The organism is Clostridium collagenovorans DSM 3089, from assembly GCF_900130005.1.
Classification (GTDB): domain Bacteria; phylum Bacillota; class Clostridia; order Clostridiales; family Clostridiaceae; genus Clostridium_D; species Clostridium_D collagenovorans.
The window spans coordinates 403,700-519,042 of sequence record NZ_FQXP01000003.1; the positions used below are offsets into that span (position 1 = coordinate 403,700).

At 28.4% G+C, this 115,343-nt stretch carries 121 protein-coding genes, 1 pseudogene, 2 riboswitches and 1 other annotated feature (2 of these 125 running past the window's edge); of the genes and pseudogenes, 107 read left to right on the forward strand and 15 right to left on the reverse strand.

Annotated elements, in window-relative coordinates; genetic code table 11:
* The 16 genes from spoVE to uraA all read left to right on the forward strand — a co-directional run.
* Nucleotides 1–640: the 3' portion of a stage V sporulation protein E gene (gene spoVE, locus BUA48_RS01915; RefSeq protein ID WP_072829528.1), read on the forward strand. 503 nt of this gene lie to the left of the window's left edge; the window shows 640 of its 1,143 coding nt (coding positions 504–1,143); its start codon lies beyond the left edge, outside the window; it ends in the stop codon at nucleotides 638–640.
* A gap of 204 nt (nucleotides 641–844) precedes the next feature.
* Nucleotides 845–1,657: a cell division protein FtsQ/DivIB gene (locus BUA48_RS01920; RefSeq protein ID WP_072829530.1), complete on the forward strand. Its 813-nt coding sequence runs from the start codon at nucleotides 845–847 to the stop codon at nucleotides 1,655–1,657.
* Nucleotides 1,658–1,667: 10 nt separating this feature from the next.
* Nucleotides 1,668–2,387 (forward strand): DUF881 domain-containing protein, encoded by a 720-nt coding sequence (locus BUA48_RS01925; RefSeq protein WP_072829532.1) that lies wholly within the window; start codon nucleotides 1,668–1,670, stop codon nucleotides 2,385–2,387.
* A gap of 21 nt (nucleotides 2,388–2,408) precedes the next feature.
* Nucleotides 2,409–2,747, forward strand: coding sequence for a small basic family protein (locus tag BUA48_RS01930; RefSeq protein WP_072829534.1), 339 nt, complete (start codon nucleotides 2,409–2,411; stop codon nucleotides 2,745–2,747).
* A gap of 11 nt (nucleotides 2,748–2,758) precedes the next feature.
* Complete coding sequence (locus BUA48_RS01935; protein ID WP_072829536.1) at nucleotides 2,759–3,475, forward strand: DUF881 domain-containing protein; 717 nt, start codon at nucleotides 2,759–2,761, stop codon at nucleotides 3,473–3,475.
* Nucleotides 3,476–3,509: 34 nt separating this feature from the next.
* Nucleotides 3,510–4,172 carry a YggS family pyridoxal phosphate-dependent enzyme gene (locus tag BUA48_RS01940; protein WP_072829538.1) on the forward strand — a complete coding sequence of 221 codons (663 nt, stop codon included), beginning with the start codon at nucleotides 3,510–3,512 and terminating at the stop codon, nucleotides 4,170–4,172.
* Between the two features lie 15 nt (nucleotides 4,173–4,187).
* A complete protein-coding gene (locus BUA48_RS01945; protein ID WP_072829539.1) occupies nucleotides 4,188–4,652 on the forward strand; it encodes a cell division protein SepF in 465 nt (154 codons plus the stop codon).
* Between the two features lie 11 nt (nucleotides 4,653–4,663).
* The gene (locus tag BUA48_RS01950; protein ID WP_072829540.1) at nucleotides 4,664–4,915 is read left to right on the forward strand and encodes a YggT family protein; all 252 of its coding nucleotides are present in this window, start codon (nucleotides 4,664–4,666) and stop codon (nucleotides 4,913–4,915) included.
* Nucleotides 4,916–4,932: 17 nt separating this feature from the next.
* Entirely contained in the window at nucleotides 4,933–5,706 is a 774-nt protein-coding gene (locus tag BUA48_RS01955) for a YlmH family RNA-binding protein (protein ID WP_072829541.1), read from the forward strand.
* Between the two features lie 17 nt (nucleotides 5,707–5,723).
* The gene (locus BUA48_RS01960; protein WP_072829542.1) at nucleotides 5,724–6,377 is read left to right on the forward strand and encodes a DivIVA domain-containing protein; all 654 of its coding nucleotides are present in this window, start codon (nucleotides 5,724–5,726) and stop codon (nucleotides 6,375–6,377) included.
* Between the two features lie 167 nt (nucleotides 6,378–6,544).
* Entirely contained in the window at nucleotides 6,545–7,237 is a 693-nt protein-coding gene (locus BUA48_RS01965) for a 5'-methylthioadenosine/adenosylhomocysteine nucleosidase (protein ID WP_072830535.1), read from the forward strand.
* 8 nt (nucleotides 7,238–7,245) lie between these two features.
* Nucleotides 7,246–8,049 carry a 3-deoxy-7-phosphoheptulonate synthase gene (gene aroF / locus BUA48_RS01970; RefSeq protein ID WP_072829543.1) on the forward strand — a complete coding sequence of 268 codons (804 nt, stop codon included), beginning with the start codon at nucleotides 7,246–7,248 and terminating at the stop codon, nucleotides 8,047–8,049.
* 15 nt (nucleotides 8,050–8,064) lie between these two features.
* Entirely contained in the window at nucleotides 8,065–8,514 is a 450-nt protein-coding gene (gene lspA / locus BUA48_RS01975; protein WP_072829544.1) for a signal peptidase II, read from the forward strand.
* The gene (locus BUA48_RS01980) at nucleotides 8,507–9,424 is read left to right on the forward strand and encodes an RluA family pseudouridine synthase (protein WP_072829545.1); all 918 of its coding nucleotides are present in this window, start codon (nucleotides 8,507–8,509) and stop codon (nucleotides 9,422–9,424) included. The genes lspA and BUA48_RS01980 overlap by 8 nt, the downstream gene beginning before the upstream one ends.
* 186 nt (nucleotides 9,425–9,610) lie before the next feature.
* Complete coding sequence (gene pyrR / locus BUA48_RS01985) at nucleotides 9,611–10,150, forward strand: bifunctional pyr operon transcriptional regulator/uracil phosphoribosyltransferase PyrR (RefSeq protein ID WP_072829546.1); 540 nt, start codon at nucleotides 9,611–9,613, stop codon at nucleotides 10,148–10,150.
* A gap of 45 nt (nucleotides 10,151–10,195) precedes the next feature.
* Nucleotides 10,196–11,497 (forward strand): uracil permease, encoded by a 1,302-nt coding sequence (gene uraA / locus BUA48_RS01990; RefSeq protein WP_072829547.1) that lies wholly within the window; start codon nucleotides 10,196–10,198, stop codon nucleotides 11,495–11,497.
* 44 nt (nucleotides 11,498–11,541) lie between these two features.
* Here the strand turns inward: uraA and BUA48_RS01995 are convergent, their stop codons facing one another.
* On the reverse strand, nucleotides 11,542–12,333 hold the full coding sequence (locus BUA48_RS01995; RefSeq protein ID WP_072829548.1) for a hypothetical protein: 792 nt from the start codon (nucleotides 12,331–12,333) through the stop codon (nucleotides 11,542–11,544).
* A gap of 84 nt (nucleotides 12,334–12,417) precedes the next feature.
* Nucleotides 12,418–14,130 (reverse strand): Rqc2 family fibronectin-binding protein, encoded by a 1,713-nt coding sequence (locus BUA48_RS02000; protein ID WP_072829549.1) that lies wholly within the window; start codon nucleotides 14,128–14,130, stop codon nucleotides 12,418–12,420.
* Nucleotides 14,131–14,343: 213 nt separating this feature from the next.
* Here BUA48_RS02000 and dapF point away from each other — a divergent pair, with 213 nt between their 5' ends.
* The 45 genes from dapF to scpB all read left to right on the forward strand — a co-directional run bounded on the left by dapF (nucleotide 14,344) and on the right by scpB (nucleotide 54,229).
* Entirely contained in the window at nucleotides 14,344–15,168 is an 825-nt protein-coding gene (gene dapF, locus BUA48_RS02005) for a diaminopimelate epimerase (RefSeq protein ID WP_072829551.1), read from the forward strand.
* A gap of 285 nt (nucleotides 15,169–15,453) precedes the next feature.
* On the forward strand, nucleotides 15,454–16,983 hold the full coding sequence (locus tag BUA48_RS02010) for a GspE/PulE family protein (protein WP_072829553.1): 1,530 nt from the start codon (nucleotides 15,454–15,456) through the stop codon (nucleotides 16,981–16,983).
* Nucleotides 16,984–16,993: 10 nt separating this feature from the next.
* Nucleotides 16,994–18,181 (forward strand): type II secretion system F family protein, encoded by a 1,188-nt coding sequence (locus BUA48_RS02015; protein WP_072829555.1) that lies wholly within the window; start codon nucleotides 16,994–16,996, stop codon nucleotides 18,179–18,181.
* Between the two features lie 9 nt (nucleotides 18,182–18,190).
* A complete protein-coding gene (locus BUA48_RS02020) occupies nucleotides 18,191–18,616 on the forward strand; it encodes a type II secretion system protein (RefSeq protein ID WP_072829557.1) in 426 nt (141 codons plus the stop codon).
* An 18-nt stretch (nucleotides 18,617–18,634) separates the two neighbouring features.
* The gene (locus BUA48_RS02025) at nucleotides 18,635–19,075 is read left to right on the forward strand and encodes a PulJ/GspJ family protein (RefSeq protein ID WP_072829559.1); all 441 of its coding nucleotides are present in this window, start codon (nucleotides 18,635–18,637) and stop codon (nucleotides 19,073–19,075) included.
* Nucleotides 19,072–19,515, forward strand: a complete 444-nt coding sequence (locus BUA48_RS02030) for a prepilin-type N-terminal cleavage/methylation domain-containing protein (protein WP_072829561.1) — start codon at nucleotides 19,072–19,074, stop codon at nucleotides 19,513–19,515. Before BUA48_RS02025 ends, BUA48_RS02030 begins: the two co-directional genes overlap by 4 nt.
* On the forward strand, nucleotides 19,491–19,937 hold the full coding sequence (locus BUA48_RS02035) for a hypothetical protein (protein WP_072829563.1): 447 nt from the start codon (nucleotides 19,491–19,493) through the stop codon (nucleotides 19,935–19,937). Before BUA48_RS02030 ends, BUA48_RS02035 begins: the two co-directional genes overlap by 25 nt.
* A complete protein-coding gene (locus BUA48_RS02040) occupies nucleotides 19,938–20,636 on the forward strand; it encodes a hypothetical protein (RefSeq protein WP_072829565.1) in 699 nt (232 codons plus the stop codon).
* A gap of 3 nt (nucleotides 20,637–20,639) precedes the next feature.
* A complete protein-coding gene (locus tag BUA48_RS02045) occupies nucleotides 20,640–21,089 on the forward strand; it encodes a hypothetical protein (protein WP_072829567.1) in 450 nt (149 codons plus the stop codon).
* A 1-nt stretch (nucleotide 21,090) separates the two neighbouring features.
* Nucleotides 21,091–21,492, forward strand: coding sequence for a hypothetical protein (locus BUA48_RS02050; RefSeq protein ID WP_072829569.1), 402 nt, complete (start codon nucleotides 21,091–21,093; stop codon nucleotides 21,490–21,492).
* A gap of 319 nt (nucleotides 21,493–21,811) precedes the next feature.
* Entirely contained in the window at nucleotides 21,812–22,369 is a 558-nt protein-coding gene (gene efp, locus BUA48_RS02055; protein ID WP_072829571.1) for an elongation factor P, read from the forward strand.
* A gap of 241 nt (nucleotides 22,370–22,610) precedes the next feature.
* Entirely contained in the window at nucleotides 22,611–23,531 is a 921-nt protein-coding gene (spoIIIAA, locus tag BUA48_RS02060; RefSeq protein WP_072830537.1) for a stage III sporulation protein AA, read from the forward strand.
* Entirely contained in the window at nucleotides 23,528–24,049 is a 522-nt protein-coding gene (spoIIIAB, locus tag BUA48_RS02065; RefSeq protein WP_084666007.1) for a stage III sporulation protein SpoIIIAB, read from the forward strand. Before spoIIIAA ends, spoIIIAB begins: the two co-directional genes overlap by 4 nt.
* Nucleotides 24,050–24,096: 47 nt before the next feature.
* On the forward strand, nucleotides 24,097–24,294 hold the full coding sequence (spoIIIAC, locus tag BUA48_RS02070) for a stage III sporulation protein AC (protein ID WP_072829573.1): 198 nt from the start codon (nucleotides 24,097–24,099) through the stop codon (nucleotides 24,292–24,294).
* Nucleotides 24,295–24,303: 9 nt separating this feature from the next.
* Nucleotides 24,304–24,687: a stage III sporulation protein AD gene (gene spoIIIAD, locus BUA48_RS02075; protein ID WP_072829575.1), complete on the forward strand. Its 384-nt coding sequence runs from the start codon at nucleotides 24,304–24,306 to the stop codon at nucleotides 24,685–24,687.
* Nucleotides 24,688–24,699: 12 nt separating this feature from the next.
* On the forward strand, nucleotides 24,700–25,899 hold the full coding sequence (spoIIIAE, locus tag BUA48_RS02080; protein WP_072829577.1) for a stage III sporulation protein AE: 1,200 nt from the start codon (nucleotides 24,700–24,702) through the stop codon (nucleotides 25,897–25,899).
* A gap of 13 nt (nucleotides 25,900–25,912) precedes the next feature.
* Complete coding sequence (gene spoIIIAF / locus BUA48_RS02085; RefSeq protein ID WP_072829579.1) at nucleotides 25,913–26,494, forward strand: stage III sporulation protein AF; 582 nt, start codon at nucleotides 25,913–25,915, stop codon at nucleotides 26,492–26,494.
* Between the two features lie 130 nt (nucleotides 26,495–26,624).
* Nucleotides 26,625–27,332, forward strand: a complete 708-nt coding sequence (gene spoIIIAG / locus BUA48_RS02090) for a stage III sporulation protein AG (RefSeq protein WP_084666009.1) — start codon at nucleotides 26,625–26,627, stop codon at nucleotides 27,330–27,332.
* 24 nt (nucleotides 27,333–27,356) lie between these two features.
* A complete protein-coding gene (locus tag BUA48_RS02095; protein WP_072829581.1) occupies nucleotides 27,357–27,860 on the forward strand; it encodes a SpoIIIAH-like family protein in 504 nt (167 codons plus the stop codon).
* 81 nt (nucleotides 27,861–27,941) lie between these two features.
* Nucleotides 27,942–28,337: an Asp23/Gls24 family envelope stress response protein gene (locus tag BUA48_RS02100; protein WP_072829583.1), complete on the forward strand. Its 396-nt coding sequence runs from the start codon at nucleotides 27,942–27,944 to the stop codon at nucleotides 28,335–28,337.
* A gap of 193 nt (nucleotides 28,338–28,530) precedes the next feature.
* Entirely contained in the window at nucleotides 28,531–28,926 is a 396-nt protein-coding gene (gene nusB, locus BUA48_RS02105) for a transcription antitermination factor NusB (RefSeq protein WP_072829585.1), read from the forward strand.
* A 22-nt stretch (nucleotides 28,927–28,948) separates the two neighbouring features.
* Entirely contained in the window at nucleotides 28,949–29,791 is an 843-nt protein-coding gene (locus BUA48_RS02110) for a bifunctional 5,10-methylenetetrahydrofolate dehydrogenase/5,10-methenyltetrahydrofolate cyclohydrolase (protein WP_072829587.1), read from the forward strand.
* Nucleotides 29,792–29,817: 26 nt separating this feature from the next.
* A complete protein-coding gene (gene xseA, locus BUA48_RS02115; RefSeq protein ID WP_072829589.1) occupies nucleotides 29,818–31,020 on the forward strand; it encodes an exodeoxyribonuclease VII large subunit in 1,203 nt (400 codons plus the stop codon).
* 2 nt (nucleotides 31,021–31,022) lie between these two features.
* Complete coding sequence (locus BUA48_RS02120) at nucleotides 31,023–31,244, forward strand: exodeoxyribonuclease VII small subunit (RefSeq protein ID WP_072829591.1); 222 nt, start codon at nucleotides 31,023–31,025, stop codon at nucleotides 31,242–31,244.
* 35 nt (nucleotides 31,245–31,279) lie between these two features.
* Entirely contained in the window at nucleotides 31,280–32,149 is an 870-nt protein-coding gene (locus BUA48_RS02125; protein WP_072829593.1) for a polyprenyl synthetase family protein, read from the forward strand.
* 682 nt (nucleotides 32,150–32,831) lie between these two features.
* On the forward strand, nucleotides 32,832–33,407 hold the full coding sequence (locus BUA48_RS02135) for a hypothetical protein (protein WP_072829595.1): 576 nt from the start codon (nucleotides 32,832–32,834) through the stop codon (nucleotides 33,405–33,407).
* Nucleotides 33,408–33,409: 2 nt separating this feature from the next.
* Nucleotides 33,410–35,278, forward strand: coding sequence for a 1-deoxy-D-xylulose-5-phosphate synthase (dxs, locus tag BUA48_RS02140; protein WP_072829597.1), 1,869 nt, complete (start codon nucleotides 33,410–33,412; stop codon nucleotides 35,276–35,278).
* Between the two features lie 116 nt (nucleotides 35,279–35,394).
* The gene (locus BUA48_RS02145) at nucleotides 35,395–36,207 is read left to right on the forward strand and encodes a TlyA family RNA methyltransferase (RefSeq protein ID WP_072829599.1); all 813 of its coding nucleotides are present in this window, start codon (nucleotides 35,395–35,397) and stop codon (nucleotides 36,205–36,207) included.
* Nucleotides 36,208–36,215: 8 nt separating this feature from the next.
* Nucleotides 36,216–37,043, forward strand: a complete 828-nt coding sequence (locus tag BUA48_RS02150; RefSeq protein ID WP_072829601.1) for an NAD(+)/NADH kinase — start codon at nucleotides 36,216–36,218, stop codon at nucleotides 37,041–37,043.
* A gap of 105 nt (nucleotides 37,044–37,148) precedes the next feature.
* Nucleotides 37,149–37,607: an arginine repressor gene (locus BUA48_RS02155; RefSeq protein WP_072829602.1), complete on the forward strand. Its 459-nt coding sequence runs from the start codon at nucleotides 37,149–37,151 to the stop codon at nucleotides 37,605–37,607.
* A 19-nt stretch (nucleotides 37,608–37,626) separates the two neighbouring features.
* Nucleotides 37,627–39,321, forward strand: coding sequence for a DNA repair protein RecN (gene recN, locus BUA48_RS02160; protein ID WP_072829604.1), 1,695 nt, complete (start codon nucleotides 37,627–37,629; stop codon nucleotides 39,319–39,321).
* A gap of 237 nt (nucleotides 39,322–39,558) precedes the next feature.
* Complete coding sequence (spoIVB, locus tag BUA48_RS02165) at nucleotides 39,559–40,692, forward strand: SpoIVB peptidase (protein ID WP_072829606.1); 1,134 nt, start codon at nucleotides 39,559–39,561, stop codon at nucleotides 40,690–40,692.
* Between the two features lie 200 nt (nucleotides 40,693–40,892).
* A complete protein-coding gene (spo0A, locus tag BUA48_RS02170; RefSeq protein WP_072829608.1) occupies nucleotides 40,893–41,708 on the forward strand; it encodes a sporulation transcription factor Spo0A in 816 nt (271 codons plus the stop codon).
* 373 nt (nucleotides 41,709–42,081) lie between these two features.
* On the forward strand, nucleotides 42,082–42,423 hold the full coding sequence (locus BUA48_RS02175; RefSeq protein WP_072829610.1) for a hypothetical protein: 342 nt from the start codon (nucleotides 42,082–42,084) through the stop codon (nucleotides 42,421–42,423).
* 124 nt (nucleotides 42,424–42,547) lie between these two features.
* Nucleotides 42,548–42,817 carry a hypothetical protein gene (locus BUA48_RS02180; protein WP_072829612.1) on the forward strand — a complete coding sequence of 90 codons (270 nt, stop codon included), beginning with the start codon at nucleotides 42,548–42,550 and terminating at the stop codon, nucleotides 42,815–42,817.
* Between the two features lie 519 nt (nucleotides 42,818–43,336).
* Entirely contained in the window at nucleotides 43,337–43,855 is a 519-nt protein-coding gene (locus tag BUA48_RS02185) for an NUDIX hydrolase (RefSeq protein WP_072829614.1), read from the forward strand.
* 115 nt (nucleotides 43,856–43,970) lie between these two features.
* A complete protein-coding gene (gene spoIIM / locus BUA48_RS02190; protein ID WP_072829616.1) occupies nucleotides 43,971–44,618 on the forward strand; it encodes a stage II sporulation protein M in 648 nt (215 codons plus the stop codon).
* Between the two features lie 28 nt (nucleotides 44,619–44,646).
* Nucleotides 44,647–44,886 carry a hypothetical protein gene (locus BUA48_RS02195; protein ID WP_072829618.1) on the forward strand — a complete coding sequence of 80 codons (240 nt, stop codon included), beginning with the start codon at nucleotides 44,647–44,649 and terminating at the stop codon, nucleotides 44,884–44,886.
* Nucleotides 44,887–45,008: 122 nt separating this feature from the next.
* Nucleotides 45,009–45,887, forward strand: coding sequence for a tyrosine recombinase (locus BUA48_RS02200; RefSeq protein WP_072829620.1), 879 nt, complete (start codon nucleotides 45,009–45,011; stop codon nucleotides 45,885–45,887).
* 44 nt (nucleotides 45,888–45,931) lie between these two features.
* Nucleotides 45,932–47,104 carry a phosphopentomutase gene (locus BUA48_RS02205; RefSeq protein WP_072829622.1) on the forward strand — a complete coding sequence of 391 codons (1,173 nt, stop codon included), beginning with the start codon at nucleotides 45,932–45,934 and terminating at the stop codon, nucleotides 47,102–47,104.
* 136 nt (nucleotides 47,105–47,240) lie between these two features.
* Complete coding sequence (locus BUA48_RS02210; protein WP_072829624.1) at nucleotides 47,241–48,545, forward strand: pyrimidine-nucleoside phosphorylase; 1,305 nt, start codon at nucleotides 47,241–47,243, stop codon at nucleotides 48,543–48,545.
* A 269-nt stretch (nucleotides 48,546–48,814) separates the two neighbouring features.
* The gene (locus BUA48_RS02215) at nucleotides 48,815–50,002 is read left to right on the forward strand and encodes a D-alanyl-D-alanine carboxypeptidase family protein (protein WP_072829626.1); all 1,188 of its coding nucleotides are present in this window, start codon (nucleotides 48,815–48,817) and stop codon (nucleotides 50,000–50,002) included.
* Nucleotides 50,003–50,462: 460 nt separating this feature from the next.
* Nucleotides 50,463–52,649, forward strand: coding sequence for a DNA topoisomerase III (locus BUA48_RS02220; protein ID WP_072829628.1), 2,187 nt, complete (start codon nucleotides 50,463–50,465; stop codon nucleotides 52,647–52,649).
* A 265-nt stretch (nucleotides 52,650–52,914) separates the two neighbouring features.
* Complete coding sequence (locus BUA48_RS02225; RefSeq protein ID WP_072829630.1) at nucleotides 52,915–53,664, forward strand: segregation/condensation protein A; 750 nt, start codon at nucleotides 52,915–52,917, stop codon at nucleotides 53,662–53,664.
* On the forward strand, nucleotides 53,657–54,229 hold the full coding sequence (gene scpB, locus BUA48_RS02230) for an SMC-Scp complex subunit ScpB (protein WP_084666011.1): 573 nt from the start codon (nucleotides 53,657–53,659) through the stop codon (nucleotides 54,227–54,229). The genes BUA48_RS02225 and scpB overlap by 8 nt, the downstream gene beginning before the upstream one ends.
* A gap of 67 nt (nucleotides 54,230–54,296) precedes the next feature.
* On the opposite strand, the gene ytfJ is transcribed toward scpB, so the two are convergent.
* Both ytfJ and BUA48_RS02240 read right to left on the reverse strand, forming a co-directional pair.
* Entirely contained in the window at nucleotides 54,297–54,839 is a 543-nt protein-coding gene (ytfJ, locus tag BUA48_RS02235; protein ID WP_072829632.1) for a GerW family sporulation protein, read from the reverse strand.
* Nucleotides 54,820–55,470 (reverse strand): DUF2953 domain-containing protein, encoded by a 651-nt coding sequence (locus tag BUA48_RS02240; RefSeq protein WP_072829634.1) that lies wholly within the window; start codon nucleotides 55,468–55,470, stop codon nucleotides 54,820–54,822. The genes ytfJ and BUA48_RS02240 overlap by 20 nt, the downstream gene beginning before the upstream one ends.
* Nucleotides 55,471–55,634: 164 nt before the next feature.
* Between BUA48_RS02240 and BUA48_RS02245 the strand changes: the two genes are divergently transcribed.
* The 5 genes from BUA48_RS02245 to BUA48_RS02265 all read left to right on the forward strand — a co-directional run bounded on the left by BUA48_RS02245 (nucleotide 55,635) and on the right by BUA48_RS02265 (nucleotide 61,460).
* Entirely contained in the window at nucleotides 55,635–56,762 is a 1,128-nt protein-coding gene (locus BUA48_RS02245; protein ID WP_072829636.1) for a D-alanyl-D-alanine carboxypeptidase family protein, read from the forward strand.
* A 137-nt stretch (nucleotides 56,763–56,899) separates the two neighbouring features.
* Nucleotides 56,900–57,916 (forward strand): sulfide/dihydroorotate dehydrogenase-like FAD/NAD-binding protein, encoded by a 1,017-nt coding sequence (locus tag BUA48_RS02250; protein ID WP_072829638.1) that lies wholly within the window; start codon nucleotides 56,900–56,902, stop codon nucleotides 57,914–57,916.
* Nucleotides 57,916–59,199 carry an FAD-dependent oxidoreductase gene (locus BUA48_RS02255; RefSeq protein ID WP_072829640.1) on the forward strand — a complete coding sequence of 428 codons (1,284 nt, stop codon included), beginning with the start codon at nucleotides 57,916–57,918 and terminating at the stop codon, nucleotides 59,197–59,199. The genes BUA48_RS02250 and BUA48_RS02255 overlap by 1 nt, the downstream gene beginning before the upstream one ends.
* 149 nt (nucleotides 59,200–59,348) lie before the next feature.
* Complete coding sequence (locus BUA48_RS02260; protein WP_072829642.1) at nucleotides 59,349–60,770, forward strand: hypothetical protein; 1,422 nt, start codon at nucleotides 59,349–59,351, stop codon at nucleotides 60,768–60,770.
* A 129-nt stretch (nucleotides 60,771–60,899) separates the two neighbouring features.
* On the forward strand, nucleotides 60,900–61,460 hold the full coding sequence (locus BUA48_RS02265) for a TM2 domain-containing protein (RefSeq protein WP_242944285.1): 561 nt from the start codon (nucleotides 60,900–60,902) through the stop codon (nucleotides 61,458–61,460).
* A 58-nt stretch (nucleotides 61,461–61,518) separates the two neighbouring features.
* On the opposite strand, the gene BUA48_RS02270 is transcribed toward BUA48_RS02265, so the two are convergent.
* Nucleotides 61,519–62,667: a double-cubane-cluster-containing anaerobic reductase gene (locus tag BUA48_RS02270; protein WP_072829645.1), complete on the reverse strand. Its 1,149-nt coding sequence runs from the start codon at nucleotides 62,665–62,667 to the stop codon at nucleotides 61,519–61,521.
* Between the two features lie 441 nt (nucleotides 62,668–63,108).
* Here BUA48_RS02270 and BUA48_RS02275 point away from each other — a divergent pair, with 441 nt between their 5' ends.
* The 5 genes from BUA48_RS02275 to BUA48_RS02295 all read left to right on the forward strand — a co-directional run bounded on the left by BUA48_RS02275 (nucleotide 63,109) and on the right by BUA48_RS02295 (nucleotide 69,669).
* Nucleotides 63,109–63,948 (forward strand): RelA/SpoT domain-containing protein, encoded by an 840-nt coding sequence (locus tag BUA48_RS02275; RefSeq protein ID WP_072829647.1) that lies wholly within the window; start codon nucleotides 63,109–63,111, stop codon nucleotides 63,946–63,948.
* An 88-nt stretch (nucleotides 63,949–64,036) separates the two neighbouring features.
* Nucleotides 64,037–64,296, forward strand: a binding site (T-box leader).
* 165 nt (nucleotides 64,297–64,461) lie between these two features.
* Nucleotides 64,462–65,667 (forward strand): tyrosine--tRNA ligase, encoded by a 1,206-nt coding sequence (tyrS, locus tag BUA48_RS02280; protein ID WP_072829649.1) that lies wholly within the window; start codon nucleotides 64,462–64,464, stop codon nucleotides 65,665–65,667.
* A 285-nt stretch (nucleotides 65,668–65,952) separates the two neighbouring features.
* Complete coding sequence (gene truA, locus BUA48_RS02285; protein ID WP_072829651.1) at nucleotides 65,953–66,693, forward strand: tRNA pseudouridine(38-40) synthase TruA; 741 nt, start codon at nucleotides 65,953–65,955, stop codon at nucleotides 66,691–66,693.
* 470 nt (nucleotides 66,694–67,163) lie between these two features.
* Nucleotides 67,164–68,501: an APC family permease gene (locus BUA48_RS02290; RefSeq protein ID WP_072829653.1), complete on the forward strand. Its 1,338-nt coding sequence runs from the start codon at nucleotides 67,164–67,166 to the stop codon at nucleotides 68,499–68,501.
* A gap of 355 nt (nucleotides 68,502–68,856) precedes the next feature.
* Nucleotides 68,857–69,669: a TerC/Alx family metal homeostasis membrane protein gene (locus tag BUA48_RS02295; RefSeq protein WP_072829655.1), complete on the forward strand. Its 813-nt coding sequence runs from the start codon at nucleotides 68,857–68,859 to the stop codon at nucleotides 69,667–69,669.
* A 323-nt stretch (nucleotides 69,670–69,992) separates the two neighbouring features.
* On the opposite strand, the gene msrA is transcribed toward BUA48_RS02295, so the two are convergent.
* Together msrA and BUA48_RS02305 are read right to left on the reverse strand one after the other, a co-directional pair.
* Entirely contained in the window at nucleotides 69,993–70,550 is a 558-nt protein-coding gene (gene msrA / locus BUA48_RS02300) for a peptide-methionine (S)-S-oxide reductase MsrA (RefSeq protein WP_072829657.1), read from the reverse strand.
* 90 nt (nucleotides 70,551–70,640) lie between these two features.
* Nucleotides 70,641–70,991, reverse strand: a complete 351-nt coding sequence (locus BUA48_RS02305; protein ID WP_072829659.1) for a DUF1622 domain-containing protein — start codon at nucleotides 70,989–70,991, stop codon at nucleotides 70,641–70,643.
* Between the two features lie 236 nt (nucleotides 70,992–71,227).
* Between BUA48_RS02305 and BUA48_RS02310 the strand changes: the two genes are divergently transcribed.
* The 5 genes from BUA48_RS02310 to BUA48_RS02330 all read left to right on the forward strand — a co-directional run bounded on the left by BUA48_RS02310 (nucleotide 71,228) and on the right by BUA48_RS02330 (nucleotide 76,261).
* Nucleotides 71,228–72,160, forward strand: coding sequence for a patatin-like phospholipase family protein (locus tag BUA48_RS02310; RefSeq protein WP_072829661.1), 933 nt, complete (start codon nucleotides 71,228–71,230; stop codon nucleotides 72,158–72,160).
* A 93-nt stretch (nucleotides 72,161–72,253) separates the two neighbouring features.
* Entirely contained in the window at nucleotides 72,254–73,438 is a 1,185-nt protein-coding gene (locus BUA48_RS02315) for a pentapeptide repeat-containing protein (protein ID WP_072829663.1), read from the forward strand.
* 195 nt (nucleotides 73,439–73,633) lie between these two features.
* Complete coding sequence (locus tag BUA48_RS02320; RefSeq protein ID WP_072829665.1) at nucleotides 73,634–74,401, forward strand: ABC transporter ATP-binding protein; 768 nt, start codon at nucleotides 73,634–73,636, stop codon at nucleotides 74,399–74,401.
* Nucleotides 74,391–75,209 carry an ABC transporter permease gene (locus BUA48_RS02325; RefSeq protein ID WP_072829667.1) on the forward strand — a complete coding sequence of 273 codons (819 nt, stop codon included), beginning with the start codon at nucleotides 74,391–74,393 and terminating at the stop codon, nucleotides 75,207–75,209. The genes BUA48_RS02320 and BUA48_RS02325 overlap by 11 nt, the downstream gene beginning before the upstream one ends.
* 26 nt (nucleotides 75,210–75,235) lie before the next feature.
* On the forward strand, nucleotides 75,236–76,261 hold the full coding sequence (locus BUA48_RS02330) for an ABC transporter substrate-binding protein (RefSeq protein ID WP_072829669.1): 1,026 nt from the start codon (nucleotides 75,236–75,238) through the stop codon (nucleotides 76,259–76,261).
* A 184-nt stretch (nucleotides 76,262–76,445) separates the two neighbouring features.
* Here BUA48_RS02330 and BUA48_RS02335 read toward each other — a convergent pair whose 3' ends face one another.
* Nucleotides 76,446–77,174: a tRNA 2-thiocytidine biosynthesis TtcA family protein gene (locus BUA48_RS02335; protein ID WP_072829671.1), complete on the reverse strand. Its 729-nt coding sequence runs from the start codon at nucleotides 77,172–77,174 to the stop codon at nucleotides 76,446–76,448.
* Nucleotides 77,175–77,500: 326 nt separating this feature from the next.
* On the opposite strand from BUA48_RS02335, the gene BUA48_RS02340 reads away from it, so the two are divergent.
* Together BUA48_RS02340 and BUA48_RS15875 are read left to right on the forward strand one after the other, a co-directional pair.
* Complete coding sequence (locus BUA48_RS02340) at nucleotides 77,501–77,878, forward strand: cupin domain-containing protein (protein WP_072829673.1); 378 nt, start codon at nucleotides 77,501–77,503, stop codon at nucleotides 77,876–77,878.
* Nucleotides 77,879–77,955: 77 nt separating this feature from the next.
* Entirely contained in the window at nucleotides 77,956–78,087 is a 132-nt protein-coding gene (locus tag BUA48_RS15875; protein ID WP_278336829.1) for a CPC_1213 family protein, read from the forward strand.
* Between the two features lie 91 nt (nucleotides 78,088–78,178).
* Here BUA48_RS15875 and BUA48_RS02345 read toward each other — a convergent pair whose 3' ends face one another.
* Entirely contained in the window at nucleotides 78,179–79,852 is a 1,674-nt protein-coding gene (locus BUA48_RS02345; protein ID WP_072829675.1) for an ABC transporter permease, read from the reverse strand.
* Between the two features lie 17 nt (nucleotides 79,853–79,869).
* On the reverse strand, nucleotides 79,870–80,802 hold the full coding sequence (locus BUA48_RS02350; RefSeq protein WP_072829678.1) for an ABC transporter ATP-binding protein: 933 nt from the start codon (nucleotides 80,800–80,802) through the stop codon (nucleotides 79,870–79,872).
* A gap of 410 nt (nucleotides 80,803–81,212) precedes the next feature.
* Here BUA48_RS02350 and BUA48_RS02355 point away from each other — a divergent pair, with 410 nt between their 5' ends.
* From BUA48_RS02355 to BUA48_RS02395, 9 genes are all read left to right on the forward strand, one after another.
* Nucleotides 81,213–82,049: a pyridoxamine kinase gene (locus BUA48_RS02355; protein ID WP_072829680.1), complete on the forward strand. Its 837-nt coding sequence runs from the start codon at nucleotides 81,213–81,215 to the stop codon at nucleotides 82,047–82,049.
* On the forward strand, nucleotides 82,042–82,557 hold the full coding sequence (locus BUA48_RS02360; protein ID WP_072829682.1) for a TIGR04002 family protein: 516 nt from the start codon (nucleotides 82,042–82,044) through the stop codon (nucleotides 82,555–82,557). Before BUA48_RS02355 ends, BUA48_RS02360 begins: the two co-directional genes overlap by 8 nt.
* A gap of 17 nt (nucleotides 82,558–82,574) precedes the next feature.
* Nucleotides 82,575–83,171: a TIGR04100 family radical SAM protein gene (locus BUA48_RS02365; RefSeq protein ID WP_072829684.1), complete on the forward strand. Its 597-nt coding sequence runs from the start codon at nucleotides 82,575–82,577 to the stop codon at nucleotides 83,169–83,171.
* Between the two features lie 89 nt (nucleotides 83,172–83,260).
* Entirely contained in the window at nucleotides 83,261–83,440 is a 180-nt protein-coding gene (locus tag BUA48_RS02370; RefSeq protein ID WP_072829686.1) for a hypothetical protein, read from the forward strand.
* A 225-nt stretch (nucleotides 83,441–83,665) separates the two neighbouring features.
* Complete coding sequence (locus BUA48_RS02375; RefSeq protein ID WP_072829688.1) at nucleotides 83,666–85,108, forward strand: DEAD/DEAH box helicase; 1,443 nt, start codon at nucleotides 83,666–83,668, stop codon at nucleotides 85,106–85,108.
* Between the two features lie 119 nt (nucleotides 85,109–85,227).
* A riboswitch (TPP riboswitch) is annotated at nucleotides 85,228–85,339 on the forward strand.
* 67 nt (nucleotides 85,340–85,406) lie between these two features.
* On the forward strand, nucleotides 85,407–86,210 hold the full coding sequence (gene thiD / locus BUA48_RS02380; protein WP_072829690.1) for a bifunctional hydroxymethylpyrimidine kinase/phosphomethylpyrimidine kinase: 804 nt from the start codon (nucleotides 85,407–85,409) through the stop codon (nucleotides 86,208–86,210).
* Nucleotides 86,211–86,298: 88 nt separating this feature from the next.
* Nucleotides 86,299–87,093: a hydroxyethylthiazole kinase gene (gene thiM / locus BUA48_RS02385; protein WP_072829692.1), complete on the forward strand. Its 795-nt coding sequence runs from the start codon at nucleotides 86,299–86,301 to the stop codon at nucleotides 87,091–87,093.
* Between the two features lie 17 nt (nucleotides 87,094–87,110).
* Nucleotides 87,111–87,719, forward strand: coding sequence for a thiamine phosphate synthase (thiE, locus tag BUA48_RS02390; RefSeq protein WP_072829694.1), 609 nt, complete (start codon nucleotides 87,111–87,113; stop codon nucleotides 87,717–87,719).
* Nucleotides 87,720–88,313: 594 nt separating this feature from the next.
* Nucleotides 88,314–89,846 (forward strand): MATE family efflux transporter, encoded by a 1,533-nt coding sequence (locus BUA48_RS02395; protein ID WP_084666015.1) that lies wholly within the window; start codon nucleotides 88,314–88,316, stop codon nucleotides 89,844–89,846.
* Nucleotides 89,847–89,895: 49 nt separating this feature from the next.
* On the opposite strand, the gene BUA48_RS02400 is transcribed toward BUA48_RS02395, so the two are convergent.
* Genes BUA48_RS02400 through tenA form a run of 4 tightly spaced genes read right to left on the reverse strand, consistent with a single transcriptional unit; the run spans nucleotide 89,896 to nucleotide 93,144 of the window.
* Entirely contained in the window at nucleotides 89,896–90,897 is a 1,002-nt protein-coding gene (locus BUA48_RS02400) for an ABC transporter substrate-binding protein (RefSeq protein WP_072829696.1), read from the reverse strand.
* A gap of 36 nt (nucleotides 90,898–90,933) precedes the next feature.
* Nucleotides 90,934–91,677 (reverse strand): ABC transporter permease, encoded by a 744-nt coding sequence (locus tag BUA48_RS02405; protein WP_072829697.1) that lies wholly within the window; start codon nucleotides 91,675–91,677, stop codon nucleotides 90,934–90,936.
* 31 nt (nucleotides 91,678–91,708) lie between these two features.
* The gene (locus BUA48_RS02410; RefSeq protein ID WP_072829698.1) at nucleotides 91,709–92,461 is read right to left on the reverse strand and encodes an ABC transporter ATP-binding protein; all 753 of its coding nucleotides are present in this window, start codon (nucleotides 92,459–92,461) and stop codon (nucleotides 91,709–91,711) included.
* 20 nt (nucleotides 92,462–92,481) lie between these two features.
* Complete coding sequence (gene tenA, locus BUA48_RS02415) at nucleotides 92,482–93,144, reverse strand: thiaminase II (protein WP_072829700.1); 663 nt, start codon at nucleotides 93,142–93,144, stop codon at nucleotides 92,482–92,484.
* 109 nt (nucleotides 93,145–93,253) lie between these two features.
* Nucleotides 93,254–93,341: riboswitch (TPP riboswitch) on the reverse strand.
* Nucleotides 93,342–93,588: 247 nt separating this feature from the next.
* Between tenA and BUA48_RS02420 the strand changes: the two genes are divergently transcribed.
* From BUA48_RS02420 to BUA48_RS02475, 12 genes and pseudogenes are all read left to right on the forward strand, one after another.
* On the forward strand, nucleotides 93,589–93,912 hold the full coding sequence (locus BUA48_RS02420) for an FHA domain-containing protein (protein ID WP_072829702.1): 324 nt from the start codon (nucleotides 93,589–93,591) through the stop codon (nucleotides 93,910–93,912).
* A 49-nt stretch (nucleotides 93,913–93,961) separates the two neighbouring features.
* Complete coding sequence (locus tag BUA48_RS02425; protein ID WP_072829704.1) at nucleotides 93,962–94,516, forward strand: hypothetical protein; 555 nt, start codon at nucleotides 93,962–93,964, stop codon at nucleotides 94,514–94,516.
* 349 nt (nucleotides 94,517–94,865) lie between these two features.
* Nucleotides 94,866–96,359, forward strand: a complete 1,494-nt coding sequence (gene yjeM / locus BUA48_RS02430) for a glutamate/gamma-aminobutyrate family transporter YjeM (RefSeq protein ID WP_072829706.1) — start codon at nucleotides 94,866–94,868, stop codon at nucleotides 96,357–96,359.
* A 254-nt stretch (nucleotides 96,360–96,613) separates the two neighbouring features.
* A complete protein-coding gene (locus BUA48_RS02435; RefSeq protein ID WP_072829708.1) occupies nucleotides 96,614–98,089 on the forward strand; it encodes a GTP pyrophosphokinase in 1,476 nt (491 codons plus the stop codon).
* A 162-nt stretch (nucleotides 98,090–98,251) separates the two neighbouring features.
* Nucleotides 98,252–98,863, forward strand: coding sequence for an acetate uptake transporter (locus tag BUA48_RS02440; RefSeq protein ID WP_072829710.1), 612 nt, complete (start codon nucleotides 98,252–98,254; stop codon nucleotides 98,861–98,863).
* A 566-nt stretch (nucleotides 98,864–99,429) separates the two neighbouring features.
* Nucleotides 99,430–99,864, forward strand: coding sequence for a hypothetical protein (locus BUA48_RS02450; protein ID WP_072829715.1), 435 nt, complete (start codon nucleotides 99,430–99,432; stop codon nucleotides 99,862–99,864).
* Nucleotides 99,865–100,005: 141 nt separating this feature from the next.
* On the forward strand, nucleotides 100,006–100,410 hold the full coding sequence (locus tag BUA48_RS02455; protein ID WP_072829717.1) for a hypothetical protein: 405 nt from the start codon (nucleotides 100,006–100,008) through the stop codon (nucleotides 100,408–100,410).
* A 199-nt stretch (nucleotides 100,411–100,609) separates the two neighbouring features.
* Entirely contained in the window at nucleotides 100,610–100,747 is a 138-nt protein-coding gene (locus BUA48_RS15470) for a hypothetical protein (protein ID WP_178138932.1), read from the forward strand.
* A gap of 202 nt (nucleotides 100,748–100,949) precedes the next feature.
* On the forward strand, nucleotides 100,950–101,732 hold the full coding sequence (locus BUA48_RS02460) for a hypothetical protein (protein ID WP_072829719.1): 783 nt from the start codon (nucleotides 100,950–100,952) through the stop codon (nucleotides 101,730–101,732).
* Nucleotides 101,733–101,785: 53 nt separating this feature from the next.
* Entirely contained in the window at nucleotides 101,786–102,898 is a 1,113-nt protein-coding gene (locus BUA48_RS02465; RefSeq protein WP_072829721.1) for an ATP-binding protein, read from the forward strand.
* Nucleotides 102,899–102,918: 20 nt separating this feature from the next.
* Nucleotides 102,919–104,286, forward strand: coding sequence for a vWA domain-containing protein (locus BUA48_RS02470; RefSeq protein WP_072829723.1), 1,368 nt, complete (start codon nucleotides 102,919–102,921; stop codon nucleotides 104,284–104,286).
* A 98-nt stretch (nucleotides 104,287–104,384) separates the two neighbouring features.
* Nucleotides 104,385–105,308: pseudogene (locus tag BUA48_RS02475) on the forward strand (glycoside hydrolase family 25 protein); the annotation flags it as partial.
* Nucleotides 105,309–105,583: 275 nt separating this feature from the next.
* On the opposite strand, the gene BUA48_RS02480 reads toward BUA48_RS02475, so the two are convergent.
* Nucleotides 105,584–106,147, reverse strand: a complete 564-nt coding sequence (locus tag BUA48_RS02480) for a TetR/AcrR family transcriptional regulator (RefSeq protein WP_072829727.1) — start codon at nucleotides 106,145–106,147, stop codon at nucleotides 105,584–105,586.
* Between the two features lie 144 nt (nucleotides 106,148–106,291).
* On the opposite strand from BUA48_RS02480, the gene BUA48_RS02485 reads away from it, so the two are divergent.
* The 8 genes from BUA48_RS02485 to BUA48_RS02520 all read left to right on the forward strand — a co-directional run.
* On the forward strand, nucleotides 106,292–107,911 hold the full coding sequence (locus BUA48_RS02485; RefSeq protein WP_072829729.1) for an ABC-F family ATP-binding cassette domain-containing protein: 1,620 nt from the start codon (nucleotides 106,292–106,294) through the stop codon (nucleotides 107,909–107,911).
* 250 nt (nucleotides 107,912–108,161) lie between these two features.
* Complete coding sequence (locus BUA48_RS02490) at nucleotides 108,162–109,328, forward strand: 1-propanol dehydrogenase PduQ (RefSeq protein WP_072829731.1); 1,167 nt, start codon at nucleotides 108,162–108,164, stop codon at nucleotides 109,326–109,328.
* Between the two features lie 330 nt (nucleotides 109,329–109,658).
* Entirely contained in the window at nucleotides 109,659–110,003 is a 345-nt protein-coding gene (eutS, locus tag BUA48_RS02495) for an ethanolamine utilization microcompartment protein EutS (RefSeq protein ID WP_072829733.1), read from the forward strand.
* A 10-nt stretch (nucleotides 110,004–110,013) separates the two neighbouring features.
* Nucleotides 110,014–110,442: a EutP/PduV family microcompartment system protein gene (locus BUA48_RS02500; RefSeq protein ID WP_072829735.1), complete on the forward strand. Its 429-nt coding sequence runs from the start codon at nucleotides 110,014–110,016 to the stop codon at nucleotides 110,440–110,442.
* A gap of 126 nt (nucleotides 110,443–110,568) precedes the next feature.
* Nucleotides 110,569–111,141: an ANTAR domain-containing response regulator gene (locus BUA48_RS02505; RefSeq protein ID WP_072829737.1), complete on the forward strand. Its 573-nt coding sequence runs from the start codon at nucleotides 110,569–110,571 to the stop codon at nucleotides 111,139–111,141.
* 33 nt (nucleotides 111,142–111,174) lie between these two features.
* Nucleotides 111,175–112,578: a sensor histidine kinase gene (locus BUA48_RS02510; RefSeq protein WP_072829739.1), complete on the forward strand. Its 1,404-nt coding sequence runs from the start codon at nucleotides 111,175–111,177 to the stop codon at nucleotides 112,576–112,578.
* Between the two features lie 142 nt (nucleotides 112,579–112,720).
* Nucleotides 112,721–114,169, forward strand: a complete 1,449-nt coding sequence (gene eutA, locus BUA48_RS02515; protein ID WP_072829741.1) for an ethanolamine ammonia-lyase reactivating factor EutA — start codon at nucleotides 112,721–112,723, stop codon at nucleotides 114,167–114,169.
* A gap of 24 nt (nucleotides 114,170–114,193) precedes the next feature.
* Nucleotides 114,194–115,343, forward strand: partial view of an ethanolamine ammonia-lyase subunit EutB gene (locus BUA48_RS02520; RefSeq protein WP_072829743.1) — the 5' portion only. The gene runs 218 nt beyond the window's last position; only the first 1,150 of its 1,368 coding nucleotides appear in the window; the start codon lies at nucleotides 114,194–114,196; its stop codon lies off the right edge, out of view.

The window sequence follows — 115,343 nt, forward strand, 5'->3', positions numbered from 1 at the left end:
ACTTATAGAGCCTAATATGAGTATTGCTTGTGTAATATGTTTTGTAACTATGATAATGTTGTTTGTTGGTGGAATACCACTTAAATATTTTGGTGCTTTAGGTGCTACAGGAGTAGTTGCAATAGTTGCAGGTATTTTATTAGAACCTTTTAGAGTGAAAAGACTATTTAACTTTGTAAATCCTTGGGCAGATGCATCAGGGGTAGGATATCAATTGGTTCAATCTTTAATTGCATTAGGTTCTGGTGGGATTTTTGGTGTTGGATTAGGACAGTCAAGACAAAAATGTTTTTATATACCAGAAGCTCATAATGATTTTATTTTTGCTATTATAGGTGAAGAACTTGGATTAATTGGTTGTGCTGCAGTAATTATTTTATATGTTCTTTTTATAATAAGAGGAATAAGAGTAGCGGTAAGAGCGAAAGATACATATGGTTCATTACTTGCTATTGGTATAACATCTGTAGTAGCAGTTCAAGCTATAATTAATATAGCGGTTGTTTCAGGTAGTATGCCTGTTACTGGTGTGCCTTTGCCATTTATAAGTTATGGTGGTTCGGCACTAGTATTTAATATGTTCGCTATGGGAATCTTATTAAATATATCAAGAAATACTGAAAAGAAATCAATGCTTTAATATAAAAGTTAAAAGAAAAAGGTTATTTCAAAGCTTTACATTTTGAAATAGCCTTTTTCTTTATAAAAATAGTTAATAAGTAGCGAAAGTTTTATAAAAAGTATAAAAATTAACTTATTATTCTATAATTATAGATAATTTTTGATGAAAAAATATACAAAAAGTGTTATTATATAATAAGAAAAAACTATAAGTGGTGATTATATGATAGAAGGCAAAAATAAGGATAACATTAAGAAAAATATAAAATCTAAAAAGGATATTTTAGCTAATAAAGAAGAAATAATAAGAAAAAGAAAACGTAAAAAAGCTTTGAGAAGAGTTTTCCTAATTCTTACTATATTAGTTATTATTTTAACCACCTTAGCATTAAAAGCTCAGTATTTTAACATTACTTCTATAGAAGTTACTGGGTTAATAAATTTAAAGGAAGATGATATAAAAGGACTTTTACCTTTTAAGAATGGAGATAATATCTTAAAAATAAATGTAAATAAATCAAAGGAAAGTATAAAATCTAATCCATATGTAGAAAATGTAGATATAAGAAGAAAATTTCCAAATAAGATTAATGTTAATGTAGAAGAAAAATATGCTAAATATTATGTTCAACATGAAGATACATATATTTTATTGGACTCTGATGGAACTGTTATAGAGTCTAGAAAGGATATAGATGGTTTAAATTTATATGAATTAAGAGGTATGGATCCAGGAAATTTAAATGTTGGAGAAAAGGTAGTATTCGAAGATGAAAGAAATATAGATTTCATGAAGGAATTTTATAATTTAATGAGCAGAAATCAAAGTAGTATTAAATTTAATTCTATAGATATGAATTCTGTTATAAACTTAAAGGTGTACAGTAATAATATCGAAATAAGGATAGGAACAATAGAAAAACTACAGGATAAATTAAATGTAGCTATTAATTTAATTGAAGCTGAAGGACTATCAGATAAAGTTGGATATATAGATGTTAGCTTTAATGGGAGTCCTGTTATAAATATAGAGTAGGAGGAAGATTATGAAAAGAGTTGCTTCTAAAATTTCCATAGCTTTTGTATGTGCTCTACTAGGTTTTATGCTTACTCATCAATTTAGAGTTATGAATAGCAAAACTAGTGATGGAAGTATTAATCAAAACAGTGCGGATATAATTCATCAAAATGAGCAATTAACTAAGCAAAAGGAAGAGTATGAAGAAAAATTAAAAGCTGTTGAAAGTAAGTTAAGTCAATATGAAAATGCTTCAGCTAGTAGAAATGATGAAAGTAAAATTTTACTAGAGCAGTTAGAACAACTTAGAAATGTAAATGGAGCAACAGAACTTGTTGGTGAGGGAATAACAATTTACATAACACCTAAATCATCAATAGTAAACGCAAATTATCAAGGTCATTATATACAAGACTTAGATTTAGTTGATATAGTAAACGAGCTTTATGCAGGGCAAGCAGAAGCAATTTCTATAAATGATATAAGATTGCTTGGAAAATCTGGAATAAGGACTGCTGGTAATGCTATAATTATAGGTAATGAGAGAATTTCACCCTATAAACCTGTTGTAATAAAAGCTATAGGTAAAAAAGAGTTACTAGAAAGTGCCGTTACTTTTGTTGGAAGCATACCGGAAACTCTTAGTAACACCTGTGATGTAAAATCAGAAGTAAGTAATGAAGTAAAAATACCAAAATCTAATACACCTGTAGAAGACTTTAAGTATGCTAAGCCAGTGGCAAAATAAAATGAAAGGTAGAGAAAAAGTATGGTAGCATTAATTGGTTTAATACTTGGTATAATTATAGGGCTTATTTGGAATATAAATATACCATTAAAATTTTCACCATATATATCAGTTGCGATTTTTGCTTGTTTAGATTCTATATTTGGAGGAGTAAGAGCAACCTTAAATAAACAATTCAAACCAGATATATTTTTGTCAGGTTTTTTTGGAAATGCCTTAATAGCAGTTTTGCTAGTATATTTAGGGGATAAATTAGGATTACCTATATACTTAGCTGCAGTTATTGTATTTGGTAGTAGGGTTTTAAATAACTTTGCTATTATAAGAAGAATTTTATTAGAAAAAGTCAAGCATCATTAAGAGGTAGTAAGATGAAGAATAATGAGGCGGCAGTATTTGTATTCTTAGCTTCAATTGTTGTTGGAATACTAATTTCTATGAATTTAAGTTTTGGCTCTAGTAATGAAGTGTTCTTAAATGTTGAAGAATATAATGAAGCTTACAATAAGAGAAATGATTTATATAAAGAAGTCACAACTCTAATGGATAAGTTTGAAGAAAGCTCAGATAAATTAAATAGCTATGAGAAAGATACTAAAAATGAATTAACGGTGTTATCTAAGATTGGCGAGGAATATGAAAAGCTAAAGATGGATTTAGGTATGGAAGCTGTAGAGGGAGAAGGAATAAGAATAACACTAGATGATGCTAGTAATCTTAAATTTGACGAATATTACAGCAATAGTAGTCTTGTACATGATGCTGATTTGTTATATTTAATAAATGATTTAAGAAATGCTGGAGCTGAGGCTATAGCAATAAATGGTCATAGAATAATTTATAATACTGAAAGTTTATGTTATGGAACTAGTATTGATTTAGGTGGAATTAAAGTTGTAGCACCTTTTTATATTACGGCAATAGGAAGTCAATCTGTCCTTAACAGTTACATGCAAGAATCAAATTCATATTATAAAAGGCTATCCTTGACAAGAGATATACAGCTTAAAATAGAAAAAATGGATAATATAAAAGTACCAGCTTACAATGGTTCATTAAATAATAAATACATAAGAAAGAAAAGATAAAAATGAAATGAATTTAGTGACAAGGGGGATTGTTATGACTATTTCAGAAAACATTGCGGAAATACGAAAAACCCTTCCAAAGGATGTAACCTTAATATGTGTATCTAAAACTAAACCTGTTGAGTTACTTTTACAAGCATATGATTGTGGTGAAAGAAATTTTGGGGAAAACAAAGTACAGGAATTAGTTAGCAAATATGAGGAGATGCCTAAGGATGTAAAATGGCACCTTATTGGAAAGCTACAAAGGAATAAAGTTAAGTATATAGTAGGTAAAGTAAAGTTAATACATTCTCTTGATAATATTAAGTTACTTGAGGAAATTGAGAGAGTATATAAAAATAAAGAACTTACAGCAGAGGTATTGATTCAAATTAATATTGGGTGCGAAGAAAGCAAAAGTGGAATATTGTTGGAAGATTTACAAGAATTATTGATAAGTTGCGAAAAGTGTAGTAATGTAAAAGTAATGGGAATTATGGCTATAATTCCAAAGGGAACTACTAAAGAAAATATGATGTACTTTAAGCAAATGAAAGATATATTTGATGAAATGTCTACAAAGAATTTTAAAAATATTTCTATGAAGTATTTATCAATGGGAATGTCTTCAGATTATACAGAGGCTATTAAAGAAGGTGCTAATATTATTAGAGTAGGAAGAAATATCTTTGGAGAAAGAGAATATAAAAGTTAAATTGGAGGAGTAAAAATGGGAAAAGGATTTTTAGACAAAATAGTAAATAGTTTAGTTGGAGAAGATGTAGAAGAATTTGAAGAAATTGAAGAAGTTGAAGATATTGAAGATGAAGAAGAAGAAAAAGTAGAGCCTATAGAAATTGCTTCTGTAAGAAGAAATAATAAGGTTGTTAATATTCATAGTAATTCTTCAGCTAAGGTTATAATATATAAACCAGAGGAATTTACTGAGGATGCAATGACAATCTGTGATCATCTTAAAAATAGAAGAGTAGTTGTTGTAAATGTAACACAAATGGAAAAATCAGTTGCTCAAAGACTTCTTGATTATATAGGTGGAGCTAGTTTCGTTCTTGGTGGAGAAATTCAAAGAATAGAAAAAGGTGTTTATATAATTTCACCATCTAATGTTGAAGTAAGTAATTCTCTAAAGTATGAACTTCAACAAAATAAAGATATCTTTAGCTTCATGAAGTAGAAGGTGATAATATGTTAAAAATGATAATATTTACTATCATTAGAATTGTAGAGATTGCAATTTTAATTGATGTCTTGGCATCGTGGATTCCCAATGCTAAGGATACAATGATAATAAAAATTACAGATTCTATTGCAGGACCTTTATTAAATCCAGCAAGAGATTTGTACTTTAGATTATTTCCTAATATGATGATAGACTTTTCACCAATATTAGTACTATTTATATTAGATTTTATAAGAATGGGTTTTAGTACTCTTTAATAAAATGAGGTCAGTTCATGCAAAAAAAGGAATTTATTGAGTCTTTTTTAGGCGAAGATAAAAAATTAATATCAAGTTTATATGATAAGATTTGCTTGTGTTTGAAAACAGAGCAAACAGTATTTTCTGCTGAGTTTTTAAATCCTAGGGTTTGGCGAAAGATTATTGAGATTTCTCAAGAGTTAGGGGTAAGATGTTGCACAAAAGGAATAAATGAAGAATGTGAAAAAAAAATATTAGGCATATATATATATGAAGAGCCTATGGAATTTCCTGTGACATTTATAAAAATTCATAACAAATCTAAGTTTAAGACTTTAGAGCATAAGGATTACTTAGGAGCTTTAACTTCTCTTGGGATAAAGCGCGAGAAACTAAGTGATATTGTAGTAGTAGAAAATGAAGCTTTTCTTTTAGCTCATAATGATATAGCTCACTATATTCTATATTCTATGGAAAAGGTAGCTAATTGTCCTTGTGAAGTAAGTGCTATAAGTGAGAATGAAGTTAATTTGGGAGAAAATCAATTAAAAACCCTAAACTTAATAAGTACATCACTAAGAGCAGATTGTTTAGTTTCAAGCATTTGTAATATTTCACGTAGTAAAGCTGAGCAATTAATAGGGAATGGAAAAGTTATTTTAAATTATGAAGAACTTAAAAAGAAGGATAAACTTATTGAAGTCAATGATATAGTTACTATAAGATCCTTTGGAAAATTTAAGTTTAAGGAAGTTGTCGGAGATACGCAACGAGGAAGGCTTAAAATAAAAATAGATAAATATTTATAAGACAAGGGGTGTATGTTATGAGGATTACGGTTGAGGATATAGAAAACAAAGAATTTAAAAAAGCCATGAGGGGATACAATAGTGAAGAAGTAGATGATTTCCTAAATGACGTTTTAGAGAGCTATGAAGAAGTTTCTAGAGAAAACAGTAGGTTAAAGGAAAAAATAACATCCTTTGAAGAGAAGATTATTCATTATAAAAAGGTTGAGGACACTATTCAAAACACTTTAGTTTTAGCTCAAAGTGCTTCAGAGCAAACTAAATTAGCTGCTCAAAAGGAAGCTGATTTAATTATAAAAAATGCTAATGATTCAGCACAAAGAATGATAGATAAAGCTAACACAGATGTTTTAACAATTAGGGCTGAATATGAAAAAACAAGACAAGAGTTTGAAAAGTTCAGATCTATATATAGAAACTTTATGAATAGTCAAATAGATATGTTTGAAAGACTAGAAAAAGATTTTGATAGAGGTTTCAATATTGGTATAGCTCAACAGAAGATTATAGCAAATAAAGATATAGATTCTGTTATAGACGAAGAAAGCAAGAAAGCTGCTATTCAAGATAAAATGTTAACCTTAGAAGTGGCAACAGATTTAGATAAAAATATCTCTGAAAGTTTAGAGACAACTAGATTTTTTGATGTAAAAAATTTTGATTTAGAATAGGAATTATTATATAACTATTTATGAAAGACTCACTTTAATTAGGGAGTCTTTTATATTGTTGACAAGTTTAAGCTATTTTTGTATGCTTAAACAATAGATTATAAACTTATTAGTATACATATGTAAGTTATGAAAATAATAAGTAAAGATATTGGAGGTTTATTATGATACGTATAGGGATAATTGGAGCTATGGAAGAGGAAACTCAAAACCTTATAAAGGATATGAAAATAGAGAGGTCTTTAACTAAGGCAAGAATGCAGTTTAACTCTGGTGAATTATATGGTAAAAATGTAGTTGTAGTAACTTGTGGAATAGGAAAAGTTAATGCTGCTGTTTGTACTCAAATTTTAATAGATGACTTTAATGTTGATTGTGTTATAAATGTAGGTATAGCAGGTGGTATTAGAGAAGATATATATCCAGGAGATGTTGTAGTAGCAGATAACTTAGTACAACATGATATGGATACAACATTTTTTGGAGATAAATTAGGGCAAATTCCTAGAATAGAAGTATATGATTTTAAATGCGACGAAGAATTAGTTAATATAGCTAAGGAAAGCTGTAAAGAATTAAAAGATAATAATCATTTTACAGGAAGAATAGTATCAGGGGATCAATTCTTAGCAGATGCTAAAAAAATGTTATGGTTAAGTGAAGAATTTTCTGCTTTAGGATGTGAAATGGAGGGTGCTAGTATAGCTCAGACATGTTACTTAAATAATAAAAAATTTGTAGTTATAAGATCTATTTCTGATAATGCTATAAATGGTACTCATATGGACTATGAGACATTCAAAGAGAAAGCAGTTATAAATTCTAATCTTATATTAAAAAATATGCTACAACAAATGTAGGTGATAATATGAAAACTTTACTTGTAGATAAAAAAAGCGGTGCCCCCATTAGGGTAAAAGTAGGAAAATATACCTTTGGAGAAAATGAAAAAATTATAATTTCAGGACCTTGTGCTGTGGAATCTTATGATATTATGATTAACTTATGTAAGGAGTTAAAAGCACTTGGAGTACATATGTTAAGAGGTGGAGCTTTTAAGCCTAGAACATCTCCATATGATTTTCAAGGTTTAAAACATGAAGGTGTTAAAATATTAAGTGAAATGGGGAAAATTTATGATATGCCTATAGTAACAGAAGTTATGGATGCTAGGGATATTGAAGAGTTATTGCCTCATGTTGATGTTCTTCAAGTTGGATCAAGAAATATGTATAATTATACTTTGCTTAAAGAACTAGGAAAAGTCAAGAAGCCTATACTTTTAAAGAGAGGAATGAGTGCTACTTTAAATGAATGGCTGAATGCTGCAGAGTACATTATGAGTGAAGGTAATGAGAATATTATTTTGTGCGAAAGAGGCATAAGAACTTACGAGACAGCAACTAGAAATACTATGGATATAAATGCTATTGCATACATAAAGGAGAATTGTAGATTACCTATAATTGTAGATCCAAGTCATGGTGTAGGTATAAGAAGTCTTGTGCCTAGAGTTGCTCTGGGTGGAATAGCTACTGGTGGTGATGGTATTATTATAGAAAGTCACATAATGCCAGATAATGCTCTTTCAGATAGCAAACAAACTATAGACATGGATACCTTAAAAACTCTAATTGAGAAAGTAAAACAATTAGAAAGCATAATTTATTAATTTGTAGGGGGAATCATGGAAATACTAATAATTATAATAGGTGTTATTTTAGATAGAATAACTAAGTTATGGGCTATGACCTTAAAAGGTAAAGAAGGCATTGTTATAATTAAGAATTTTTTTGCATTTGAATATCTAGAAAATAGAGGAGCAGCTTTTGGTATATTTCAAGGTAGGATTGCGCTTTTGACTATTTTTACTATAGTTGTACTATGTATAATGGGATATTTAATTTATAGATATAGAAAAGAATCTAAATTTATGTCTGTAGCATTAAGTTTAATTATAAGTGGAGCCATTGGAAATTTATATGATAGGGTATTTTATAAATATGTTGTAGATTTTATATTAGTACACTATAAAGATGTATATTATTTCCCTACTTTTAATGTGGCTGATATATTAGTTTGTGTAGGAACTTTTTTATTGTGTATTGCAATCTTAAAGGAAGGTAAGAATGAATAAAATTGAATTTATAGTTGAGCATGAGAATAGTGGAACTAGAATAGATTCCTTCTTAAGTGATAAAGTAGAAGATAAGTCTAGAAGTTATTTTCAAGGCTTAATAGAGGAAGGTAATGTCTTAGTAAACGATAATGTAAAAAAAAGCAATTACAAGTTAAAGGAAAATGATAAAATAGAAGTAATGTTTCCAGAAGCAACTGAACTAGAGGTAATTGCTCAAGATATTCCTTTAGATATTATTTATGAAGATAGTGATGTTATAGTTATAAATAAACCACAGGATATGGTGGTGCATCCGGCGCCAGGTAATTATGAAGGTACTTTAGTAAATGGACTATTATTTCATTGTAAAGATTTAAGTGGAATAAATGGAATAATACGTCCAGGTATTGTACATAGAATTGATAAGGATACTTCAGGTGTATTAGTAATAGCTAAAAATGATAACTCTCATAATAAATTATCAGAGCAATTGAAGGATCACTCAATGACTAGAACTTACTATGCATTGGTAGAAGGAAAAATAAAAAATGACAATGGAATAGTAGATATGCCCTTAGGAAGAAACCCTAAGGATAGATTGAAGATGGCTATTGTAAAGGATGGAAAAAGAGCTGTAACACATTATGAAGTACTAGAAAGATATGAGAGTTGTACTCTTGTTAAATGTAACTTGGAAACAGGTAGAACTCATCAAATAAGAGTGCATATGGCCTATATAGGTCACCCATTAGTTGGTGATAAGATCTATGGGTATAAAAAACAAAGATTTAAGTTACAGGGACAAATGTTACATGCTAAAAAATTAGGATTTACCCACCCTAAGAGTAATGAATATGTAGAATTTGAATCAGAGTTACCAAAGTATTTTAAAGATGTATTAAAAAAATTAGAGAAAGAATTGATATAAATAAAGATATGTGATATAATTTGGTAAAATAAATCCTTTAAATAATCCAGAGAGATTATAAGGTCATATATACAGTATAAATATTTTAGAGTATATGTAATTTATGATTATTTAAGACCTTAATCTTTCTAGATTAAGGTCTTTTTATTTAAAGTTTAATTTTTTTATAAAGGGTGGTGAAGGGAAATGAATATAAAAGCTGAAATTCTTGATTCAAAAGGTGTTAATAGAACTTTAACTAGAATATCTCATGAGATAATTGAAAAGAATAAAGGTGTAGAGGACATAATCCTTGTAGGAATTAAAAGAAGAGGGGTACCTTTAGCAGAAAGATTATCTAAAAATATTGAAGAGATAGAAAATGTAAAAATTCCAGTGACTCAAGTTGATATTACTTTATATAGAGATGATTTATCTCAATTAAGTGAACAGCCTATGGTTAACTGTGATGAGCTTTTAGAAGATGTACATGGTAAAAAAATCATTTTAGTTGATGATGTAGTTTATACAGGAAGAACTGTAAGAGCTGCAATGGATGCTATAGTGCATGCTGGAAGACCTAAGAACATTCAATTAGCTGTTTTAGTAGATAGAGGACATAGAGAACTTCCTATTAGAGCAGATTATGTAGGAAAAAATATACCTACATCTAATAAAGAAATGGTTTCAGTACAAGTTGCTGAAATAGATGGAGAAGATTCAGTAAAAATTTTAGATCAAGAATAAAGGTACTTTAAAATAGTCCAGAGAGGCTATAAAGGGGGCAGAATTATGAAAGATTACGTTGACGTTGATGAAAGATTACCTATAGGAAAATCAATACCTTTGAGTTTCCAACATTTGTTTGCTATGATGGGAGCTACAATTTTAGTTCCAATGCTTACAGGGTTAAATCCATCTATAGCTTTATTTGGTAGTGGTATAGGAACAATTATTTATATATTATGTACTAAGGGAAGAATACCCGCATATGTAGGATCATCCTTTGCATTTATAGCACCAATGCAATTAGCAACAGCGAAATATGGTGTTAATGCTATGCTATTTGGACTAATAGGTGCAGGCTTAGTATATGTTGTTGTTGCATTAATAATAAAGTTTGCAGGTGTTGATTGGTTAAATAAATTACTTCCACCAGTTGTTGTAGGTTCTGTTGTTATTGTAATTGGACTTGGATTAGCTGGAACTGCAATAAATTGGGCAGGTTTAAATCCTGCATATTTTGCAGAAGGAAATTTACCAGAGGCATTACTTTCTATATCAACTGGAAAGTGGGTTATAGTTGCTTTAGTAACATTAATAACAGGAATTATAGGAAATGCATATTTTAAAGGGTTCTTTGGAGTTATTCCTATACTTGTAGCAATGATTACTGGATATATTGTTGCCTTAATAATTGGAGTGGTACCAGCAGAGTATATTCAAGCTATAAAGGATGCACCATGGTTTGCATTACCACATTTTACATTCCCAGAAGTAAATCTTAACTCTATGATACTTATGATGCCTGTAGCTTTTGTAACTTTAGCTGAGCATATAGGACATGTTTATGTTACTAATAATGTTATAGGAAGAGATTTCACTAAAGATCCAGGACTTCATAGATCAATTTTAGGTGATGGTTTAGCTACTGTTTTTGCAGGGTTAATAGGAGCTCCACCTAATACAACTTATGGAGAAAATATTGGGGTTATGGCCTTAACTAAGATATATAGCATATGGGTAATTGGTGGAGCAGCTGTATTAGCAGTATTATTATCCTTTGTTGGAAAGTTTACTACTATAATACAATACGTTCCTCAACCAGTAATGGGAGGAGTTAGTATACTACTATTTGGTATTATAGCTTCTTCAGGATTTAGAATATTTGTCGAGGAAAAACTTGATTTTGGTAAGAAAAGAAACTTAATTATTGCCTCAGTAGTAATAGTATTAGGTATTGGTGGAGCTAAATTAGTTATACCATTTGGAGAATCTAGCTTTGAAATAGCTAACGTAGCTTTAGCAACTATGGCAGGTATAATTTTAAATTTAGTAATACCAGAAAAGGCAGAAAAAGTAGATAAAAAATAAATAAATAAAAAGAGATTTTCTAAAAGAAAATCTCTTTTTTACTGTTATTGTAAGTTTAAAGATTCAATTTTATTGATTTTAAAGTCCTTATCTCCAAGTTTAGTTAGTATAATGGAGTTTTTAAAGCTTTTCTTTTCTTTATTTAGATTTTTTAACTCGGCTTCAATAGTGTAATTTACTTTTACTTTATTTTCACCAAGACCCTCTTCATTATCAATTATAACTTTTTTTACTTTAAGAGACCCATTTGCATCTTTTATAGTAGAAACTAAGCTCTTTGTAAAATCAAACATGGTTTTAGCATTTTCTTCACTTATTAATTGGTCTTTAAATAAATAAGCATTTCTAAGTACAAATTCATCTACTAATCTATCTTCAGAGAAAATTTCTAAGTTCTTAGTATATAGTTTATATTCTAAGTTATATAAATTATTAGCAAGGTGTTCAATAACATCTTTAGAAGCATATTGTTTATTTTCTACTTTAGTGTCCGCATCTACAAATATACTAGTTCCAGTTACTTTATCACCAGTCTTATAATTTACAAATAAGGTTTCCTTTTGTACAAAAAACTGCAAATCCCTCTTTTCACCGTTTATTTCTATAGTTAGGGAACTATTATCAGGTGATGATGTATAAGTACCCTTTTCACCATTAATTATTACTTCACCTTTATCATTAAAATCATATGTTGATTTTGGTGAATCTTTAGTATCTCCATATGCGCTTATTAAGTTCCATGATCCTAAAACAGATTGTTCAGTTTTGCCACAACCTGTAAGTAGAAGCAAGGAAAATATTAAGCATAAACTTATAGTAAATAAATTTTTCTTCATAATTTTCCTCCTAATTTTAATGAAATAATATTAGTATATCAAAAAAATAAATGTAATCCTATAGTAGGAAAAGCTTAAGAGAAACTAAAAATCTTTAGGATCTTTAGGATCTATATATATAGTTTGGTTTGTAGAATAAATAACCATACCAGCTTTAGCTCCATTTGGTTTTTTGACATTTTTAACTGGAGTATAATCTACTGCAACCTTAGTGGAATTTTTACCTTTACTAAAGTAAGCAGCTAAATTAGCAGCTTCCTCTAAAGTACTATCAGATACTGGTTCTCCTTGTGTACATATAATTACATGAGATCCAGGTATATTTTTAGTGTGTAACCATATATCGTTTTTCTTAGCAAATTTAAGAGTTAAATAATCATTTTGAATATTGTTTTTACCTACGTAAATATCTAAACCATCCTTTGAAGTAAATTGTAAAGGTTTAGACTTCTTTTCTTTCTTATTTTTGCTGTTCTTAAATTTTAAGTAACCCTCTTCCATTAATTCTTTCTTTAACTCTTGTAAATCTAAGCTACTTTCTATGTTTTGTATATTGTTTAAAACAGATTCTAAATAGCTTATTTCTGCATAGGTGTTTTCAAGCTGTATTTTACTCATTTCTTCAGATTTTTTTAATTTATTATATTTCTTATAATAACTTTGAACGTTTTCTGAAGGAGTTTTATTTTCATCTAATTTTATAGTTATAGATTCTCCGGTCTCACTATAATAATTGACAAGAGTTACCTCTTTCATACCTTTTTTTAAGCTATATATATTAGAAGTTAATAATTCACCCTTAAGCTGAAAGACATCCTTTTCTTCACAGTCCTTTAAGGTTGATTTTAAAATTTTAATTTTTTTATCACAACGATCTAAATTGTTTTTAAGCATTTTGTGTAAATCAATTGTTTTAGCATTAAGTCTATCACTTCTATCCTTTTCATAATAAAAGTTTTCTATTAGTTCTGAAGCAGAATCGTAAGAAACCTTTTTTGCAGAACTCAAAGAAGATAATTCAACACAGTGAAAATCTAATAATTTATTATTTTCCATATAAGAGTTGAAGGTAAACTTACCAGTTTTGATTGAAGTAAAGTAATTAAGAAGATTACTGAAAAATAAATCCTTATTTTCAAGGCTCTCTTTGAAATTATCATATAAGTTTTTAGAAAGTCCTTTGCTTATACCAGTAAAAACACTTGAAAAGAAATTTTCACTGAAACTTATATTCTTTTCTGAGATAAAGTTTTCTAAATCATTTTTGGTAAAATCTAATGGATTTAACTTATTTGATTCAGGAGGATAAATAAAACTTACACCTGGATATAAGCTTCTATAGCTATTCATATCTCCTGTTATGTGTTTTATACTATCCATAACTATATTATCTCTTTTTCGTATTAAACTTATATTACTATGTCTACCCATGATTTCAATAACAAGAGTATATATGCTATCAAAGCCAAGCTCATCAGTACTTTCAAAGTCAATTAACAAAACTCTATCACTATTAAGCTGTGATACAGATAAAACTCTAGAACTACTTAAATACTTTCTCATAACCATACAGAATATAGGTGGAGTAAGTGGATTTTCTTTTGGTATACTTGTATGATTTATTCTTGCACAGTTAGCAGAGGCAGAAATTAAGAGTTTGTGATTTTTTCTATTTTTATTATAAGTTAAGATTACTTCATCTTTCTCACTTTGGTTTATTTTATCTATTCGGCAACCTACTATAGTATTTTGCAATTCTAAGCATAAACTATGCAAAAATATTCCATCTAAAGCCATAAAAATCATCCTTTCATTTACGTTATACATATATTTTATATAATTACTAATTATCATTAAAATTATATATTTATAAGATAAATTTATTATAAATATAAAAATTGGTTAGTAATTCTATAAGATAACTATTATAATATTATCATAGTTAAGATGAATATACTATAAATAAGAATTTATATGTAATATTTAAATACCATGGGGGAGTTGACTTATATGATACTTGATTTTTTAAAGATTGAAGGATTAGGCAATGACTTTGTTGTTATTGATAATAGAGAAAATATAATAAAAGACTACAGCTTAATAACTAGAAAATTATGCTCAAGACGCTTCGGTATAGGTGGAGATGGAGTCTTATTTGTTGAAAACTCTGAAGAAGCAGATTGTGAAATGATTATATATAATGCAGATGGATCTTATGCAGCTATGTGTGGAAATGGCATAAGATGCTTTGCAAAATATGTGTATGAAAAGAAAATCTGTATGTGTAATCCTATAACTATAAAAACTGGTGATGGCATAAAAAAAGCTTATCTTGAGCTAGAAAATGATAAGGTTGAAAATGTAAAAATAAATATGGGAAAAGAAAGTTTTAATCCTAAAAATATACCTTTAGTTGGAGAAGAGGAATTTATAAATAAAACTATTGTGGCAGGCAATAAGGAATATAGGGTTACATCTTTATTAATGGGAGTTCCACATACTGTAGTATTAGGAGCTCTTAAGGATATTGATATAAATGAAGGAGCTTTTATAGAAAAAAGTGAGTATTTTCCAAAGGGAACTAATGTAAACTTTTGTGAAGTTATAAATAATGAATATATAAAAGTTAAGACTTGGGAAAGAGGTGCAGGAGCTACCTTAGCCTGTGGAACAGGAAGTTGTGCATGTGCAGTTGTAACATCAAAATTAGGATTAACTAATAATAAAGTTACCGTAGAAGTTCCAGGTGGTAAAATGATGGTAGAAGTTAATGAAAATGAAGTGTATATGATAGGTCCATGTAATATAGTCTTTGAAGGAACAATAGAAATTTAATTATATTATAGAGTAAGAAATTTGATTAAAGAGGTTATGAAGAAATTCATAACCTCTTTAATTTTGAAAAAGTTATAAAAAAATAAGTGTAGCTGAATAATATTCAAATATATGGAAATAATTTCAGATAACTTAGATTAAAAAAATTAATATATAAGTTCTAATTAATATCCAGCATTTCTAATAGTGGTTGTATTTATTCTACAATGAATGGTACCTCTAATACAATGAAGATTGTTTATTAGAATATATATGATGAGTTTGTACTAAATGTGAGGTGGTTAAATGAATGAGATAGAAGCTTTATGTAAAGAAGTAAAAGAAGAAAGCTATAACATTGATAAAATACAAAGTTTAGCTTTCTCACAGAAGGAAAATATAAGAAATACTTTGTCCTTAATATTGCATCAAAGATTTAATATTGAGATTTTAAATTTAAGCCAAGAAAGTATTGTGAAGAAGGAAGCCTTAAAGTTATCAAAGGAATTTTCATTGAAAAATAATTTGATTGCATTTAAACGTGATGAAAAAGGATATTATGTGGCAATGAAGGATCCTTTAAATAAGTCTTTAAAAGAAGAAGTTAAGTTTTTCTTAAAGGATAACGTTACATTCTTTTTAAGTGAAGAGAAGGAGGTTTTAAAGGCATTACATGAGGTTTATATTGAGGATAGTGAGGAAGTTAAGAATAATAATATTGAAAATGAATCAGAACTTAATATAGAAAAAACTATGCCTATGGTGGAATATAGCAATGACATTTTAGAAAGAGCAATCTTAAATGGTGCTAGTGATATACATATAGAACCTATAAATAATATGTATAGAGTCAGGGAAAGAATAAATGGAATATTAATCACAAAAACTAAAATAAACATAGATATTGGCAATTCTCTTATTAGTAGGTTAAAGGTTCAGGCTAACATGGACATATCTCAAAAATTATTACCTCAAGACGGAAAAATAAGTTTTCATTTTAAAGAAAGAGTTTTAGATTTAAGAGTATCTTCAATACCCTGCGTAAGTGGAGAAAAAGTAGTTATAAGAATTTTAGCTAAAAGCGATATGTTAAATATCGATTCTTTAGGTTTTCAAGAAGAGCATAATAAAAAATTAAAGCAATGTATAAAAAGACAGGGTGGGATAATTTTAGTTACAGGTCCTACAGGCTCAGGAAAGTCTACAACTTTGTATAGTTTAATAAATGAAATGGATAAAGAAAAACTTAATGTAGTGACTATTGAAGATCCTGTGGAATATAAAATAGAGGGAATTTCACAAATTCAAATAAATCTTAAATCTGGATTAGGATTCCCACAAATTTTAAGAAGTGTGTTAAGACAAGACCCAGACGTTATTATGATTGGGGAAATAAGAGATGAGGAAACAGCAGATATAGCTTTTAGAGCAGCTATAACAGGGCATTTAGTATTATCTACCTTACATACAAGAGATGCTGTTAGTTCCTTAAGTAGGCTATATAATATGAACATACCTAAGTACATGGTACTTGAAAGTATTGAATTAATTATAGCTCAAAGATTGGCTAAGATTAAATGTTCATGTAAAGATAAAAAGGACGGTTTAGATAGATGTAGCTTATGTAATGATACGGGTTATAAAGGAAGAAAAGTTTTATATGAGTTTTTAGAGTTTAACAAAGAAAATAAGGATTTTATAGAAAAATGTAGTGAAACAAGCGACTTAAGAAATCATTTAAAACTATGTGGTTTTTCAACTATTGAAGATAATGCAATGAATTTATATGAGAGAGGATATATTGATAAAGATGAATTATCCATATATAAAAGTTAAGGTGTATTAAATGAAATTCAAGTATAAGGTAATAGATGATAAGGGAGAGATTCTTAAAGGAATAACAACTTCCGAATGTAATGATATAGAAGAATTATATCTAGATTTTCGAAGAAGTAACTATAAGGTTATAGCATTAAAAAAAGCAAATAGAGAAGAATTTTTTAAAAGGGAGAAAAAGGTTACATATAAAGAACTAAGTGATATTTCTTATAGTGTAGGGAGTATGCTTAAGGCTGGATTAAGTATAAATAAGACTCTATCTATATTGAAGGATGATATAGAGAAGTCTTTAATAAAAGAAAGCTTTAATATTATTTTACAAGATATATTTCAAGGAAAGGCCATACATGAATCTTTTTCTAAACATAGTAATATATTTCCAAGGTTTTTCTTAAGTTTATTATTAATAGGAGAGAGAAGTGGAAATATAGATAGCATTTTTATGTACATAAGTACTTACTATGAAAACCTTCATGTTATGAATGAAAAAATAAAAAAGAGCTTAAGGTATCCTTTAATAGTTATGAGTGCAGCTTTAATGGTTACCCTTCTTATATTAAATTTTTCAATACCAACATTTGTTAATACAATAAATAATATAGGTGGCAAACCTTCAAGTATGTTAGAGAGTATTATGAAAATAAATCAATTTATAAATGAGAATATAGTTCTTTTAATTCTTTTAATAATATTAGTTATCTACTTTATAGTAAGGAAAATAAAGAGTACAGATTTAAGTAGAACCTTATTAAAATCTCCTGTAATTGGGAAAATAGTTATGCTTAATTCTAATTTTAATATAATAACATCTTTAAAGGTACTTACACAAACAGGTACAGATATTATAAATACCATGGAGCTAATTACTAGATGCATAGAGAATACTGTAATAAAAGAAAAGATGATAAGTGCAACAATGAATATTAGAAATGGTAAGGGGATAACTGAAAGTTTAAGTAAAGCAGAAATTTTTGATACAGGTTCTTTGGCTATGATAAGAGTCGGTGAAGAAACAGGAGAAGTAGATAAAGGTTTCACTATGGTAGAAAAAAGACTAAAGGAAAAATTAGAAAAAACAATAGAAAGGACAATTGATATCTTGCAACCATGTTTTATATTGTTTTTAGCTGTAATTACAGTATTTATTATAATAAGTGTATTATATCCTATGATGGATATGATGAATTCTATATAAGGAAAAGTTATGAAAAAGACAGGTTTTACTTTAATTGAAGTTTTAGTAGTAATGGCATTGATGAGCATTATTTTCAGCATAGGATATATAAATGTAAATAAATTTAATCATAAAAAAGAAGAATTAGAATTTAATGAAGTTATACGAGATGTAAGTGAGGTTATTTATTTAACTAAGGCTAAAGTTATGTATGAGCATAGTTATGCAGAAATTTTTATTGAAGAAGATAAATTAACTTCAATAGTAAATAACAAAGAAGATAAAGTATACAATTTAAAGTCAGGATATAAGTTTTATAATTATACCCCTTCAATTATAAAGATTTTTGATATGGGATATGTAGAAGCTGGCCATGTTATGATAAAAAATAAAAGTGGAAAGTCAAAATCCATATCTATCAAGCCTGTAACAGGGTTTATAGAAATTATTGATTAGGTATATTAAGGAGAAAGAATGAAAAGAAAAAAGTTAATTACAAGTGGTAACACATTAATAGAAGTTCTTGTGGCCTTGGGAATTTTAAGTATATTTATGAGTGCTATATTTACTATGGAGAGTGCTAATAAAAGTATAAAAATCAAAACTAATTTTGCAAAGGAAAGAATCTCTATTGTAAAGTGCTTAAAAGAAAAGGTAATTAATGAAGTTTCTAGTGAGGAGCTTATGAGGAACTTTCAAAATAAGACTGTATATGCAAGCAAAGAAAAAATTGAACTTAAAAGTTTATTAAAAGCAAATATATTTGAGATTTTTACAGATGAAAAACCTTCATCATATCCTTACGCTGAATTAAACATATATAAAGAGGGTGAACTTATAAATTGTAAAGTTACGATTTTAAACAGAGAGGATCTTAAGAGTCAATATAGTTTTTATAAGGGAATAAATAGATGAGAAAGAATAAGGGATTTACCATAATGGAACAAATGATAGCACTAGGGATTATTTCTATAATCATATGTATATGTATGGAATTACTTTTAAACTCAATGAAAGGATACTTTTCTAATAGTAATACTATAAATGATTACTCTTTAAGAGAAGCTACATTGTATATAAATCAGGAAATAGCTTCTATTCCAGATAGCGTAGTAGTTCAAGATAAGAAGATATCCTATACATCTCGATTAATTGGGGGAAGAATAAATAAAAAGCAGATTTTTATGGAGAATAATGTTTTATATGTGAAGGATCTGAATACTAGAGTTAAATCTAGAATTGTAAACAATGTAGATGAATTTGATACAGATATAAATGGGGCTATGGTTTATATGTATATTAAATTATTAAGTGGAGAGGAAATAAAAGAATGTATTATTTTGAAAAATATATAAAAAGAAAAAAGGGATATATAGTTTTATATGTATATGTAATTGGGCTATTTTGTTGCTTCCTTGCATTTAATAGTTTAATGAGAGAAGTAAAAGCATATGAATATACAATGTTACATGAAAAAAGGGTATGTGAAAACAAAACATATGAAACTAATATAGAGCTATTATTAAGCAAGCTAAATGACTTCATAAGTATAGAATCAGATTTAAACAATGAAAAACTAATAGATATAGTAAATAATAATAAAGATACTTTGAAATTAGATGATGAAAATTATATATGCATAGTAGGCAATGATATAGGGATTATAGTTAAATATGATGAGAATAGTTTGGTAAATTATACTTATTCAATTGAAAAAATTGAGAACAATATAAACTATAAAATAAAGAATTGGAATTTCCAAAGTAGGAGAATGTAAATGTTGAAAAATGAATCAATATATTTTAATTTATATAATGATAATTTAGATATATATTCAAAAGGTAAAAATAATACTTATGAAAAAAATCATCATAATATATTTTCAGTAAAGAAAAGCAATATATATATTTTAATTCAGGGGGAAGGGATTTTAAGCAAAGAAATGATCTTTGATAAAAGATTAAAAAGTAACTTACATAAGACCATAGATACGGAACTAAAATATGAACTTAATAGTAAAGATAATATACTTTTCACTTATAAAATAGTACATAAGGATAAAAAAAGTATAAGAGTATTAGTGAATTGTATTAATAATGAATTAGTGAGAGAACTTAAGAGTTTATATAAAAACAAAAATAAAATAAATTCTATAGTTTGTATTCAGTTCTTTATACTTAAACTATTACAGAAAAAAGTTAAAGGACTAAAGAAAATAGAGGAATATAGATGTGCCTTTACCTATGGAGATTATTCATATTATATGAGAATACATAAGGGGGAACTTCGAGAAAATGAAGTTTTGAAATGTGACATGAACTATTTTAAAGAATATTTATTTCAAAATTATGATTGTGAAGAAAGCATAAGTTATATATATCTAAAAAAAGGAAAAGGCTTTAATAATATAGCTATAAGTGAGATTCAAAAATTAAAAAGTTTTGAAAATGAAGTATTAAAGTTAGAGGAAGTGTAAATAATGAGATATGGAGAGTTTATGCCATATTGGTATATAAAAGAGAAATCTAGAAACAATATGAAAGCATTAAGTATATTAATTGTGTTTTATGGTATTGTAGTGATTTTTAGCTTTATGGAGTTATTAGAATGTAAGGAGAAATTGCTTAATATAAAAACTGAAGTACAAAGTTATAGAAATACTCTTGATAATGCAAGAAGTAGAAAAGAGAAAATTGAACAAAAGTTAAACGCAATAAAGGAAATTGAAAACTTATCTATAAGTGAAAAGAGCTATGAAATTAAGTTTTTAGGAGAAGATGCAATAAGTTTAAATTTGAAAAATAATAATTTAAATGCTGGTAAAGATATACTTGAGAAAATAAAAGAAACAAACAAGTTAAAAGTAAAAAGATTCACATTAGGAGAAAAAGAAAATAATTATAATTTAGAAATGGAGCTGAAATATTAAAATGAAGGAAAAGAGAATAGTAATAACTTCTTTAATAGTATTAAGTATTCTTTTATGTACAATTACTTTTAATATATCAAAGGTAGAGAAGGAAAGAAATACTTTGAATATTAGCTATGAAAATGATAAAAATGTTGTGGAAGCGTGGAATAATAAAGAAGAGCACAGTGATTTATTAAACTATTTATCCTCTGTAACTGGTTTGAAAGTTGGAAATGTAAGCTGTGATGATAGTATGAATACAATTGTTGAGTTAAGTTATAAGGGTAACATAAATGATTTTTATAAAACTATGGATGAACTTAAGAATTATTCTAATATAGATTCCTTAGAAAATATAAACTTCAGTAAAAATAAAGATGAAGTTATTGTTAATTTTAATATAAAAGTAAAGAGCATTTAAGGTCTTTATAATAAATAAAGGTTTACAAATACTGAGGATTTTTGATAAAATATTAATGTTAGAGCTAAAAGTAATACAAAAAAGCTATTACTTTAATCTTTAATTGTATAAATTTAAAAATTTTATTTATACTATGTATAGAAATGTAAGTAGAATTAAATATCATTTATTATTACATTATAAAAATTATGTTTGTAATTAACAGTTTTTTATAGTAAAATCATAAATGGGTTTTTATGACTAAAAATATTATTTTAAATTAAAAATCGATATGTAATTTATATTACAATATAAGAAAAAGGTTTTGGAGGGATACTGAATGATATCAGCAGGAGAATTAAGAAAAGGAACAACTTTTGAAGAGGATGGACAAGTTTTTACAGTTGTTGATTTCTTACATGTAAAACCAGGTAAAGGTGCAGCTTTCGTTAGAACTAAAATAAGAAACGTAATAAGTGGTGCTGTTATAGAAAAAACATACAACCCAACAACTAAACTTCAAGAAGCTGTTGTTGAAAGAAAAGAAATGCAGTATTTATACAATGATGGTGAATTATACTACTTCATGGATCAAGAAACTTATGAGCAAATTCCACTAAACTACGATAAAGTAGAAAACGCTATAAAGTTCTTAAAAGAAAACATGTTTGCAGTAATCAAATTCTTCAAAGGAGAAGCTTTCTCAGTAGAAGCTCCAAACTTTGTTGAATTATTAATCACTGAATGTGAACCATCAGTAAAAGGTAACACAGCAACAAATGCTATGAAACCATGTACAGTTGAAACAGGTGCAGTTGTTCAAGTACCTATGTTTGTTAACGAAGGTGACACTATAAGAATAGACACTAGAACTGGTGAATATATGGAAAGAATCTAATATTTCTTTCTTTAAAAAGGTTGATGATAATTTATCATCAGCCTTTTTATTTTGGATAAGTAAGTGCATACCTAAAAATCAAATCCTTTAACATAATAAATAAAGTAAGAATTCCATAGAAGTTCAAATCAAATAAAAATAAATTTCCAAGTTTTAAATAAAAAAATCAATAAAAAAGTAATAATTCTATCATTCCTGTAATAAGTTTTAATATAGATTTTTACAAAGGAGTGATAAAGTGATTAATTTAAATAGTGTCTTAGATATACTCCCAAAGAGTATAAGGTATGAGTATGAAAAATTAGACAGTAAGGATAAGCTACAAGAAATACGAATAAGAGCAGATAAACCACTAATATTTTATTTGGGAAGTAAAGAGGTATTAACAAATTACAGGGTTAAAAGTGAAGATTTAAAATCTATTATGCAAAGAATGAGCGGATATTCAATTTATGCTTTTGAACAAGAAATAAGACAAGGATACATAACTATAGAGGGTGGACATAGAATAGGGATTTGTGGGAGCTGTGTAACTGAAAACAATTCAATTAAGACTATTAAGGATATAGCTTCTATTAACATTAGAATTTGTAGAGAAATTATTGGATGTAGTAATAAGGTTTTGAAATATATTTGTAAGGATAAAGAAATTCAAAACACTATAATAATATCCCCTCCTAAATGCGGTAAAACAACTATTTTGAGGGATATAGTGCGTAATTTATCCTTAGGAATTAGGGAACTTAATATTTCGGGAAAAAAAGTTTCTGTAATAGATGAGAGAAGTGAAATAGCGGCTTGTTATAAAGGAATGCCACAATTAGAAGTAGGATTAAGAACGGATATTTTTGATAACTGTCCTAAACATTTAGGCATAATAATGGCTATAAGAAGCATGGCACCAGAAGTTATAGTGGCTGATGAAATAGGAACTTCAGAGGATATAGCTAGTATAATTATGGCGCTTAATTGTGGAGTTAAAGTTATTACCACCATTCATGGTAATTCCATAGAGGATTTTATAAATAGAAAAGTTTTTAATGATGCTATAGAAAATAAGGTTTTTAAAAGGGCAATAGTGCTTAGTAATAAAAGAGGGATAGGAACAATTGAATATATTTATGACTTTGATTTAAAAAGAAGATTGGAGGTAAATATATGATATTAAAAATATTAGGTTCTTGTTTAGTGATTCTCGGTACTACACTATGGGGTTATAGATATTCAGAAGGGTTAGAGAAACATGTACAGCAATTAAAAGAATTAGAGCTCTTAGTTCTTAATCTACAATCTGAGGTAATGTATTTGTATTCTCCCTTACCAACAGCTTTTGAGAACATAGCAATAAAAACTAAAAATGAAATTGGAGAAATATTTCAGCGTATAGCAAATATATTGAAACTTAATAAAGTTGATACGGTTTATGAAGCGTTTAATGAAGTAATAGAGGAAAATAGAGGTGAACTTTATTTATGTCAAGAGGATTATGATATTCTTTTATCTCTAAGTAAAAATCTAGGTGATTTAGATAGGGATTCGCAAAGCAATATATTTGAGTTAAGTAATAATACATTAAAAAAGCATATAAAAGATGCAGAAGAAAAAAGTGAGAAAAATAAGAAGTTATATAAATACTTAGGATTTTCTTTTGGAGCTATTATTGTAATTATGATGATTTAAAACATAAATAAGTGAAAATTTTAAACAAGTAAAAGGAGGAGATGTATATGTTAGATATAGGACTTATCTTTAAGATTGCGGCAGTGGGGATTTTAGTGTTGGTATTAGATAAACTATTAACCAGCTCAGGAAAGGGTGAATATGCTGCAATGACTAATTTAGTAGGGGTAATAATTATTTTAATGATGGTTATAAATCTAATAGGTAAATTATTCACAACAGTAAAAACCATATTTACTTTTTAGGTGAAGGATATGGAAATATTCAAGGTTATAGCCTTTGCTTTTATAGCATTATTTTTATCCTTACTATTTAAAGATACGAGAAAAGATATTTCTATACAAATAAGTTTGGTTGCTGGTATATTAATATTTTTATTTATGCTGCCAAAGCTTACAGTTATAATGAGCTTCTTGCAAACCATAGCTAATAAGGCCCATATTGATGTATATTATTTAAACATAATTTTTAAAATTTTAGGTATTTCATACTTAACATCATTTTCGGCAGAGCTATGTAAGGATGCTGGTGAAGGCGCATTAGCATCTAAGGTAGAGTTTTCAGGGAAAATATTAATATTAGCCTTAAGTATACCTATAATAATTGCTGTTTTAGATAGCATCTTAAAGATATTATAGGGAGGGTAGGAAATGAAAAACTTAAAGATTTATAAAGTGATGATGATTTTAACAATAGTTATAGCACTTATGATACCACAAAAGGTATATGGGATTGATAATTCAAATGACAAGGTATTAGTGCCTGAAAGTTCCTTAAGTAATGAGGAAGTTAAGGGAATGAACGATTTATATAAATATATTACAGATATGAAAAGTGAATATGAGATAATGTCTGATTTAAATCCTAAAGCTTATATAGAAAATGTAATGAAAAGTGGAGAAAGTGGACTAAATATAAAGGATATAACTAAATACTTTTTGAAATATATAACAAGAGAAATAGGAAGTACATTTCAATTCTTGTTGGTTTTAATAGTTGTAGCATTATTAAGTTCCTTACTACAAAATCTTCAGGAGGCATTTAAAACAGGAGAAGTTTCTAATATAGCATATTTTGCATGTTATGCAATTATTGTAGTCATAATGACTAAAAGTTTCTTACTTGGAGTCAACTTAGGAAAGGATACTATCTTTAGAATAAAAGAATTTATGAATGCACTTGTTCCAATACTTATTATGTTACTTGCAAGTATGGGAGCTTTTACTCAAGCAGCTTTAATGGATCCTGTTATTGTTTTTATAAGTAATATAGGCGTTACCTTTATATGTAACATAATATTTCCCTTAATACTAATAAGTTTTGTACTAAACTTTGTTAATAATTTATGTGAAGAAAGTAAAGTTGAAAAACTAGGGAAATTAATAAAGGGAGGAGTATTATGGGCACAAGGAACATTAATGACGGTTTTTGTAACATTTTTAACTATAAGAGGGATAACTGCTAAGGGGTTAGATGAATTTACAATAAAGACAGCTAAGTTTGCAGTAGATACCTTCATACCTGTAGTTGGTGGATGTTTATCTGATGCGGTGTCAACAGTAGCTGGATACACTGGACTAGTTAAAAATGCTGTGGGTACCTTAGGCTTAGTAATGATAATTATAATTGGAATATTTCCTATTATAAAGTTAGCAATTATGGCTATAGCATATAAATTTACGGCTGCAGTTATAGAGCCAATAAGTAATAAAAAAATAGTAAGCTGTATATCTTCAGCTGGAGATTCCTTAGGCTTAATAATAGCAAGTGTGGTTTGTGTTTCAGTAATGTGTTTCATAATGATATGTATCGTCTTATCTACAACGGCAACCATGTCATCACTTGGATAAGGAGGCCTTTAATATGATGGAAAGTTTTAAAGGATGGATAGTAACCATATGTACCATAGTCATATTGATATATTGTATAGAGTTACTAATGCCTAATAACTCAATGAGAAAATATGCTAAATTTACTACAGGACTTATATTAGTTGTAGTTATAATAAGTCCAGTTTTAAAGTTCATGAATGGTGATTTTTCTATGGATCAGTATGTTAGTAAGGCAGAGCAATATTTAGATGGAGAAAGTAGTAAGGTTGATTATGAAAAGTACAAAAATGAGAATGTTAATAGAACCATTGATAATTTCAAAAAGAATTTAGAAGTAGCTTATAAGGATAAGCTCCAAAAGAAATACAATGATAGTAATTTTGAACTTGAAATACAGTGTAATTATGATGAAAAAGAAGGGAAAATATCAGTGGACTCAGTTAAGATAGATGTGCAAGATAAGTCAATAGTAAATGTAAAAAAGGTAAGTATAGGAAAAGTAGAAAATGAAGAAAATATTGAAGAAACACCTAAAGTAAAAGAAATTAAAGACCTTGTAGCAAATGAGTTAAATGTTGAAAAAGGCAAAATATATGTTTGCATTAATAAATAAAATGTACGAAGATATGCTGAATAAAAAAAAGTGTTACTAAAAACTCAAAAAAATTTCTTTTTAAAAGTATATAACCATAAGTTTTCGTATATATATATATTAAATAAGTTATACAAGGGGGGAAGATAAAATGGGAAAAGGTAGTATTGTAGATAAGATTAGAGATGCAATCAATGATTTCTGCAATAAAATCGGGGATAAGGGTAAAGCAGAAGATAAAAAAACTAATACTCAAAAGGGCAAGAGCAATAAAGCTTTTAATACTACTTGCTTAGTATTAGTTGGAATACTATTATTGTTTATTAGTAAAATTTTTGCTGGTGGATTTGACCAAAATTCACAGGTAACTTTTGCAAATAAACAACAAAGTGAGAAGAGTGATAAGGAATTAAAGATGGATGAGAGTAATACTACTCAATTATCAGGAGACTCTTCTCTTGAGAAATACAATAATAAATTAAATAACCAATTAAAAAACATTTTATCAAAAATAGAGGGTGTAGGTTCAATAGAATCAATGATTTACTTTGAATCAGGAGAAGAACATGTACCAGCAATTAATGTATCAGGATCTAATAGTGTAACTGATGAAACAGATACAAGTGGTGGTAAAAGACAAATAAATCAAAATAATAATGGAGAAACAGTGGTGGTTCTTAATGAAGGATCAGACACTAAGCCACTTATAACTAAAACCAATCAACCTAAAATAACAGGGGTGTGTATAGTGGCAGAGGGTGCAGAAGATAAAGTAACCGAACTTAGAATAACTAGAGCAGTAGTTAATTTGTTTGGCTTACCAAGTGAAAAGGTTCAAGTTTATCCTATGAAAAAATAAATTTATTATTAGGGGGAGTTTATAATGAATAGAAAGCAAACTGGGATTATTGGAACATTACTTATACTTATTGTGTTTTGTGGGTTTTTAGCTACTAAGCTTAACAGTCCATTATATAGTGGAAATGAAATTGCATCAGGTGAAGATAAGAGTACTATAGGTTTAAATCAAAGTGATTCAAATAGTTTCTTCGTTGAAGCAAAATTAGCTCGTGACCAAAACAATGCAAAAACATATCAAAGATTACAAGAAAGAATAGATGATGAAAGTAGTGCTCAAGAAGAAAGAGATAAAGCATCAACTGAATACAGACAACTTGCACTAACTACAGAAAAAGAAATAGATATTGAAACAAAACTTAAAGGTAGAGGCTATGAAGATGTAGTTTGCTACATAGATGGAAATAAGGTTAAGGTATTTATAAAAACTGAAGCTGAGCTAACAGAAGCTCAAGCAAAAGAAATAAAAGATGAAGTATTAAGCAGCACTCAAATAAAAGATGTAGAGATAACTGTAAAAAAACAATAGAGAAATTATTGTAAAACTTAGGTTATCTGATATAATAAAAGAATAATAATGTTTACCTAAGTAAATTAAGGGGGTAGCAAAATGGAACAACAAGATATGTACCAATTAGAAGATGGCGTTGTTAGAATATCTGATGAGGTGGTTTGTGTTATAGCATCTATGGCAGCTTCTGAAGTAGAAGGAGTTGAATATGTAGGTCAAGGTGTGGTAGCTGGACTTACAGATAAACTAACAAATAAGAAACATCAAGTAAAAGGCGTAAGAGTAAGCATTTCAGAAGAGAGTGCTCAAATAGATATTTTTCTTTCAGTAGCATATGGGCAAAAGATTCATGAAGTTGCTGAACAAGTGCAAAAAAACGTAAAAAGATCTGTGGAAGCTATGACAGGATTAATTGTATCTCAAGTAAATGTTTATGTACAAAATGTTGTAGTTAAAAAAGTTGAAACTCAAAGTTTAGAAAAAATAGAAGAATAAAATTGGGGTATCTTCCGTTACATAGACATGGGAGATACCCTGAATTTTTTATAAAAACTCTTTAATTTAAGTGATTTATATAATAAAATAAGTAGTTGAGTGCTAAGGTGCTAAACTTATAATAGTTACATTTCCATTGTTATGTGATATTATTTATATACATATTAACAGTGGTAACCAGGAGGAAACACATATGAATAGAAGAAAATCAAGAGAGATAGCTATGAAGCTATTATATGAAGTAATGATAAATAAGTCCGATTTTGAAACTTTATTTGAAGACTATAATAATCATTTTAGAGAAGAAGTAAGAGACATTGAAAAAGGGTACATAGAGAATTTATTTAATGGAGTAAGTGAAAAAGTAGAGTTTTTAGATAGCAAAATAGAAGAAAATCTTTCGAATTGGAAGATTGATAGAATATCTAGAGTTAATTTAACGATTTTAAGATTAGCTATATATGAAATAAACTTTGAAGAAAGTGTACCAACTAAAGTTGCTATAAATGAAGCAATTGAACTAGCAAAAGAATTTTCAGATGATAAAGCACCTAAGTTTATAAACGGGGTTTTAGCTAATTTTATATAAGATATAGTAAGGGGGAAAAGATGTGGCCATAATTCTTAATGGTAAAGAGCTTTCAAAGGAAATAGAGAAAGATATAATAAAGCATACAGAATATAGAAGAAATCATGGATTAACTAAGCCTAAATTAATTTCTATTTTAGTAGGAGAAGATGGAGGGTCTATTTTCTATGCTAATTATCAAGCTAAAATAAGTGAAAAATTAGGAATAACTTATGAATGCATAAAATTAGAAGAAAGCATAACTACAGAGGATGTAAAATCTCTTATAAAAGAATTAAATAATGATACAGAAGTAAATGGAATCATGTTGCTTCTTCCTTTACCAAAACATATAGATGAAAATGAAGTTATATCAGTAATCAATCCTGATAAAGATGTGGATGGATTAACTACTTTAAACATAGGAAGAATGTATAAAGGAGAAAAGAGCTTCATACCTTGTACGCCACAATCTATTTTAAGATTAATAAAAAGTACAGGTTTAGAAATCGAAGGAAAAGAAACTGTAATAATAGGAAGAAGTAATATAGTTGGAAAACCCATTGCTCAGCTAATGTTACAAGAAAACTCAACTATAACAGTATGTCACTCTAAAACAAAGAATCTTAAGGATGTATGTAAAAGAGCAGATATACTTATTAGTTGTATGGGAAAACCAAGGTTTATAGATAAAGAGTATGTAAAAGAGGGCGCTATAGTAATTGACGTAGGAACAACAGAGGTAGAAGGAAAAATAACAGGTGATGTTAATTTTGAAGAGGTAAGTGAAATAGCATCATATATTAGTCCTGTACCTGGAGGAGTTGGTTCTCTTACAACAAATATATTATTTTTAAATACTTGCATAGCTACTGATATGGAGTAATTATTGAATTTAGGTAGGTATTAATTATGTATGAAAAAAGTATCACCGTAAGTTTTTTGAATCGATATATAAAGAAAAGCTTAGACTCAGATTATATACTTAATAATTTAAGTGTAAAAGGTGAAATTTCTAATTTTAAGTTGCATAATAGTGGGCATATTTATTTTTCATTAAAGGATGATGGATCTAAGATAAATTGTGTTATGTTTAAATCTAGTGCATATACATTAAAGTTCAATCCTAAAAATGGAGATAAAGTTGTTGTTCAAGGTAGAGTTTCTGTATATGAAAAGGATGGAAGTTATCAGCTTTATTGCAATACTATGAAAAAAGATGGAATTGGAGATTTATATTTAGCTTTTGAAGAATTAAAGGAAAAGCTTACTAAAGAAGGATTATTTGATTTAGAACATAAGAAAGATATACCTAGGTATCCTCAAAATATAGGTATTATAACATCACCTACAGGGGCGGCAATAAGAGATATTATTAATGTGTCTACTAGAAGAAATAATAAATTAAATTTGCTTATATATCCTTCCTTGGTACAAGGAGATAAGGCTCATACTACCCTTGTAGAAGGAATTGAATACTTCAATAAGAAAAAAAATGTAGATGTAATAATTTTAGCAAGAGGTGGAGGATCTATAGAAGAACTATGGGCTTTCAATAATGAAAGTTTGGCATATGCTATTTATGGATCTAAAATTCCAGTTGTAACAGGAGTAGGTCATGAAACAGACTTTACTATTGTAGATTTTGTAAGTGACAGAAGAGCACCTACACCTTCAGCTGCTGCAGAAATTGTTACTCCAGCATTAAGTGATATTTTAAATAATATTAAAGATAAAAGTGATTTATTAAGGTCGAATATGGATAGAATATTTTTAGAGAAGAGTGTAGCATTAAAATCTTTAGAGAAAGAATTAAAACTCTATAGTCCAGAAAAATATATTGTACATCAGTATGAGATTGTTGATTCACTTAAAGAAAAATTATTGCAAAAAATGCAGTTTAAAATATCTATGGAAAAGGAAATTCTAGCAAGGTACAATTCATTGCTCTGTGCACACAACCCTTTAAATATATTAAATAAGGGATATTCTATAATTGAAAGCGAAGAGCAAAAATTTATAGGAAGCAAAGAAGAGATTAAAAAATATGAAAAAATTAGTATTAGGTTTAAAGATGGTAAAGTTAAAGCTAATATTAAGATTTTGGAGGAATAGTTATGCCACCTAGAAAACAAAATTACGAAGATATGATTAAAAAATTGCAGTTAATAATTGAAAAAATGGAAAATGAAAATTTATCCTTAGAAGAAGCTATAAAAAGCTATGAAGAAGGGGTTAAGCTTACTACAAGTTTGTATAAAATATTAAATGATGCGGAAGGCAAAATAAACATATTAAGTTCCAATGGAGAAGAGGAATTTAATATGTGCGAAGAGTAGTTATATAAGCTTAAATTTAGAAGGAAGGTGTATTTATGAACATAAGTGAATTAAAAAATGAAGTTTCCTGCTGGCTAAAGGAATACTTTGATAACAAGGGTACTTATGAAAAAACAATATATGAGTCTATGGCTTATAGTGTAAATGTAGGTGGAAAAAGAATAAGACCTATACTTATGTTACTTACATATGATTTATATAAAGAAAACTATAAGGACATAATGCCTATAGCAGGAGCCTTAGAGATGATACATACCTATTCACTTATACATGATGATTTACCTTGTATGGATAATGATGATTTAAGAAGAGGTATGCCTACTAATCACATTAAATTTGGAGAAGCTATGGCTGTTTTAGCAGGTGATGGACTTCTTAATGAGGCCTTTAAAATTTTATTTAAAGAATCTTTAAATGGAAAACAGGAATATATAGAATCATCATATTTAATATCAAAAGCTTCTTCAGTAGAGGGAATGATTGCAGGGCAAGTTGTAGATATACTTAACGAAGGTAAAAAGATTACAGAAGAGGAATTATTTTTTACTCATAGAAATAAAACAGGCGAACTAATAAAGGTTGCTATAGTAGCAGGTGCTATATTAGGAGAAGCTAGTAAGGAAGATAGAGCAGTTCTTGAGGAGTATGGTGAAAAGTTAGGTTTGGCATTCCAGATAAAGGATGATGTATTAGACGTAGAAGGTGATGTAAAGAAACTAGGAAAAAACACCTTAAGCGATGAAGAAAATAATAAAACTACATTTGTAACTTTATATGGAATAGAAAAATGCAAAGACATGGAACAGGAACTTTATTATAAGTGCATGGAACTTTTAAAAAGTCTACAAAAGTCAACAAAAGACTTAGAGGACTTAACTAAATTCTTGCTTGAAAGAGAATTTTAAAAAATTAAATTTAAATAGATATTTTTAATAATATATTAAGATTACAATAAAGATTTTGAATCAAAAATATAGTTATGATATAATATCTTAAGTATAAAAGTGGTGTAGTATCCTAGTCAGGTAACTACCTCTGAGGGCGGGGCTAAAAATCCGTTGAAGGGCACATCGATGAAGTTTCTGGTGCTGGCTTAAGACGCCCAGTCTTGGGCTTGTGCTGGGAGTAAAGGAGTTGGGGCAGCCGCAATGGCATGCGCAACTGACCCTACCTCCGTGGAGACCATAACTTGTGGATAGGGCTAGATACCCTTTCTACGACTATGGATTAAACCTGCATTGTGGTGAATAGCTATGTGCAGTGTAGCCTGCCTTGAGTGAGATAGGTAGAGGTGAATTTCACTTAAACCTATTTTGCAAAAGAGGCTAAAGAGATAGCCAACTGCTGAGGAAATCTCCTAGGCTATTCTAATGAGATATGCTAGGGATTGTAGTATGATCTAAGTGGTAATCTAGTACTATAATTGGCGACATTATAGAAAATACATTAAAGGGAAACCGTCTTATTGGCGACAATTAGATTGTATTTTGGGAAAGCATACTGGACCTAAGTCATAAGTTTTACCTAGTGTATTACCACTTTTTTATAACAAGTTTTATATTCTAGGGGAGAAAGTTTGAGGATTACATGGTTAAAGAAAAAAGAAATAATAAAAAGGGAAAAACTATTAGCCATAAAAAATGGGTAACTATAATTGTATTATGGACAATTTTACTTGGTGGAGGAATATCCCTTTTATCAGATATGCTACTAAGTAAGGCTGAACTTTTAGTAGCTTTTATTATTTTGATTTCTATAATTTTATTTGGTATAATTTTCGATACCATAGGCACAGCTGTTACTGCAGCAAAGGAGACGCCCTTTCATGCTATGGCAGCTAAAAAGGTTCCAGGAGCAAAAATAGCAGTTTCATTAATTAGAAATGCAGATAAGGTATCTAATTTTTGTAATGATGTTATTGGAGACATATGCGGAATAGTAAGTGGATCAGCAGGTGCTATAATACTTGTAAAACTAATAGGAATATTACAAACCAAAGGAATTACATTGCAAAATACTTTTATGAGTGCTTTAATAGGCGCCATAATTGCTGCAATTACAATTGGAGGAAAGGCTTTAGGAAAGAGTATAGCTATAAGTCGTTCGAATGAAATAATATTTGAGGTTGCTAAAATAATTCAAATATTTAAAAAGGATAGATGATAATGAGTAAGATACTTGAAAATTACAAAGGTGTAAAAGATGTTAATAAGATGTCTTTGGAAGAATTAAATAGTTTTTCTAAGGAAATTAGAGAATTTTTAATAAAAAATGTTTCTAAAACTGGAGGACATTTAGCTTCCAATTTAGGTGTAGTTGAATTAACTTTATCAATTTTTAAAGTATTCAACATGGAAAGAGATAAATTAATATGGGATGTTGGACATCAATCATATGTACATAAACTTTTAACAGGAAGAAAAAACGAGTTTGAGAATTTAAGAAACTATGGAGGAATAAGTGGGTTTCCTAAAAGACAAGAAAGCCCATATGATGCTTTTGATACAGGGCATAGTAGCACATCTATATCTGCTGGCATAGGAATGGCTAGAGCAAGAGATTTAAAAAAAGAGAACTATAGAGTTATATCAGTTATAGGTGATGGAGCTTTGACAGGTGGTATGGCATTAGAGGCACTAAATGATATAGGGTATAACAAGACGAACATGACAATAATCTTAAATGACAATGAAATGTCAATAGCTAAAAATGTTGGTGGAATGTCCTCTTATTTAAACAAACTAAGAACTGATCCAAAATATAATAGACTTAAAGAGGATTTAAACTCAACAATTTTGAAAATTCCCAATGTAGGGAAGGATATGGTTACAACTATGCAAAGGTTTAAAGATGGTGTTAAGCATTTAGTTGTTCCGGGTATGTTCTTTGAAGATATAGGTATAAAATATATAGGACCTATTGATGGTCATGATATTAAAAAGTTAAATGAAGTTTTAAGAAGAGCTAAGGAAGTAAGTGGACCGGTTTTAGTACACGTTTTAACACTTAAAGGTAAGGGTTACAAGTTTGCTGAACAAAATCCAAATAAGTTCCATGGAGTAGGACCCTTTGATTCTTGCAATGGAGAGTGTGCTACTAGTTCATCTAGAAACTACTCATCTGTTTTTGGAGAGTCCATGATTGAGCTTGCCAAGGAAGATAAGGACTTAGTTGCAGTTACAGCAGCTATGCCTGATGGAACGGGACTACTAGACTTTTCAAAAAAATATAAAAATAGATTTTTTGATGTAGGAATTGCAGAACAACATGCAGTTACGTTATCAGCGGGAATGGCCGCGGCAGGCTTAAAACCTGTGTTTGCGGTATATTCTACCTTTTTACAAAGGGCTTATGACCAAGTTGTGCATGATGTATGTATTCAAAATCTACCAGTGGTTTTTGCCATTGATAGAGCAGGAATAGTAGGGCAAGATGGCGAAACACATCAAGGAATATTCGATATATCATTTTTATCACATATTCCTAATATGACAATTGTAAGTCCTAAGTGTATAGATGAAATGAAACCTTTATTAAAATGGTCCTTAGATCATAATGGACCTGTTGCAATTAGGTATCCAAGGGGTGGAGATTGTAATAATTTAAGGCTTCAACCTAGTGAAAACTTTAGTCTAGGAAAGTGGGAGACAATTAAAGAAGGAAAAGATGTTGTTATAATAGCTACAGGAAAAATGGTTCAACATGCAATGCTTGCTGAAATGGAGCTAAAAAAAGAGAATATCGATTGTGGAATAATAAATGCAACATTTATTAAGCCAATTGATAAAAAAAATGTTGACTTATTGAGCAAAAAGTATAAAAATATAGTTACGATAGAAGACAATGTAATTCAAGGTGGACTAGGGTCAACTATATTACAATATTTAAACTCAATAGGATACAATGGAACAGTATCTAATTTAGGCTATGAAGATGAATTTATACCACATGGAAATAGTAATAAATTATATGAAGTATATGGACTGAATCCAAGTGGAATAAAGGAAAAAATATTAGCAGGTTTAAAAGTGTAATTATATACACAGGAAAAATATTTATTATGGCCTAGCACTTAGGAATATTTTAATTTAGTGAGTGTTAGGCTATAATTATGTTATAATATATACATATAGTCTTGGGAGCATTACGAATGGAAAATGAAAAAAAACGATTAGACGTATTATTAGTTGAAAAAGCTATTTTTACATCGAGAGAAAGAGCGAGAGAAAATGTTGAAAAAGGTAATATACTAGTAGATGGGAAGAAAGTTGATAAATGTAGCAAAAAAATAGATATAAATTCTAAAATAGAGTTTATAGGAGAAAAGTTACCCTATGTAAGTAGAGGCGGATTAAAATTAGAAAAAGCTATAGATTTATTTAATATAAATTTAAAGCAAAAAGTCTGTTTGGACATTGGAGCATCTACAGGAGGCTTTACAGATTGTATGCTACAAAATGGTGCTAAATTAGTTTATGCCATTGATGTTGGAACAAATCAACTACACGATTCCTTAAGAAGTAACCCTAAGGTTATATCCATGGAAAAAACAAATGTGAAAGATGTTAAGTTGCAGGATTTAGAAGAATACGGAAGTTTTGCATCGATAGATGTATCATTTATATCACTTACGAAAGTGTTACCAACTGTGGTAAATCTTTTGGATAGTTGTGGAGAAGTTATGGCTTTAATTAAACCACAATTTGAAGCAGGAAAAGGTAACGTAAATAAACAAGGTGTAGTAAAAAATATAAAAATTCATAAGAATATTTTAAATACTCTTATAGGATTTTTTAAGGAACATAATTTAAATATTAAAGGATTTACATTTTCACCTATTAAGGGTCCAAATGGAAATATTGAATATTTAGTTTACTTGAGCAAGGACAACAACGAAGAAGACATTTTTGATAAATTCATTATTGAGGATGTAATAGACGAAGCTTTTCGAAGTTTAAATTAGGAGGAATCATGACTAACATAGGAGTAAATATAAATACCAGTAAAGATCCTGATGAAAGAATATTGAAATACATTGTTAATATATTAGAGCAATATATTAAACCTGTAAATATAACTATCTTTAAGGATGATTTGAATAATGAGGAAAAAAAAATAAGAGGCTTAGATGCCATGATTGTTTTAGGTGGAGATGGGACAATTCTAGGAGCTGCTAGAATATTAGTTAAGTATGATGTACCTATTTTAGGTGTAAATATAGGCCATTTAGGCTTTTTAACTAGTGTAGAGATGCTAGAATTTGAAGATGCAATAAAAAGACTTTTAAACAATCAATATAGTATCGAAGAAAGAGTAATGCTAAATTGCATTAAAAAAGATACGAATGAAAATTTTCCTGCATTGAATGATGTAGTTATATGTAAAGGTACACTTTCAAGAATAGCTGAATTTACAATTTTTATAGATGATTGTTACTATAGTAAATTCGATGCTGATGGTGTGATTATTTCTACACCTACAGGCTCAACGGCATATTCTTTATCAGCTGGTGGTCCTATAGTGCATCCTAATTTAAATGTTGTATCAATAACTCCTATATGTCCCCATAAACTAGAAATGAGAACAATAATAGTGGATTGTAAAAGCAAAGTTGAAATCTTAGTAAGTACTAAAGAAAGTAAGGAAGAAGTGTATCTTACTATAGATGGTCAAGAATCTAGAAGTATAGGTGAATTAGGTGAGATACAAGTAAGTGCTTTGAATAACAAATGTAAGCTTATAAGATTACAAAATAAATGTTATTTTGATATATTAAATAAAAAGATACTTTCAAGATAAACGTAGGAAAAGACGTAAAAGTTGGTTTAATCTAATTGTATTAAAAATATATTGTGAACCTTAATAAGAGTTAATTAAGGTCGAATAATTTAAGGGTGGTATTATATGAAATCAAAACGTCAATCTTTAATACTAGAGATTGTAAATTCTATGGATATTGAAACTCAGGAAGAATTAGTTATCGAATTAAAAAAAGTTGGAATACATGTAAAACAATCTACTTTATCAAGAGACATTAAAGATCTTAGACTTACTAAGGTATTAGGAGATAATGGAGTATATAAGTATGCTTCTATACATCCAACTTCAGACATAAAAAGTGAGAGATTCTTAAGTATTTTAAGAAATACAGTATTAAATGTAGAAAAAGTAGATAAATTTGTTATAATAAAAACTATTTCAGGTTCAGCTTCAGCAGCTGCAGAAGCTTTAGATTGCTTAGCTATGCAAGATATTGCAGGAACAATAGCAGGAGACAATACAATTTTTATGCTTATAAGAAGTGAGGAAAGAGCTGAAAAGCTTATGGAAGAAATCCTGAAAATTATAAACAGTAAAGAATAGAAACAAAGGGTGATGAATTTTGCTTCTTCAATTAACCGTTAGAAATTTCGCTTTAATTCAAGATTTATGTATAGATTTTAATAAGGGTTTCAATGTTTTATCAGGAGAAACAGGATCTGGTAAATCAATACTTATCGATTCTATAAGTTTTGTTTTAGGGGGAAAATTTAATAAAACACTTATAAGAACTGGTGAAGAAAAGACATATGTTGAGGCTATTTTTGCTATTGAGAATCCTAAAACTATAGAACTACTAAAAGCTCTCGAAATAGAATATGAAGATTTTTTGATTTTAAGTAGGGAAACTTTTAGAACAGGAAAAACTATAGCAAAGATTAATGGAAAGTCTGTAATAGTATCTGATTTAAGAAAATTAAGTGAAACTTTACTAGATATACATGGACAACATGAAAATCAAAATTTACTTAATTCTGCCAATCACATACAATATTTAGATGACTTTGGGGAAGAAAAACTAAAGAATAGTTTTCATAGTTATAGAGAAAAATATAACCAAATAATATTAATAAAAGAAAAAATAAAAAAGATAGAAGAAAATTCTGGAGATAATCAGAAAAAGATTGAATTCTATAAATATCAAATAGATGATATTGAGAAGGCTAAATTTAAAGAAGATGAAGATTTAGAATTACAAGAAAGATGTGAGTTCTTATCTAATATTGAAAATATAGAGAAAGTACTTACTAAATCTCATGGTACATTATATGGTTCGGACGGGGACTATGCCTCAGTATTTGATAAGGTTAATTACGTTATTAGAGACTTAAGAACCATAGAAAAATCCTTTCCTAAGGTAAAGGAAATATCAGATTCTTTAGAAGAAAGCTATTATATTTTAGAACAAGTTATTAGAGATTTATCATCATGTAAAGAGGGTATTTATTATGATAAAAATGAATTAGATTTTATTAATGAGCGATTATATATAATAGAAAATTATAAAAAGCGTTATGGCTCTACCATAAAGGAAATATTAGAGTATAAATCTAATTTAGAAAGTGAATTACTTGAGCTTGAAAATGGTGAGGAAATAATAAAATCTTTAAATAAAGATAAAGATAAGCTAGAAATATCTATGAAACTTGATGCAGAGGAAATTCATAGAATAAGAAAAGAGCTAGCGATAAACTTAGAAAAATTAATAAAAGAAGAATTAAATTACATAGGATTAGAAAAGACTATTATAAAAATAGAAGTTACCTTTGAAGATCATTTTTATGAGACAGGTTGTGATAAAGTAATCTTTTTAGTTTCTACCAACCCAGGTGAACCTTTAAAACCATTAGATACTATTGTATCTGGGGGAGAATTATCTAGAATTATGCTTGCATTAAAAACAGTATTTATAGATAAAGATAATATACCAACGGTTATTTTTGATGAAATAGACACAGGTATAAGTGGTAGAACGGCTCAAAGTGTAGCTGAAAAAATGTATTTAATATCAAAGCAGCACCAAGTATTTTGTATAACACATCTTCCTCAAATAGCTAGTATGTGTGATTTTAATTATCTTGTTAGAAAAGAAGTCATAGAGGAAAAAACATATACATTTGTAAAGAAGATGGAGATGCAAGACAAATTAGAGACTATCGCTAAAATGATTGGTGGTAGTGAAGTTACTGACTTAACTTTAGAGCATTCAAGAGAAATGTTAAGCTTAGCAGACGAAAAAAAATTAAAGTTATGCTAAATTTTATAATAAAATAAATAAATTTTGGAAAAGATAAAAGATAGTAGTGAAAAACTATCTTTTATTTTTTTTGGAGAAATAATTATATAAAAGTTTAAATTGTTTTTTTTGCAAAGATTTTAGTGTAAAAAATATATATTAACTATAGATGAAATTAAAACACAGCATAAAGAATTTTATAAAAGGGAAATTTAAAGTTACAAAGCGATAAAAGATAAAATCACAGGAGGGCTTTATATGAAAAGAAAAAATAAATTACATAAAATTATAAAACCGACAATGCTAATTTTTTTATTTTTAGTATGCTCTCTTATTTCTACTAATTTAATTAGTGGAAAAATCGAAGGAAAAGGATATTCCTTCTTAGATAATGTGCTAGGAACAAAAGAGGTATATGCTGTCAATAGAAGAAGCGATGAAAAGGATAAATTGAAAGTTTATTTAGGTGGAAGTCCATTGGGAATAAAACTTAACACTGAAGGCGTTTTGGTAGTTGGTTTATCCGATGTAAAAACAGAAAAAGGTGAAGATATAAGCCCAGGAGCCATGGCCGGAATTGAAATTGGTGATAGTATAATAAAAGTAAATAATAAAGAGATTTTAAGTGCTGAAGATTTAAGTGAAATGATAAATATAAATAAAGGTGAGAAATTAAATATTTTAGTAAGACATAAAGAGGAAGTACAAGAACGTGTCTTAACACCTATTAAATCTTCAGATAATAAATTTAAAATAGGATTATGGGTGAGAGATTGTACTACAGGAATTGGTACCTTGAGTTTTTATGAAGAGACTAGTAATATTTATGGAGCCTTAGGTCACGCAATTACTGATGTAGACACAGGAAATTTAATGACTGTAAGAGATGGTAAAATAGTATCCTCTAATATTATATCCGTTAAAAAGGGTGAAAAGGGAAACCCAGGAGAATTAAAAGGTATATTTGTAGATGATACTAATAAATTAGGGAACATAGAAAGCAACAATGAATGCGGTATTTTTGGGGTTGCTAATGAAGAAATATTAAATAAAATAGGAGAACCCATAGAAATAGCTTTAAAAGATGAGGTAAAAGTAGGAAAAGCTGAAATTGTAACAACTGTTGACGGAAAGACACCTGAGAGATATGAAGTTATGGTAGAAAAAGTTTTAAGACAAGATGAAAGTAATTCTAAAAGTATGGTTATAAAAATAGTAGATGAAAGACTTTTAAATAAAACAGGTGGAATAGTACAGGGAATGAGTGGGAGTCCTATAATACAAGATGGCAAATTAATAGGTGCTGTTACACATGTATTGGTAAATAAACCGGACGTAGGATATGGCGTTTATATAGAATGGATGTTGAAAGAAGCTGAGATTTTAAAATAAATTTCCAAATTTTTTCTATAATATCAGAAAAAATACTAGTAAAACTATTAAAACCATAGTAAAATATAATAAGATGACATAAAAGATAGTTAAAACCTATCTTTTGTGTTACTCGAAATAATTAGATGTAAATATAATACATTTAAGTAATATATTCTGTAAAATGGAAAATGTAATTTTAATATAAAGGGGAGTTATCTATGGAAGATTCAAAAATCAGCGTGGTTATTGCAGATGACAATAAAGAGTTTTGCAACATATTAAATGATTATTTATTAAGTCAAAGAGATATTGTTGTAACAGGAATTGCTAAGGATGGAATCGAAGCCTTAAATCTTATTCAAGAAAAAAAACCTGATCTTCTAATCTTGGATATAATAATGCCGCATTTAGATGGATTGGGAGTATTAGAAAAGTTAAATAGCATAAATTTAGATCCTATGCCAAAGGTAATTATTTTATCAGCTGTAGGACAAGATGGAATAACTCAGAGAGCTATAACTCTTGGAGCAGATTATTATGTTGTTAAACCATTTGATATGGATGTATTTACAAAAAGAATTCATCAGATGTTTAATAGTACGTTAGCAACTGAAGATACTAGAAAACCTCTATATTCTTCAGAAAGTAATTCAGCACCAAGAAGAGAAGCTAAAGGTCCATTTGATTTAGAAGCAGAAATCACTAACATAATTCATGAAATTGGTGTACCTGCACACATAAAAGGTTATATGTATTTAAGAGAAGCTATAAGCATGGTTGTAATGGATATTGAACTATTATCAGCTGTTACTAAGGAATTATACCCATCTATTGCTAAGAAGTATAACACAACTGCTTCTAGAGTAGAAAGAGCTATAAGACATGCTATAGAAGTAGCTTGGAATAGAGGACAAGTTGATACAATTAATAAGTTATTTGGGTATACTATCCACAATGACAAAGGCAAGCCAACTAATAGTGAATTTATAGCAATGGTAGCTGACAAATTAAGATTAGCAAACAGAGTAAGCTAATAAGTAAGATTTTCAGAATACCTTCAGGATTGCTAAAATTTGATATGGATGTTTTAAAAAATCAATAATTAGAAATTATTAAGAAGATTTTAAATTATATCGATCAATTAATTGAATAGTTATTAAAAACACTTTATGTTTATCATAAGAAAAAGGATGATAAACATGAGGTGTTTTTATATTTTTAATTTTAACTTATAATTCATGAAGAATAATTATAAGTAATTAATATGAATAATTATTATATTTTTAATGAAAGAATATAATAACTTCAAGGAATAATTATTCTGAAAGTGCATATATTGATATTATATGTAAAAATACACTTTTAAAGGATAAAGTGAAATATAAGTATACAAGGAGGAATAGAATAATGAATTTTACATTTTTATCATCAATAGTATTTTGCATTATATTTATAACTTTAAGAATTTGGACTTCTATTAATATTATAAAGAGAAGAAAGAGTAAAGTAGATGAATTAAATAAATGTAGAATTTATAATAAGGTTTGGGGAAAGTTTAATACAATGGTAAGAATTAAGAAAATAAATAAGGATAAAATTGAATCCATATTGGGGTACTTAATAGAAGAGGAAATATGTGTAGAGGATATAGGAAATAAGAATGAAATCAAGGAAATTTATAAAGTTTTAAAGAAGGAGAATATTACTGAAGAGCATTTAAATAAGATATATAAAATTTTAGATGATTAAATAAGAAGAAATATATAACTTTAAAATATGTATAATACAAAGTCTAAGGCTATTATAAATAAGATATCACATATAGAATTTAATTAGTATAGTATATAATATTAGTAATAAATTGGAGAAATATATGGGGGAATATGAATTAGAACAAGATATAATTTTAAGGCTTAAGGATTTAGGTAAGAAAGAAAAGAAGTTAAAAGAAGACTTTGAAAAAAGGGATAAGAAATTAAGAGAAAAGTATGAGTATGCTGTTAAGAACAGCAATAAATTAGATGTTATTATGGCTATGCAAGAGTTAAGCAGAAATAGTGAAATGTATTTAACTGAATTTAGATGTGGAAGAGAGTTGTACATGTCTTTAACTCAACTTTTAGAAGGTCTCATGTATGAGTAGTAGGTAAACATATAGTGAGCTATATGAAACTTAAGACTATGATAATAAGAAGATGCAAGAATATACTGGAGGTTTTTTAGATATGGTATATTGAAATTATCTTTTTACTATCATAGTTTTTTAGTTAAAAGTATTTATTTGTCAAATAAGCTAAAGGGTTTTAAAAAGTTTCCATTTAAATAATATTTTGTATATAATTAAGTTGAAGGCTTTAATTATATACAAAATATTATTTTTACTTAGGGGTATTATGTGATTTAGGAAAATGATTTTCATTAGAAAAGTTCAGATAAGTATAAGGAAGTATTGGAATAATTCAACAAGATAGCTATGACTTATCTTTGTAGAGCAGATGTTGAAAGTGAAATTGAAATAGTTGATTTTGTAAAAGACTTAGTTTTAAATTGTATATAATAGAGTTTAATAGGTAAAAAATAAATTTTAACTTATAAAATAAACTTACTAAGTGTAAAGGAGGAATCGATAAGGTACTATAAATAGAATCTTATTGAAAAGTGTATGAATTTATATGAGAAAACAATAAAAGAGGAATGTGTTTTTAAGGGAAAGATTCTAGATTTAAGAATTCAAACAGTGGAATTACCTAATGGAAGGACTTCAACAAGAGAGATTATAAAGCACCCAGGAGCTGTGGCTATTTTAGCCTTTAAGGAAAATGGTAAGCTTATTGTGGTTCAGCAGTATAGAAAAGCTTTAGAAATGGAGCTTTTAGAAATTCCTGCTGGTAAGTTAGAATATGGAGAAAAGCCAGAGGACTGTGCTAAAAGAGAGTTAGAAGAAGAAACAGGCTTCAAATCAGATAACATTGAGTTCTTAGGGAAGATTTGTACTGCACCAGGATTTTGTGATGAGGTAATTCATATTTTTAAAGCCACAAACTTATATGAAGGCAAGGTTGGTGGAGATGATGATGAATTTATAAACTTAAAGGAAATGTCTATTGATGAATTAAAAGAGAACATAATCAATGGATCAGTCATTGATGCAAAAACAATAAGTGCTCTAGCATATCTTTAATTCCTAAAAATTGTTAACTTATTAAAAACTAATCTTTAAGTAATTTAAATTAATCATATTGCCCCTACTAATCGTCATATATATAAAATAAGAATAATAGTGGGGGCGGTAATCAATGAATGGAGTTTTAAAAAACAATAGCGACATATTAGTAAAAAGGCACATTGAAAAAAACATGATGACATACATAATATCATTTCTATGTATTGGTATAGGTGTAATTTTAGGAGTTTATAGTATTAAGTATATGCAAAGTGCAGATAAGGGAAATATTAATCAGTGGCTTAATACAGCTATATCATCTTTACAAACTAAGGATATTGGATTAAAGGCTTTATTTGTAGAAAGCTTAAAAAATTATTTACCATTAGTATTTGCTTTATGGTTTCTTGGACTTACAATAATAGGTATACCATTTATAATAATAATTGATTTGATAAAGGGATATACTTTAGGCTTTACCTTTAGTTGTATAATAAGTAATTATGCAATGAAAGGCTTTGGAGCAGCTATGTTTGGTGTTGTATTACAAAATCTGATTTTTATACCCTGTATAGTTTTTTTATCCGTATTATCTATGGAGTTCTCAAGGAGTATTTTGAGAGATAAAACTATGATTCTAGATAGAAGTACTTTTTTAAGTTGTGTATTAAATTACACTTTAGTGTATGGAGTAGTTTTTCTTATAATGCTAGTTGGAAGTGGATTAGAAACAGTTGTTGCACCAAGAATGATAAAGTATTTTGTTGGAGCAATAATTTAATTAGTGAAAGTTATGAGGAATATGAATTGTGTCAAATTTAAAAAGGGAAGAAATCAAGAAGATAATAATCAACTGTTTTTTTAGTTTTTTTATATTATATTTTTTTGGAATATTATTGCCTAAAATAATCAGTGTATTTTTATGGGAGTTTTATGATCCAGGGATGTCAGGCGGAGTAGAAGTATTCATGAGTGATGGAAATAAGGCGAAAAATAACCTTTTATATAATTATTTAAAAATAATTAGTATATATTTTAGAGGAATATAGAATATTGTATTGATTTTTAAAATAATTAAAAATATAATTAAAATTAAGAGAACCTTTATTATGTAAGTCGTATTATAAAAGTTATTTAAAGAAAACTTATAATAAAGCGAGAGTGATAAGATATGAATGATATTCTATTAAAGTTTAATGATTTTATGAAAAAGAAAGAACTTAGTAGTAATACCTTAGATGCTTACACTAGAGATGTAGAAGGATTCTTAATTTTTTTAAGAGCTTTGAATATTTCTTATATAGATGCTACAAATGAAGAGATAAATGCTTATTCTCAGTTTTTAAAAGGTGAAGGAAAAGCTAACTCTTCTATAGGGAGATGTTTAATATCTATAAGAGCATTTTATAAATTTTTGTTAAAGGAAAACAAGCTAGAAAATATTCCTATGAATAATGTAGAAGCACCTAAACATACGAGACCTATTCCTTTAACACTTACTATAAAAGAAGTAGAAAAGCTTCTTAATATGCCGGATACTTTCTCTGTTAAAGGAAAGCGTGACAAGGCTATGCTAGAGGTTATGTATGCTACTGGAATGAAGGTTAGCGAAATTTTAAATATTTCAGTATATAATATAAATTTAAAAGAAAAATATATATTATGTGATGTAAAAAATAAAGAAAATAGAATAATTCCTATAGGTTCTTACGCCATAGAATGTTTAGAAGAGTATTTAAAAGAGAGACATAATTTGAATAATAAAAATTCACAATTGCTTTTCTTAAATAATAAGGGTGATCAAATGACAAGACAAGGATTTTGGAAATTATTAAGATCCTATTCAAAGGAAGCAGGAATTGATAAGCCTATAAATACATCTACCTTAAGACACTCTTTTGCAGTGCACTTATTGCAAAATGGAGCTGATATGGTTGTAGTTCAGAGATTGCTTGGTCACAAAAGCATTTCTGCAACTCAAGTTTATTCAGAAATATATGAAAATAATAAGATAGCAGAAGAGTACTTAAAGGCTCATCCTAGAGCTTAAGAAAGATGATTACAAAGGACGAGTTCAAGAAAGGAGAATGAATTATGACAAAGAGAGCAATTTTAATAGTTTTAGATAGTGTAGGAGTTGGAGAACTTCCAGATGCAGTAGCTTATGGTGATACAGGTAGCAATACTTTAGGAAATATATCTAAAAAATTAGGGGGAATAAATCTTCCTAATATGCAAAAAATCGGTTTAGGAAATATAAACGGAATAGAAGGAATAATTAAAGAAAGTAATCCTACAGGTGCTTTTGGAAAATCTAGTGAGTTATCTAAGGGTAAAGATACAATAACAGGACACTGGGAAATAGCAGGAGTAGTATTAAAAGAGCCTTTAAACACTTATCCAAATGGTTTTCCAAAGGAAATAATGGATGAGTTTGAAAGTAAAATAGGAACTAAAACTCTAGGTAATACTGTAGCTTCAGGTACAGAAATTATAAAAGAGCTAGGTGAAGAACACGAAAAAACTGGTTACCCTATTATATATACTTCAGCAGATAGTGTGTTCCAAATAGCAGCACATGAAGAAATAATACCTTTAGAGAGATTATATGAAATGTGTGAAATAGCTAGAGAAATGTTAGTTGGAGATAAAACAGTAGGTAGAGTAATAGCTAGACCTTTTATTGGAAAACCAGGTAACTATACAAGAACAGCTAATAGACATGATTATGCTTTAGATGCTCCGGGAAAAACAATGCTTGAATATATCAAAGAAGATGGCAAGAATGTAATGGCTGTAGGTAAAATAGAAGATATATACAATAAAAAAGGTGTGACAGATTCAGTTCATATAAATGGAAATATGGATGGAGTAGACAAAACTTTAGACTTTATGAAAGAAAATAAAGAAGGTCTTGTATTTACTAATTTAGTTGACTTCGATATGAAATTTGGACACAGAAATGATCCAGAGGGATATGGAAAAGCTCTTGAAGAATTTGATGCAAGAGTGCCAGAAATCATTTCTAATATGAATGAAGATGATGTTTTAATAATAACAGCAGATCACGGTTGTGATCCAACTACAGAAAGCACAGACCACTCAAGAGAATATATTCCTGTTTTAGTATATGGTAATAAAGTTAAGGGTGGAGTAAATATAGGTGTTAGAAACTCTTTCTGTGATATTGGAAAAACTGTATTAGAGTTATTAAATGTTGAAAATGATTTAGCAGGAACTAGTTTTGCTAAAGAGATATTAAAATAATAAATAATTTTAACTATAGAAGTTTTAACTGAAACTTCTATAGTTATTTTTAATTTATAAATAATGTAGATAAGAAATACATATATTATTTATATTAAAACTAATGATTTTAAAATATATAAAGAGGTGACTTTATATGAGAATGTATGATGTAATAGCTAAAAAAAAGCATAATGAAGAATTAAGTACTGAGGAAATTAATTATTTTGTAAATGGTTTTACTAAGGGTGAAATTCCCGACTATCAGGTTTCAGCACTTTTAATGGCAATATATTTTAATAAGATGAATGAGAGAGAAACTGTGGATTTAACCATGGCTATGGTTAATTCAGGTGATAAGCTTGACTTAAGTAAAATAGAAGGTATAAAAGTGGATAAACATAGTACAGGGGGAGTAGGTGATACAACTACTTTAGTCTTAGGGCCTATGGTAGCTGCACTTGGAATTCCTGTTGCTAAGATGTCTGGTAGAGGTCTTGGTCATACTGGTGGTACTATAGATAAACTAGAGTCTTTCAAAGGATTCTCTATGGATATTGCAGAAGAGGATTTTATTAAAAATGTAAATGAAATAAAAATTGCTTTAGCAGCACAAACAGGTGACTTAGCACCTGCTGATAAGAAAATATATGCTTTAAGAGATGTTACTGCAACTGTTGATAATCTTTCTTTAATAGCTTCTAGTATAATGAGTAAGAAAATTGCTTCAGGTGCTGATGCCATAGTTTTAGATGTTAAGGTTGGAAAAGGTGCATTTATGAAAACACCAGAGGATGTTAAGGATTTAGCTAATGCTATGGTAAGTATAGGAAAGAGCATTGGAAGAGAAACAAGAGCTGTTATATCAGATATGGATCAACCTTTAGGATTAGCTATTGGAAATAGTTTAGAGGTAGTAGAGGCTATAGAAACCTTAAAAGGAAATGGTCCTAAGGATTTAATGGAATTATGTTTAGCCTTAGGAAGTAATATGGTATTACTTGCTAAAAAGGCTTCATCTTTAGAAGAAGCTAGAGAAATGCTTATGGAAAGTATAACTTCAGGAAAAGCCTTAGAGAAGTTTAAAGATCTTATAAGTGCTCAAGGTGGAGATGCAAGTTATATTGATGACACAAGCAAATTTGAGAAAGCTAAATACATTGTTCCAGTAGTAAGTGAAAAGTCAGGATATGTTAAGAGAATAAATGCTGAAAATATAGGAATTGTAGCTATGGAATTAGGTGCAGGAAGAGCTACAAAGGAAAGTGTTATAGATTTAGCAGTAGGAATAGTTTTAAATAAGAAAAGAGGAGATTATGTAGAAGCGGGAGAAGCTTTAGCATACATTCATAGTAATCATGAAGAGAAAATAGAAAAAGCTAAAAATGATATAATTAAAAACTATGAATTAGTAAGTGAATATAAAGATGATATTCCTCTTATCTTTGATGTTATAAAATAAATTTTTCATAATAAAAGTAAATTTTAAGTTGAAATATCTAAAATAAGCTATATTTTAAAGAGAATTTTAAAATTCTTTTTTGAAATATAGCTTATTTTTATTATCTTTATAAATGTAGAGTTTATCTTGATTTAGAAGACTTTTGACTAAGAAATTTTTATAGAAAATAAAAGATTTTAAAGAATATTTTAATATATATTTATAAAGAACTTATAATATTTTATTATTTGGTAAAAATAATGTTGTAAGTTTTAAAAAGGAGGGTAAATATGAGAAAAAAATATAGTTTAAGTTTTATTTTAGCTTTTTTATTAATTTTCAATATGATGCCAATACATGTTTTTGCTGAATCAGAAGTAGCACCAACACCAAATAATAGTGAGTCAATTGTAGTAGATGCAAGATCGGCCTTATTAATTGAACCTATTACAGGTAAGGTATTATATGAGAAGAATAGTAAAGAAAAATTTGCACCAGCATCCGTTACTAAGGTAATGACAATGCTTCTTACTATGGAGGCGGTAGACAGTGGTAAAATAAATTTACAGGATAAAGTAACAGTAAGTGAAAATGCTAAGCGTATGGGTGGTAGCACTATGCTTCTAGATATTGGTGAAGTTAGAACAGTTGAAGAACTGTTAAAAGGTGTTGCCATAGCATCAGGAAATGATGCTGCCGTTGCATTAGCAGAGTTATTAGGTGGAACAGAGGAAAACTTTGTTGGCTTAATGAATAAAAGAGCAAAAGAATTAGGAATGAATGATACTACCTTTAAGAATTGTAATGGTTTACCTATAGAGGGCCATGAAACAACAGCATATGATATTGCTATAATGTCTAAGGAATTATTAAAACATCCTAAAATCTTGGAATACTCTGGTACATATATGGAAACTATAAGTGAAGGTAGAAAAAGTCCAATAGAATTAGTTAATCAGAATAAACTAGTTAGATTTTTTGATGGCTGTGATGGATTAAAAACAGGATTTACAAATGAAGCCAAATACTGTATTTCTGCAACATCTATGAGAAATGGAGTTAGAGTGCTAGCTGTAATAATGGGTGCTCCAACTTATAAGGTTAGAAATAGAGATGCTGGAATGTTAATGAACTATGGTCTTGCAAAATTTGAGAACAAAGAGATTTTAAAGAAAGACACTGAAGTTGAAAAGGTTGTCTTTAATAAAAAGGGCGATAAGTTCTTTACAGCTATGGCAAGCACTGATTTTTCAATACCAGTAGAAAAAGGTTCAGAAGCAAACATAGATAAAAAAATTAAAATAGATAAGAGCAAAACTAGTTATGTAAAAGGTGAAAAGATAGGTCAATGTGAGATTTCTTTAAACGGAGAAGTTATAGGTACAGTAGATTTATACTGTGATAGAGACTTAAAGGTAGGAGGATTCTTACAAAATCTTAAATCTAATTTTACAAATTTATTTGATCACGCAGTATAGAAGTTTTTAAATTGAATATTTTACTTACAAAGAAAAGGGTTAGAGAATAATAAAAATTCTCTGACCCTTTTTTAATATACATTAGGAACTTAATATATGTTATTATAGAGTAATAACAAACTTTAATATAATAATGTTTAGGAGTTATGTAAATATATATTTTAATAATAAAATTTCATTAAATTATATAAATAGAGTTTCTATATAAAATATAGATAGTTTATGATTTAAGATATGAAAGATTTATCAAAAAAAATGTATATGGTTATTTAAAATAATCAAGGTAACAGTAAAATCCAATAAATAATCTGCATTGTATTTAAATTTAGATGTAAATAGATGATAAATATAAATACTAGTATAGATATAGAAAGTTAATTAGAGTCTATGTGATTTGAAATAAAATTATTTATATAAGGATGAATTATATAAATAATTATGAAAGGAATTAATAATAAATATGAGTAAAAAATTAGTTTTAGCTGAAAAACCTTCTGTTGGAAGAGATTTAGCAAGAGTATTGAAGTGTAATAAAAAGGGAAATGGTTTTATAGAAGGAGATAAATATATAGTTACTTGGGCTTTAGGACATTTGGTTACTTTAGCTAATCCAGAAACCTATGATGAAAAATATAAGGTTTGGAATATGGAAGACTTACCTATGATGCCTAAGTATTTAAAATTAGTTGTCATAAAACAAACTTCTAAACAATATTCAGCAGTAAAATCTCAGTTAAGTAGAGGAGATGTTGATGAAATAATAATAGCAACTGACGCAGGAAGAGAAGGCGAATTAGTTGCTAGATGGATAATAGAAAAATCAGGGGTAAAAAAACCTATAAAGAGATTATGGATTTCCTCTGTAACAGATAAGGCAATTAAAGATGGCTTTAATAACCTTAAGGACGGAAAAGAATATGAGAATTTATATAAGTCAGCTATTTGTAGATCAGAAGCAGATTGGATAGTAGGGCTTAATGTAACTAGAGCATTAACTTGTAGATATAACGCACAATTATCAGCTGGAAGAGTCCAAACCCCTACCTTAGCAATGATTGTACAAAGGGAAGAGGAAATAAAGAATTTTAAACCAAAGGATTATTATAATATAATTGCAACAGCTCAAGGATTTAAATTAAAATGGAGCGGAGAAAAGGGAAGTAATATTTTTAACAAGGATGTTGCACAGGATTTATATAATAAGCTTAAGGGGAAAAGTGGTAAGGTAAAGGAAGTAAATAAAACAGATAAGAAAAAATATTCTCCAGCATTATATGATTTAACTGAACTACAAAGAGATGCTAATAAGATTTGGGGCTATTCTGCAAAGCAAACTTTATCAATAATGCAGAGATTATATGAAAATCATAAAATACTTACTTATCCTAGAACAGACTCTAGATATATAACTAGTGATATAGTAGGAACTTTACCAGAAAGATTAAAAGCAATTTCTTTAGGCTCTTATAGCAAATATACAGCAGAGATATTAAAAAACAAAATAACTGCTCATAAAGGTTTTGTAGATAATAGCAAGGTATCTGATCACCATGCCATTATTCCAACAGAGGAAACACCAAAACTATCTAATTTGAGTCATGAGGAAAGAAATATATATGATTTAGTAATAAAGAGATTTTTAAGTGTAATGCTTCCACCATATATCTATACACAGGTTACAGTAAATGTAGAGGTAGAAGGAGAAGTCTTAGGTGCTAAGGGAATAATAAATAAAAGCAGAGGTTGGAGAGAAGTTTATATAGGGGAAGTTGAATTAGATGAAGCTGAGGAAGGTGAAAATCAAGAACTACCTAATATAAATATTGGTGATGATATAAGATTAAGTTCTATAGAAATGAAAAAGTTGCAAACTAAGGCTCCAAGTAGATTTAATGAAGCGACACTACTTTCAGCTATGGAAAATCCTCATAAATACGTTAATATGGATAAAAGTGCTGCAAAAACTCTTGGAGAAACAGGAGGATTAGGTACTGTTGCTACAAGAGCGGACATAATAGAAAAGTTATTTAACTCCTTCTATGTTGAAAAGAGAGGAAAAGAGTTATTACCAACTTCTAAGGGAAAACAGCTTGTAGAGCTAGTACCAGAGGATTTAAGATCACCAATTTTAACAGCTCAATGGGAAAGAAATTTAGAACTTATTAGTAAAGGAAAATTACATGATAAAAGCTTTTTAAGTAATATGAGAAGTTATGCTAGTGAGTTGGTTAAGGAAGTAAAGGAAAGTAAAGAAAAGTTTGTTCATGATAATATGACAGGTAAAAAATGCCCAGAGTGTGGAAAGTACCTTTTAGAGGTTAAGGGTAAACATGGAATAATGAATGTGTGTCAAGATAGAGACTGTGGATATAGAGAGGGTATTAGTAAATTTACTAATATAAGATGTCCTGAATGTCATAAAAAGCTAGAGCTTAGAGGCCATGGAGAAGGACAGATTTATGTATGTCCTAATTGTTCTTTTAGAGAAAAATTAACAGCCTTTAATAATAGATTTAAAGAGAAAAATAAGGAACTCAATAAAAAAGAAGTTAATAAATACATGAAAAAGATGAAACAAGAGGCAGAAGAGCCTATGAATAATGCATTTGCAGATTTATTTTCAAAATTAAATTTAGATAAAAAATAAGATTATAATGTAGAAAAATGTTATAATAATAAATAAGAAAATCTTAGATTAGGGTATGCTGTAGTTACCTTAATCTAAGATTTATATTTACTTTACTTATAATAAATTAAGTAGCATTATTTTGACTTATATAACTAGGCTTTGCTTTGAATATATAAAGTAAGAAAAGTTTTTTATGATAATATGACAAGTGTGGGCTTTGCCTTAATAAAATTAAGAAAGAAGTGTTTAAAAGATTTAAAAATTAGGTTTAGGAGAGAAATATATGGCATTAAGTGTTAAAGTAGAAAATTTTGAAGGACCCTTTGATTTACTACTGCATTTAATTAAAAAGAATGAAATGAGCATATATGATATAAGAATAAAAGAGGTTGCGGAACAGTACATGCAGTACATAAAGTCTATGAAGGAAATGGATTTAGAAATAGCTTCTGAGTTTATTGTAATAGCGTCTACATTGATAGAAATAAAATCTAAGGAATTACTTCCAAAGGTTAAAGTTGAAGATGAAGAGGTTATGGATGAAGAAGATATTAAAAAGCAACTGGTAGAAAAACTTATAGAGTATAAAAAGTTTAAAGCTGTAGCCTCGGTATTAAGAGAAAAAGAGGGTATTGTAGGAGAGACTTATAGTAAGAAGGCAGAGATAATTGAAGAAAAGAAAACCTTTAATATAGCAGAGGTATTAGAGGGTATTAGTGTATTACATTTAAATAATATATATAATGATCTTATAGAAGCATATTTAAATAAGATGAACGAAAAGGAACTTCCAAAGCAAATAACAGCTTTAGATACATATAAAATAGAAGACAAGATGGAAACTTTGACTACATACATAAATTCAGTTAAAAAAGGAAGTTTTAGTGAAGTCACAAATAAATGTGCAAATAAATCAGAAATAATAGTTACTTTTTTAGCATTATTAGAGTTGATAAAATTAAGAGAGCTAAAAGTAGTTCAAGGAGAAATCTTTGGAGAAATATATATGGAAAGGATAGAAAATGATGATTAAAGAAGTTACATATTCAAGATCAATAGAGGAGACTTCTATTGAAGAAGGATATTTTTCAGTAATAGAATCCTTACTATTTGTATCTGGAGAACCCCTAGAAGAAAAATCCTTAGCTTCAATTTTAGAATGTAGTGAAGTATTTATATCTAAAATATTATCTAAATTAATTGATAAATATGATGAAGATAATACTAGAGGGGTAAAAATCATTAAAGTAAATAATGCTTATCAAATGGTTACTAAACAAGAGAATAGTGAGTTTATACAAAAGTTATTAAATATAAATGTCAGACAATCCTTATCACAAGCAGCCTTAGAAACTTTAGCCATAGTAGTTTATAAGCAACCTATAACAAGAGTTGAAATAGACGAAATAAGAGGGGTTAAGAGTGATAGAGCACTATCTACTTTGATGGAAAAGAAGTTGATTAAGGAAAGTGGTAGAAAAGAAGTACCAGGAAGACCTATTTTATATAGTACTACAAAGGAATTCTTGAAGTACTTTGATCTACAGAATATAGAATCATTGCCAACTTTAGAGCAATTAACAATTGATGATTTATAATATATTAATGTGAAAACTAATAAAAAACACTCTTTTTAAGGGTGTTTTTTATTAGTTTTATAAGGTTTTATAAATTGTTTTCTGGTTCTTCTGTAGAAACTTCTTCTGTAAAGCTTTCGCTATATACTGTAAATGGAGCTTCTTTTTCTTCTTTCTGTTTTCCATGGCAGCAACCACCATGATGATGATGATGACCATGTTTTTTCTCAGAAGACTTATCTTTACAGCTCATAGAAGATATACTGTCCTTTAACATATCCATAATTTGAGGAATAGTATCTATAATTTTTTCATATCCATGATCAGCATCCACACGTAACACTCTTATAGTATTATTTTGTACAACCAAGAAGGCTACAGGTCTCATAGAAATACCTGCTCCAGATCCACCACCAAAAGGGAATTTACAATCAGAAGTATTATTTTTACAAGAAGCTGATGAAAACTCACTTCCTCCACTAGCAAAGCCTAAAGAAAGCTTAGAAACAGGAATAATAACTGTACCATCTGGTGATTGTACAGGGTTTCCTATTATAGTATCTACATCAACCATAGATTTTAGGTTTTCCATGGTATTTTTTAATAAGTTATCAATTGGATGATTTTCCATAGTTAAGACCTCCTAAAAATGATGAATTTTCTTTTTTATATTTTAAAAAAGATTTAATTAATAAAATTATTATGTATGTAATGTTAGCTAAACTTATATAAATTATACTTTTACAATAAAAATTACTTTTTATTTTCTTAAAAATTGGTTTTAAATCAAAATTAAAGTCTGCTATATTAAAAAAAACTTCTAGAAAGTTATATAGTAATGGAAATAACATTGAAATATAACCATATAAAATAGCTGTTATTGCAGCATTTTCAAGCCCGTAACTTAAGTCTATAGAGAAATCTATATCAGGCTTATAATGCGAGCAATTAAGGTTTCTTACAGTGCTTAAAAGAACTTCTTTACTAAAAAGTTCATTAGTAAATTTTTTCTTTGTGTTACTTTCATCCTCAGAAAGTTCTTCTGAATTTTTATCTTCGGGTTTATTTTTATTTATATTTGATAATTTATCTTTAAATTTTTCAAGATTTTCTGGGCTCAGCTCAGTATTTATAGAAAATATCTCCTTTCTATATAAAAAAAATGAAAAATTATTGTTAATATATTTCATAGATAATTTTAAAGGTACAGGGAAAAATAACGATGTAGTAAAAATACATAGAAATATTAAAAAATAAAACATAATTAACCTCCAAAATAAAATTACAAAATTAGTATAACCACATAATGAGAATTTATGAAAATATAAGATTTTTTAAGGAAAAAATAATTTTAAAGTTAATTATGGTAAACAAAAGAAAAAGAAAGGTGGTGTAAATATCTTCTGGTTTACGAAGATATATATTTATGAGGAATTATTTTAAGATAATAAGTGTTACTTTGATAATTTTTTTACTTTCAAGTAATGTAGCTTTAGCTAATCCAAGTAAAGCTAATAATAAGTTAGTTATAGATGCAAGAGCTGCTATTGCTATGGATAAGGAAACAGGAGTTGTTTTGTATGAAAAAAACTCTAGAGAATTGATTCCTATGGCAAGTACAACAAAAATTATGACCTCTTTAATTGCAATTAATAATGGAAATATAGATGAGAAGGTAACTATATCTAAAAAGTCTGCAGCAATTCATGGTTCCACAGTAGGCTATAAGGAAGGAGAAGAAATTACCATAAGAGAGCTTCTTTACGGACTTATGTTTAAATCAGGTAATGATGCAGCAGTTGCTATTGCAGAAGGAGTTGGAGGATCAATAGAAGGATTCTTAAAACTTATGAATGAATATGCCTTACAAATAGGATTAAGAGATACACATTTTGAAACTCCTCACGGCTTAGATAGTGAGAATCATTATACAACAGCTTATGATTTAGCTCTTTTAACAACAAAAGCTAAAAATAATGAAATCTTTAATGAAATAGTAGGAAGTAAAGTAATAGATCCTGAAAAGTATAATTTTACAAGAGGATATAACAACATAAATAAGTTATTGTATCAAGTACCAGAGGCTACAGGGGTAAAAACAGGTTATACAGGAAATGCTGGTAAATGTTTGGTTTCTTCCTTTGATGTAAATGGTCATGAAATAGTAGTGGTTACTTTAAATTGTATTGAAAGATGGAGAGAAAGTAAAAAAATATTTGAGTATGTAAAAGATCATTATAACTATGAAACTATAGCTCAAGAAAATCAAGTAATAGATAAAATAACTTTAGAGGACAATAAGGGAGAGATAGAATTACTTTGTAAAGAAAACATTGTGATTCCTAAGAAAGCTGACTCTAAGTATGAAGTAGAAGTGGTAAAAGCAGAAAATAATCTTCCTAAGGTAATAAGTAAAGATATGATACTTGGACACTTAAGTATAAAACAAGATGATAAGGTTATTTGTAAAGTAAATCTATACAGCAATACTGATAATAATAGAGAAAATTTAATAGATAAAATAAAGAATAAAATATCTTCTTCAAGAAAATAGTGTAACAAAATATGGTAAAAGTAATATTTTGATATAGAGAAGATTTTTAATGAAAACGCTAAGGTCTTCCTTAGCGTTTTTTATTTGTGAGATGTAAAAGCCAAGCATTAAATTTCTTTAACAAAGGGGGTTAGAGGATGGCTTATGAAGTATTTACCTGTAGTGATATAGGTACAAAATTTTGTCCATGTCACTTAGCGGAATCAGGACAATGTATTATTTGTTCTCAGTTAAATAGTGGTAATTGTCATTGCACTCATTGGAATGGAACATGTGTGTATCAAGAACTTATATGGAACAACAATAAGGCTAAGAAGGGAAGAGAAGTATTTGAGTGTAAGGTAGTTGATAAATATATAGTTGAAGAGGATGTTTTAGTATTAAGCTTAAAAGGTTCTCATGAATTAATACATGATTTAAGAGATATGGGGAGTTTCGTATTCTTAAAGAGAGTAGACCAAGAAGAAAGCTTTTTTACTCCTATATCTGTAATGGATATTGATTTAGAAAAAAATCTTATAATATTAGCTATAGAATTAAAAGGTGTAAAAACTTTAGATTTAAATAACTTAGAGATTGATGATACTGTTTTAGTAAAAGGACCATTTTGGAATGGAATATTAGGAATTAGGCATTTGAAGAATGTTACAGGGAAAACTTGTTTATTGATATGTAGAGGAATCGGACAAGCGCCTATGATACCAGTACTAAAATATTTACATGAAAAAGGAAATAAAGTGATAGTTTTAAATGATAAAGCTAATATAAAAGGAAGCTTAATAGATGATTATTTAAATAAGTATGCCTATAAGGTTTATGATTGTAGCTGCTTAGAAAAAGGTAAATTAACTAAATCTTTTAAGGAATTACTAGTTGATCAAGTTATCTCCAAGTCACCAGTTGTAGTTCATTGTGATGGTGCAGATATTTTAAATTACGAGGTGATGATAACCTTAGATAAGATAAAAGAATCCTTAAAATCAGCAGGAGTAGAGAAGAATATTGAATACTCATGTTGCAATAATGCAAAGATGTGCTGTGGAGAAGGTGTTTGTGGGGCATGTACTAGAAAAAATAATGATAGAAAGCTAAGAAGATTATGTAAAATGCAAACAGATCCTAAATATGTCCTAGAAGGAAGGAGGTTATTTTAATGTCAAAAAAAGTTATCGTTGTCGGAGGTGGATGGGCTGGTTGTGCAGCAGCTATTTCAGCTCGTAAAGCAGGTGCAGAGGTTGAATTATATGAAAGAACTGACTTACTATTAGGATTAGGAAATGTAGGCGGTATCATGAGAAATAATGGAAGGTATACAGCCTCAGAAGAATTAATAGCTTTAGGCGGTGGAGATTTAATAAAAATATGTGATGAGATATCAACACATAGAAATATAGATTTTCCAGGTCATAAACACGCTACTTTATATGATGTAAATAATATAGAAGCAGAAGTTAAAAAATACATTTTATCTTTAGGAATTAAGGTATTTACTAAATCAAGAATAGTTGATATAGAAATGGAAAATAAGAAAATAACAGGTGTTTATTTAGCTGATGGAACTTTAGTTAAGGGTGATGTATTTATAGAAACTACAGGAAGCACAGGACCTATGGGAAATTGCTATAAGTATGGAAATGGATGTTCAATGTGTGTATTAAGATGTCCTGCTTATGGACCTAGAGTTAGTCTTACTACCTGCGCTGGATTAGAAGATATAAAGGGTGAAAGAGCAGATGAAGTATACGGTGCTTTTAGTGGTTCATGTAAATTAGCTAAAGAGAGTTTATCAAAGGATATACAAGATGAATTGAACAGTACAGGAGTAGTAGTATTACCAGTTCCAAAAGAGGATATTAACTTTGATAAATTAAAAGCGAAAGTATGTCAGCAATATGCACTTAAAGAATTTGCTGAGAATGTAATTTTATTAGATACAGGGCATGCAAAACTAATGAGTTCGTACTACCCATTAGATAAATTAAGAAAAATTAAGGGATTAGAAAATGCAAAATATGTAGATCCATATGCAGGGGATAAAGGAAACTCAATAAGATACCTATCTTCAGCTAGAAGAAGTAGTGATATGAGAGTTATAGGAATAGAAAATTTATTCTGTGCAGGAGAAAAAGCTGGGTTATTTGTAGGTCATACAGAGGCTATCTGTACTGGTACTTTAGCAGGTCATAATGCAGTTAGATTATTAGCAGAAAAACCTATGCTTATTTTACCAAAGGAAACAGTAATAGGAGATATAATTTCTTTCTCAAATTATAGAATATTGAAAAAAGGTGATAGAACAAGTAGATTTACATTTGCTGGTTCAATATACTTTGATAGAATGAAGAAATTAGGTATGTACACTTTAGATATAGAAGAAATAAAAGATAGAGTAGAAAAATTAGAGTTAACAAATGTATTTGAAGAGAAAATTTTATAATTAATAGTATATAGAACTAAAAATTATACAAAATTAAGGTATGTCTTTTATAATTAAGGCATACCTTTTGCTTTTATGCTAAAATATAAAAAGAAATTAGAAAATATGATATAATGTTCACATTATGTGCCATAAAGGGGGACAGCTTCGTGAGTTTTGTTTATTATATTGCGGTTAATTTTCCTATAGAAATTAACAAAAGCTATGAAAATAATGAAAGTATCATACATAATGAAAAGTACATAGATTTTATAGAACTTGAAGATTATATTACATCTATAAGAAATGTATTCAACAATGAATATATTTATGAAATAAAGTTTTTAAATGAGGATGCAAAAACATCTATAGAAGCACTGAAAAATATGATCTTAGAATATGTAAGTTTTGAAGAAAATATAGTGGAGCTTTATTGTTTGAAATCCGAAAGAAGCATTGTAGATATAAAAGAAAAAATCATAATGGATTTAAATTATAATGAGAGTTTTCCTAAGGATGTTGAATTACAACCAGGAAAATACATAATTATAGGAAATTTTTTATCAAATGAGTTTATAAAGATAAAAAATGCAATGATATTGGATAAGAGAACTATATATGGATTATTTACTAACATAATAGATGGACAAGTATTCATAGACTTGATATGCGAAGATAAAAAGGAAAATGACATTTTATACGATATGTTCCTAGATGAGGACTATGGTGAAGTAGAAGAAGAGTTTATATTAGATTTAACTAGAAGAGAAATGAAATTAGATGAATTTTCAGGGCAGGGGGCTATAGATATAGGTGTAGATAATATACTTATTAATGATATCAGTCTTAAGAATACAATTATAAAGTTATATAATTATAAAGTTGCTGAGGAAGGGTATCTAGATGATTTTTATGGACATGTACTTTATCAATGTTATAAAAACAAAAATTTAATTCCGAGGGAATTAAGAGGTAAAAATACAACTATATTAAGAATAGAGGGACAAATATTAACCCCTATAAGGAGTAAGAATATAGAAAGTATAGAAATTAAGTTTTTAAACTTATATAAAAAATATCCTATGGAGACTATCTTTGAAGTTAAGTGTGAAGAAAAAGTTTCTAAAAAAATAAAGTATTTAGATCCTGAAATCAATGAAGAAAGATTTTTCTATGTACATAAATTACAACATGAAAGTGGTTTTAATTATAATTCAAAGGAGGAACCAAAGACCTATGAAGAATTAGAATTAATTTATGAAAACCCTTATGAAGATGTGATTTTAGAATTTTACAATAGTGATTTTTTAGATGAGGTTGTATCTACCATGGATGAAGATTTGTATACAGAACCTAGGGAAGATGATGATTTTGAGAAAATAAAAGAAAGTCAATATGTTGACCTTACTAAAAATAAATTATATAAAAAGGCTTTAATAAAGTACCCAGTATCGAAAAATCAAGTTTTATGTGACTCAGAGATTGAAAATAACTTAAAAAGTGATAATGAGATGTGTACTAGCAATTATAAATTAGAACTTTTTTCAATTGTAAAGATAAAAAAAATGGATACTCCATATAGAATATATTAGTGCAAAATAAGATGAATTTACCATAGGACAAGTTTAAAAATTAATATAGTAAAAGTTTTTTATATAGTATAAAATTATAAAGAAGAATATATATAAATAACATGATTATTTTGGATTTAGGAGGATGTAATGGGCAAGGAAAAGTTTGGGTATAATGGGGAAAATAAAAGATTTCAAAATAATTCATATGAAGAGTTAAATAGTTCTAATAATTATAATGGAGAAAATCCATATAATTATGATAATCAAGACTATAACTCATATAATGACTGTCCTCAAGACAATTATGGTATGAATGATGGCATGTACCAAAATGGAAATACTAAATTTTGCAAATATTGCGGGTGTAAAATACCCTTTGAGGCTATTATTTGTACACAATGTGGATGTCAAGTTGAAGAGTTAAAAGGAAATAATTATGATCCTAATGTGGTTATAAATAATAATAATTTTAGTAACAATTATAGTAGCGGAAATAATTATAATAACGGGTATATGTATGGAAGAAGAAAAAATAAATTCATAGCTTTGTTTTTACTTATATTTTTTGGTGTTATAGGTGCACATAAATTTTATGAAGGAAAAACAGGTATGGGTATCTTATATATATTTACCGTGGGATTATTTGGACTAGGCTTAATTGTAGATTTTATTTCTTTGATAACTAAACCCACTATGTATTACGTATAAAATATATAAAGTTAAAAGGCGTGTTTAGCAGTAATTATGCAAAACACGCTTTTAAAACTTAAAGCATTTCTATAAAGGCTTGAATTCTTGTATTTAATTGTCCTAAGTCTGCATTGGAATAATCCGTTTCTATTTTCATGAAAGGAAGATTTTTTTCTTTATTAATAAGTTCATTTATTCTTGCAGATTCAACATTATATGTATGACAAGCTTGAAGGATAACATCTATTACTCCATCAACTTTATATTCATCAACTAAGTAGGATAAGTATTCAAGTCTATTATTATTAGGACTCATGCAAGCACAAGCAGTTCTTAAGTATCTTTCAGTTAATGCATCAATAGGGTCCTTTGTTTCATCAACTAATAAGCTTTCATCCTTAGCACCACTGCAATTTTCATAACAAACTACAACTCCACCATTGCTTTCAATAGCTTTAATAACTTTTTCAGTAGAGTCACCAATTGGGCATCCTGTTACAAGAATTCTTTTAGCATCTTTAGAAACAGGACGTTCCCCATTGTTATAAGCAGTCATGGTTTTTTCTACTATAGTTTCTATGTCCTTAATTTCTTTTTCTTTATCTGATATGAAAAGAGTTCCTTGGATTACTTTTCTTAAATCATAACCAGACATTGGAGGTGGACATAGTTTTGATAAGCCATAATAATCTCTTAAAGCTTGACGTTCTCTATTTCTTATGTTAATTGTTCTTATAAGATCCTCATCAGTGATAGTAACGTTAAACTGTTTTTCTAAAGCTTCTTTAAACTCAATAATGGCAGCTTTATAATAATCATAGGAAGCTTGACCATGTGGAGTTTGAGGCAATTGCATTACATGCATTGGCTTCATTTTCCCAAGTAGCTCGTACATTTTCTTTTTACCATCACAAGTAGTTTCACCAACTAGCATGTCTGAAAAATAGTAAAATGGACACTTTTCAGTTAAGGCAAAACCAAAGCTGGATTTAATAAGGGGACATAGATTACGAGGAAGTACTTTTTCAGCATCTGGGATTGGTTCTTCATCCATACCGCAAAGCCAAGCAGAGATAGCGCCTGAAGCTGCTATAACTTCCCATGGAGCAAATCCACAATATACACCTACTATATTGTTTCCTGCATCTTTTAAGTTTTTAATATTAATGAATGCATTTCTACGAGCTTCACTAAATTCATTTATAAATTCTGGTAAACTGTTCATAATTGACCTCCTAAAATACATAATGGAATAATTTTAGCATAATATGCATAACTGGTTAAAATAGTATTTAAAAACATTATAGAAGTTGCTTTAATAATAGGAAATATGTATAGAAAAATAGAAAAGCTTCATAAAAAGGTGAAAAAGAAAAAAATAAATATAAAAATTACTCTTCATAAATACTTTAATTTAATGATATTATATAAATATAAAAAATTAAAAAGGTATATATAAGTTTTAAGTAATTAGTTATACTTTTATTTAGACTTAGTTTTAGCTAATGAAGTAATTAAAACTAAATATAAGAAATTGTAAAACTTTATATATAAACTTTAAAAATGAGACAATAATGAAACTGTGAATATATAAATTTTTATTGTTTTAATAATATGGTTTATAGGTTGATTATAATAAAGTACTTGAAATGGAGAAGTAGCGTATATGAATGAGGGATTTAATAAACAAGAAATAATTAAAAAATATCCTTTTATAGAAGAAGAAATTAAAAAAGAAAATATAGAGTGGAATAACTTAGAGAAAATTTACTATGATTTTAATAACTATAAAGAACTTTACAAGGTTCAAGCTGATTTTATAGCTAATACTTTGAGAAGTCATAAAAAGATACATTCTGTAAAAAGCAGAATTAAAAATTCAGAGGGCTTAGTAGAAAAGATAGTAAGAAAGACCAGAGATAGAAAAGGTAAATATGGAGATGATTTTTACTTTAATATTGAGAACTATAAGGTTGAAATTACAGACTTAATTGGCATAAGAGCTATTCATATATTTAAACAGGATTGGGAGGATATACATGAGTTTATTTTAAACACATGGAAGGTTATAGAGATAACTGCTAATGTAAGAGATGGAGATGATACTAAGAGATTTGAGGAACTTGATATAGCTATTAAGTCTAGAAAATCTGGATATAGATCTGTGCATTATTTAGTGGAGTTAAATTTTATACAAAGTGAACCTACCATAGCCGAAATACAGGTTAGAACTATTTTTGAAGAGGGTTATGGAGAAATTGATCATCAGTTAAGTTATTCTAACACTAAAATTCCAGATATATTAAAATCTAACTTGCTTTTATTTAATAGATTAGTTGGTAGTGCAGATGAGATGGCATCCTTGATTAATATGTTAAATAAAAACCTTATGGAGTTGGATAATGGATATAAGGGCATAGTAGAAGAAAAAGAAGAATATATAAAGTCCTTGGAAGAAAAGATAAAAAGGTTAGAGGAAAATATAGAGCATAAATCTAAGAATTAAACAAATAAAAATATTTTGAAAAATTTTTAATTTTATTTGACAAATAAAAAATAAAGGCATATAATAGCACTAACAAATGAAACACATAATGAAAGCTATGAAGAGAAAAAGTAAAATTTACTTGAACTTTTACAGAGAGTTCCCGGATGGTGAGAGGGGCAAAGGTAGTTTATTTGAATACATCTCAGAGCAGCACTCCGAAAGATAACAACCAGTAGGCAGATGTCGGTTCCTGCACCCGTTATAGTGCTAGAGTATAACCAATTTTGGCGTACTTGATAAGGTTGTTATGGTGACATAACGATAAACTAAGGTGGTAACACGGGAATATACACTCTCGTCCTTTTATAAGGACGAGAGTTTTTTATTTGCAAAAAAATAAGTTTTTGTTTATAGGAAAATTATTTTTAGGAGGCTTTTGGAGGTGAAAGTCTTTATTAGCAAAGATTTAATGTGTTTTAAAAATATATAAGGAGGTGAATCTTAGTAAATTTAATTTTACTAAGAAAGATTATGAAAAATATTGATGAACAAATCAGAATTATCATGAAAGGGGTGGATGAGTTAATAGGACTTGAGGATTTAAAAGAAAAATTAATAAAGGCTGAAAAAGATAATACTCAGTTAATAGTTAAATTAGGCCTAGATCCTAGTGCTCCAGATATCCATTTAGGTCATACGGTTGTTTTGAGAAAAATAAAACAATTACAAGACTTGGGTCATAGAGCTGTCATAATAATAGGGGATTTCACAGGTATGATAGGAGATCCAACAGGAAAATCAAAGGCGAGAAAGGCTTTATCAAAAGAGCAAGTTTTAGAAAATGCTAGAACCTACGAAAAACAAATCTTTAAGGTTTTGGATAGAGATAAGACAGAGGTTAGATTTAATAGTGAATGGCTTTCAGAACTAAAATTAGAAGAAGTTATTTCCTTAGCATCTACTATGACTGTTGCAAGAATGTTAGAAAGAGAAGATTTTAAAAAGAGATATGAAGGAAATATGCCAATAAGCATACATGAATTCTTCTACCCTTTAATGCAAGGTTACGATTCAGTTAAGATAAAAGCTGATATAGAGCTTGGTGGTACAGATCAAAGATTTAATGTATTAATGGGAAGAATGTTACAAAAGGAATTTGGTCAAGACAGTCAAGCTACAATTTTTATGCCTTTATTAGAGGGAACTGATGGTGTAGATAAAATGAGTAAAAGTTTAGGAAACTACATTGGAATAGATGAACCAGCAGAGGTTATGTACGAAAAATCTATGACTATTCCTGATGAATTGATTATAAAATACTTTGAATTAGTTACTGATATACATCCAGATGACTTAGATTTAATAAAAGAAAATTTAGCACAGGATAAGGTTAATCCTAGAGATATAAAAATGCAGTTAGCTAGAGAAATAGTAACTTTATACCATGGAAAAGAAGAAGCTCTTAAAGCTGAGGAAAGATTTATAACTGTATTCCAAAAGGGAAATATACCAGAGGATATATTAACAGTTGAATCTTCTAAAGAAGCTTTAGATATAGCAGGTATTTTAGTTGAAAATGAACTTGTTAAAAGTAAAAGTGATGCAAGAAGATTAGCAAGTCAAGGTGGTATAAAGGTTAATGATAAGAAAATTATAGATTTAGCTCATATAGAAGAAGCAGAAGAGTTAATTGTTCAAGTTGGGAAAAAGAAATTTATAAAAGTAGTATTGAAATAAAATATTATAAACTCATAAAATGGTAGGTGAGTCTATGGAAGATGGCTATTATTAGAAATCCTTAAGTGTTAAACTTAAGGATTTTTTTATTTTAAGTAATGAACTTAAATATCCTGAAAATAATAAATATCTTTTAATATAAGATAACTTAGAGTATTATTTAAATATATAGATATTATAGTAAAAGATAAAATTTAATATTGCTTAGGAAATAAATGGAAAGAAATGCCTTATTGAGATAATAATATAAATTAGAAAAAATACATAGAAACTGGAGAGATAAAAATGAGAAATTTTAAGATGATAATACAATACGATGGAAGTAGATATAAAGGATGGCAAAGACAAACAGGAAAGGATAAATTGCTTACTATTCAAGGTAAAATAGAAGATGTATTAAGTATAATGACAGGAGAAGAAATTGAAGTTATTGGGTGTGGAAGAACGGATAAGGGAGTCCATGCTGAAAGATACATTGCTAATTTTCAAAGTAGTACAGAAAAAGATACTAACTTTATCTTGAAGTATTTATATGAGTATTTACCAGAAGATATTGCTATAATCTCTATAGAAGAGGTAGATAAGAGATTTCATGCAAGGTATAATGTTAAGTCTAAAACTTATATGTATACTATAGATAATAATATGATGAGAAATGTATTTATTAGAAAGTTTGCTCTTCATTGCAATGATAATTTAAACATAGAAAATATGAAGAAAGCATCTAAAAGCTTATTAGGAACTCATGATTTTCAAAGCTTTACTACTTTTAAGGGTAATAAGTCCACTGTTAGAACCGTAGAAGAGATAAATTTAAAAGAGGACAATGGAATTATAAGTATAGTAATAAAGGGTGATGGATTCTTATGGAACATGGTAAGAATCATAGTTGGTACCTTAATAGAAGTAGGAAAAGGAAATATACAAATAGAAGAAGTTGATAAAATTTTAGAGAAAAAAGAAAGAGCACAAGCAGGTCCTATGGCTCCGGCAAAGGGATTAAAATTAATTGAGGTAAATTATTAAAAATAAAATCTTGTATTGATTTAAGAGATTTATTTAAAAGTGTAATTATGATAATGGAGTGCTAATACTATAATATATATTAAAATTTAAAAACCTATATTTAAAGTTGTTAAGTAGATTTATTCATGTGATAAAAATGTTAACTATTTAAATATAGGTTTATTTTTATGTGAATTTATGATGAAAATTATTTAAAAACGAAAAAAATATAGTGAAAAAAACAAAACGATTTCATGGATTTAAAGCTTTAAAGTTCGCAAGTATATCATAAAATATCTTTAAAGTATAAGAAAAATCTAGTTAAACTCTTTAGAAAATGAAAAAAATACGAACTATATAAGAATAATAAAAATCAACATTCGAAATTCTTCAAAAAACATCTTTAAATTTCAAAAAAACTATGGTATATTATACAAAATAACTTCTTTAGTAACAACTAAAGGATAATATGGAGTTTGGGGGAATGAATAATGAAAAAGACGGAATACGGTTTACCTACGGCCGTTGCGATGATAGTAGGAATTGTTATTGGGTCGGGAATATTCTTTAAAAGTGATAATATTCTTGTAGCAACAGAAGGAAGTATAAGTTTAGGGGTGCTAGTATTTTGTATAGCTGCAATAGGAATTATTTTTGGAAGCTTAAGTATTTCTGAATTGGCATCACGTACTTCAGAAGCTGGAGGAATTATAACTTATGGAGAATACTGTTATAATAAACCAATAGCTTGTTCATTAGGATGGTTTCATACTTTTTTATATTTTCCAACCTTAGTATCAGTAATTTCATGGGTTGCAGGTATATATACATGTATATTATTTAATATTGAAGCTACACTTGAGATTCAACTATTCATAGGAATTATAATTATGTTACTTTTATATACAGCTAATATTTTATCAGCTAGATTAGGTGGATACTTCCAGAATGCATCTACAATAATAAAGCTTATTCCATTAATATTAATAGCTATAGCTGGTATGATTTTTGGAGATGTTAGCACTATTTCTATTACAGATATCACTCAAATGAAATCTACAGGATGGATAGCAGCTATTGCACCTATTGCCTTCTCTTTTGATGGATGGATTATTGCTACATCAATAGGTCATGAAATTAAAGATCCTAAGAAAAACTTACCTAAGGCTCTTGTAATGGCACCATTATTTATACTTGCTATATATGTATTATACTTTGTAGGAATTAGTACTTATGTAGGACCAGAGCAGGTAATGGCTTTAGGTGATGAGCATGTATATGTTGCAGCAAATAATATATTTGGAGCTTTTGGAGCTAAACTTATATTAATCTTTGTAATTATATCTATAATGGGAACTATAAATGGACTTATTTTAGGTATGACAAGAATGCCTTACTCACTTGCTATTAGAAATATGTTCCCTAAGGCAGAAAAGGTATCAAAGGTAAATGAAAAGTTAGGAATGCCTGTTGTATCATCATTAATAGCTTTAGGTTTATGTTTACTATGGACAGTTGGACACTACGTAACTCAAAAGTTTGGATTATTACCAAACTCAGATATATCGGAAATATCTATTACAGTTAACTATGTATTATACATTTTATTATATGCTAAGGTATTTAAAATGGGAGTAAAGGGTGAAATAAAAGGATTATTTAGAGGAAAGATAAACCCTATATTAGCCACAATTGGATCCTTAATTATTTTAATTGGTAGCTTAAGCAATCCTTTATTCTTTATATATGCTGCAATTTGTGGTGTTGTTTTAATTGCAGGAGTATTATTCTGTAAGAAGAACCAAAACAAAATAAAGGAATTAATTTAAACCCTTCTATTTATTTTAGTTTAAGAAGTTATTGTATTATTGAATGTAAGTTCGTAATCAATAACTTCTTTTTAATTATATATATTCTAATGCACAACCTTTATTATATTTAGAGGTAATATCCATTATAGAATAAAGGCTACTATTATTAGAAATGTAGAATATTAATTAGAACTTAAATATAGTTCGCAAGCATTACTATATTTAGAATTAACTTTCCTTATAAAAGAAAGATAAATAGTAATGCAAATACAGAGCTTAATTAGAACTTATATAGAAAAACAAAAAAAATAAATATACGGCAAGCTCTCGTCATATAAATATTATGTATAGTATTTATAAGGAGAGATTTTTTATGAAAGTGAGTAAAGCTTTTGGAAACTTTGTTTTATGGGTTGCAATAGCAATAGCAATTAATGTTCTTATTTTTGTTTTAAGAGGAGAGAGGGCAGCAGTAGAATTTTTAGGTGGATACATAATTGAAATGAGCTTAAGTATGGATAATTTATTTTTATTTCTTATGGTATTTAATAGTTTTGGATTAAGTATGCATGCAGAGGCTAGAGTCTTAGATTATGGTATTTTTGTTGCAATGTTACTTAGAATGATATTTATTTTTTTAGGAGTAAAGGTTGTTAACGGTTTTCATTCTATATTATATATCTTTGGAATTATAATATTTATTAGTGCACTGAATATATTCTTTAAAAAGGATGAAGTTAAGGATTTTAGACAAAGTAAAATAATTAAAATACTTAAAAAAATAATTCCTTTTACTAATAATTTCGTAGGGGATAAGTTCTTTGTTAAAAATAGAAATAAGCTATATGCTACACCGCTTTTAGCAGTATTAATAATAATTGAATTATCCGATATAATGTTTGCAATAGATTCCATACCTGCTATATTTTCTATTACAACAGATCCAACCATAGTGTACGTGTCTAATATATGTGCAGTAATATGTTTGAGAAGCATGTATTTTTTACTTGCTAAATTAAATAATATGTTTAAATACGTTAAGTATGGGGTAGCTTTTATTCTTATGTTTACTGGAGTTAAGCTAATGGGATTATTTTTTAATTTATGTATATCAAATATAGCTTCAATTTTAATAATACTAATGATTCTACTTACGAGTATTTTAATTTCATTTATATTTGATTAAACTTTATAGATATGATTTGCAGAAAGGTAAATTTGTACATAAATATAAGTTTTATAGGTTTATGTTTTTAATTATATCTTTTATTAAGTAACGGAAAAAGTTAATGAAAGTATGTTATATAAGGACTTTCATTAACTTTAAATTTATATTTATTGTAATGTAAATTATAATTGAGATTATAATAAAATTTATAGTAAGCAAAGTTTATTATAAAAAATAGAAACTACATGTCCAATAATTAATAAATAAAGAACCTTGTTTTTATCTAAGGTATTATTAAGGTTTTAATAATACCTAGTATTTATAAATTAGTAATTAGAAAATTAATCTTCATAAATGCTGTAATAGTCATCTCCCCAGTATTTTGAGATGAATTCATCTCTACCAGATTTAGCACGATCTTTTTTATATTCATCTGAATGAGTTTTATAGAAGTTTTGATGATAATCTTCAGCATTAAAAAATGTGCTATAAGGGAGTATTCTAGTTACTACAGGTTTATCAAATCTACCAGAAGAATTTAAAGCTTCTTTAGAGGATTCAGCTAATTCTTTTTCTTCTTCGCAGTTATAAAAAATAGCTGCTCTATAAGAAGGTCCTCTGTCTTGAAATTGTCCCTCATCATCTGTAGGATCTATTTGCCTCCAAAAGGCATCTAATAATTTAGTATAATTTATAAGTTCAGGATCGTAAACTACCTCTATAGCTTCATAATGTCCTGATTCTTGAGCTTTTACTTGAGAATATGTAGGATTTTCTAAGTGCCCACCAACATAACCAGAAGTAACTTTTATAATACCCTCTAATACATCGAAGGGAGAAACCATACACCAGAAGCAACCGCCTGCAAAAACCGCTGTTTTGTAACTTTTATTTGCCATAATAATATCCTCCATATGTTTTTTTTATATTAACATGAAAAATAACTATTATTCAATAGTGTATTTAACTAATAAGAAATTATTGTTAGATTATATAGGGTTTTTACCATTGGAGTTTTTTCTAAGTTCCATGTCTTCCTTCATTTCTCTTTGAATGACTAAAGTCATAAGAGCTCTGAGTAAAAATATAGAGCCTAAAATCAATATTTCATTTAAACTTCTAATTAAAACTGTTTTTAAAATCTCGGCAGAAAGTTTAAACTCTAGTGCCATAGCCATGGAATTAGCAAATTGATATTTTATAGCATAAGAATCCATAAAAAATAAACCTTTAATATAATGAAAAAAAGCTTTGAAAGCTCCTATTGTTAAAACTATAATACCCATAATCTCTAATATGTGAACTATAATAGGTACAAATTTTGATATTACTTCTTCCATATAAAAACTTCTCCTTAATTGTAAATAATCAATAAGTAGTTTAACCAGTATAAAAAAATAAATTCTTAAGTTAAATAAGGTAAATTGTTTCATATTTTAAATAATATAAACTCTATTATTATCACATTGCATTATAGAGTAAACATAAGATAGAATTAATATAAAAAGAAGTTTATACTAAGTAAAAAATGGTAAAACTATATAATAGAAATACAGACATTAGGAGAGTATGAGTAATGAAGATAGGATTAGTTTTAGCTGGTGGAGGCGCTAGAGGAGCATATCAAGTTGGGGCTTGGAAGGCCTTAAAAGAACTTGGTATATATAAATATGTAGAAGTTATATCAGGAACTTCAGTGGGAGCATTGAATGCAGTTCTTTTCATGATAAATAATATAGAGTTTGCAGAGAATATATGGGGTGAAATAACAAAGGAAAAGATGTTACCTACAAATCATATAGAGTTAAGTTTTAGAGAGATATTATTAAAGCTAGGAATGAAAAAAGCAGCTTTTATTAAAAAATATATGCCAAGAATAATTTCAGGTGGAAATATTTCAAGGGAAAGTCTTAATCTTATAATGGAAAAAATAGATTTTAATATTGTAAAAGATAATGAGAAAACATGTTATGTAACTTGTACTCAAGTTCCTGAGTTAATACCTAAATATTTTAAATTAAATGAGTGTGATTTGGAAACCATAAAAAGAGTTTTGTGTGCAACCTCTGCAATACCTATGATATATGAATGTGAAAAGATTGATGAAGTACAGTATTTAGATGGAGGTATAGTTGATAATGTACCACTTCAAGTAGTATATGGAGAGCACTGTGATATTATAATTATAATTCATTTATCCAAGGAAAGTACAATAAATAAAAGAAATTTCCCCAATACTTCTATAATCGAGATTATACCAAGTATTATAGAAGAAGGAGATTTTGAAGGGACTTTAGAGTTTAATAAGGATATGAGTAAAAGAAGAATGAGAATAGGATATGAAGATACTATGAGTACTTTAATGCCATTGATGGAGCTTACAAGGTTTATAGATAAAGAAAAAGATAAAGAACAAAAAATAATAAGGAAAGAAAGAGAAAATTCATCCTTAGAGAATAAAAATAATAAGACAATAAAGGATTTTATTAAAGGTATTTTAAATAAATAAATTATGGGTTAATTCTTTCTTAATATAAGTGAAGTATTAAATATGGAAAACTACACAATATAAAGATATAAATTTTAAGAAGAGGTTGTAGTAATGGCATATATAAATTTTAAGGAAGAACGCTTTAAGTGTAAAGGACAATTAGAGAAAAGAAGAAAAAATAATAAGAAATTATTTCAAACTTTTACTGACGATCAAAGTATATTAAAAGAGTATAGTCCTTGGAATAGCTATAAGACAGAGGAAAATCAATGCTTTGGACATGATGGTATAGAAGATGAAAAGGATTATTATGAATTATGTAATAAGGATATAGTTTGTGTAAGGTTTTATAGGTGTAAATTTAATAATATAAAATTTACTAAATGTAACTTTATAGGATGTATTTTTGAAGAGTGTGAATTTAGTCATGGAGGAGTTGTTTTTGAAAATTGCACTTTTTTAAAGGAAAGTCATCAAGAGATACCTTCTTTAAATAAATATGACAATTTTTCCTGTGAATTCATAAACTGCAATTTGTATGTTAAGTTTTTGAATTCCAATTTAGCTTTTTGTATATTTGATAATTGCAATGTAGAAAATACTAATTTTGAACAAACTGACTTAAGCAATGTGATAATAGATGAAAGCTTTTTAAAAATGGTTATTATTATAGATAGCAACTTAACAGGAGCAAAGTTTCTAGCAACATATATTGAAGATTTAGAATTTAGAGATTTAGGAACAAGCAAGTTAGATGAAAAAAGTTTTTTTGATAAAATACCTATAAGAGAAAAAACTAAAGAGGAGTATGAAGGGTTATATATGGTTTATGAAACCATAGCTAATAAGTTCAAAGAAAACAATTTAACAAATAATTTCGGTGAGTACTACTACTTATGTAACGTAGTTAAGAGAAAAGTATTAAAACCTATTCCTAAGTTTACCTCATGGTTATACTTTGCTAGTTGTGGATATGGTGAACGTCCTGAATATGCTTTAATATTTTCAAGTTGTATTATTTTGATCTTTGCAGTAGCATTTTTATTTACGGGTATAGAAATAGATAATACATTAGTTCAGTACTCTACAACAGGACTTAGTGGTATTTCCTTTATTGAAATACTAAAACAATTTAATAATAGTGTAAATGCTAGTATAGCTATGTTTACTGGGGTAGGTAATGAATTTATTCAATCAAATCAAATAAACCTTATTTTAGAAAGTTTAGAAATGCTTTTGGGCGTTGTTATGATGGGTGTAGGTATTGGAGCACTAACAAGAAAGATAGTGAGATAATATAGAAGAAAATAGTGAAGTTGAATTAATAAATGATAGTTCTGATGAATACAATTGGGACTATCATTTTTTTATTTAAATTTATATTCTGTATTTAATATAAAATAGAACTTATTTTACTTATAAGTAATATTATGGAATATAGTGCTAAATAAATATAGCCATTTAAGTATTACCTTAGGGGGGTGACATACTATGGCTTCGATGGTAGAAGTAAAAGATTTAAACATGAATTTCTATACAATGGATGGAGAACTTCAAGTTTTGAAAGATGTAAACTTCACAGTTGAAGAAGGGGAAATTTTAGCTTTATTAGGCCCTTCAGGTAGTGGGAAATCGACATTGCTAAATATTTTAACTAAGCTTTTAAAACCAACCTCTGGAGATGTTGAGATTAAAGGGAAAATAGGTTATATGTTTCAAAGAGATCATCTTTTAGAATGGAGAACCATCATGGATAACATTACTATAGCCTTAGAAATACAAAAGAAATTAACAGATGAAGCTAAAGAAAAGATAGAAAGTTTATTAAAGGCCTATGATTTATGGGATTTTAGAAATAGATATCCAAGAGAATTATCTGGTGGTATGAGACAAAGAGTAGCTCTAATTAGAACCTTATCTATAAACCCAGATATTTTACTTTTAGATGAACCTTTTTCAGCCTTAGACTATCAAACTAGAATCTTAGTTAGTGATGATATAACTAAGATAATAAAGCGAGAAAGGAAAACAACAATTTTGGTTACCCATGATATTTCAGAAGCAATTTCTATGGGAGATAAAGTAGCAGTTTTATCAAAAAGACCTGCTAAAATAAAAAGCACTTATGATATAGAACTAACATTAAATGAAGAAAAAACACCTCTTTCTGCACGTAAAGCTCCAGAATTTAAGGATTATTTTGATTTACTATGGAAAGATTTAGATGTTTATAATAAGGAAGAGAAAAATGAAGGATAAAAAATCAATACAAAGTTTTAAAGAATTTCTAAAGTGTAAAAAGAGGGAAAAAAGAAAGGTTTTCTTTTGGCAAATATTTATATTAATAGCTTTTTTAGCTTTGTGGGAAGTGTTTGCACGAATTGGTGTTATTGATACCTTTTTATTTAGTAAACCATCAGATATAGTTAATCTATTTATAGGATATTTATCAAATGGAGAGATTTTTAGACATATAGGCATATCTGTTTGGGAAACAATCCTAGGGTTTACTATAGGTACTGTAATAGGAATAATTGTAGCTATATCACTTTGGTGGTCTAAGCTTGTGGCTAAAATCCTAGATCCATTCTTAGTAGTATTAAATGCCTTACCTAAAACTGCATTGGCTCCTATTATTATAGTTTGGGTTGGAGCAGGAGTAAAGGGTATAGTAGTAATAGCTGTGACCATATCTGTAGTTACAACAATTTTATCTGCATATAATTACTTTATCAATGTAGATGAAGAGAAAGTTAAAATGCTAAGAAGCTTTGGAGCTAATAAAAGACAGATATTAACCAAATTAATCTTACCAGCCAATATAGGAAATATAATAAATATAATAAAGATTAATATAGGGATGTCTTGGGTTGGTGTAATAGTTGGTGAATTCTTAGTTTCTAGATATGGTATAGGATATTTGATTGTGTATGGTGGTCAAGTATTTAGATTAGATTTAGTCATGATGGGAGTAGTAGTACTAGCAGTATGTGCTCTTGTAATGTACGAAATTGTAAACATTATAGAAAAAATATATAAGTCTAAAAACAATGTTGATAACAATTAAAAATACAAAATTATGGTGGTGAGAATATGAATAAGATAAAAAAAATAATACCATTGTTAGCTACCTTATTGGTAGTGCCAATGATATTTACAGGATGTAATAAGAAGAGTGGAGAGCTAACTAAAGTAAAATTAGCAGAGGTTACTCACTCTGTGTTTTATGCCCCTCAATATGTGGCAATGAGTCAAGGTTTCTTTAAGGAAGAAGGATTAGATATAGAGCTTATGGCAGCGCAGGGAGCAGATAAGACTATGGCGGCTTTAGTTTCAGGAGAAGTAGATATTGGATTAATGGGACCTGAAGCTTCTATATATGTATTCAATAAAGGAAGCAAAGATTATGCTGTTAACTTTGCTCAACTTACTAAAAGAGATGGTAGCTTCTTAGTATCAAGAAAAGATGAAAAGAACTTTAAAATTGAAGATTTAGCAGGTAAGGAAATTTTAGGTGGAAGAAAAGGTGGAGTTCCTGAAATGACCTTAGAATATGTTATAAAAAATAAGGGTGTTAAAATAGGTGAAAATACAGCAAGTGGAGAAGCTAATGTAAGAACTGACGTACAATTTAATGTTATGGCAGGTTCCTTTGTTGCTGGTGAAGGGGATTATGTTACTTTATTTGAACCAGCTGCAACAGCAATGGAAAAACAAAAAAATGGCTATATAGTTGCTTCTATAGGAGAGGAATCAGGAGAAATACCTTACACAGCATATAGTGCTACAAATAAATATATGAAAGATCATGAAGAGATAGTTCAAAAGTTCACTAATGCTATTTATAAAGGTCAACTATATGTTAAAAATCATAGTTCAAAAGAAATAGCTGAAGCAATAGCACCATATTTTACTGAAATAAGTAAAGAAGATTTGGTAACTGTAGTTCAAAGATACAAGGATATAGATGCTTGGTGTGATAACCCTGTATTAAAGGAAGATAGTTTAAATCATCTAATGGATGTTATAGATACAGCAGGGGAATTAGATAAGAGACAAAATTATAATGATATAGTAACAACAAAATTTGCAGAAAAAACTATGCAAAATGTTAAATAGAAAGAAAATATAAAAGATAAATTTGTATTTAAGTATAGATTAAGAAATATTAAAAAAAGTTCTTCTGAACATTAAGTTTAAAACTTATATAAATAGTAGAAGAGGGAAAATAAAACTTAAGCATTAATATGAGAAAAAGTAAGGTGTAATCAAAACATATGATTACACCTTGTTTAAGTTGCAGCTAAGAGTTTTTAATTGAATCATGATCCCAAATAAATAATTGCTCAGAATTATTTAAAGAACTAAAAAGACTTTTCTTAAAGCCTGGAATCTTAGTATTTAAATCCTTAATAAGAATTTTCATATCCTCACGTTTAGTTTTTCCATTTACGGGACAAGGATTTTGAATTACAGGAAAATTATAATCTTTAACGGCGCGTTTTATTTCATGTTCCTCGATATATACCATAGGTCGAATTAAGGTTATATCGTTTTTATGCATATAACTTTTAGGGGAAAAACAATTTATTCTTCCTTCATAGCATAAAGAAAGCATGAAGGTTTCCAAAGCATCATCTTTATGATGTCCTAAGGCAACCTTTGTACAACCTAATTTTTTAGCGTGATCATTCAAGGCTCCTCTACGTAGGTTAGCACAAAGAGAACAAGGATTTTTTTCATTACGCTTTTCAAATACAATATCTATAATATTAGTTTCTATTTCATAAAATGGTACATCTAATTCTTCGCATAAGGTTCTTAAAGGGGAAAAATCAGCTCCAGCTCCAGGATTTAATGTTATGGCTATTAAATCAAATTTTTCAGGGGAAAATTGTTGATATCGTTTTAATATATGTAAAAGTGTTAAACTATCCTTTCCACCAGAAAGACCAAGAGCTATTTTATCATTTTCTTCTATTAAATTAAATTCTTTTATAGCTTGACGAGCTTTGCTTAAAAGTTTTTGCATTTGTTTCCTCCATAAAATATAAAAATAAATATATGTATATAATATAGTAACAACAGTGAAATATCCACATTATTATTGTAGATAATGAAATTATATAAAACAATGAGTAGGTAGTTTATAGTTTTTTGTCAAAGAATATGTTTATATCTAATCTTGATATTTGTAGAAATAAGTTTGAAATTTATAAATAGAAAGCATGATAATCTATAGAAAGTATGATTAATTAAAAATTAAAAGAATAAATGGAATAGTAACTTATGTTACGTAACTTAAAGAGATTATGAATTATAATATGAGTATAAATTTAAAGTTAAGGAGTGATATAAATGAGTAAAGAATTAATTAAAAATATAGATTTTAGAAAAGTTTTAGAGATGGAGTCTTTAGTTGATTATCAAGAGGGAAGAGTTATAAGTAGAACTTTAGCACAGGGTAGAACTATGAGTATGACTTTATTTGCTTTTGATAAAGGGGAAGAAATAAGTACACATAGTGCAGGAGGAGATGCTTTAGTTTATATTTTAGATGGAGAAGCTGAGATAAGTATTGGAGAAGAAACCTTTATAGTTAAGAAAGGAGAAACTATAGTTATGCCAGCTAATGTTCCTCATAGTTTATTTGCTATAGAAAGATTTAAAATGCAATTAGTAGTAATATTTGATTTAGGAACAGTTTCAAGAGCAAATTTAAAGCTTAATAAATAATATAACTAAGTACCAGTTGTTTCTTGTAATAAAAATTTCATTTAAGAGAAAAGATATATTTAAGTGAGGTGATTATTATGGGAAATAAAATGAAAAAATCAAAGACAGATACTCATAAACATATAAATCATGATCCAAGAGTTGAGAGTGCAAAGGCTGTATTTAATGATGGAACAGCAAAAAAATCTAAAACAGCAGATAAAGAATAATTAAAGTTAAGGCTTTCACATAAGCAAAATATATGCATAATGTGAAAGCCTCTTTAATTGTATATTTTATAAAAGTCTTTATTTCAAAAGCTTAGTTTTTAACGTCTTGTTTATTAAATACTATAAAAGAAGTTAATATAAATATAATAGATAATACTACTAATTCTATAGCGCCTACATTCGGTAATAAATCTATTCCATAGTTTTGAGCAAAGGATGACACAGTATAAGAACCAGGTAAAACACTTGATAAATTAATATAAGGTAGTGGAGTATAAGCTATCCACGTTACTTTAAATTGTGCCATAAATACAGAGATTGGTAGTCCCGCTAAGTATAAGAACATAGTTCCTCCAACAGCTAAAGCAGTATTTTTTACTATAGTAGATATAGCAAAGGATAGACTGATAGCAAATATTAAGCTTATACTAGCAAATAATAAAGTAGGCATAAAATAACTAAAGAAACTTTGTTCCACAATAGCGTTATTAGCATAGCTTAAGATTGGTGTAGATAGGCTATTAAAGCCGTAAGCTATTCCACTACTTAAGGTAGTTAAAGCTACGCATAAAAATAATAATACATATCCACTTAAAAGTACAAGTAATAATTTAGAAAGTAGTAATTTCCATCTACAAACTGGTCTTAATATAAGAAGTCTAATAGTTCCCTTAGAATATTCACTTGATACAATATTACCTGCAATCATTACACATAAGAAAACAACAGCAGAAACGTATATAATATAAATGGAATTAATAGTATTTTTAGCATCCTTAGCAAAACCTAATTGAGGCATATTATTATTTAAACTATACCAATTTAATTCAATTTGTTCTTTGTTTTTTTGAACACGGTTTTTATGATTTTCTAAATATTTTTCATAAGTTAAACCATTTTGTATTTCATATGCATAGTTGCTTTTAAATTCCTCCTCTAAAGCAGGAAGTTCATATTTAGCAGATGAACAATAAACTATGTTGCTTAAGGTAGCGTCTCTCCAATCATTTCTATCAGGAGATACATCATGATCTTGTCTAAATTTAATTATTTTTATTAATTCTTCTTGCATAGAAACTTGATTTTTAGTTGTTTCTACATTTCTAGCTAAAGAGCTATTTTTAGGATCCTTCTTTAGTTCATCTTCAGCTGATTTAAGAGAAGTCTTAAGGTCCCCTAAAGTTTTATTATAAGAATCAGCAGAAGTTTTTAAGTAAGATTTATAGTCATTGTTTTTTATGTTTTCGTATAATCTATTGGAATCTTTTTCAAATTCACTTTTTTTTGCTTTTAATTCTTCATTACTTAACTGAGATAATTCCATTAATTCTTCAGGTTGAGCCAAATAAACAAATTTTGTAATATCACTTACGCTATGTTTTTCAATTAAAGCATTAATAGCAAAAGCCATGTTTTCTTTAGTAAAGGCAGCATCTGCAACCTCACTACGCCAATTATTATAATTAATATCATTATCAATTAAAAAGTTATTATATTTTACATTAAGCTCATTAAATTTTAAATTTAACTTTGATAGATTATCAGTTTTGCTTTTAAGTGAAGATATTTCACTTTCATAAAAAGAAATTTGATGTCTATAGTTATCTAAATGATAATTAGAGCTAAATTCTCTATTTTCCATATATTTAAATAAGAATGGCATACAAACAGCAAACAATAATAGTAAGGCAGTAAGAACTACGATACTTATTTTCTTGTATTGCTTTGTAAATTCATTTCTCATAAGATTTTTAAATTTACTCATTTAAAACACTCCCTTAATTAAGATATTTGATGATTAGCACTTTTTGTTATTTCCATGAATTTTTCTTCTAAGCTTGCGGAAGCATGAGAAATTTCATAAACATCTATGCTATTTATTACTAGTGATTTGTTTATTTTAGCTATATCGGTTTTAGAAACACTTAACTGTAATTTATTTTTATGTGTACTTATATTTAAATCCTTTATAAGTCCTTTAATTATATCGACAGACTCCTCTACATCACTAACTTCTATAGTGTAATTTATGATGTCATCAGACTTAGAGTTTGTAAGTTCATTTAAGGATTTAACATCTATTATTTTACCGTTATCTATAATACCGAATCTATCACACATAAGTTCCATTTCACTTAAAAGATGACTAGAAACTAATACTGCTAAACCTTCTGTTTTAGCAAGAGTTTTAAGATTATCACGTAGTTCTTTAATACCAGCAGGATCTAATCCGTTTGTAGGTTCATCTAAAATAAGAAGCTTAGGTTTATGAAGTAAGGCTTGAGCTACCCCTAAACGTTGACGCATACCTAAGGAATATTTTCTTACCTTTTCATCAATACGATTATTTAACTTAACCATATCAATTACTTCATCTATTCGCTCCTTAGATATATCTCCGTGCATACGACCAAAAATCTCTAAGTTTGTTCTACCAGTTAAATATCCGTACATTTCAGGATTTTCTATTATACCACCTACATTAGATAGGGCAGCTTCATAATCTGTTTTTACATTCTTACCACAAATTAATATCTCACCTTCATCAATTTTAAGTAATCCTGTTATCATTTTAATTGTAGTTGTTTTACCAGCACCATTAGGGCCTAAGAAACCGAAAATCTCACCTTCCATTACTGAAAAAGAAAGATTATCAATTATTTTTCGTTTGCCAATTGTTTTACTAATATTTTTCAATTCTAAAACTGTGGACATATCTTCACCTCATTTGATTTAATTAACTTGTTTTTTTCATTATACAAGAGAAAATATTATAATAAAATATAGAATGGACAAATATATGGTAATTTTAATAAAGATTCACTGTGATGTAAGGGTATTATAAGAAATATTTAAGGGTATTAAGAAAGTCGTAAGAATTTATATGTATTTTATGTACATTTCATAAAGATCCAACTTAAGAAGTAAATAAAACTAACTCTAAATGTAGTTTTTGAAAAGAAAGTTAACATATATAATATAAAGTAAGCTTTGTATCGGTACACTTGATTTTTATACTTTCTATGATATATTTTAAAGATAGAGGAAATTTTAACCTTAAGTTAAAGAGATATTTCTTAAGGATAAATATAGTGATTTTAGTAATAGACACTTGGAGGATACGTATGAATTCGAAAATAAAGAGAGTTGTAGCTATTAATGATATGTCTGGTTTAGGAAAATGTTCATTAACTGTTGCAATTCCAATATTAGCAACATTAGGGTTACAAACATGCCCTTTTCCAACGGCAATACTTTCTTGTCAGACAGGCTATCCTAAATATACATTTTTTGATTTTACGGATGAGATGATAAAATATGAAAAGTGTTGGGAGGAACTTCATAGTAAGTTTAATTGTATTTATTCGGGATTTTTAGGATCAGAAAGGCAAATAGATATTGTTGCTAACTTTATACAAAAGCATAAGGAAGCTATGATTTTTGTAGATCCTGTAATGGGTGATAATGGAGAAATATATGGTACTTATAATGATGAGATGTGCTATAAAATGAAAGAACTAGTTAAAATAGCGGATATTGTTACGCCTAATCTTACTGAGGCATGTATTTTAACAGGATTAAATTATGAGAATATAAAAGAGTTAAGTTTAGAAGATATAAAATCTATAGCAATGGATATAGGAAATATGGGACCTGAAAAAATTGTTATAACAGGAATTGTAAAAGAAAATATAGTTCATAATTTAGCTTATGATAAAGAAAAGGATGAAATTTTTATTACTGAAGCTAAATATAATCAAAGATCTTATAGTGGAACAGGAGATATATTTTCTTCAATAGTTTGTGGTATGACTGTGAGGGGAATTGATTTTACTGTAGCTGTACAAAAGGCTAGTAACTTTATAGAAGAAGCTATAGATTACACTGATAAATTTGATATTCCTGGAAGAGAGGGAATATGTTATGAGTTTTTCTTAAAGGAGCTGATAATTAATGAATAAGGATAAGAAAACTAAAAATTTAGTTTTATCGGCTTTGTTTGCGGCTATGGTTTGCTTAACTACAGCGTATCTTTTTCATATACCAACAGTAAATGGAGGATATATACATTTAGGCGATACCTTTATATACTTAGCTGCATGTATCTTACCTATGCCTTATGCTATGATTGCAGCAGCTTTAGGAGCTGGTATGGCAGATATGCTCTCAGGTGCAATGATATGGATAATTCCTACAGTTATAATTAAACCTATTTTAGTTACATTTTTTACATCTAAATGTGAAAAATTTTTATGTACTAAAAATATAATTGCAGTTTTTTTAGCTGGAATAACTGGAGTCTTAGGATATTATATAGCCTCTGTAATAATAACAGGTAACTTTTTAGCGCCGTTAGCTACTTTAATTATGGATTTTATTCAACCTATAGGAAGTGGAGTTGTTTTTATTACATGTGCTTATATATTAGATAAAATTAAATTTAAAAGTAGAGTATTAAATAAACAATAATATTTGGGGGAATAATAATGATAATTTTATATGAAATAGAAAAAAGTCTTTATGTGAATATTACTAATCGTTGTCCATGTAATTGTACATTTTGTTTGAGGAATGAGGGCGATGAAGTAAATGGAAGTGGAAGTTTGTGGCTTGAAAGAGAGCCAAGCCTTGAGGAAATATTAAATGACTTTAAGAAACATGATTTATCTAAGTATTCAGAAGTTGTATTTTGTGGATATGGAGAACCATTGGAACGTATAGAAGAAGTAATTGAGATTTCTAAATATATAAAATCTATAAGTCCTATAAAAATTAGAATTAATACAAATGGATTAGGTGATCTTATTCATAAGAAAAATACAGCTAAAATGCTTGAGAATATTGTTGATGAAGTGTCTATAAGCTTGAATGCACCTTCTAAGGAAGAGTATTTTGAACTGTGTAAGCCTAAATTTGGAATTGAATCCTTTGAAAGTTTACTTTCTTTTGCAAAGGAAGCTAAAAAGTATGTAAAAGAAGTTCAGTTTTCAATAGTAGATGATATAAGTAAGGATCAAATAGAAAGATGTAAAACTTTAACTAAATCCTTGGAAATACCTTTAAGAATAAGAGAAAAACAATAAATCTTTAAATAATATACTAGGATAAAAAATCTCCTTAAGAGAATACTAGATTTATAAATTTATTATTCTAAAATGAAAAGGAGGACATTATGCACAATAATAAAAATAGACTAAAAGATAGAGATAAAACAAATGCAGAATTAAGAAAAATGCATCCAAAGGACAATTCAGATTTAGGTATAATAAATGGAGTTAAGGTGGGTGCTTATGCTCAGAATAAGAGAAATGATAAAACCTATGAGTGGGTTAATGATCAATCTTTAAAATAATAATAATTAAACTATTGCGCAAAAATAATAGTAAAGTGAATTTTGTGCAATAGTTTTTTATTTTTAGAGATTTTTATCTTAGAGGTATATAGTAGTATAATTAAGAAAAATAAAACTATGGGTAAATTTATAGTATTATGTTTTAATATGAATTTACCTTTGATAATTAGATTAAAGTTTAAAGTTATGGTATAGTAAAAGATATTTAAGTATAAGGAGCAATTTATGGATAAAGGATTTAAAGAATTTAAATTAGATAACAACATTTTAAAGGCGCTTAAGAACTTAGGTTTTGAAGAACCATCAGAGGTTCAAAAAGAAAGTATACCTCTTTTGTTGCAAAATAAAGATATTGTTGTAAAATCTCAAACGGGAAGTGGAAAGACCGCTAGTTTTGGTATACCTATATGTGAAAACATAGAAATTGAAGAGTCAAATGTTCAAGCTCTTATTATAGTTCCAACAAGAGAGTTGGCTTTGCAGATAAAAGATGACTTATCTAATATAGGAAGGTTAAAAAAGGTAAGAGTGGTTGCGGTATTTGGAAAACAATCCTTTGAAGAGCAAGCAAATGAATTAAAGCAAAGAGTACATATTGTAGTAGGAACTCCAGGGAGAGTAACTGATCATATAAATAGAGGGACCTTGCAGACTAATAATATAAAATTTATGATTTTAGATGAAGCAGATAAAATGCTTAATATGGGTTTTGTTGAGCAAATAGAAGATATTCTAAAAGAAGTTCCAAGTGAAAAGGTAACAGCCTTGTTTTCAGCAACTATTTCTTCGGAGATAAAAAATCTTTCTAAGTCTTATATGAAAGATCCTATAAATTTAAATGTAGTATCCAAGGTTTTTAATAGAGATAAGATATGCGAAGAAATACTAGAAGTTGAAGAAAAAAATAAGTTTAAAACTTTATGGCGCAGTATTTATGCTGTTAAACCAGAAGCAGCTATAATATTCTGTAATACAAGAGAAAAGGTAAAAGAGGTCTTTTTAGGTTTGAAAAGAGAAGGGTTTTTAGTAGAAGAACTTCATGGAGATATGGAGCAAAAAGATAGACTAAAAACTATGGAAAAACTTAAAAATAAGGAATTTAATATTTTAGTTGCAACGGATGTAGCTTCTAGGGGAATACATGTAGATCATATTACTCATGTATTTAACTATGAAATTCCAATGGAGAAAGAAAGTTATATACATAGAATAGGTAGGACAGGAAGGGGAAATAAAGCAGGAAGAGCTATTTCCTTTGTATCTAGCAAAGAAGAAAAGTACATAGATCAAATAGAGGAATATATAGGATATAACATAAATAAAATAGAAGACTTTAATGATGAAGAAGTTAAGTTAGGTAAAAGTGAAGTTAAAAAGCTCCAAAAGGATCTTTTGGAAAATAAGAATAAGGTGAAAGTTAATATACATAAGGATGTTACTAAAATACACATAAGTGCAGGAAAGAAAAAGAAAATAAGAAATTTAGATGTTTTAGGTGCCTTTAGTCATTTAGATAATTTAACTGCACAGGATGTTGGAATAATAGATATTAAAGATAATCATTCCTATGTTGACATTTTAAATGGCAAAGGAGAGGAATTATTAAAAAAATATAAAGAAGTGGTTGTAAAGGGTAAGAAGGTAAGAGTGAGTAAAGCAAAAAACTAATGAAAATATAGGCAATTTAATGAATTGCTAAAATTTTGTAGTACATATAATAAGGATTTCAAATAAATATTGAATAAATGTAGAAAAAGTAGTAACATTTAAATATAAAATAAATATTAGACAAATGCTAGGGGAGCTAGTATAGCTAGCTGAGATTTTGGACATAGCAATCCATTGACCCTTAAACCTGATCTGGTTAATGCCAGCGTAGGGAAGCCTTTAATTACAATAACTATAGGTGTAGCTCTAGGCTATGCCTTTTTATTTTATAAAAATTAGTGAAGGTAGGATGATGAAAATGATTAATGCACTTACAATTGCGGGTTCAGACAGCTGTGGAGGAGCAGGAATACAAGCAGATATAAAGGCTTTTTCTGCTAATGGGGTATACGGAATGAGCGTAATTACAGCGATTACGGCACAAAATACTCAAGGTGTATTTGGAATTCAGGATATTGATCCTGAGATAATAAAAAAGCAAATAGAAGTTATCTTTGATGATATAGAAGTAAATGCAGTAAAGATAGGTATGGTTTCTAAAATAGAATCTATTAAAGCTATAGGGGAAAGTTTAAGAGCTATTAAAAATTTACCACCAGTTGTATTAGATCCTGTAATGGTTTCTAAGAGTGGATTTAAATTACTATCAGAGGATGCTAAGGAAACTTTAATAAAGGAACTTATACCAATTGCAGATTTAATAACACCTAACTTGCCAGAAGCAGAGGAATTATTAAATAGAAAAATTGAAAATTTAGAAGAAATGAAAGAAGCAGCTTTACTTTTAAAAGCAATGGGACCTAAAGCTGTTTTGGTAAAAGGTGGACATTTAAAAGAAAAGGCAACAGATTTGCTTTATGATGGAGAAGAATTTTATGTTTTCCCTCAAGAAAGAATAGATACAACTCATACTCATGGTACAGGATGTACTTTATCTTCAACAATTGCAGCTAATTTAGCAAAGGGAATGACAATGAAGGAAGCAGTTACAGAGGGTAAAAAATATATCACTATTGCAATTGAGCATGGATTTGAACTAGGTAAAGGTGTTGGTCCAACACATCATTTTTATGAGCTATATAAAAAGTCTGGTCTTATATAATTCAAGGTAGGCTTTGAAAGTGAAGCGATTATATATAATTGAACTTGTAGTTAATTATAGAATTACTACTAAGTAGGGGGAATTAATAATGATAGAGAATAAAGTATCACCTATGATTCACATAATAACTAACTATGTTACTATGAATGATTTAGCGCAAATAACTTTATGCTATGGTGGAAAGCCTTTAATGGCAACTCATCATGAAGAAATAAAAGAAATAACTTCTATGGCTAATGGATTATTAATAAATATAGGCACTTTAGAACCTTATACAATGGAATCTGTGGTTAAAGCCATAAAAGTAGCCAATGAAAATAATACTCCTGTTGTTTTAGATCCAGTAGGAGTGCAAGCTTCTAAATTAAGAAAAGATTTTTGTGTTCAGATTATAAAAAATAATAAAATATCTTTATTAAAGGGAAATTTATCTGAAATTAAGACCTTAATAGGAGAAAGTACAAAACATATAGGTATAGACTCTTTAGATAATGAACTAAGTAAAGAAGTTACTGATAAAATAGATGAATTTTCAAGGGAAATGAATTGTATAATAGTAGTTACAGGGGAAGTTGATTATGTAACCAATGGCTGTGAAGCATATTTCGTTTCTAATGGTGTTGAAAAAATGAGTGATTTAACTGGAACAGGATGCATGCTAGGTGCCATTTTAACAACAGCATTAGCTATGTATGATAATAGTAATGAAAGATTTGAAGCTGCACTTAGAGCTGTAACAGCTTTTGGTATCTGTGGAGAATTGGCACTTCAAGATTTAGAAGAAAATCAAGGGCTTTTAACTTATAAAATTAAGCTGTTAGATTACATAAGTTTAATAGAGCTTAATCATATTAAATCCTTTGGAAAGCTTAATAAAAAATAAATTTAGGAGGTGTAGTTGTGGATAGTAAAAAGTTATATTTAGTTACAGACCATAGAATAGAGTTTCAAGAATTATTAAAAAAAGTAGAGGAGTCCTTGAAATCTGGAGTTTCTATGGTCCAATATAGAAGCAAAAGTAATAGTACTAGAAAAATGATAGAAGAAGCTAATCTTTTAAAGGTACTATGTGATAAATATAAGGCTGTTTTTTTAATAAATGATAGAGTGGATGTTGCTCAAGCTGTTGATGCTGATGGGGTTCATTTAGGACAGGATGATATGGAAGTCTCTGTAGCAAGAAGAATATTAGGACCTAATAAAATAATAGGAATAACAGCACATAATAAGGAAGAAGCTATAAATGCAGAGAAAAATGGAGCGAATAATTTAGGTATTGGTGCATTATTTAGCACTTCAACTAAAAGTGACGCAACAGCTATGTCCTTAGAAACTTTAAGAGAAATAAGAAAATCAGTGTCTATACCTTTGTATGGTATAGGTGGTATAACAACAGAGAATTTAACAGCAGAAATATTAAAGAATATTGATGGAATTGCAGTAGTTTCAGCTATTTTAAATTGTGATAATATCCAGGTTACTTGTGATCAGTTTAAAAAGCTTTTGTAGACTTAAATACAACATTGGGGTATATTTATAATGTATTAAACATAAGTTTTAAAGTTGTATAAAAAGGAACCCTTATTATTCATCTATATGATGTAGTTATATAGATGATTAATAGGGGCTCTATATTTAGGGTAAGGAATAATACTATTTGTATATCTGTGAATAAATATACAAAACAGCATGTAATATAATTTTGTATTATTAAGGTATGATATACTACATTTACAATTATAGTATATCATATAAATCGTGCATATAAACTTAAAATTATATGAATAATGGTTACAAAAAGGTTACAGAAAACAGAAATATTTAATTCAAAAATTAAATATTTATATAAAAAGGAAAAATATACTTTGAAATTGCAGGAATACATATCAAATTTATGATTAGTAATATATAAATTGAGAAGGAACTTAGTTCTTATATGTTCGGAATATTATTTGAAAATTATAAAAAATCAAAATTTTTAAGAAAAACTTTAGAAAACTAACTGAAAAATTAGGAAAACTGTAATATAATTATACCTGGGGAATGTATAATTATTTAAAGTGATAAATTAACAAATAAGAAAAATTATATGGGGGGAGTATAATGAATAGGGGAGGAACAGATTTAAAAAAACAGAAAAAGACTACAGAGGGAATGACTACAGAAAATATTAAGGAAGGTAATGCTCACGAAGAAACAGTTGTAGAGATGAGCTTAGAAAATCAGAGAGAGTGTGAAAATGAATATAGCTATGATAAAAAAGGACTAGCTAAATACACTTTTAAATTAGCGCTACCGGCTATTATGGAAATGGTAATGCAAACATTATTAGGTTTTGCAGATATGGCTATGGTAGGAAGACTAGGGGCTATAGCAATTAGTGCTGTGGGATTAAGTCAAACACCTACTGATACAGCTTTGGGAATCTTTGCTGCAATTAGTGTTGGAGCAACAGCTCTTGTAGCAAGAGCTATAGGAGCTAAAAAAAGAGAGGAAGCAGGGGAAGTTGCTAAACAAGCTTTAATTGTAAGTGTAGGATTAGCTGTTTTTTTCACCGTGTTTGCGTTGATGTTAGCTACTCCTATAATTAAATTAATGGGAGCTGAAGCAGATGTTATAGCTGATGGTGTATCTTATTTTAAAATTACTAACATGGCCTTACCATTTATGATAGTTACAATAATTATGTCTGGTGTATTAAGAGGTATAGGTGATACCAAAACACCTATGTATATAAATGGGGCAGCTAATATATTAAATATAATAGGAAACTTTTTGCTTATTTTCCCAAGTAGAACTATAAGCTTGAATATTCCTTTTATTAGTGATGATATTTCATTATTTATTCCAGGTGCTGGATTGGGAGTATCAGGTGCAGCTATATCTACTTCTATATCAAGAGTTATAGCTGGTTTTACGATTTTATATTTCATATTAAATAGTAAATCACAACTAAAGGTTAATTTGAAAAAGAAGTTAAGACTTAATTTAGATATAATTAGAAGAATGTTTAAGGTTGGAATTCCAGCAGCTATAGAGCAGTTCTTAATGAGATTTGGTATGCTACTATTTGCCAGAATAATTGCAGACTTAGGTACTGTAACTTATGCAGCTCATAGGGTTGCAAGTACAGCAGAATCCTTATCATATAATGCAGGCTTTGGATTTGCCTTAGCAGCTACAAGTTTAGTTGGTCAGTATTTAGGCGCTAAGGATGAGAAGATGGCTGAAAGAAGTGGCTTTATGGCAGTAGGAATGGGAACTATTTTTATGAGTATAATGGGACTTATATTATTTTTCTTCCCAGAACTTATCTTAAGGGTATTTACTGATGATCCAGTTGTAATTGAACAAGCTACAGTGTGCTTGAAAATTGTAGCAATATCTCAACCTTTCCTTGCAGCTAGCATGGGATTCTCAGGAGCCTTACGTGGTTCAGGAGATACAACCTTTGTCTTAGTTGCTGCGGTTCTAGGTATATGGGGGGTAAGGTTAACCTTAACGTACTTATTTGTATCAGTATTAGGCTGGGGGCTATTTGGAGCATGGCTTGTTATGGGTATAGATGTAGGATTTAGAGCAATACTTTTATTTATAAGATTTAAAAGTGGAAAATGGAAAAAAATACAGGTGTAAAATAAATTAATAATAAGGCTACCATATTTAAAGTATGGTAGCCTTATTATTAGATTAAGTTTTTAAATATATCATTTACATTAATTTTTTCTTTTATTAACCCTTTTTCTTTTAACCAATCAATATTATTTTGCCATACATTTTCATCTTGGTTTAAGAATTTTGAATCCTTAGTTTCCATTAAAGGTAAAAGCATATCTAAGCTTTCCTTTTCTACAGATTCAGTTAATGGGAAGTTTTCCTTTTCTTCATGACTAAGAAGGATTTTTAAAGCTTCATCAGGGTTTTCCTTTGTGTATTTAAAACCCTTTTCACAAGCCTTAAGGAATTTTGTACTTAGTTCATCACTAGTATTTTCATTAGTAACAAAAGCTAATTCATAGTAGTTAGGAACTCCAAAATCTACAGGAGAGAAGTAATCAACTTCATGTCCTTCTTTACGCATAACAGGCACTTCATGATTAACTAAGGCACCTATAGTAGCGTCAACTTGCTTTGTTGTCATAGAAGACATTAACTCAAAACCTACATCAATCAATTTAACTGAATTTGGATCTTCATTTATATCTGCAAGCATAGTTTTTATAATTTCTTCACTAAGAGGATTACTTGAATACCCAACAGTTTTTCCAACTAAATCCTTAGGTGAAGTTATATTTTTTTCTTTAAGAGACATTACAATGTTTAAAGGTGATTGAACTATAGCTCCTACAGATTTCACAGGTACCTTTTCATTGGCTCTAGCCATGATAATGTCTTGCATATAGTATATACCAAAGTCAGCTTTTTTAGCAGCTGGTAAAGCTAAAGGGTCTGTTGGATTAGAAGGAAACTTAAGATTCACTTTTAATCCTTCTTCTTCAAAATATCCTTTATCCATAGCTGCATAAAGGAAGCTATGTACAGCGTTAGGATACCAATCTAAAATAACATCGATTTCCTTTAGAGATTTTTCTTTATCATTACTAGGGGAACTAGAAGTGCCACAGGCAGATAATGAAAAACACATCACAGTGGATAATGCTAAGGATAATAATTTTTTTATTTTCATAATAATAGTCCTTTCTTTAAAATGATTATTTTAAAATTAAATTTCATTTCTCCAATTTATAACTTTATTTTCAATTATGTTAACTACAAAAACTAAAACTATAGCAAGAAGAGATAAAATAACTATTGGAGCAAAAACCCCAGCTCCATCTAGTTGAGTCATCATTCTTTTGCTAAAATATCCAAGTCCGCTTTGGGCACCTAGCCATTCACCTATAGCAGCTCCTATAAGGCTAAGAGGAATTGACATTTTTAAAGCTGTAAAGAAACTAGGAAGTGCACTTGGAATTTTTAATTTGAAAAACAATTGTTTCTTAGTAGCTCCGTAAGTCAATAGCAGTTCTTCCATTTCACGTTTTGTAGATCTTAAACCATCATAAAAGCTTATGGTTATAGGGAAAAAAGTTATTAATACGGTTACAACAACTTTACTCCAAATACCATACCCAAACCATAGCACAAATAATGGAGCTAAGGCTGTTATAGGAATTGTTTGAGTTGCGATTACAAGTGGATATAAAGCATTTTGTATTTTGTCATTTATGCTCATTAATATGGCTAAAAGTACACCTAAAAGTACAGCTATAAAGATACCCATTATGGTTACAAGCAAGGTAGCAGGTAAATGAACCATAAATAAAGGTTCTTTAAGTTGCCATATTTTTAATACAATAGCACTTGGTGAGGGAAGTATATACATTGCATTTATAAATCTAGCAAGTGCTTCCCAAAATATTAAAAGTAGCATGCCAAGTATTATGGCAGGTTTATATTTATTCATAAAATCACCCTTTAAATTATTTGCAAATACATTATAAAGATATTTTGGACTTTAAATATTCAACTAATTGACTTTTTAACTCAAGTATTTCAGGGTTATTCATCATATCCCTTGTCCTATTTGTAGGAAGTGGTACATCTATATGTTTCAATGTTCTTATAGGTTTATCACTTACAACTAGAATTTTTGTAGATAAAAATATAGCTTCTTCCACGTCATGTGTTATAAATAAAATAGTTTTATCTAAATTAAGCCATTGATTTAAAATCCATTCCTGTAGAGTCATTTTAGTAATTGCATCTAAAGCACTAAAGGGCTCGTCAAGTAGCATAAGATCTGCTCCAGTAAGCAGTGTTCTTATAAAAGAAATTCTTTGCTTCATTCCACCAGATAAATCCTTTGGATATTTTAATGCATAGGTATGTAAGTCAAATTCTGTTAACATTTTTAAAGCTATCTCTTGAGAAGCACACTTACTTTTACCTTGTAACTCTAAAGGTAAAGAAATATTTTGAAGAATATTTCTAAAAGGAAGTAATAAGTCCTTTTGAGGCATATACCCTATAAAAGATTTTAAAGAGTTTACGTTTTTTCCTTCTATTAATATTTCTCCAGAGTTAGGTGATTCTAAATTATTTATTAATCTAAAAATAGTACTTTTTCCGCAACCACTTGCTCCTATAATACTAATGAAATCACCTTTGTTAACTTTGAAACTTAGGTTTTCTATAATGTATTCTGTGGTGTCTTTATATTTGAAAGAAATATCATTAAAATCTAACATTTTAAAATAGATTCTCCTTTTTAATTTAAACTCATGTTAAAAGACATTTCCCAAAAGTTATATTCATATTTGCTACAGTTTATAAATATATCCTTAAGTCTAAGTAGTTCTGCTTCACTTGCATTTTCTGTAAGTTTATCAACTAAATCAATACACCATTTAGTTGTTTCAGCATATTCCTTAGAAATATAACCACTAATCCATTCTCCATAGAACTCGTGATTAACTGAGTTTTCGATTTTGCTTAATTCTTGTGCAATTAATTGATAACTCCAAGCACAAGAAAGTATAGCAACGGCTAAGTCGGATAAAGTTCCATTATGAGAAACTGATAACATATAATTTGTATAAGATATGTTACTTAATGAAGCTTCAGTGTTTTTAACTTCTTCTTGGGAAATACCTAAACGCTTCATGTAACTTTTATGTATCTTCATTTCTCCATTTAAAATATCGTGTACCATAATAGAAAAATCTCTCATAGTTTCTTCATCTGTAGCTTTAATTATACCTAAGGCAAATACCTTAGCATAATCTAAAAGATAAATATAATCTTGAATTAAATAAAACCTAAACTTTTCTATTTCTAAGTCTCCATTACCTATGCCAGCAACAAATGGATGAGTGTAATATGAATCCCATATGTCCTTAGCACTTTCATATAAATATTGTGAACACTTCATAATATAAAACCCCCTTAAAGCTTTACAGGTTAAAAATAAAAAAACCACTTTCCTTTGAAAGTGGTTAGAAAATCTTAATAATATTTAAAAATATACATATATAAATATCTAAGGCTTCAAACTACTTCCTTACGCCAGAATTAACTAGATCAAGTTATAAGGGTAAATCTCAGCTCGTAGCACCCCTAGTAGTATATAAAAATTAAATTTTTCTTAATTATAACACTATTCTTATAAAAATGCAAAATATGTTATGTTCTTAGTGAAAATTTAATGTTCTTTATTAATGAAAATAAAAATATTACTAAAAGCTATTATAATTAAGTATAAAAATGAAGTTTTTATTAAGAAAATTTTAAACAAAATGTTATTCTTTTAGTATAAAAGGTATAATATAATATATTACATAAAAGAAAAGAATGTATAAGAATGGGAGGGTTTGAGGTGGATGTTAATGGAATCCAAGGCTTATTCCTAATAAGTATAAAAGATAAAACGGTTATAGAAATACCTCCTTTAGGCGGAGTTATTGGAAGAGCAGGTGATATTTGTCCATCATATTTCAAAAATAATAAGTATGTAAGTAGAAGGCATGCTAAGATTGAATATTTTTATGGAGATTATGTGATTTTTGATTTAGGAAGCAAAAATGGAACAAAGGTAAATGGTCTTACTTTAGATGTAGGATTAAGTTTTCCTATTAGAGGAGGAGACTTATTAGAAATATGTGATGAGAAATTTGAGGTTTCTTATATAGGTATATATTAATTATGTAAGGATTGAAAAATTCTTAAAAAGCTATGGAGTGATAGGTTTAATGATTCTTTTGGAGAAGATAGATGATAATGAATTTAAGGATAAAGTATCCATATATATTGAAAATATTAATAATGGATTTGAAAGATATATAAGTGGGATTCTTGAGTATGAAGAAGTAACCAGGGATAATATGGTTGAAAATGTGAAAATAAAAGAAGATACAGTTATTAATTTTATTAAAGAGGTTTATAAAATTAATAACTTCAAGGACATATATATAGATTTTTATTTTGAAAACTTAAGTAAGGAATCTATAGAAATTATAAAGAACAATATTGAAAAGGAAGATATTGAGGTTTTGGAAAATCATATAGAAAAGTTTGGAAATGAGGGTGTGCACTTTAGATTACCTCATGAAGGATTAATTCCATTTTTCATGAGACTGAATACAAGGGAATTATTCTTTTCTACCTTTTATTTTAATGAAGTGCCTATGACCTTTTGGGGAAACTACAATTATAGTTTTCCTGTGTTTTTTAAGTGTGAAAAGGATTTTGAATTTTATTTTAACTTAGCAAAAAACTTTGGATTAACTATAAGAAAAATAAAATAATTAATTATTTAAGAAGGTTCCATCATTAAAGAATAATAAAACTATGATGAAACCTTTTCTTTTGTTTTTTGATAACTGCATAAAAATAAAAGAAAAATATTCCAGGGAAAAGCAGAAAATAAACAAAACTACAAAATTCGAACTTATAAGACAAAGAAGAAAACTGATTTTACGAAATTATAAATAAATATTTAATTTTCGGATAAAATAAACTTACAATAGCGAAAAAATGTAGTATAATACTATATGAATTAAAAAATTCGCTAAATATTTTACTAAAACCTAAGTTGTTTTGGATAAAATAGTAAAAAATATAAGATTTATTTTAATCAACAAAGGAGGAGATTAGATGTCATCAAAAAATAATGTGAAAAAACTATCTCTAATGGCATTAATATTAATGATATTTACATCTGTATATGGATTTAATAATATGCCAAGATCTTATTATCTAATGGGATACGGTGCAATACCATTCTATATAATATCAGCTATTATATTTTTCATACCTTTTGCTTTCATGATGGCCGAATATGGTGCTGCATTTAGAAATGAAAAAGGTGGTATATATTCATGGATGGAGAAATCCGTAGGTCCTAGATATGCTTTTGTAGGTACCTTCATGTGGTATGCATCAGCAGTTATATGGATGGTTAACACATCCTCAGGATTATGGATTCCAATTTCAAATGCCATTTTTGGTAGTGATACAACTTCAACTTGGAGTTTATTTGGACTATCTTCAACTCAAACACTTGGTATCTTAGGAGTACTTTGGATTATATTCGTTTGCTTTATAAGTACTAAAGGTTTAGATAAAATTAAAAAAGTTACTTCTATAGGTGGTACAGCAGTTGCATTACTTAACTTAGTATTATTATTTGGTGCTATAGCTGTATTAATAGGAAATAAAGGACAATTAGCAGAACCAATAGTTAATGCTGCTTCTTTTATAAAATCTCCTAACCCAGCATATGCATCAACTATATCAATGTTTTCTTTCTTAGTTTATGCAATTTTTGCTTTTGGAGGAATTGAAGTTGTTGGTGGATTAGTAGACCAAACTGAAAATCCAGAAAAGAATTTCCCAAAAGGAATAGCTGTGGCTGCTATAATTATAGCAATTGGATATGCTGTAGGAATATTCTGTATAGGTATATTTACAAACTGGGCCCAAGTACTTTCACCAGATACAGTACATAAAGCCAATGTAGGATATGTTGTAATGAATAACTTAGGATACCAAATAGGTATGGCCTTTGGTGCAAGCCAACAAGTTGCAATTCAAATTGGTAACTGGATTGCTAGATTTGTAGGACTTTCAATGTTGCTTGCTTTAACAGGAGCATTCTTCACAATGACTTATGCACCATTAAAACAATTAATTGAAGGATCTCCAAAGGGATTATTCCCAGAGAAGTTCGCAAAATTAAATAATGGTATACCTGTTAATGCTATGATAGTGCAGGCTACTGTTGTTATAGTTATTATTTTACTAGTGTCTTTTGGTGGTAAATCAGTATCTAAGTTCTTTGACGTATTAGTAGCAATGACTAATATAGCAATGACAGTACCATACATGTTTTTATCAGCAGCATTTATATTCTTTAAGAGAAAAGAAGAGATACAAAAACCTTTCGAAATTTTCAAGGGTAAAACATTCCCAATAGTAGTATCTGTAATAGTTACTGCTACAGTAGGATTTGCAAATGTATTTTCAATTATAGAACCAGCTATGAACGGTGATATAGCTACTACAATCTGGAGTATAGCTGGACCAATTATATTCTCAGTTGTAGCCTTATTAATGTTTAGAAGATACGAAAAAAATAAAAGTATATAGAATATATAATTAAAGGCCTTGCTATTGGTAGCAGGGCCTTTATAAGTTTAGGTATAAATTAAATAACTTTCCTTTGTACTATATTTGAAATTAGTATTAGAAATGGTTATTATATAAGATGAGATAATTAATATAAACATAATAAAAACTAAAAATATACTTTAAATCTGTATTTTAAAATATATTGCAGGACAAAATAAAACTTTATAAGATTTATTTTTATATAAAGGGATGTTATTTGGGAGGAAAGTTTTATGGAACTTAAGATGTTCGACTTTATTGAAGATGTTAATGAATGTCTTCGTGATATTAGGAGTGAATTAAAGGAAATAGCTGAAGAAATAGAGGATTATTTAGAGGAGTGCCTAATACCAGTAAATGAAGGCAATTTGCATATTAGATCTAGAGTAAAGTCAAGTTCTAGTTTAAGAGAAAAGATTTTACGAAACAGTTATTATAAAAACTATAAAACAGGAGAAGAACTTATACTAAATCTTCATGATTTAATAGGGGTGAGAATAGAATGTAGGTTTATTGAGGATGAAAAAGAAATTTACAATGCATTAAGGGAGTACTTTGTAGTAAAGGATGAGGAAAGTGGATATTACTATAATCCCAAAAATGAAAATGTATTATTAGAATTAGATAGTATACAGCCTCAAAGACAAAAAAATGGGTTTGAAATTTTTAGAATAGATGGATTATATAAAAATGGTGATAAGTGTTATAACTATGAATTGCAAATTAAATCCCTAGTAAATGTATTTTGGGGAGAAATAGAACATAAGATCATATATAAAAATAATAATTATATGATCGCTGATGGATTTTTAAAAGAGATAATGAAATCTATTAAGAAAAATTTATCTATGATAGATAATCAGTTGCTACTTATATATAATCAATATAATTACAGTAATGCTATAGATCCTTTAGTAAGAAAGAATCATATAGAGGTCTTATTATCTAAAATGATATACGATATTTTTTCAACTAAGATGAAAGACAGTATAGGTTTTATCGTTGACTTTAAAAAATCTTGCGATACAATAGTTAATTATATTTTTAGAACAAATCATGCGCATGACTTAGAAGGATATAATAAAACTTTACTAAAAATGTTTGATAGAATAAATGAAATAAGTAAGGACGAAGTTAACTTTAATAGCGAAATAAAGTTTGAAAGAGATGTATGTGTCAATGGCGAATTCGCTAGAGTTATATCAAAAGAGATATTAAATAATATAAACAATGATTTTCAATGGAATTTATTCTTTAAAATACTATTTGAAATAGAATTAGGAAATAATGCAGAGGATTTTGAGTGTTTTATAAAATACTTATGCAATGAATTCTATGGAAGTCATAGCTTTGTAGAACTGTATAAAAAGTTTGAAATAGAGGAAGCAGAAGATATAAAAGAAGATTTAATGGTTTCTATAGCCAAAGCCTATGAGAAGAATGGAACAATAAACTTTATACAAGAGAAGTATATTGAAGATATAAATGAGAGTTTAGATAATTATTTGAAAGTACTATGTGATGTTGTAAAAGATTTTGAACAGTGGGCAGAGAACAAAGAAACTTATCTTGAAATATTTACAGTTAAGGTGCTTTTAATATTAAATACGAATATAGAAAGAAAGGTAATAAATAAACTTATAAAGAAAATAAAAAGTGTTAATAAAGATGAAGATAACAAGAAAAAATTACTAGAATTTTTTAATTAAATATAAGAAAATGGTGATTGCATTTAAAAGATTGCAAAAAAGATTGTTAAAAAATAAATATATTAAGTAATAATTAAATTTTATTGACGAAACTTTTAAAAAGATGATATAATCCAAGAGCTGAAAAAAAGTTTAGTGGAAGTTAAATTGGGAGGAAAGATTATGGAAACGACAAAAGAAGTTAAAATTGTTACCGCAGATCCTTCAGCTTTAGGATTATTTGGTTTAGCTGTTATAACTTTAGTTGCATCTTCACAAAAATTAGGTATTACTACAGGAACATCTTTAATATTTCCGTGGGCTATCTTTTTAGGTGCATTTGCACAATTATTTGCATGTATAAATGATTTTAAACATAACAATACATTTGGAGCAACAGCTTTTGGAGCATATGCATTTTTCTGGTTTTCAATGGGATGCACTTGGTTAGTACAAGCAGGTGTATTTGGTGAGAAATTTGCATCTATGGCAGATCCTAAGCAATTAGGTTTTGCATTTGTTGCATACTTAATATTTACTATATTTATGACAATAGGAGCTATGGAAACACATAAGGTATTATTCTCTATATTTGTTTTTATAGATTTCTTATTCTTAGGTTTAGCGATGAACTCTTTTGGAATAGGTGGAGAATTCGGACATCATTTAGCTGCTTATTCAGAGTTAATTATTGCTTTACTATCATTCTATGGATCAGGTGCTGCAGTTTTAAACAAGCACTTTGGTAAAGTATTTTTACCAGTTGGAAAGCCATTTGGAATCTTTAAAAAGTAAATTTAAGTTTAAAATAAATTGAAATTTTATAAATAAGACCTCTTATATATACGAAAGTTAATTTTAGTATATATAAGAGGTCTTTTGCATATTCACCTACTTATACATAGCAAGTGATTTAAGTATTACTTTCATATCTTCTCTGGAGAGTTGTTTTTTCATTTCTGACATAACATAAATAAGTGGATAAATATAGGTATTAAGAAAATTAGTGTTTATATACCCCTTAGATGCATTATAACATAAGCGCATACTATCATCTTTGAAAATAATAGAAGTAAGATTACTTAATATCATAAACTTACAACTGCTGTTAAGTGTCAGCCCCTTATAATCTAAAAAATAATCTAAGTTTCTTAAACTTTTCTGTAGAACTATTCGAGGAAAAGATAAATCTATAATCAAATCTTACACCTCCATATTAATAATTGATCTTTACATGTGTTAAGAAAAATGAATTACTATTTAGTTTATTCGAAATTATAAAAATGTGTTAATTAAAAGGAAATTGGGTAAATTAAATACTAGGAATATTATAATGAATATTAATTTAGAGGTGAAGATATATGAGTAATACATTATCCATGAAAGTAAGCAGTTACATAAAGGCAACAGATATTATTATAAACAATATAGACAAAGCATTAGGTAAAGCAGAAGCATTGCAATTTAAAAGAGAGTTAGAAGAGTTAAAACATTCATATGAATACCAAAAAAGTATTTTATCTAAAGAATTTTTAAAAGAAGATAAGGAAATAAATGAAGAAGATGAGGTGTGGAGAAGTATAATAAATGCCTTAGAATCACAAGAAACTGTTGTTTTAAAAAATGATGCTTGTATTTTAAAATATATAAATACAACCTATGAATTAAGTATAAAAATGCAAGATGAATTACTTAAAGAATTTAATTATGAAGATAATAACTTTTATTTAGATGTCACTAAAGCTTTAGAAGCAACAAATAAAGCTATAAAACCCTTGAAAAATTATAGAAAATAAAGAAAAAAGGTTTTAATTAATTAGTATATGATAATTAGAACTTTTTTATGTAACTTAAAAAAATTCCAAAAACTTGAAAAAATATCTAAGAAGTGATACAATTAATGGTAATAAATTTTTTATTCTTCTGGAGGTGAATTTTTGAATTTATTATTTGAAAATTTTATTCACTATTTAGAAAATTTAAAGATTAAGTATAGAACTATAGAGGAAACAGAAGGGGTTACAGTAGATATAGAAAATGAATTGTGCAAAAATGCAGAAATGACATTTTTGTTTTCAAAGGATAAAGATGATTATAAGGTTAATATAATTTTGACTACTAACATGAGAAAGTTGAGCAAAAAAGAAATAGAGGCTATGATGGCTGAAGTAAGGAGCTTAAACAGAATAACCCCATATAGGCAATACAATATAAGAGATATTGAAAATCTAGAACTTAAATCTATTTTGTATATTAAAGAACCTTCAGATGTAAAAGTTATATATAGGACTATAAATAGCATGTTATTAGACTTCTATGCTAGGTTTAAAGATGTTGTATAAAAATAACTAAGAGAGATAAAGGGGGAGTTATTCCTCTTTATCTCTCTTAATTTGAAGAAATAAAAAATAAAGTTTCATAATTTAATATTATGTGTTTAGTTGGAATGTATAAATAAAGATTTATTATCTTATTAATAAATCCTTGCCCTTCGGGGAAATATATAGGTGTAGTATTATAATTATTAAAAGGAGAATACATATGAAAAAGACATTTAAAGAATACAGAGAAGAAGCAAAGCATGTAGAAATAAACCATCCTAATAGCTCTAAGGATAAAAAAGGAAATAAAAGTGTGGGGCCTAAATTTGAAAACCATGCTGGAGAGCCAATAAAATAGAGTGAGTTTTTAAACTATCCTAATTTTAAAAGTTACTTCTTGGTAAGTACTGAGAGTTACTTTAATTTGGGATAGTTTTTTTATTTCTTCTCCTGAAGATAAAAATCTTATTCAAAACAATTAATAATAATTATTAATTAACTACGATTTTACATTAACCTATGTTATAATTAAGATACAAAAATATTAAGGAGAAATTAAAATGAATAATGAAGAATTATACATAAAATTAATTGGTGAAAATCCTTCTTATATAAAGAATATAGAAAGTCCTTCATACGAAATGAAGTTAATAGCGCTTAGAAAAAGTGGTACAGTAATTAGATTTATTAAGGATGTAACAGAGGATTTAAAAATGGAGGCTGTTAAATCTAATGCACATGCCATAGAATATATAAAAAATCCAAGTGAAAATTTAAGCTTAGAAGCAGTTTCTAAGGATTGGAATACCTTGTCTTATATAGATAATCCAAGTGATAAGGTGATTTTATGTGCCCTTAATCAATGTGGAAATGCTATTAAGTATGTTAAAAATCCTAATATAGATATGAAGAGAAAAGCTGTTTTGAAAAATTATGAAGCTATTGAATTTATAGAAAATCCAGAGGAAGAAATTCAATTAATTGCTATAAATAGTTATTGGGGAGCTATTAAATTTATTTCTAATCCTACAATAGTAGTTCAAACTGAAGCTATAAAAAGTAAGGCAGAGGCTATTAAGTACATAGATATTTATGATGATGAGTCTATGAAACTATTTATATTTTATAATATAAATGTTTTAAAGTATGTATATCAAGATATAGAACCATTTATAGTAACTCAAGCTTTAATGGATAAATTTTCGGGTGATACTGTAGATGAAGGTTATATTAAGGATTTTATGGATCTAGAGGTATTAAGTATGGACAAGATAAAATTTATTAAGGAATACGGAAATAAAAGGACTAAGCAATTATTAATTGATTACAAATTGTCTATATAAAAAGAGAAGGGTAGATTTTTGAGTAGGTTTATATACTTAGAAAGGAGTTACATATGAATTTTAATGAAACTTTAAGTAGTTTAGAATTGATTTTGCAAAGTGAGGCTGTTCCTTTAATTGTAGGGGAAAGTGGTATAGGAAAAACAGCTTTAATTAGAAGTTTATGTAATAAAAATAAATACGATATGGTAGTTATTGATGCTAATCTTTTAAAAGAAGGTGAAATAGGAGGGCTTCCTATAGTTGAGGATTACCTAGATAACAATGGTAATACAAGAAAGAGAACTACCTATGCAACTCATAATAAGTTAGTTGAAATAGAGTCTCTGCTTAAGAAAAATCCAAAGGGTAAAGTAGTTTTATTTATAGATGAAATAAATAGATGCGAACATGCGGTTCAACAAGAATTGATGAATTTGATTTTAAATAGGGAAATAAACGGATATATATTAGAAAAAAGGGTATTAGTGGTAGCTGCTATGAATCCAGAGAATAAATTCAACTATGGTGGAGGAAATTACAGTGTGGTTAATATGGATCCAGCTCAGGAAAATAGATTTGTATGGATTTACATGGAAAGCAATCCAAAAGCTTGGGTTAAGTGGGCTTTAAATGAAGGAAATATAAATAAGAGGGTTGTAGAATTTATAAAGGATTTCCCAGAATATTTACATAGACCTAATGATGAATTTAGTGAAAGGGCAACCCCTAGGAGTTGGGAGAGAATATCTAAGCTATATTCAATTTATGAGAATTCAGCACAAGAGATTGATTTAAATATTTTTTATAATGTGGTAAAAGGAAATGTAGGTATTGATATTGCACAGGATTTTATATCCTTTATAGAAAATTATGAAAAAAGTATTATATCACCAGAGGATTTATTGAATAAGAATTACAAAATAGATATTCTAAGGGAGGAGATTTTAAAGGCTAATCATTCTAAGTTATATGTACTTTGTAAGAATGTTTTAAGCTATTTAAGTGAACATAGCTATGATGGTGATAAACTACAAACATTATGTACTATGTTAAGTTTATACCCTGTAGATTTGACCATGGGGATTCTAAAAGAGATAAAAGAAGAATATGAGGGAAATATATATAGGGATTTGTTAGAGGAAGATAAATTTATTGAATTATTCTTTACTTGTTTTAATCTTTAAAGTTTTTAAGGAGAAAGACTATGCGAGAAAGCGAAATTGAAGAATTAAGAAGAAAACTTTATTCAGAATGTGTTTATTTTAATCAAGAGTCTATTAGTGGTGAATTTAAAAATGATTTTTCACGGTTTTTAGAACAATGCAATTTATCTATGATAGAAGGGGGAGATAATTTTTTTGGATTATTCATGATTAATGTGAAAAGAGAAATAGATATAGAAATAATAGAGCCAATTGTGACAATAGTTTCAATTGGTGGATTCATTATGTATTTTAATCCAAAAATAATCCTTCAATATGATCTAAAGCAAATTAAGGCTTTAATTAAACATGAGATATATCATATAATGTATTCTCATCACTCAAGAGCTAAAAAACTTTATAAAAACTATTGTAGAAAAGCTGTAAATATTGCAATGGATATAGCTGTTAATCAATTTATAAACAATTTGCCACCTAATGCCTTTAAAATAGAAACTATAAATATGATTTATAATTTAAGCTTAGGCTATGATGAGATCTTAGAAAATTATACAAAGGTGTTAGATGAGTTATTTAAAAGTAAGAGAAATCATGATAAAGTTACAGCTATGAATAAAGAAGCTGGCCTTGAGAAACGAGAGGAAAATGCAGAAACTATGCATAGCTTATGGGAAAATAATCTTGAAAAGGTAGATGACAATTACTTTAAATCTATGGTTAAAAAGATTGCTAATAAAAGTAATAAGGGAACTATGCCAGATGGTTTGGAAAATATAATTAATACATTTAATTATAAACCTGAATTGGATTGGATAGGATATTTAAAAAATCAAGTTTCAACTATGACTTTTGGATATAAAAAAACCTCCATGAGAAGAGATAGAAGACAGCCTCATAGATATGATTTAAGAGGCACTTTACGAGACCATGTTGCAAAAATAATTGTAGCTATTGACGTTAGTGCCAGCATGACAGAGGAAGAGATAAATAGTATATTGAAAGAAATAATTTATATTTCTAAAAATCATCCTATTGAGATAACTATTATAGAATGTGATAGTGAAATTAGAAGGATATACTCTCTTAAACATTACAGTGAAATTAAAAAAAGATTAAAAAGAACTGGAGCAACTTCCTTTTCACCGGTATTTGAATATATAAAGAAAAATAATTTAAGTACAAGTGTTTTAGTGTATTTTACTGATGGAGAAGGAGAAGGTGAATTAACTGTTAAACCAACGAATTATAGTACTTTATGGGTGCTTTGTGGTGATAAAGAACTATCTTTGAAAAATAGTTATGGAGAAATAAAACATTTGAAAAAATGTAAAAATAATAAAGAAAGTATTGCGGAGGCTCTTGAAATTTATAGAACAACCTCTGATATACAAAATAGAGTTCATATGTAAAAATAAAAAGTAAATTAAGTAATATTATCCTTAATATGTAACATAAATATAACTATAATAATACCTTATATTATAGTATTAATATGATGGAGGATAATATGCAAGATAAGAATGCTAAGAGCCTTTTTGGTTGCGATGTAAATGAATTCAGAGGAAACATTGACTTTGTGGAACTAAAGAAGCAAGTAAAATTTGTGTACTTAAGATCTTCGGGCAATGGCAGTGGAAAATTTAGAGTAGATAAAAAGTTTTTTGATTATGCTCAGGGAGCTAGAGATGTAGGGTTACCAAGTGGTGCATATCATTTTGGGGTGCCAAGTACAGATTTACTTACTGCAGATTCTCAGTGTGATGATTTTATTAAGGTTTTACAAGATGGTTATGGGGCTGGAAATTATGGAGACTTATTTCCGGTATTAGATATTGAGGTTCCAGAAGATAAATCTATTAGCACTGATGCACTTTTAAATTGGATTAATAGATTTAGAAAAAGATTTGAATCTAAGACAAGAAGAAAATTAATGTTATATACAGGTATATGGTTTATTGAATTATATAACGACTTTAAGTCTTCAACTAAGGGATATATACTAGCTAATATGCCTTTGTGGATAGCTGATTATGGATTATTAGGAAATCAATATCCTAGAGATGCTGGTGGATGGACAAGATGGAGAATATGGCAATATACAGATCAAGGTGTGTTAAATGGATTAATTCCTCCAGTAGATTTAAACTGGGGACCAGATAATATTGATAGATTAATGCCCCCTGCAAAGGTAAAGGATCTAAAGGTTACTATGGATTCAAACAAAATATATCTAAAGTGGGTAGCTAATACAGAAAGTGATTTAGCTGGATACAATGTTTTCTTAAATAGTAATTATATTAAAACTTTAGGGAAATCAGCTACAAGTTATGCCATAACTAAACCTAAAGCATTAAAGCCAGGTCAATCCTTTGAGGTAGGAATAGAAGCCTTTGACACTGATGGAGACTTTTCAACTACAAGGACTAAGGTAACTGTAAGTGGAGCTAGGTGGAGAAAAGAAGTCTTCCTTGAAGATGAGGGTTCAGATGTTGAAGTTAAGCCGATTTCAAGAACTTTAAACTATGAATCTCAGGAAACACCATTATTTACAGGTGAAGAAAGATACCAATCTATATTAGATGAAATTGATGAAGAAGAAGTGGTTTATGAAGATAAGATATATTGTTCTTATCCAGAATTTTACGAAGAATACTAAAATAAAAAGGATAGACTAGAATTCTAGTCTATCCTTTTTATTTTAGTATACTATGAATTTTTGAACTTTAAATAAGATATGAACATATCACTTAGTAGTTGTATATTACTACTTCGTTCTTCGTAATAGTTATGTATTAATAAAGAAAGATTAACTAATAAACATTCAAAAAATTTACTTATTTCTTCCTTGGTTATTTTGGTTTTTGTAGACTCAAAGTAATACATAAGTGTAGTTTGGATAGAGTTTTTCAAATCTATAATTCTCTCATCCGCAGATATAGCTTTATTAGAAGATAGCCCATAGGATCCCATTCCATTTCTAAAAGAAACATCATCATAAAGAACGGAAATAAACTCTTTTATTTGTAATTTAGGATCATTTTCATAGTGAGGTATATTATTTATTTTATATAGGGTATCATTCCAACTTTGGCATAGAACTGTTATGTATAGTTCAAGTTTATTTGGAAAATAGTTATAAAGAGTTCCTACAGCTATGCCAGAGTTTTTAGCTATTTTTTTCATATCAACTTCATCATAGTCTAAATTACGAAATAAATCTAATGCAGAATTAGTTATAGTTTCTTCTAAATTTTTAATTATTTTTGGCATTGATACACTTCCTTACATATATAGCGATTATAATATATAGTATACAACATATTATAATACAAAATCTATTCGACTTTTAAAATCTATATGATATAATAAAATTATGTGTCTAAAAACGTTACATAAAGGATGGATGAAATATTTATGATAAGTACTACTAATATAAGTTTAAGATATGGCGGACGTAAGTTATTTGAGGATGTTAATATAAAGTTTACTCCAGGTAACTGTTATGGGTTAATAGGGGCCAATGGAGCTGGAAAATCAACTTTCTTAAAAATATTATCAGGAGAAGTTGAAGCAAACACTGGGGAAGTACATATTGCTCCAGGTTTAAGAATGGCTGTTTTAAAACAAGACCACTTTAAATATGATGAAAATGCAGTTTTAGAAACTGTTATAATGGGACATACAAGATTACATGAAATAATGCAAGAAAAAGAAGCTTTATATTCTAAAGCTGATTTTACTGATGAAGATGGAATAAAGGCTTCAGAGCTAGAGTGTGAATTTGCAGAACTAAATGGATGGGAAGCAGAATCAGAGGCAGCTACATTATTAATGGGATTAGGAATTCCAGTAGATATGCACGAAAAATTAATGAAGGAATTAACTGGATCAGAAAAAATAAAGGTTTTATTAGCTCAAGCTTTATTTGGAAAACCAGACATACTATTACTAGATGAGCCTACGAACCATTTAGATATAAAGTCTATAAACTGGCTTGAAAATTTCTTAATGGACTTCGAAGGTACAGTAATAGTTGTATCCCATGATAGACACTTCTTAAATAAGGTGTGTACTCATATGGCGGATGTTGACTTTGGAAAGATTAAATTATATGTAGGAAACTATGACTTCTGGTATGAATCTAGTCAATTAGCATTACAAATGTCTAAGGATCAAAATAAGAAAAAAGAAGAAAAAATTAAGGAATTACAAGAATTCATTGCTAGATTTAGTTCTAACGCATCAAAGGCTAAGCAAGCAACTTCACGTAAGAAGTTACTAGATAAAATAAATTTAGAAGATATAGAACCTTCTTCAAGAAGATATCCATATGTAGGATTTAAGCCAGAGAGAGAAGTGGGTAATGATATTCTTATAGTTGAGGATTTATGTAAAACTATAGATGGAGTTAAGCTTTTAGATAAGGTTAGTTTTACAGTAAGCAAAGATGATAAAATTGCTTTTGTAGGAGAAAATGAAATAGCAACTACAACTTTATTTAAGATTTTAGTTGGAGAATTAGAACCAGATAGTGGAAGCTTCAGATGGGGTGTTACAACATCACAAGCATACTTCCCAAATGATAACTCACAGTTCTTCGATAATGTGGATTTAAGCTTAGTTGATTGGTTAAGACAATACTCAGAGGAAAAATCTGAAAGTTTCTTAAGAGGATTCTTAGGAAGAATGCTATTCTCAGGAGAGGAAGCACTTAAAAAGGCTTCTGTTTTATCAGGGGGAGAAAAGGTGCGTTGTATGCTTTCAAAAACTATGTTAAGCAGTGCTAACGTTTTAATTTTTGATCAACCAACAAACCACTTAGACTTAGAATCGATCACAGCTGTAAACAATGGACTTATGGAATTTAAGGGTAATTTACTTTTTGCCTCTCATGACCATCAGTTTGTTCAAACTATTGCAAATAGAATAATTGAAATTCTTCCACAGGGAATAATTGATAAGAAAGTAACATATGATGAATACTTAGAAGATCCAGAAGTTATGAGAATTTTAAAAGAAACTTATGGAAAATAATAAAGGATACAAATTTATAAAATCTTGACAAGTATTTCTTCAAGGTATAAAATCAAATTATAAATTTAATAATATTATATGTATCTTTACAAAGACGTAGAGGAATTATAAGAGCAATGATGCTCCTTAGGTATATTTACCTGAGGAGCTTTTTTATTTAAAAAATAAAGCAATATAAGAAATTCTTAGATATGAAAACTTGGAATGTTTAAGAATTTAACATTAAGATTAACGTAAGGAGAGAGAAAAAATGAGTACTTTTAGTGTAAAGCCAAAGGTTTATTTTGGAGTAGGAGAGCTTAAAGCTTTAAGAGAAATGAACTGCAAAAATGCTTTTATAGTAACTGATCCATTCATGGTTAAATCAGGTGCTATAAACAAAGTAACAGAACAATTAGAGTTAGGATCAATAAATTATGAGGTTTTCTCAGAAATAGTACCAGATCCACCGCTAGAAACAGTTGCAAAAGGAATAAAATCAATGGATAAGTTTAGTCCAGATGCAGTTATAGCAATGGGTGGAGGTTCTGCAATAGATGCAGCTAAAGCAATAACTCACTTTAGAGGCTTAGTTAAAAGTGGAACAACTGGAGTAGCAGTAGAAAAGCCTATGTTTATTGCCATTCCAACAACAAGTGGAACAGGATCAGAAGTAACTGCATTCTCTGTAATCACAGATAAACAATTAAACGTTAAATATCCATTAGTAGAAGAAGACATGTTGCCAGATGCAGCTATTTTAGATGCTGAATTAGTAAAATCAGTTCCAGCTTCAATTACAGCTGATACAGGAATTGACGTATTAACTCATGCCATAGAGGCTTATGTTTCTACTGAGGCTTCAGATTTTACTGATGCTTTAGCTGAAAAAGCTATAAAATTAGTATTTAAGTATTTGCCGATAGCTTATAAAGAGGGAGCAAACTTAGAAGCTAGAGAGAAAATGCACAATGCATCTTGTATTGCAGGTATGGCATTTACTAATTCATCTTTAGGAATAAATCATAGTATGGCACATATAATAGGTGGAAGATTCCATGTACCACATGGTAAAGCAAATGCACTGGTACTTCCGTATGTAATAGAATATAATGCTGATATTAAAATATCATCAAATAGAGAATATACTAAAGCAGCAGAAAGATATGCAGAGATTGCTAGATTCTTAGGATTAACAACATCTAATAATCCACGTGAAGGAGTACGTTCACTTCTTAATGCTGTTAAAAATCTAATTAAGACTGTTGGTATTCCTAATAGATTAAAAGACTTAGAAATATCATTAGCGGATTTTGAGGCAAATGTTGATGAGATGGCACAAATAGCTAAGGATGATGCTTGCACAGTAACGAATCCAAGAAATCCTGAAGTTACAGAATTAAGAGATTTATTTTGTAAAGTTTATAATGGAAGATAATTAAAGTTAAATTATTTATTTCTTAAGTAAGATATATATACCATAAATAATATATATGTTTTACATTTAAATGAAATATATTCAAAAATATTTTATAGAATTTTATGATTTAAAGCTCTACAAGGTATTAATATTCAGAGAAGTTAAAAAAAATGTAAAATTTCATATTAATTTGTTGACAAAGATTATGGTACATTATATAATGTAAACATAGATAAGAGGAAATTAGTACGAAGATGTACTTTAACTTAGAGCAATGAAGCTCCTTAACACATGCAAATGTTTTAAGGGGCTTTTTATATTTTAAAATTAAGAACTGGAGTGACAGTTATGGAAGAAAAACAAAGAATTATTCAAGAATTTGTTCCAGGAAAACAAATTACTTTAGCTCATTTAATTGCTCATCCTAATAAAGCAGTTTATAAAAAGATGGGTTTAACAGATGAGTATAATGAAGCTATAGGAATTTTTACTTTAACACCTAGCGAAGCCGCTATAATAGCAGCAGATGCAGCTACTAAAGCAGCAGGAGTTGAAATCGGTTTCGTAGATAGATTTAGTGGATCATTAGTTATAACTGGTGATGTTTCAAGTGTTGAGGCAGCATTAAAAGAAGTATCTAATCTACTAAGTAATATTTTGGGCTTTACCATAGCACCAATAACAAAGTCTTAGGAGTAGTAATATGAAAAAGGTGATGTTTATTGGAAGAACAGGGACTGGGAAAACAACTTTAACTCAGGCTCTTAACAATGAAAAAATAGAATATAAAAAGACTCAATCCTTAGAGTTTTCTGATTTTATAATAGATACTCCGGGAGAATATATAGAAAATAAGGCCTATTATAATGCTTTGATTGTAACTTCAGCAGATGCAGATATTATAGCATTGTTACAGGATGCAACTACTGAACAAAGTATATTTCCACCTGGTTTTGGAAGCATATTTGCAAAACCAGTAATAGGAATAGTAACAAAAGTTAATAAAGTTAGTGATGAAAATGAGCTGGAGAAAAGTAAAGAATTTTTAAAAACAGCTACTTGTGAAAAAATATTTTTAGTAGACTCATTAGAAAATAAGGGAATAGAAGAACTGAGGGAATTTTTAAAATAATAAATATAAAATAATTAAAAAATTTTTGTATTTATTAAAAGAAATGTGGTAAAATACAATATATACACATAGACAATGTCGAAAGATGACTTCAGGGAATCTTATTTTTAAATGAGGTGATTAAATTTGGTAAAGAGAATTGTAATAGCCGATGACGAACCTATTACAAGAATGGATATTAAGGAAATGCTTCAAGAAGAAGGTTACGATGTTGTAGCTGAAGCAGGAGATGGTTTTGATGCCATAGAAGCATGCAGAAAGTCTTTGCCACATTTGGTGATAATGGACATTAAAATGCCTTTGCTAGATGGGTTAAATGCTGCTAAAAAAATAACACAAGAAAACTTAGCTGATGGAGTTGTTCTTTTAACAGCTTATAGTGATAAGGATTTTATTGAGAGAGCTAAAGAAGCTGGTGTTTTAGGATATTTGGTTAAACCTTTAGACCATAAAGCCTTGATTCCTACAATCGAAATAGCATTAAATAAAGCTAATGAGATTAAGCGTATAAAAAAAGATTTTAAGTCAACTAAAGAAAAATTAGAAGCAAGAAAAGTAATTGAAAAAGCTAAAGGTATTCTTATGAATCAGAAAAGTATTACAGAAGAAGAAGCTTATATAACTTTAAGAAATCTGAGTATGGATAAAAGAGTTACCATGAAAGAAATTGCTGAAATAATAGTGATGAGTAGTACGTAAAACTACTTGAATAATCACAAAGAGGAATTTTATATGGATACAATAGAAAGCTTGTGTAAAAGTAATACGAATTTAAGTTATGAGGATATTGAAATAATAAAAAGTATTGCGTCCACTTTGAAATTGATTGCAGATTCCAGTAATGGAAATGTCTTCATAGATGTAATGACAAAACATAAAGATGAAGCAATTGTTGTGGCAGCAGATTACCCTAATAAAGGTAATAATCTTTATGAAAGAAATGTAGTAGGGGAGTTAGCTATAAGAAAAAATGAACCTGCTGTAATTAGAACTTTAGAAGTTGGAATGCCTTCTAGAGATTTAAGAGCCATAACCCAAGAGCAAAGAAAAGTTAAGCAAAGTGTTGAACCGATTAAAAATAGACATAATAAAACTATTGCAGTGCTTATAATAGAAAAAGATGTAACTGAAAACTTAGAAGAAAGAACAAAGTTGCAACTATTAGCAGATACTAATGAGCAATTAACTAATGAAATATCTATGGCTGATAATAAAAATATAAGTTATTATGTAAATGATGCTGTACTTATTTTAAATTCTAAGGGAATAGTGGTTTTCAATAACCCTATGGCAGATAGGTTATATAAAAAATTGGGTTATAAAGATGAGCTTATAGGAATGAAATTTTCTAATTTGTCTTTAGTTAACTTAGATTTTGATGATATTATAAATGAAAACAAAATTGTAGTTAGAGAAGAAGAAGTTGGAGAATTGACATTGCAAATTAAGTTCATAACTCAGCCAACTGAAAATAATAAGTTGGTTATGTTGGTTAGGGATTTAACAGAGGTAAAAGAAAAAGAAAAAGAGCTTATTCTAAAATCTGTTGCAATTAAAGAAATTCATCATAGAGTAAAAAACAATCTTCAAACAGTAGCTAGTCTTTTAAGATTACAAGCTAGAAGATCTAAAAGTGAAGAATTTAATGACATTGTAAATGAGAGCATGAATAGAATTTTATCTATTTCGGCCACACATGAAATACTTGCAAAGCAAGGAATAGATGAAGTTAACATAAAAGAAGTATTGAATAAAATAAAATATAGTATGGTTATTCTAAAAAAGGTGCAAAGCTTGAAGCTTAGTATTCTTATAAAGGGTGATGATTTAAAGGTATCTTCTGATAAATCAACTACCATAGCTTTAGTAGTAAATGAAATCATACAAAATTCTTTAAAACATGCATTCAATAATAAAACTGAAGGAGAAATAGTAATAACTATTAAAGAAGGCAATATATATTCTTCTATTTGTGTAATAGACAATGGTGGAGGATTTGATATTGAAGGAATAGACTCTCAAAGTTTAGGATTGAATATAGTAAAAAGCTTAGTTAAAGATAAATTAGGGGGAAACCTTAATATAGAATCTAACAAAGAAGGAACTAAAGTATATTTCGATTTTAGAAATGAATAAAGAAAACCTAAACACAAGGTTGTGTTTTTGAAAAGGCAATGAAGCCCAGATTATTTAGTAGTAAATAGTGTCATATCTATTTAGTACTAAGCATTCTGGGCTTTTTTATATAGATAATCCTGTAATAAAAGGGGTGACAAAAGTGAAAGAAAAGATTTTAAGTGTTGGGATTGATATTGGAACATCAACTACTCAATTGGTATTTAGTAAAATAACAATTGAAAACACTGTAAGTAGCTTTTCTGTACCAAGAATACAAATAGTTGAAAAGGAAATAGTGTATAGAAGTAATATCTATTTCACACCTTTGAGTAATCAAACAACTATAGATGGTGCTAAGGTAAGAGAAATAATAGAATCTGAATACAAAAGAGCTGGTATTAAACCAGAAGAGGTTAAAACAGGAGCAGTAATAATTACTGGGGAAACAGCAAGAAAACAAAATGCCAATGAGGTATTAGACACATTAAGTGGCTTAGCTGGAGACTTTGTAGTTGCAACTGCTGGACCAGATTTAGAATCTATAATAGCTGGTAGGGGTGCTGGTGCAGATAAAATATCTGACGATGAAATAGCATACGTAGTTAATATAGATATTGGTGGTGGAACATCTAACTTAGCATTATTCCATAATGGAGAAGTAAAAGATACTGGATGTTTAGATGTAGGTGGAAGGTTAATAAAAATTGATCCTGACACAAAAAAAATATACTATATATTCCCTAAAATTAAAAAGTTAGCGGAAAGTATTGGTGTAAATATAGAAGTTGGCGATATAGCTGAAATAGATAAAATAAGAAAAATAGCAAAAGCTATGACTGATTTATTAGAAGAATCAGTTTGTATAAAAGAAAGAACAGCTATGTATCATGAAATAATAACTAATAATAATGCCAAAGGTAAAGGTATTAAAGATGGTTATAAAATAGATTACATAACTTTTTCCGGTGGTGTAGCTGATTATGTATATAATGAGGATTACAATGATCCATTTAAATATGGAGATATGGGTGTAGTCCTAGGAGAAGAAATTAGAAAATCTAATTTACTTAAAAAATTAAAGCTTAGAGAAGCAGTTGAAACAATTAGAGCAACCGTAGTAGGTGCTGGTTCTCACACTACTGATATAAGTGGAAGTACTATTACTTACACTAAGGATGTTTTCCCAGTGAAAAACATTCCTATATTAAAAATTTCTAAATCAGATGAGGAAAAGGGCTTAGATGCAGTAGAAAATGCAATCAAAGAACAACTTTCATGGTTTGATTTGGAAAATGAAAAACAACAAGTTACAGTGGCTTTGACTGGGGAGAAAAACCCGAGTTATGCATATATACAAAATTTATCAAAAGCAATCATAAACGGTATGACTGAAGTCTTAAATAGAGATTATCCAGTCTTCGTAATTGTTGAAAACGACATGGCTAAAGTCTTAGGGCAAACAATGCACAGAGATCTGAACCATTCAAAAGATGTTGTTTGTATTGATAACATCAAAGTTGAAAACGGCGATTACATAGATATAGGTAAGCCTTTAGTTAATGGTAAAGTTGTTCCAGTAGTAATTAAAACGTTAGTATTTAATTCTTAAATATTTTGTAGAGAGGTGAATACATTGATACTTAAAACTAAATTATTTGGAAAAGTGTATCAGTTCAGAGATGTAAAAGATGTGTTAGCAAAAGCTAACGAAGAAAAATCAGGAGATAAGTTAGCTGGAGTTGCAGCTACTAGTGCTGAGGAAAGAGTTGCAGCTAAAGTTGTATTAAGCAACTTAACTGTAGCGGACTTAAGAAACAATCCAGTTGTAGCTTACGAATTAGACGAAGTTACAAGAATCATTCAAGATGCTGTAAATGAAAAGATTTATGCAGAGATCCAAAACTGGACTATTGCAGAATTAAGAGAATGGCTTTTAAATGAAAACACAACAGGTGCTGACATTAAAAGAATTAGCAGAGGTTTAACAAGTGAAGTTATCGCTGGTGTATGTAAATTAATGTCTAACCTAGATTTAATATATGCAGCTAAGAAAATAAGAATAACTGCACATTGTAATACAACTATAGGTGAAGTTGGTACTTTATCAGCTAGATTACAACCAAACCACCCAACAGATGATGTTGATGGTATTTTAGCTTCATTACTTGAAGGATTAACTTATGGTATTGGAGACGCATTAATAGGATTAAACCCAGTTGATGATAGCGTAGGAAGCGTAGTTAAAGTTCTTAAGAAATTTGAAGAAATAAAACAAAAATACGATATTCCAACTCAAAACTGTGTACTTGCACACGTAACTACACAAATGGAAGCTATAAGACAAGGTGCTCCAACAGACTTAATATTCCAAAGTATAGCTGGTTCTGAAAAAGGAAACGAAGCTTTCGGTATTAATGGAACATTAATTGGAGAAGCTAGAGAATTAGCTCTTAAAGAAGGTACTGCAGCAGGACCAAACGTTATGTACTTTGAAACAGGTCAAGGTTCTGAGTTATCTTCAGATGCTCACCATGGAGCTGACCAAGTAACAATGGAAGCTAGATGTTATGGATTTGCTAAGAAGTATGATCCATTCCTAGTTAACACAGTTGTTGGATTTATAGGGCCTGAGTACTTATATGATAGCAAGCAAGTTATCAGAGCTGGACTTGAAGACCACTTCATGGGTAAATTAACAGGAATACCAATGGGTTGTGACGTTTGTTACACTAACCACATGAAAGCAGACCAAAATGACGTAGAAAACTTAGCAGTTCTTTTAG

Coding starts and splice junctions, on each gene's coding strand:
- BUA48_RS02460 (WP_072829719.1), top strand. CDS start 100,950: ATGAATAATGAAGAATTATACATAAAATTAATTGGTGAAAATCCTTCT.
- BUA48_RS02270 (WP_072829645.1), bottom strand. CDS start 62,667: ATGAACAGTTTACCAGAATTTATAAATGAATTTAGTGAAGCTCGTAGA.
- BUA48_RS01920 (WP_072829530.1), top strand. CDS start 845: ATGATAGAAGGCAAAAATAAGGATAACATTAAGAAAAATATAAAATCT.
- BUA48_RS02155 (WP_072829602.1), top strand. CDS start 37,149: ATGAAATCAAAACGTCAATCTTTAATACTAGAGATTGTAAATTCTATG.
- nusB (WP_072829585.1), top strand. CDS start 28,531: ATGAATAGAAGAAAATCAAGAGAGATAGCTATGAAGCTATTATATGAA.
- dapF (WP_072829551.1), top strand. CDS start 14,344: ATGATACTTGATTTTTTAAAGATTGAAGGATTAGGCAATGACTTTGTT.
- BUA48_RS02330 (WP_072829669.1), top strand. CDS start 75,236: ATGAATAAGATAAAAAAAATAATACCATTGTTAGCTACCTTATTGGTA.
- xseA (WP_072829589.1), top strand. CDS start 29,818: ATGTATGAAAAAAGTATCACCGTAAGTTTTTTGAATCGATATATAAAG.
- BUA48_RS15470 (WP_178138932.1), top strand. CDS start 100,610: ATGAAAAAGACATTTAAAGAATACAGAGAAGAAGCAAAGCATGTAGAA.
- BUA48_RS02295 (WP_072829655.1), top strand. CDS start 68,857: ATGAAAGTGAGTAAAGCTTTTGGAAACTTTGTTTTATGGGTTGCAATA.
- BUA48_RS02340 (WP_072829673.1), top strand. CDS start 77,501: ATGAGTAAAGAATTAATTAAAAATATAGATTTTAGAAAAGTTTTAGAG.
- BUA48_RS02305 (WP_072829659.1), bottom strand. CDS start 70,991: ATGGAAGAAGTAATATCAAAATTTGTACCTATTATAGTTCACATATTA.
- BUA48_RS02365 (WP_072829684.1), top strand. CDS start 82,575: ATGATAATTTTATATGAAATAGAAAAAAGTCTTTATGTGAATATTACT.
- BUA48_RS02125 (WP_072829593.1), top strand. CDS start 31,280: ATGAACATAAGTGAATTAAAAAATGAAGTTTCCTGCTGGCTAAAGGAA.
- BUA48_RS02470 (WP_072829723.1), top strand. CDS start 102,919: ATGCGAGAAAGCGAAATTGAAGAATTAAGAAGAAAACTTTATTCAGAA.
- BUA48_RS02225 (WP_072829630.1), top strand. CDS start 52,915: ATGGCATTAAGTGTTAAAGTAGAAAATTTTGAAGGACCCTTTGATTTA.
- BUA48_RS02490 (WP_072829731.1), top strand. CDS start 108,162: ATGAGTACTTTTAGTGTAAAGCCAAAGGTTTATTTTGGAGTAGGAGAG.
- BUA48_RS01995 (WP_072829548.1), bottom strand. CDS start 12,333: ATGAAGAAAAATTTATTTACTATAAGTTTATGCTTAATATTTTCCTTG.
- spoIIIAB (WP_084666007.1), top strand. CDS start 23,528: ATGATATTAAAAATATTAGGTTCTTGTTTAGTGATTCTCGGTACTACA.
- BUA48_RS02335 (WP_072829671.1), bottom strand. CDS start 77,174: ATGCAAAAACTTTTAAGCAAAGCTCGTCAAGCTATAAAAGAATTTAAT.
- BUA48_RS02175 (WP_072829610.1), top strand. CDS start 42,082: ATGAATTTTACATTTTTATCATCAATAGTATTTTGCATTATATTTATA.
- BUA48_RS01935 (WP_072829536.1), top strand. CDS start 2,759: ATGAAGAATAATGAGGCGGCAGTATTTGTATTCTTAGCTTCAATTGTT.
- uraA (WP_072829547.1), top strand. CDS start 10,196: ATGAAAGATTACGTTGACGTTGATGAAAGATTACCTATAGGAAAATCA.
- BUA48_RS02000 (WP_072829549.1), bottom strand. CDS start 14,130: ATGGCTTTAGATGGAATATTTTTGCATAGTTTATGCTTAGAATTGCAA.
- BUA48_RS02150 (WP_072829601.1), top strand. CDS start 36,216: ATGACTAACATAGGAGTAAATATAAATACCAGTAAAGATCCTGATGAA.
- BUA48_RS02100 (WP_072829583.1), top strand. CDS start 27,942: ATGGAACAACAAGATATGTACCAATTAGAAGATGGCGTTGTTAGAATA.
- BUA48_RS15875 (WP_278336829.1), top strand. CDS start 77,956: ATGGGAAATAAAATGAAAAAATCAAAGACAGATACTCATAAACATATA.
- BUA48_RS02020 (WP_072829557.1), top strand. CDS start 18,191: ATGAAAAAGACAGGTTTTACTTTAATTGAAGTTTTAGTAGTAATGGCA.
- BUA48_RS02015 (WP_072829555.1), top strand. CDS start 16,994: ATGAAATTCAAGTATAAGGTAATAGATGATAAGGGAGAGATTCTTAAA.
- lspA (WP_072829544.1), top strand. CDS start 8,065: ATGGAAATACTAATAATTATAATAGGTGTTATTTTAGATAGAATAACT.
- BUA48_RS02355 (WP_072829680.1), top strand. CDS start 81,213: ATGAATTCGAAAATAAAGAGAGTTGTAGCTATTAATGATATGTCTGGT.
- BUA48_RS02010 (WP_072829553.1), top strand. CDS start 15,454: ATGAATGAGATAGAAGCTTTATGTAAAGAAGTAAAAGAAGAAAGCTAT.
- thiD (WP_072829690.1), top strand. CDS start 85,407: ATGATTAATGCACTTACAATTGCGGGTTCAGACAGCTGTGGAGGAGCA.
- BUA48_RS02200 (WP_072829620.1), top strand. CDS start 45,009: ATGAATGATATTCTATTAAAGTTTAATGATTTTATGAAAAAGAAAGAA.
- eutS (WP_072829733.1), top strand. CDS start 109,659: ATGGAAGAAAAACAAAGAATTATTCAAGAATTTGTTCCAGGAAAACAA.
- spo0A (WP_072829608.1), top strand. CDS start 40,893: ATGGAAGATTCAAAAATCAGCGTGGTTATTGCAGATGACAATAAAGAG.
- BUA48_RS02360 (WP_072829682.1), top strand. CDS start 82,042: ATGAATAAGGATAAGAAAACTAAAAATTTAGTTTTATCGGCTTTGTTT.
- BUA48_RS02480 (WP_072829727.1), bottom strand. CDS start 106,147: ATGCCAAAAATAATTAAAAATTTAGAAGAAACTATAACTAATTCTGCA.
- BUA48_RS02210 (WP_072829624.1), top strand. CDS start 47,241: ATGAGAATGTATGATGTAATAGCTAAAAAAAAGCATAATGAAGAATTA.
- scpB (WP_084666011.1), top strand. CDS start 53,657: ATGATTAAAGAAGTTACATATTCAAGATCAATAGAGGAGACTTCTATT.
- BUA48_RS02180 (WP_072829612.1), top strand. CDS start 42,548: ATGGGGGAATATGAATTAGAACAAGATATAATTTTAAGGCTTAAGGAT.
- BUA48_RS02315 (WP_072829663.1), top strand. CDS start 72,254: ATGGCATATATAAATTTTAAGGAAGAACGCTTTAAGTGTAAAGGACAA.
- msrA (WP_072829657.1), bottom strand. CDS start 70,550: ATGGCAAATAAAAGTTACAAAACAGCGGTTTTTGCAGGCGGTTGCTTC.
- BUA48_RS02350 (WP_072829678.1), bottom strand. CDS start 80,802: ATGTCCACAGTTTTAGAATTGAAAAATATTAGTAAAACAATTGGCAAA.
- ytfJ (WP_072829632.1), bottom strand. CDS start 54,839: ATGGAAAATCATCCAATTGATAACTTATTAAAAAATACCATGGAAAAC.
- BUA48_RS02345 (WP_072829675.1), bottom strand. CDS start 79,852: ATGAGTAAATTTAAAAATCTTATGAGAAATGAATTTACAAAGCAATAC.
- BUA48_RS02440 (WP_072829710.1), top strand. CDS start 98,252: ATGGAAACGACAAAAGAAGTTAAAATTGTTACCGCAGATCCTTCAGCT.
- spoIIIAC (WP_072829573.1), top strand. CDS start 24,097: ATGTTAGATATAGGACTTATCTTTAAGATTGCGGCAGTGGGGATTTTA.
- BUA48_RS02035 (WP_072829563.1), top strand. CDS start 19,491: ATGTATTATTTTGAAAAATATATAAAAAGAAAAAAGGGATATATAGTT.
- BUA48_RS02290 (WP_072829653.1), top strand. CDS start 67,164: ATGAAAAAGACGGAATACGGTTTACCTACGGCCGTTGCGATGATAGTA.
- BUA48_RS01950 (WP_072829540.1), top strand. CDS start 4,664: ATGTTAAAAATGATAATATTTACTATCATTAGAATTGTAGAGATTGCA.
- BUA48_RS02465 (WP_072829721.1), top strand. CDS start 101,786: ATGAATTTTAATGAAACTTTAAGTAGTTTAGAATTGATTTTGCAAAGT.
- BUA48_RS02255 (WP_072829640.1), top strand. CDS start 57,916: ATGTCAAAAAAAGTTATCGTTGTCGGAGGTGGATGGGCTGGTTGTGCA.
- spoIIIAD (WP_072829575.1), top strand. CDS start 24,304: ATGGAAATATTCAAGGTTATAGCCTTTGCTTTTATAGCATTATTTTTA.
- BUA48_RS02450 (WP_072829715.1), top strand. CDS start 99,430: ATGAGTAATACATTATCCATGAAAGTAAGCAGTTACATAAAGGCAACA.
- BUA48_RS02400 (WP_072829696.1), bottom strand. CDS start 90,897: ATGAAAATAAAAAAATTATTATCCTTAGCATTATCCACTGTGATGTGT.
- BUA48_RS02245 (WP_072829636.1), top strand. CDS start 55,635: ATGAGGAATTATTTTAAGATAATAAGTGTTACTTTGATAATTTTTTTA.
- BUA48_RS02395 (WP_084666015.1), top strand. CDS start 88,314: ATGAATAGGGGAGGAACAGATTTAAAAAAACAGAAAAAGACTACAGAG.
- BUA48_RS02045 (WP_072829567.1), top strand. CDS start 20,640: ATGAGATATGGAGAGTTTATGCCATATTGGTATATAAAAGAGAAATCT.
- BUA48_RS02120 (WP_072829591.1), top strand. CDS start 31,023: ATGCCACCTAGAAAACAAAATTACGAAGATATGATTAAAAAATTGCAG.
- yjeM (WP_072829706.1), top strand. CDS start 94,866: ATGTCATCAAAAAATAATGTGAAAAAACTATCTCTAATGGCATTAATA.
- BUA48_RS02370 (WP_072829686.1), top strand. CDS start 83,261: ATGCACAATAATAAAAATAGACTAAAAGATAGAGATAAAACAAATGCA.
- BUA48_RS01940 (WP_072829538.1), top strand. CDS start 3,510: ATGACTATTTCAGAAAACATTGCGGAAATACGAAAAACCCTTCCAAAG.
- BUA48_RS02040 (WP_072829565.1), top strand. CDS start 19,938: ATGTTGAAAAATGAATCAATATATTTTAATTTATATAATGATAATTTA.
- BUA48_RS02435 (WP_072829708.1), top strand. CDS start 96,614: ATGGAACTTAAGATGTTCGACTTTATTGAAGATGTTAATGAATGTCTT.
- BUA48_RS02500 (WP_072829735.1), top strand. CDS start 110,014: ATGAAAAAGGTGATGTTTATTGGAAGAACAGGGACTGGGAAAACAACT.
- truA (WP_072829651.1), top strand. CDS start 65,953: ATGAGAAATTTTAAGATGATAATACAATACGATGGAAGTAGATATAAA.
- spoIVB (WP_072829606.1), top strand. CDS start 39,559: ATGAAAAGAAAAAATAAATTACATAAAATTATAAAACCGACAATGCTA.
- BUA48_RS01980 (WP_072829545.1), top strand. CDS start 8,507: ATGAATAAAATTGAATTTATAGTTGAGCATGAGAATAGTGGAACTAGA.
- BUA48_RS01945 (WP_072829539.1), top strand. CDS start 4,188: ATGGGAAAAGGATTTTTAGACAAAATAGTAAATAGTTTAGTTGGAGAA.
- BUA48_RS02265 (WP_242944285.1), top strand. CDS start 60,900: ATGGGCAAGGAAAAGTTTGGGTATAATGGGGAAAATAAAAGATTTCAA.
- efp (WP_072829571.1), top strand. CDS start 21,812: ATGATATCAGCAGGAGAATTAAGAAAAGGAACAACTTTTGAAGAGGAT.
- tyrS (WP_072829649.1), top strand. CDS start 64,462: ATGAAAAATATTGATGAACAAATCAGAATTATCATGAAAGGGGTGGAT.
- BUA48_RS02425 (WP_072829704.1), top strand. CDS start 93,962: ATGATTCTTTTGGAGAAGATAGATGATAATGAATTTAAGGATAAAGTA.
- BUA48_RS02240 (WP_072829634.1), bottom strand. CDS start 55,470: ATGTTTTATTTTTTAATATTTCTATGTATTTTTACTACATCGTTATTT.
- BUA48_RS02510 (WP_072829739.1), top strand. CDS start 111,175: ATGGATACAATAGAAAGCTTGTGTAAAAGTAATACGAATTTAAGTTAT.
- BUA48_RS02275 (WP_072829647.1), top strand. CDS start 63,109: ATGAATGAGGGATTTAATAAACAAGAAATAATTAAAAAATATCCTTTT.
- BUA48_RS02030 (WP_072829561.1), top strand. CDS start 19,072: ATGAGAAAGAATAAGGGATTTACCATAATGGAACAAATGATAGCACTA.
- BUA48_RS02320 (WP_072829665.1), top strand. CDS start 73,634: ATGGCTTCGATGGTAGAAGTAAAAGATTTAAACATGAATTTCTATACA.
- BUA48_RS01955 (WP_072829541.1), top strand. CDS start 4,933: ATGCAAAAAAAGGAATTTATTGAGTCTTTTTTAGGCGAAGATAAAAAA.
- BUA48_RS02250 (WP_072829638.1), top strand. CDS start 56,900: ATGGCTTATGAAGTATTTACCTGTAGTGATATAGGTACAAAATTTTGT.
- BUA48_RS01925 (WP_072829532.1), top strand. CDS start 1,668: ATGAAAAGAGTTGCTTCTAAAATTTCCATAGCTTTTGTATGTGCTCTA.
- spoIIIAG (WP_084666009.1), top strand. CDS start 26,625: ATGGGAAAAGGTAGTATTGTAGATAAGATTAGAGATGCAATCAATGAT.
- spoIIIAE (WP_072829577.1), top strand. CDS start 24,700: ATGAAAAACTTAAAGATTTATAAAGTGATGATGATTTTAACAATAGTT.
- BUA48_RS02310 (WP_072829661.1), top strand. CDS start 71,228: ATGAAGATAGGATTAGTTTTAGCTGGTGGAGGCGCTAGAGGAGCATAT.
- BUA48_RS02220 (WP_072829628.1), top strand. CDS start 50,463: ATGAGTAAAAAATTAGTTTTAGCTGAAAAACCTTCTGTTGGAAGAGAT.
- BUA48_RS02405 (WP_072829697.1), bottom strand. CDS start 91,677: ATGAATAAATATAAACCTGCCATAATACTTGGCATGCTACTTTTAATA.
- BUA48_RS02025 (WP_072829559.1), top strand. CDS start 18,635: ATGAAAAGAAAAAAGTTAATTACAAGTGGTAACACATTAATAGAAGTT.
- BUA48_RS02485 (WP_072829729.1), top strand. CDS start 106,292: ATGATAAGTACTACTAATATAAGTTTAAGATATGGCGGACGTAAGTTA.
- BUA48_RS02325 (WP_072829667.1), top strand. CDS start 74,391: ATGAAGGATAAAAAATCAATACAAAGTTTTAAAGAATTTCTAAAGTGT.
- dxs (WP_072829597.1), top strand. CDS start 33,410: ATGAGTAAGATACTTGAAAATTACAAAGGTGTAAAAGATGTTAATAAG.
- BUA48_RS02145 (WP_072829599.1), top strand. CDS start 35,395: ATGGAAAATGAAAAAAAACGATTAGACGTATTATTAGTTGAAAAAGCT.
- aroF (WP_072829543.1), top strand. CDS start 7,246: ATGAAAACTTTACTTGTAGATAAAAAAAGCGGTGCCCCCATTAGGGTA.
- BUA48_RS02095 (WP_072829581.1), top strand. CDS start 27,357: ATGAATAGAAAGCAAACTGGGATTATTGGAACATTACTTATACTTATT.
- BUA48_RS02135 (WP_072829595.1), top strand. CDS start 32,832: ATGGTTAAAGAAAAAAGAAATAATAAAAAGGGAAAAACTATTAGCCAT.
- BUA48_RS02215 (WP_072829626.1), top strand. CDS start 48,815: ATGAGAAAAAAATATAGTTTAAGTTTTATTTTAGCTTTTTTATTAATT.
- BUA48_RS02375 (WP_072829688.1), top strand. CDS start 83,666: ATGGATAAAGGATTTAAAGAATTTAAATTAGATAACAACATTTTAAAG.
- thiM (WP_072829692.1), top strand. CDS start 86,299: ATGATAGAGAATAAAGTATCACCTATGATTCACATAATAACTAACTAT.
- tenA (WP_072829700.1), bottom strand. CDS start 93,144: ATGAAGTGTTCACAATATTTATATGAAAGTGCTAAGGACATATGGGAT.
- spoIIIAF (WP_072829579.1), top strand. CDS start 25,913: ATGATGGAAAGTTTTAAAGGATGGATAGTAACCATATGTACCATAGTC.
- BUA48_RS01930 (WP_072829534.1), top strand. CDS start 2,409: ATGGTAGCATTAATTGGTTTAATACTTGGTATAATTATAGGGCTTATT.
- spoIIM (WP_072829616.1), top strand. CDS start 43,971: ATGAATGGAGTTTTAAAAAACAATAGCGACATATTAGTAAAAAGGCAC.
- BUA48_RS02185 (WP_072829614.1), top strand. CDS start 43,337: ATGAATTTATATGAGAAAACAATAAAAGAGGAATGTGTTTTTAAGGGA.
- pyrR (WP_072829546.1), top strand. CDS start 9,611: ATGAATATAAAAGCTGAAATTCTTGATTCAAAAGGTGTTAATAGAACT.
- BUA48_RS01960 (WP_072829542.1), top strand. CDS start 5,724: ATGAGGATTACGGTTGAGGATATAGAAAACAAAGAATTTAAAAAAGCC.
- BUA48_RS02205 (WP_072829622.1), top strand. CDS start 45,932: ATGACAAAGAGAGCAATTTTAATAGTTTTAGATAGTGTAGGAGTTGGA.
- BUA48_RS02050 (WP_072829569.1), top strand. CDS start 21,091: ATGAAGGAAAAGAGAATAGTAATAACTTCTTTAATAGTATTAAGTATT.
- BUA48_RS02410 (WP_072829698.1), bottom strand. CDS start 92,461: ATGTTAGATTTTAATGATATTTCTTTCAAATATAAAGACACCACAGAA.